This is a genomic window from Micromonospora sp. NPDC005254 (assembly GCF_042872525.1).
Classification (GTDB): domain Bacteria; phylum Actinomycetota; class Actinomycetes; order Mycobacteriales; family Micromonosporaceae; genus Micromonospora.
Genome location: NZ_JBIAKM010000012.1, coordinates 1 through 114,975 on the forward strand (window position 1 = coordinate 1; position 114,975 = coordinate 114,975).

At 70.5% G+C, this 114,975-nt stretch carries 97 protein-coding genes and 8 pseudogenes (1 of these 105 only partly in view); 49 read left to right on the forward strand and 56 right to left on the reverse strand.

Going from position 1 to position 114,975, the window contains the following annotated elements; all coding sequences use genetic code 11:
• Positions 1–108: 108 nt before the first annotated feature.
• Complete coding sequence (locus tag ACFYPR_RS29345; protein ID WP_387263679.1) at positions 109–357, forward strand: hypothetical protein; 249 nt, start codon at positions 109–111, stop codon at positions 355–357.
• Positions 358–958: 601 nt separating this feature from the next.
• Here ACFYPR_RS29345 and ACFYPR_RS29350 read toward each other — a convergent pair.
• From ACFYPR_RS29350 to ACFYPR_RS29370, 5 genes and pseudogenes are all read right to left on the reverse strand, one after another.
• The gene (locus ACFYPR_RS29350; protein WP_354859413.1) at positions 959–1,321 is read right to left on the reverse strand and encodes a tyrosine-type recombinase/integrase; all 363 of its coding nucleotides are present in this window, start codon (positions 1,319–1,321) and stop codon (positions 959–961) included.
• Positions 1,322–1,752: 431 nt separating this feature from the next.
• Positions 1,753–2,166 (reverse strand): annotated as a pseudogene (locus tag ACFYPR_RS29355) (hypothetical protein); the annotation flags it as partial.
• 294 nt (positions 2,167–2,460) lie between these two features.
• Positions 2,461–4,470 (reverse strand): hypothetical protein, encoded by a 2,010-nt coding sequence (locus ACFYPR_RS29360; RefSeq protein ID WP_354859415.1) that lies wholly within the window; start codon positions 4,468–4,470, stop codon positions 2,461–2,463.
• Positions 4,467–5,618 carry a 5'-methylthioadenosine/S-adenosylhomocysteine nucleosidase gene (locus ACFYPR_RS29365; RefSeq protein WP_354859417.1) on the reverse strand — a complete coding sequence of 384 codons (1,152 nt, stop codon included), beginning with the start codon at positions 5,616–5,618 and terminating at the stop codon, positions 4,467–4,469. Before ACFYPR_RS29365 ends, ACFYPR_RS29360 begins: the two co-directional genes overlap by 4 nt.
• A complete protein-coding gene (locus tag ACFYPR_RS29370; RefSeq protein WP_354859420.1) occupies positions 5,615–6,346 on the reverse strand; it encodes an NUDIX domain-containing protein in 732 nt (243 codons plus the stop codon). Before ACFYPR_RS29370 ends, ACFYPR_RS29365 begins: the two co-directional genes overlap by 4 nt.
• A 270-nt stretch (positions 6,347–6,616) precedes the next feature.
• On the opposite strand from ACFYPR_RS29370, the gene ACFYPR_RS29375 reads away from it, so the two are divergent.
• Positions 6,617–7,735, forward strand: coding sequence for a hypothetical protein (locus ACFYPR_RS29375; protein WP_387263684.1), 1,119 nt, complete (start codon positions 6,617–6,619; stop codon positions 7,733–7,735).
• Positions 7,736–8,828: 1,093 nt separating this feature from the next.
• Here ACFYPR_RS29375 and ACFYPR_RS29380 read toward each other — a convergent pair.
• A complete protein-coding gene (locus tag ACFYPR_RS29380; RefSeq protein WP_354859424.1) occupies positions 8,829–9,023 on the reverse strand; it encodes a hypothetical protein in 195 nt (64 codons plus the stop codon).
• 582 nt (positions 9,024–9,605) lie between these two features.
• Between ACFYPR_RS29380 and ACFYPR_RS29385 the strand changes: the two are divergent.
• Positions 9,606–10,166: pseudogene (locus ACFYPR_RS29385) on the forward strand (IS5 family transposase); the annotation flags it as partial.
• 97 nt (positions 10,167–10,263) lie between these two features.
• On the opposite strand, the gene ACFYPR_RS29390 reads toward ACFYPR_RS29385, so the two are convergent.
• Both ACFYPR_RS29390 and ACFYPR_RS29395 read right to left on the reverse strand, forming a co-directional pair.
• The gene (locus ACFYPR_RS29390) at positions 10,264–10,722 is read right to left on the reverse strand and encodes a hypothetical protein (protein WP_387263687.1); all 459 of its coding nucleotides are present in this window, start codon (positions 10,720–10,722) and stop codon (positions 10,264–10,266) included.
• Between the two features lie 719 nt (positions 10,723–11,441).
• Complete coding sequence (locus tag ACFYPR_RS29395; protein ID WP_387263690.1) at positions 11,442–15,119, reverse strand: helix-turn-helix domain-containing protein; 3,678 nt, start codon at positions 15,117–15,119, stop codon at positions 11,442–11,444.
• Between the two features lie 152 nt (positions 15,120–15,271).
• On the opposite strand from ACFYPR_RS29395, the gene ACFYPR_RS29400 reads away from it, so the two are divergent.
• Positions 15,272–16,228: a polyprenyl synthetase family protein gene (locus ACFYPR_RS29400; protein WP_387263692.1), complete on the forward strand. Its 957-nt coding sequence runs from the start codon at positions 15,272–15,274 to the stop codon at positions 16,226–16,228.
• 759 nt (positions 16,229–16,987) lie between these two features.
• On the opposite strand, the gene ACFYPR_RS29405 is transcribed toward ACFYPR_RS29400, so the two are convergent.
• From ACFYPR_RS29405 to ACFYPR_RS29450, 10 genes are all read right to left on the reverse strand, one after another.
• Complete coding sequence (locus ACFYPR_RS29405; protein WP_387263695.1) at positions 16,988–18,010, reverse strand: UbiA family prenyltransferase; 1,023 nt, start codon at positions 18,008–18,010, stop codon at positions 16,988–16,990.
• A complete protein-coding gene (locus ACFYPR_RS29410) occupies positions 18,007–18,954 on the reverse strand; it encodes a hypothetical protein (RefSeq protein WP_387263698.1) in 948 nt (315 codons plus the stop codon). The genes ACFYPR_RS29405 and ACFYPR_RS29410 overlap by 4 nt, the downstream gene beginning before the upstream one ends.
• Positions 18,951–19,865 carry a class 1 isoprenoid biosynthesis enzyme gene (locus ACFYPR_RS29415; protein ID WP_387263701.1) on the reverse strand — a complete coding sequence of 305 codons (915 nt, stop codon included), beginning with the start codon at positions 19,863–19,865 and terminating at the stop codon, positions 18,951–18,953. The genes ACFYPR_RS29410 and ACFYPR_RS29415 overlap by 4 nt, the downstream gene beginning before the upstream one ends.
• Positions 19,855–20,574: a glycosyltransferase family 2 protein gene (locus tag ACFYPR_RS29420; protein ID WP_387263704.1), complete on the reverse strand. Its 720-nt coding sequence runs from the start codon at positions 20,572–20,574 to the stop codon at positions 19,855–19,857. Before ACFYPR_RS29420 ends, ACFYPR_RS29415 begins: the two co-directional genes overlap by 11 nt.
• Positions 20,574–21,977, reverse strand: a complete 1,404-nt coding sequence (locus ACFYPR_RS29425) for a methyltransferase domain-containing protein (RefSeq protein ID WP_387263708.1) — start codon at positions 21,975–21,977, stop codon at positions 20,574–20,576. Before ACFYPR_RS29425 ends, ACFYPR_RS29420 begins: the two co-directional genes overlap by 1 nt.
• Positions 21,974–22,912, reverse strand: coding sequence for a DUF3419 family protein (locus ACFYPR_RS29430; RefSeq protein WP_387263710.1), 939 nt, complete (start codon positions 22,910–22,912; stop codon positions 21,974–21,976). Before ACFYPR_RS29430 ends, ACFYPR_RS29425 begins: the two co-directional genes overlap by 4 nt.
• Positions 22,909–23,748: a hypothetical protein gene (locus tag ACFYPR_RS29435; protein WP_387263713.1), complete on the reverse strand. Its 840-nt coding sequence runs from the start codon at positions 23,746–23,748 to the stop codon at positions 22,909–22,911. The genes ACFYPR_RS29430 and ACFYPR_RS29435 overlap by 4 nt, the downstream gene beginning before the upstream one ends.
• Positions 23,745–24,734, reverse strand: a complete 990-nt coding sequence (locus ACFYPR_RS29440; protein ID WP_387263716.1) for a hypothetical protein — start codon at positions 24,732–24,734, stop codon at positions 23,745–23,747. The genes ACFYPR_RS29435 and ACFYPR_RS29440 overlap by 4 nt, the downstream gene beginning before the upstream one ends.
• Positions 24,735–24,875: 141 nt before the next feature.
• On the reverse strand, positions 24,876–25,565 hold the full coding sequence (locus ACFYPR_RS29445; protein WP_354859429.1) for an IS6 family transposase: 690 nt from the start codon (positions 25,563–25,565) through the stop codon (positions 24,876–24,878).
• 418 nt (positions 25,566–25,983) lie between these two features.
• Positions 25,984–26,463 carry a hypothetical protein gene (locus ACFYPR_RS29450; RefSeq protein WP_354859712.1) on the reverse strand — a complete coding sequence of 160 codons (480 nt, stop codon included), beginning with the start codon at positions 26,461–26,463 and terminating at the stop codon, positions 25,984–25,986.
• 195 nt (positions 26,464–26,658) lie between these two features.
• On the opposite strand from ACFYPR_RS29450, the gene ACFYPR_RS29455 reads away from it, so the two are divergent.
• Positions 26,659–27,687, forward strand: coding sequence for a hypothetical protein (locus ACFYPR_RS29455; protein WP_354859710.1), 1,029 nt, complete (start codon positions 26,659–26,661; stop codon positions 27,685–27,687).
• Between the two features lie 114 nt (positions 27,688–27,801).
• On the opposite strand, the gene ACFYPR_RS29460 is transcribed toward ACFYPR_RS29455, so the two are convergent.
• The 3 genes from ACFYPR_RS29460 to ACFYPR_RS29470 all read right to left on the reverse strand — a co-directional run bounded on the left by ACFYPR_RS29460 (position 27,802) and on the right by ACFYPR_RS29470 (position 30,317).
• Complete coding sequence (locus ACFYPR_RS29460) at positions 27,802–28,263, reverse strand: hypothetical protein (RefSeq protein ID WP_354859708.1); 462 nt, start codon at positions 28,261–28,263, stop codon at positions 27,802–27,804.
• Positions 28,238–28,903, reverse strand: a complete 666-nt coding sequence (locus tag ACFYPR_RS29465) for a sigma-70 family RNA polymerase sigma factor (RefSeq protein WP_354859705.1) — start codon at positions 28,901–28,903, stop codon at positions 28,238–28,240. Before ACFYPR_RS29465 ends, ACFYPR_RS29460 begins: the two co-directional genes overlap by 26 nt.
• A gap of 103 nt (positions 28,904–29,006) precedes the next feature.
• Complete coding sequence (locus ACFYPR_RS29470; protein ID WP_354859703.1) at positions 29,007–30,317, reverse strand: S8/S53 family peptidase; 1,311 nt, start codon at positions 30,315–30,317, stop codon at positions 29,007–29,009.
• A gap of 179 nt (positions 30,318–30,496) precedes the next feature.
• Here ACFYPR_RS29470 and ACFYPR_RS29475 point away from each other — a divergent pair, with 179 nt between their 5' ends.
• The gene (locus ACFYPR_RS29475; RefSeq protein WP_354859700.1) at positions 30,497–33,112 is read left to right on the forward strand and encodes a CHAT domain-containing protein; all 2,616 of its coding nucleotides are present in this window, start codon (positions 30,497–30,499) and stop codon (positions 33,110–33,112) included.
• Between the two features lie 695 nt (positions 33,113–33,807).
• Here ACFYPR_RS29475 and ACFYPR_RS29480 read toward each other — a convergent pair.
• From ACFYPR_RS29480 to ACFYPR_RS29515, 8 genes and pseudogenes are all read right to left on the reverse strand, one after another.
• Positions 33,808–34,965: a glucose-6-phosphate dehydrogenase gene (locus ACFYPR_RS29480; protein WP_354859698.1), complete on the reverse strand. Its 1,158-nt coding sequence runs from the start codon at positions 34,963–34,965 to the stop codon at positions 33,808–33,810.
• A 4-nt stretch (positions 34,966–34,969) separates the two neighbouring features.
• Positions 34,970–35,074: pseudogene (locus ACFYPR_RS29485) on the reverse strand (DNA-binding protein); the annotation flags it as partial.
• 82 nt (positions 35,075–35,156) lie between these two features.
• Positions 35,157–35,717 (reverse strand): transposase family protein, encoded by a 561-nt coding sequence (locus tag ACFYPR_RS29490; RefSeq protein WP_354859717.1) that lies wholly within the window; start codon positions 35,715–35,717, stop codon positions 35,157–35,159.
• Positions 35,680–36,090, reverse strand: a complete 411-nt coding sequence (locus ACFYPR_RS29495; RefSeq protein WP_354859696.1) for a transposase family protein — start codon at positions 36,088–36,090, stop codon at positions 35,680–35,682. The genes ACFYPR_RS29490 and ACFYPR_RS29495 overlap by 38 nt, the downstream gene beginning before the upstream one ends.
• A 96-nt stretch (positions 36,091–36,186) precedes the next feature.
• Complete coding sequence (locus ACFYPR_RS29500; protein WP_387263722.1) at positions 36,187–38,664, reverse strand: tetratricopeptide repeat protein; 2,478 nt, start codon at positions 38,662–38,664, stop codon at positions 36,187–36,189.
• 96 nt (positions 38,665–38,760) lie between these two features.
• Positions 38,761–39,141, reverse strand: a complete 381-nt coding sequence (locus tag ACFYPR_RS29505) for a hypothetical protein (protein WP_354859691.1) — start codon at positions 39,139–39,141, stop codon at positions 38,761–38,763.
• A gap of 53 nt (positions 39,142–39,194) precedes the next feature.
• The gene (locus ACFYPR_RS29510) at positions 39,195–40,112 is read right to left on the reverse strand and encodes a hypothetical protein (RefSeq protein ID WP_387183121.1); all 918 of its coding nucleotides are present in this window, start codon (positions 40,110–40,112) and stop codon (positions 39,195–39,197) included.
• Between the two features lie 80 nt (positions 40,113–40,192).
• Positions 40,193–40,657, reverse strand: coding sequence for a hypothetical protein (locus ACFYPR_RS29515; protein WP_354859687.1), 465 nt, complete (start codon positions 40,655–40,657; stop codon positions 40,193–40,195).
• A 182-nt stretch (positions 40,658–40,839) separates the two neighbouring features.
• Between ACFYPR_RS29515 and ACFYPR_RS29520 the strand changes: the two genes are divergently transcribed.
• Positions 40,840–41,082: a hypothetical protein gene (locus ACFYPR_RS29520; protein ID WP_354859684.1), complete on the forward strand. Its 243-nt coding sequence runs from the start codon at positions 40,840–40,842 to the stop codon at positions 41,080–41,082.
• 729 nt (positions 41,083–41,811) lie between these two features.
• On the forward strand, positions 41,812–41,997 hold the full coding sequence (locus tag ACFYPR_RS29525; RefSeq protein ID WP_354859720.1) for a hypothetical protein: 186 nt from the start codon (positions 41,812–41,814) through the stop codon (positions 41,995–41,997).
• 98 nt (positions 41,998–42,095) lie between these two features.
• Here ACFYPR_RS29525 and ACFYPR_RS29530 read toward each other — a convergent pair whose 3' ends face one another.
• The gene (locus tag ACFYPR_RS29530; RefSeq protein ID WP_387263724.1) at positions 42,096–43,169 is read right to left on the reverse strand and encodes an alkene reductase; all 1,074 of its coding nucleotides are present in this window, start codon (positions 43,167–43,169) and stop codon (positions 42,096–42,098) included.
• A 217-nt stretch (positions 43,170–43,386) separates the two neighbouring features.
• On the opposite strand from ACFYPR_RS29530, the gene ACFYPR_RS29535 reads away from it, so the two are divergent.
• On the forward strand, positions 43,387–44,295 hold the full coding sequence (locus ACFYPR_RS29535; protein ID WP_363940548.1) for an oxidoreductase: 909 nt from the start codon (positions 43,387–43,389) through the stop codon (positions 44,293–44,295).
• A gap of 132 nt (positions 44,296–44,427) precedes the next feature.
• Here the strand turns inward: ACFYPR_RS29535 and ACFYPR_RS29540 are convergent, their stop codons facing one another.
• Positions 44,428–44,601, reverse strand: coding sequence for a hypothetical protein (locus ACFYPR_RS29540; protein WP_354859676.1), 174 nt, complete (start codon positions 44,599–44,601; stop codon positions 44,428–44,430).
• 1 nt (position 44,602) lies between these two features.
• Positions 44,603–44,821: an IS3 family transposase gene (locus ACFYPR_RS29545; protein ID WP_355066032.1), complete on the reverse strand. Its 219-nt coding sequence runs from the start codon at positions 44,819–44,821 to the stop codon at positions 44,603–44,605.
• A gap of 555 nt (positions 44,822–45,376) precedes the next feature.
• Between ACFYPR_RS29545 and ACFYPR_RS29550 the strand changes: the two genes are divergently transcribed.
• Positions 45,377–46,117: an MIP family channel protein gene (locus tag ACFYPR_RS29550; RefSeq protein WP_354859675.1), complete on the forward strand. Its 741-nt coding sequence runs from the start codon at positions 45,377–45,379 to the stop codon at positions 46,115–46,117.
• Positions 46,118–46,441: 324 nt separating this feature from the next.
• On the forward strand, positions 46,442–46,657 hold the full coding sequence (locus tag ACFYPR_RS29555) for a hypothetical protein (protein WP_354859672.1): 216 nt from the start codon (positions 46,442–46,444) through the stop codon (positions 46,655–46,657).
• A 9-nt stretch (positions 46,658–46,666) separates the two neighbouring features.
• Here the strand turns inward: ACFYPR_RS29555 and ACFYPR_RS29560 are convergent, their stop codons facing one another.
• The 7 genes and pseudogenes from ACFYPR_RS29560 to ACFYPR_RS29590 all read right to left on the reverse strand — a co-directional run.
• Positions 46,667–49,558, reverse strand: coding sequence for a glycoside hydrolase N-terminal domain-containing protein (locus ACFYPR_RS29560; RefSeq protein ID WP_387263727.1), 2,892 nt, complete (start codon positions 49,556–49,558; stop codon positions 46,667–46,669).
• Positions 49,559–49,612: 54 nt separating this feature from the next.
• The gene (locus ACFYPR_RS29565; RefSeq protein ID WP_387263730.1) at positions 49,613–52,312 is read right to left on the reverse strand and encodes an RICIN domain-containing protein; all 2,700 of its coding nucleotides are present in this window, start codon (positions 52,310–52,312) and stop codon (positions 49,613–49,615) included.
• A gap of 333 nt (positions 52,313–52,645) precedes the next feature.
• Positions 52,646–53,671 (reverse strand): hypothetical protein, encoded by a 1,026-nt coding sequence (locus ACFYPR_RS29570; RefSeq protein WP_354859665.1) that lies wholly within the window; start codon positions 53,669–53,671, stop codon positions 52,646–52,648.
• Positions 53,672–53,697: 26 nt separating this feature from the next.
• Positions 53,698–53,925: a hypothetical protein gene (locus tag ACFYPR_RS29575; protein ID WP_355065851.1), complete on the reverse strand. Its 228-nt coding sequence runs from the start codon at positions 53,923–53,925 to the stop codon at positions 53,698–53,700.
• A gap of 49 nt (positions 53,926–53,974) precedes the next feature.
• Positions 53,975–54,391, reverse strand: a complete 417-nt coding sequence (locus ACFYPR_RS29580) for a tripartite tricarboxylate transporter permease (RefSeq protein WP_387263731.1) — start codon at positions 54,389–54,391, stop codon at positions 53,975–53,977.
• On the reverse strand, positions 54,364–54,627 hold the full coding sequence (locus ACFYPR_RS29585) for a hypothetical protein (RefSeq protein WP_387263733.1): 264 nt from the start codon (positions 54,625–54,627) through the stop codon (positions 54,364–54,366). The genes ACFYPR_RS29580 and ACFYPR_RS29585 overlap by 28 nt, the downstream gene beginning before the upstream one ends.
• A 119-nt stretch (positions 54,628–54,746) precedes the next feature.
• A pseudogene (locus ACFYPR_RS29590) lies at positions 54,747–55,016 on the reverse strand (RNA ligase RtcB family protein); the annotation flags it as partial.
• Positions 55,017–55,215: 199 nt separating this feature from the next.
• On the opposite strand from ACFYPR_RS29590, the gene ACFYPR_RS29595 reads away from it, so the two are divergent.
• On the forward strand, positions 55,216–55,809 hold the full coding sequence (locus ACFYPR_RS29595) for a hypothetical protein (protein ID WP_387263736.1): 594 nt from the start codon (positions 55,216–55,218) through the stop codon (positions 55,807–55,809).
• Between the two features lie 129 nt (positions 55,810–55,938).
• Here ACFYPR_RS29595 and ACFYPR_RS29600 read toward each other — a convergent pair whose 3' ends face one another.
• Complete coding sequence (locus tag ACFYPR_RS29600; protein ID WP_387263737.1) at positions 55,939–56,703, reverse strand: hypothetical protein; 765 nt, start codon at positions 56,701–56,703, stop codon at positions 55,939–55,941.
• 832 nt (positions 56,704–57,535) lie between these two features.
• On the opposite strand from ACFYPR_RS29600, the gene ACFYPR_RS29605 reads away from it, so the two are divergent.
• The gene (locus tag ACFYPR_RS29605; RefSeq protein ID WP_387263740.1) at positions 57,536–59,185 is read left to right on the forward strand and encodes a hypothetical protein; all 1,650 of its coding nucleotides are present in this window, start codon (positions 57,536–57,538) and stop codon (positions 59,183–59,185) included.
• Here the strand turns inward: ACFYPR_RS29605 and ACFYPR_RS29610 are convergent.
• Entirely contained in the window at positions 59,116–61,170 is a 2,055-nt protein-coding gene (locus ACFYPR_RS29610; RefSeq protein WP_387263742.1) for a hypothetical protein, read from the reverse strand. The two genes, ACFYPR_RS29605 and ACFYPR_RS29610, sit on opposite strands and share 70 nt — an antisense overlap.
• A 194-nt stretch (positions 61,171–61,364) precedes the next feature.
• On the opposite strand from ACFYPR_RS29610, the gene ACFYPR_RS29615 reads away from it, so the two are divergent.
• Positions 61,365–62,855, forward strand: a complete 1,491-nt coding sequence (locus ACFYPR_RS29615; RefSeq protein WP_354863121.1) for a S8 family serine peptidase — start codon at positions 61,365–61,367, stop codon at positions 62,853–62,855.
• Between the two features lie 56 nt (positions 62,856–62,911).
• Here ACFYPR_RS29615 and ACFYPR_RS29620 read toward each other — a convergent pair whose 3' ends face one another.
• Positions 62,912–64,501 carry a ricin-type beta-trefoil lectin domain protein gene (locus ACFYPR_RS29620; RefSeq protein WP_387263745.1) on the reverse strand — a complete coding sequence of 530 codons (1,590 nt, stop codon included), beginning with the start codon at positions 64,499–64,501 and terminating at the stop codon, positions 62,912–62,914.
• A 419-nt stretch (positions 64,502–64,920) separates the two neighbouring features.
• Here ACFYPR_RS29620 and ACFYPR_RS29625 point away from each other — a divergent pair, with 419 nt between their 5' ends.
• The 3 genes from ACFYPR_RS29625 (at position 64,921) to ACFYPR_RS29635 (ending at position 68,190) form a co-directional block, all read left to right on the forward strand.
• Positions 64,921–65,487, forward strand: coding sequence for a sigma-70 family RNA polymerase sigma factor (locus tag ACFYPR_RS29625; protein WP_354863117.1), 567 nt, complete (start codon positions 64,921–64,923; stop codon positions 65,485–65,487).
• Positions 65,488–65,586: 99 nt separating this feature from the next.
• Positions 65,587–66,669 carry a zf-HC2 domain-containing protein gene (locus ACFYPR_RS29630; RefSeq protein ID WP_387263748.1) on the forward strand — a complete coding sequence of 361 codons (1,083 nt, stop codon included), beginning with the start codon at positions 65,587–65,589 and terminating at the stop codon, positions 66,667–66,669.
• Positions 66,670–66,903: 234 nt separating this feature from the next.
• Positions 66,904–68,190 carry a ricin-type beta-trefoil lectin domain protein gene (locus ACFYPR_RS29635; RefSeq protein WP_387263751.1) on the forward strand — a complete coding sequence of 429 codons (1,287 nt, stop codon included), beginning with the start codon at positions 66,904–66,906 and terminating at the stop codon, positions 68,188–68,190.
• Between the two features lie 64 nt (positions 68,191–68,254).
• Here the strand turns inward: ACFYPR_RS29635 and ACFYPR_RS29640 are convergent, their stop codons facing one another.
• A complete protein-coding gene (locus tag ACFYPR_RS29640; protein ID WP_354863166.1) occupies positions 68,255–69,217 on the reverse strand; it encodes a hypothetical protein in 963 nt (320 codons plus the stop codon).
• 299 nt (positions 69,218–69,516) lie between these two features.
• On the opposite strand from ACFYPR_RS29640, the gene ACFYPR_RS29645 reads away from it, so the two are divergent.
• The 11 genes from ACFYPR_RS29645 to ACFYPR_RS29695 all read left to right on the forward strand — a co-directional run bounded on the left by ACFYPR_RS29645 (position 69,517) and on the right by ACFYPR_RS29695 (position 80,899).
• Positions 69,517–70,020: a hypothetical protein gene (locus tag ACFYPR_RS29645; protein ID WP_354863165.1), complete on the forward strand. Its 504-nt coding sequence runs from the start codon at positions 69,517–69,519 to the stop codon at positions 70,018–70,020.
• Positions 70,017–70,703 (forward strand): hypothetical protein, encoded by a 687-nt coding sequence (locus ACFYPR_RS29650; RefSeq protein ID WP_355065872.1) that lies wholly within the window; start codon positions 70,017–70,019, stop codon positions 70,701–70,703. Before ACFYPR_RS29645 ends, ACFYPR_RS29650 begins: the two co-directional genes overlap by 4 nt.
• A 67-nt stretch (positions 70,704–70,770) precedes the next feature.
• Entirely contained in the window at positions 70,771–71,139 is a 369-nt protein-coding gene (locus ACFYPR_RS29655) for a hypothetical protein (protein WP_354863163.1), read from the forward strand.
• A gap of 3 nt (positions 71,140–71,142) precedes the next feature.
• Entirely contained in the window at positions 71,143–71,880 is a 738-nt protein-coding gene (locus tag ACFYPR_RS29660; protein WP_355065874.1) for a hypothetical protein, read from the forward strand.
• Position 71,881: 1 nt separating this feature from the next.
• The gene (locus ACFYPR_RS29665; RefSeq protein ID WP_387263755.1) at positions 71,882–73,423 is read left to right on the forward strand and encodes a hypothetical protein; all 1,542 of its coding nucleotides are present in this window, start codon (positions 71,882–71,884) and stop codon (positions 73,421–73,423) included.
• Between the two features lie 20 nt (positions 73,424–73,443).
• Entirely contained in the window at positions 73,444–74,943 is a 1,500-nt protein-coding gene (locus ACFYPR_RS29670; protein ID WP_354855686.1) for an SCO6880 family protein, read from the forward strand.
• Complete coding sequence (locus tag ACFYPR_RS29675; protein ID WP_354855685.1) at positions 74,940–76,694, forward strand: ATP/GTP-binding protein; 1,755 nt, start codon at positions 74,940–74,942, stop codon at positions 76,692–76,694. The genes ACFYPR_RS29670 and ACFYPR_RS29675 overlap by 4 nt, the downstream gene beginning before the upstream one ends.
• The gene (locus tag ACFYPR_RS29680) at positions 76,691–78,439 is read left to right on the forward strand and encodes a type IV secretory system conjugative DNA transfer family protein (RefSeq protein ID WP_387263758.1); all 1,749 of its coding nucleotides are present in this window, start codon (positions 76,691–76,693) and stop codon (positions 78,437–78,439) included. Before ACFYPR_RS29675 ends, ACFYPR_RS29680 begins: the two co-directional genes overlap by 4 nt.
• Before the next feature lie 4 nt (positions 78,440–78,443).
• A complete protein-coding gene (locus ACFYPR_RS29685) occupies positions 78,444–79,877 on the forward strand; it encodes a glycoside hydrolase family 19 protein (protein ID WP_387263761.1) in 1,434 nt (477 codons plus the stop codon).
• Positions 79,871–80,251, forward strand: coding sequence for a DUF4913 domain-containing protein (locus ACFYPR_RS29690; RefSeq protein ID WP_354855682.1), 381 nt, complete (start codon positions 79,871–79,873; stop codon positions 80,249–80,251). The genes ACFYPR_RS29685 and ACFYPR_RS29690 overlap by 7 nt, the downstream gene beginning before the upstream one ends.
• 486 nt (positions 80,252–80,737) lie before the next feature.
• Positions 80,738–80,899, forward strand: a complete 162-nt coding sequence (locus ACFYPR_RS29695) for a hypothetical protein (RefSeq protein ID WP_354855681.1) — start codon at positions 80,738–80,740, stop codon at positions 80,897–80,899.
• A 15-nt stretch (positions 80,900–80,914) separates the two neighbouring features.
• Here the strand turns inward: ACFYPR_RS29695 and ACFYPR_RS29700 are convergent, their stop codons facing one another.
• Positions 80,915–81,445: a tyrosine-type recombinase/integrase gene (locus ACFYPR_RS29700; protein ID WP_387263764.1), complete on the reverse strand. Its 531-nt coding sequence runs from the start codon at positions 81,443–81,445 to the stop codon at positions 80,915–80,917.
• A gap of 372 nt (positions 81,446–81,817) precedes the next feature.
• Between ACFYPR_RS29700 and ACFYPR_RS29705 the strand changes: the two are divergent.
• Positions 81,818–83,065 (forward strand): annotated as a pseudogene (locus ACFYPR_RS29705) (IS701 family transposase).
• An 11-nt stretch (positions 83,066–83,076) separates the two neighbouring features.
• Here the strand turns inward: ACFYPR_RS29705 and ACFYPR_RS29710 are convergent.
• Positions 83,077–83,997 (reverse strand): RNA polymerase subunit sigma-70, encoded by a 921-nt coding sequence (locus ACFYPR_RS29710; RefSeq protein ID WP_355065882.1) that lies wholly within the window; start codon positions 83,995–83,997, stop codon positions 83,077–83,079.
• Positions 83,998–84,134: 137 nt separating this feature from the next.
• Here ACFYPR_RS29710 and ACFYPR_RS29715 point away from each other — a divergent pair, with 137 nt between their 5' ends.
• Entirely contained in the window at positions 84,135–84,851 is a 717-nt protein-coding gene (locus ACFYPR_RS29715; RefSeq protein WP_387263767.1) for a DUF899 family protein, read from the forward strand.
• 11 nt (positions 84,852–84,862) lie between these two features.
• Entirely contained in the window at positions 84,863–85,123 is a 261-nt protein-coding gene (locus ACFYPR_RS29720) for a hypothetical protein (protein ID WP_387263769.1), read from the forward strand.
• A gap of 300 nt (positions 85,124–85,423) precedes the next feature.
• Here the strand turns inward: ACFYPR_RS29720 and ACFYPR_RS29725 are convergent, their stop codons facing one another.
• On the reverse strand, positions 85,424–85,873 hold the full coding sequence (locus ACFYPR_RS29725) for a hypothetical protein (RefSeq protein WP_355065888.1): 450 nt from the start codon (positions 85,871–85,873) through the stop codon (positions 85,424–85,426).
• 149 nt (positions 85,874–86,022) lie between these two features.
• Between ACFYPR_RS29725 and ACFYPR_RS29730 the strand changes: the two genes are divergently transcribed.
• Entirely contained in the window at positions 86,023–86,220 is a 198-nt protein-coding gene (locus ACFYPR_RS29730) for a transposase (RefSeq protein ID WP_387263771.1), read from the forward strand.
• A gap of 514 nt (positions 86,221–86,734) precedes the next feature.
• Here ACFYPR_RS29730 and ACFYPR_RS29735 read toward each other — a convergent pair.
• The 4 genes from ACFYPR_RS29735 to ACFYPR_RS29750 form a co-directional block, all read right to left on the reverse strand.
• A complete protein-coding gene (locus tag ACFYPR_RS29735) occupies positions 86,735–87,124 on the reverse strand; it encodes an OsmC family protein (RefSeq protein ID WP_354855674.1) in 390 nt (129 codons plus the stop codon).
• A 301-nt stretch (positions 87,125–87,425) separates the two neighbouring features.
• On the reverse strand, positions 87,426–89,405 hold the full coding sequence (locus tag ACFYPR_RS29740) for a pre-toxin TG domain-containing protein (RefSeq protein WP_387263773.1): 1,980 nt from the start codon (positions 89,403–89,405) through the stop codon (positions 87,426–87,428).
• A 4-nt stretch (positions 89,406–89,409) separates the two neighbouring features.
• Positions 89,410–92,292 (reverse strand): hypothetical protein, encoded by a 2,883-nt coding sequence (locus tag ACFYPR_RS29745; RefSeq protein WP_387263776.1) that lies wholly within the window; start codon positions 92,290–92,292, stop codon positions 89,410–89,412.
• Positions 92,293–93,120: 828 nt separating this feature from the next.
• Entirely contained in the window at positions 93,121–94,395 is a 1,275-nt protein-coding gene (locus ACFYPR_RS29750) for a DUF1479 domain-containing protein (protein WP_387263778.1), read from the reverse strand.
• 88 nt (positions 94,396–94,483) lie between these two features.
• Here ACFYPR_RS29750 and ACFYPR_RS29755 point away from each other — a divergent pair, with 88 nt between their 5' ends.
• Positions 94,484–95,608 (forward strand): ROK family transcriptional regulator, encoded by a 1,125-nt coding sequence (locus ACFYPR_RS29755; RefSeq protein WP_387263781.1) that lies wholly within the window; start codon positions 94,484–94,486, stop codon positions 95,606–95,608.
• Positions 95,609–95,631: 23 nt separating this feature from the next.
• On the forward strand, positions 95,632–96,009 hold the full coding sequence (locus ACFYPR_RS29760) for a hypothetical protein (RefSeq protein WP_387263783.1): 378 nt from the start codon (positions 95,632–95,634) through the stop codon (positions 96,007–96,009).
• A 498-nt stretch (positions 96,010–96,507) separates the two neighbouring features.
• Here the strand turns inward: ACFYPR_RS29760 and ACFYPR_RS29765 are convergent, their stop codons facing one another.
• From ACFYPR_RS29765 to ACFYPR_RS29780, 4 genes are all read right to left on the reverse strand, one after another.
• Positions 96,508–96,921 (reverse strand): carboxymuconolactone decarboxylase family protein, encoded by a 414-nt coding sequence (locus tag ACFYPR_RS29765; protein WP_354855690.1) that lies wholly within the window; start codon positions 96,919–96,921, stop codon positions 96,508–96,510.
• A gap of 648 nt (positions 96,922–97,569) precedes the next feature.
• The gene (locus ACFYPR_RS29770) at positions 97,570–98,454 is read right to left on the reverse strand and encodes a class I SAM-dependent methyltransferase (protein ID WP_355065897.1); all 885 of its coding nucleotides are present in this window, start codon (positions 98,452–98,454) and stop codon (positions 97,570–97,572) included.
• A 170-nt stretch (positions 98,455–98,624) separates the two neighbouring features.
• Positions 98,625–99,728 (reverse strand): FUSC family protein, encoded by a 1,104-nt coding sequence (locus ACFYPR_RS29775; protein ID WP_363935873.1) that lies wholly within the window; start codon positions 99,726–99,728, stop codon positions 98,625–98,627.
• Between the two features lie 134 nt (positions 99,729–99,862).
• On the reverse strand, positions 99,863–100,357 hold the full coding sequence (locus ACFYPR_RS29780; RefSeq protein ID WP_387263787.1) for an SMI1/KNR4 family protein: 495 nt from the start codon (positions 100,355–100,357) through the stop codon (positions 99,863–99,865).
• A 478-nt stretch (positions 100,358–100,835) separates the two neighbouring features.
• Here ACFYPR_RS29780 and ACFYPR_RS29785 point away from each other — a divergent pair, with 478 nt between their 5' ends.
• The 4 genes and pseudogenes from ACFYPR_RS29785 to ACFYPR_RS29800 all read left to right on the forward strand — a co-directional run bounded on the left by ACFYPR_RS29785 (position 100,836) and on the right by ACFYPR_RS29800 (position 103,485).
• Positions 100,836–102,083 carry a hypothetical protein gene (locus ACFYPR_RS29785; protein ID WP_363935869.1) on the forward strand — a complete coding sequence of 416 codons (1,248 nt, stop codon included), beginning with the start codon at positions 100,836–100,838 and terminating at the stop codon, positions 102,081–102,083.
• Between the two features lie 107 nt (positions 102,084–102,190).
• Positions 102,191–102,775 carry a phosphatase PAP2 family protein gene (locus tag ACFYPR_RS29790; protein WP_387183060.1) on the forward strand — a complete coding sequence of 195 codons (585 nt, stop codon included), beginning with the start codon at positions 102,191–102,193 and terminating at the stop codon, positions 102,773–102,775.
• Positions 102,776–102,859: 84 nt separating this feature from the next.
• A pseudogene (locus ACFYPR_RS29795) lies at positions 102,860–103,117 on the forward strand (ABC transporter permease); the annotation flags it as partial.
• A gap of 101 nt (positions 103,118–103,218) precedes the next feature.
• Positions 103,219–103,485: an ABC transporter permease gene (locus ACFYPR_RS29800; RefSeq protein ID WP_387263791.1), complete on the forward strand. Its 267-nt coding sequence runs from the start codon at positions 103,219–103,221 to the stop codon at positions 103,483–103,485.
• Positions 103,486–103,612: 127 nt separating this feature from the next.
• Here ACFYPR_RS29800 and ACFYPR_RS29805 read toward each other — a convergent pair whose 3' ends face one another.
• A complete protein-coding gene (locus tag ACFYPR_RS29805; protein ID WP_355136548.1) occupies positions 103,613–103,816 on the reverse strand; it encodes a hypothetical protein in 204 nt (67 codons plus the stop codon).
• A 409-nt stretch (positions 103,817–104,225) separates the two neighbouring features.
• Between ACFYPR_RS29805 and ACFYPR_RS29810 the strand changes: the two genes are divergently transcribed.
• The 11 genes and pseudogenes from ACFYPR_RS29810 to ACFYPR_RS29860 all read left to right on the forward strand — a co-directional run bounded on the left by ACFYPR_RS29810 (position 104,226) and on the right by ACFYPR_RS29860 (position 114,562).
• A complete protein-coding gene (locus ACFYPR_RS29810; RefSeq protein ID WP_354855661.1) occupies positions 104,226–104,987 on the forward strand; it encodes a DeoR/GlpR family DNA-binding transcription regulator in 762 nt (253 codons plus the stop codon).
• Entirely contained in the window at positions 104,984–105,892 is a 909-nt protein-coding gene (pfkB, locus tag ACFYPR_RS29815; RefSeq protein WP_387263794.1) for a 1-phosphofructokinase, read from the forward strand. Before ACFYPR_RS29810 ends, pfkB begins: the two co-directional genes overlap by 4 nt.
• Positions 105,893–105,952: 60 nt before the next feature.
• Complete coding sequence (locus ACFYPR_RS29820) at positions 105,953–107,113, forward strand: PTS mannitol transporter subunit IICB (protein ID WP_354855659.1); 1,161 nt, start codon at positions 105,953–105,955, stop codon at positions 107,111–107,113.
• A 4-nt stretch (positions 107,114–107,117) separates the two neighbouring features.
• Positions 107,118–107,426 carry a PTS lactose transporter subunit IIB gene (locus ACFYPR_RS29825; RefSeq protein ID WP_354855658.1) on the forward strand — a complete coding sequence of 103 codons (309 nt, stop codon included), beginning with the start codon at positions 107,118–107,120 and terminating at the stop codon, positions 107,424–107,426.
• Positions 107,419–107,853 (forward strand): PTS sugar transporter subunit IIA, encoded by a 435-nt coding sequence (locus ACFYPR_RS29830; protein WP_355065911.1) that lies wholly within the window; start codon positions 107,419–107,421, stop codon positions 107,851–107,853. The genes ACFYPR_RS29825 and ACFYPR_RS29830 overlap by 8 nt, the downstream gene beginning before the upstream one ends.
• Positions 107,850–108,890, forward strand: coding sequence for a zinc-dependent dehydrogenase (locus ACFYPR_RS29835; protein ID WP_355065913.1), 1,041 nt, complete (start codon positions 107,850–107,852; stop codon positions 108,888–108,890). Before ACFYPR_RS29830 ends, ACFYPR_RS29835 begins: the two co-directional genes overlap by 4 nt.
• 9 nt (positions 108,891–108,899) lie before the next feature.
• Positions 108,900–109,175, forward strand: coding sequence for an HPr family phosphocarrier protein (locus ACFYPR_RS29840; RefSeq protein WP_354855655.1), 276 nt, complete (start codon positions 108,900–108,902; stop codon positions 109,173–109,175).
• A pseudogene (gene ptsP, locus ACFYPR_RS29845) lies at positions 109,168–110,787 on the forward strand (phosphoenolpyruvate--protein phosphotransferase); the annotation flags it as partial. The gene ACFYPR_RS29840 and the pseudogene ptsP, both read left to right, overlap by 8 nt.
• 323 nt (positions 110,788–111,110) lie before the next feature.
• Positions 111,111–111,617 (forward strand): hypothetical protein, encoded by a 507-nt coding sequence (locus tag ACFYPR_RS29850; RefSeq protein ID WP_354855654.1) that lies wholly within the window; start codon positions 111,111–111,113, stop codon positions 111,615–111,617.
• 429 nt (positions 111,618–112,046) lie between these two features.
• Positions 112,047–112,230: pseudogene (locus tag ACFYPR_RS29855) on the forward strand (ATP-binding cassette domain-containing protein); the annotation flags it as partial.
• A 385-nt stretch (positions 112,231–112,615) separates the two neighbouring features.
• Positions 112,616–114,562 carry a GTP-binding protein gene (locus ACFYPR_RS29860; protein WP_387263797.1) on the forward strand — a complete coding sequence of 649 codons (1,947 nt, stop codon included), beginning with the start codon at positions 112,616–112,618 and terminating at the stop codon, positions 114,560–114,562.
• 120 nt (positions 114,563–114,682) lie between these two features.
• Here the strand turns inward: ACFYPR_RS29860 and ACFYPR_RS29865 are convergent, their stop codons facing one another.
• Positions 114,683–114,975: the 3' portion of a dihydrofolate reductase family protein gene (locus ACFYPR_RS29865; protein ID WP_354855652.1), read on the reverse strand. Its footprint extends 271 nt past the window's final position; 293 of the gene's 564 nt are visible here — the last part of the coding sequence; the start codon falls outside the window, past its right edge — the gene reads right to left on this strand; the stop codon is at positions 114,683–114,685.

Sequence of the window (114,975 nt, forward strand, 5' to 3'; positions counted from 1 at the left end):
GCCGCTTCTTCCCCATGCTCTCCATGATGATGGACATCCTCCCGGAGACCCCAGGTCCCCTGTTCTCGGATGTCCGTCAAAACGGGGCAGGCCCAATACCGGGCCGGGATGAGCAAGGCCGAAGCGCGGCGGCGCATCGTCGCAACCTTGGCGGCGAGGCTGTTTGCAGATAAGCAGCTGCAGATGGTTCGTGATGTGCGAAGCGAGGTTGGTAGCAACACGATGGAGTTGGACAGCGCGATGGTGACGCTCACCGAGCAGCAGCTCGGGCAGGGCGTCCAGTTGATGCTTGAAGCGACGCCGTCGTTGCTTTGCGAGCAGTCGTTGAGCGACCTGCGGAATATTCTTGAGACGTAGCTGGCGCCGGAACGGCAACTGAAGGCGACTCGTAGGAGTCGGATCTCGAGTTGGCTTCGCTGATTCCGACTGACGCGCAGGCGCTGATTTGCTTTGTGTCGGCGGTCGTGTGGTGGGGTCAGCGCTGAAATGACTTGCTGAGGCCGGACACCATGGTGAACCGCCCCTGCTGGTAAAGACCGCGAGGCCGCGTGGGCGGTCAAAGCCCGCCTGCTGAACGTCGCCAAGCTAGTAACGCAGCAAGACGCACTCGCTATCTTAAGCCAGAGGAGAGGCGCTGGCTCATCACCTCCAGCGCCTCTCCTGGGCCGGACCGCCGTGATATCTCACAACCGTCTCACGGACGGTTTGGCAAGGGCCGATAGGGCCTGACGTGACACGCACTTCCAACCGGTCATTTACCTGCGGGTCCGACACGAACCGGAACCGTCCGGCAGCCGCTGGTAGACCTGCCTGGGGGTCAAGGGGTCGTCGGTTCGAATCCGGCCGTCCCGACGCATCTGACCAGGGGATATGCCGACGGAGGCATATCCCCTGTGGTTGTTTCAGGGCTGTGTTGTCGCGCTGCTGTCGCATCCACGCACGGATCTTGCAGTGGCGCTCAGGCGGCTCGGGCGTCGGCCGCGTCGAGGGCCGCGCAGGTGGCGCTCACGCCGTCGGCGGCGGCGTCGCGGGTGAGGTGGCCGTAGATGTCGATGGTGGTGGCCACGTTCTTGTGGCGCAGCGTCTTGGACACCACGGCGATGGGCACCCCTTGGTTGATCATGATCGTGGCGGCGATGTGTCGCAGGTCGTGTACCCGAATTGCCGGAAGCCCGGCGTCGGCGGTGAGGTGGCGCAGGTGGTCGAGCACGTACTGCGGCCGTAGGGGTTGGCCATCGGGTCTGGCGAACACGAGGTCGAGATTGTCGTGATGGCGGGCGGTCGCCTGTTGCCGGCATTGGCTGCGGCGTTGCCGCTGCACGCGTCGACGGCGCGGGTGGACAGGGCGACCCAGGCCCGGCTGCCGTGGGTCTTGGGCGCGTTCAACATGCTGCGGCTGTTGTCGACGCTGACCAACGTCCAGCGCACGAATAGTGCCCGCGCATCAAGGTCCACATCGGCCCAGTGCAGGCCCAGAGTCTCGCCTTTGCGCATCCCGGTGCAGACCATCAACTCGAAGAGGTCCGCGAGCGGATCCTCAACGGCGTGGCAGTGCCGCAGGAACGCGCTTGTCTGGCTGGTGCTCCAGCAGGTGAGCTCGGTTTCCGGCGGTCGGGGGATCATGGCGAAACGGGCGGCGTTGTGGGGCAGCCGGTGGTTGCGGCGGGCGTCGTTGAGCGCGCTCGACAGGGTCGTCACGCAGCGGCGCAGGGTGACCGGGCCGCGGCCGGCGGCGAGCTCACGCTGGATGAACTGGGTGACGTGGTCGTGGGTGAGCCGCTCCAAGGGCACGGCGCCGAGCGCGGGGATGAGGTCGTTGTGGATGTAGGCGGTGTAGCGGTTCACGGTGTTCGTCTTGAGGGCCGGGGACTTGGTCTCAAGCCAGCAGGTGAGGTAGCTGGCCACCGTCTCGCTGTCGTCGAGGCTGACACCGGCGCGCTCGCACTCAAGCACATGGGAGTGGGCCGCCGAGGCCGCCGCCTTGGTGGCGAAACCGGTACGGCGCATGGTGCTGCGCTTGTTCAGGCTCGGCAGGTCGACGGCGAACGCCCAGCCGCCGTGCCGCGCCTTGGACAGCTTGGGGCACCGGGGGCCGAGTAGTCGGCCGGTGCTGTCACGACAGGCGCAGCAGCGGTAGACGCGGCCCCGGTTCGGGTTCTGTCTCATGACGTCCTCCTCGGTAGAGGTGAGCTTCTGCCACCTCTACCGTTGCCCCGTTCGGCTGCGACAGCATCGCGACAACCCCGTATGTCCTGCCTGCATGTGACGGTCCTACTTGTCGATCCGTCAAGGATGCGCACTCCCCCTGGCGTGCACGAGTGCCGGGGGAGGAAGTGGTGGGCGATCTGACTCCCGAGCGAGGTTGGATCGATGACGTCCGTGTCACCGAGCACCACCCCGCAGCATCCCCAACCGGGTTGTTGCCCGACCCTGGCCCCGCGCCGAGCAGCACGGCATCTGTCAGCCGTCCATCGCTGCGACGAGCCGCCGGAGGCCGGCGTGTTCTCGGCGGGTCTCGTGGGTGATCCATTCCTTGCCTTCGGCAGCGATGCCCTCTAGCACGTGCAGGGTGCGATCGAGGCCCGAGGCGTCGAGGGAGACCTGGGAGGCGATGCGGTCGTCGTCGCCGAGTTCCGGCATTCCTGGCCATTCACCAGTGATCGTCAGCTCGTCCCGTGGGTTGTTCGTCAGGGTAAGGGAGAGTTTCTTCTCGCCGTTGCGGGCATCGACGACGTGCGCCGCTACGACCGAGTTGTACTGGTAGGTGAGACGCTGCTGATCGCCGAGTTCCATGGTTTCGAAGTCGAGGGTGACCGTGACCTGGCGGACGCCGTCCTTGGTGAGCAGGAAGAGGAGGAGTTTGTATCGGGAGTAGCGCCAGGGTCCCTTGCTGACCCGGGCACGCTTGCACCCGGGCACGGGCGCCTCGATGAAGGCGTGCGCTATGACATCCTGCGGGGCCACGCGGTAGTGCCGCAGCGTGTCCTCGACCAGGATCTTGCGGTCGCAGTCGAGCCATTGCGCCATCTGCGCGTCGGTCGGCTTCGATTCCAACTTGCGTACCCACCTGTCGTACGCCGCGCACCGGTCCTCGTAGTCGCGCCGGACCCGTTCTATGTCGTCTCGGTAGCGGTGGCCCTCGAGAAGGATCGCGAGCCAGCCCTGGATGGCGAGCCGGGCCCCGGCCACGATTCCGGCTGTCGCGATCACCGTCGTGAACGGCGCCTCGACGAGGGCCTGCCACAGCAGCAGCGGCCCGGAAATCACCAGGGCGAACACCGCGGTGCCGAAGGCGGTCCGCGTTGAGGATGGCACTCGGGAGTCCTCGGGATCTGCGGTCAGTTCACCGCTGTGCCATTGCCGTTTGACGTCGCTGGCGAGGAATCTCACGAGCCAGGCGACGCGCTTGGCGTCGACCGATTCTTCCCGGTATAGCTCGACCAGCTCGTTACGGAGGGTCTGCCGGATGCCCGCCGTCTCCGCCAGCCACGTCTCCCGGGCTATGTCCGCCGGCAGGTAACGCCCGAAGTAGCGGTCGAACAAGGAGTCCATCGCTGAGGCGAACCGGTCGGACTGCGTGGGAGCGCGCCGGGATGTGAAGGTGAGACGCTGGCGGGCTACCTGGCGTCGATGTCGAGCGAGCCTGATCGTGAATCCGGCCCGGACCGCGACGACGACGGCTCCAAGAGCCGCCATCAGGTAGCCGGCGGAGCGAAGCCACGAGTGGGCCCAGGCGTGCTGGACCACCGCAAGGCCCGTGACGAGGAGCAGTGCCGAACCGCCGAGGGCGCGTAGATAGTCCGCCGCGTTGGTGCGGATCGGGTGCGGTGGAACCGGCCGGGGAGGAATCGGCTTGGGCTGGAAGAACTTCCAGACCCGCTCCACCCGGTCGTTGGCCGTCCTGTTCCGCCGGGCGGTCGCGAATGTCTTCCGCCAGGTCCAGTCCTGGTGGGGGCCAGCCAGGAAGACCTCGAGGTGGTTGAGGATGCTTTCCTGCAGGGGCGGGTTGAGCGATTCGAACTCCTTGACCACCAGACCGATGGCGGCCGGGTCGGGAGTCTCCGCCGTGGTCTGCGGCAGCGAGTCCAGCAGCGAGCCGACGGCGTTGACGCCCCGAGCCCAGGGATCCTCGGAGTGCTGCGCCGCCCATCGGCGGACGTGTGCCAGTTGCGCGAGTTCCTGGTCCGTCAGGCTCTGCAGGGTACGGCCGCTCAACAGTGCGAGCGCCAGATAGAAGTAGGCGCGTGAGTTCCGGTAGCCCCGGGTGATCGCTTTCCTGATTAGCTCTCTCGCCTCGGGTGGGGCGCTGATCTCCAGGTAGCGGAGGCCGACCTCGAACTGCCGCTCCGGCGGGTCGGCGTCGCTGACGTGGTAGCCGCCCTCGATGTGAACCTCCTGGGCCTGGAAGCCCACCCGGGCGTTGCCGTCCGCGACGTTGGTGAACGTCTTCTCCTGCGGTCCGGCGCTCATGCGAGATCCCGCAGAGCCGCCATGAGCCCCGCGACCCGTGTGGCCAGGTCCGTCCAGTCCAGCAGCAGGCCACGCAGCTTCCGCAGAGCTGTAGTCGCGCGGCTGCGTGCCTCGTCGTCGGCCGGGGGCACGTCGGCGGCGGCGGCGTCCATTTCCTGCTCCGCCGCGCGGTAGGTGACCGCGTCCACGTCGCCTGCCTCATGACACTTACGGAGCGAGGCGCGCAGGTCTGCGAGCTGGTCGTGGAATGTCTCCCCGCCCGCACCGCCCGGCGCGCCGTAGACGGTCGCGTGGTGAACGGTGTGTGCTTGAAATCCGACGTGAGCGTTGCCCTTGGCGACGTTCCTGACGGAGCCGGACATCGACGCATCACCTGCTTCCTTCCGAGGATGGCGAGGGGAGGGGCCATGCTGCGCCCCGAGTTCCTGGGCGAGCGCGAGGGCGAAGGCCGCGGCGTTGGCAGCGGCACGCGGCTGCCAGTTTTCGCCGTCGGTGTGGACCTTGGTCCCGTCGGCACGGTCGCTGATGCCACGGACGACGACGGCCGGCAGAGAGCGGTTTAGGTGGGCGGCCTGGGCGACCCCGGCCGACTCCATCTCCACCGCCAACGCATCGTTGTAGTGGTCACGGAGGCGCGTCGCCTCGGGCGAGGACGCCGAGTCGAGGACTACCTCCCCGGCGGCGATCGGGCCGAACCGCACCTGGGGGACTCCGCCGGCGAGGCCCCGCGCCCAGCCTCGCTCTCGCTCAAGATGCCGGGCGAGCTGATCACAGGCATGGGGGATCTCCCACACGCGAGGCCGGGTGCGGAAAGCGTCGCTCTCGCTGGTGCCGCCGTGATAGGCGTACACGTGGGTGGCCACCACGACGTCGCCGAGGCCGACGGAGGGCCAGAGCGCCCCGGCCACGCCGGCGAAGATGACCGCTTCCGGGTCGAACTCGGTCATGGCGCGCTCGGCGATGACGGCGGAGGGGTGGTTGCCCTTGCCGACAAGGCCGAGAATGATCTCACAGGAGCCTCCGGTCACGGTGCCACGCTCGAAGCGCGTGCCCATCGGATGTACGTGCGGTTCGACTTCCGTGAGACGTTCGCGGACTGCGTTGTACTCGAGGTCCAGTGCGGTGAGCACGACTACGGGTTTAGTCATCTCTCGTCTCCTCCGGCTGCGACGGTCGGGACCGTGCGGATCATGGGCGGGTAGAGGTTCCGGCGCGGACCAGCGCGGTAGACGCGGGCCGGGCGGCCGGTGCCCGTGGCGCGGGGCGGACCGGCGGGGACTACAAAGCCCTTCGTGCCTTGGACCTTGCGGTAGAAGTTGCGGGGATCGAGCGGGGTGCCCCAGACGGCCTCATAGACCTGCTGCAGCTCTGTGAGGGTGAAGACCTCCGGGCAGAAGGCAGTCGCCAAGCCTGTGTGCTCCAGCTTGGAGCGGGCACGCTCCACCCCGTCGACGACGATGCGCAAGTGGTCGAAGGCGAGCGGTACCCGCGCGGCCAGTACATCGTCGACCGGCGTCCACTCAGCGGCTGCGGCGTCGGTTCCAAAGACGGGCTCGGGAAGGCGCGGCACGACAGCGAGGTGGGCGACGGAGACCACGCGTCCACGAGGGTCACGGTCGGGATCGCCGTATGTACCGAGCTGCTCCAGGTGCGGGATGTCGGTGAGCCCCGCCTCTTCCCGCAGCTCCCGACGGGCGGCGCTGAGGATGTCCTCGCGCTCATCGGCGAGGAACCCACCAGGCAGCGCTGCCCGCCCGATGAACGGCTCGATACCGCGCCGCACGAGAAGCAGGCTCAGACGACCACCGCGCAGGGTGAGGATCACAAGGTCGACGGCGAGCAGGATCAGGGGTGGTTCCCAGGTGTCTTCGGGCACTGCTCGACCATAGCTTTTTGTCGATACGACAAAAAGGGGTCGGTCCTGTCGTGAGGCCGACACTTCAAGTAGTGTCTCGATCACCAAGAGGTGCCATAAGTGAGGTGGTACCGCCATACGTGGTGGCGGTGGGATAAGGCTGGCTGAATGCGCCGCATGGCTGGGTAGCCATCTTCACGGATTCGGCGTAGCGCCTTACCACTTGCCGTGGATGGTCAGGGCTGGCACCATGCCGGTCATGATCGAAAGAATCGAGTCCTCCGTCCGCCGGTGAGCGTGACGACCGAGCCTGGATCGCTCGGACCCCAGATCGCCCTGTTCGAATACGCACTGCGACTGCATCAGCAAGATCCGGACTCGCCCCTGCCGCGTGATGGCGAGCCCTACCCGGACGACGAACGCCACCGCTACCGGCGGCAGCGCCCGCAGACCCGGAAAGATCAGCGCCTCCGCGGGGTCGACGTTGCCGCCATCCTCGACGTGCACTTCGGCAAGGCAGATGCGCCACCGAGCGAACTCGCCGACGCGTTCTGCGAGGTTGACGTGCCGATCCATCACAACGAGCACATCGCGGCGGCGGCGCTGCGCGCGCATCGGCAGCGGGTGCGGCAGACCGGCCGGTGGCTGGTGCGGCACAGCCCCGATCGATGCTCAACCACTGTTGGGCTGGCACTGCTCGCTACCGATTGGGCGGAGGAGGACATCCCGCTCATCCAAACCATCGGCCTGCTGTCGCATAGGTTCGGGCCGTTGGCCGCCGAGGCGCTGCGACGTCGGCGAGGAGGCGAAGAGGCGTTGTTGTGGCTGGCCCAGCGTGTTGCCGGTTGGGGACGGGTCTACGTCATCGAGGCGCTCTGCCAGCAGGGGGCATACGCCTCGCGTCGGTGGCTGCTGCGCCACGCCTGCGACGGCGACTACCTCAACGGCTACTTCGCCGGCCGCGTCGCCACTGCAGCTCACCTGCACGAAGCGATCACCGGGACTGAGACCGACGATGACCTGGTCGACCACACCGGTCGACTATTGAAGATAATGGCGGGCTGCGGTGGCATGGGCATGACCCTCGAGCACTATCCGCCGGCGCCCCATGTCCTCGCCGCGCACGTAGCTTGCCTCGACCGGCAGACACCGACCCTGAACAGGTACGTCGACGCCGCGATCATCACCGACCATCTGGCGAACAAGACTCCGCAGCAATCCGGATGCACGCAAGAACAGCGGGATCACCTCGTCCGGCAGTACCTGGCCGTGCTTGATCGACAGAACTGGTGTGACGCCGTTCGCGCCGGACATGATGCGGACAACGACTTCTTCGCCTGGTTCGCCAGCAACCCTGCGGCACGGCTGCATCTGCGAGCGTTCACTGAGATGACGGATAACGATCGATGAACGAGCGTTCGGTGGGGGAGGGTCGCTGGTGCCGTTCTCTAGCGCTTCTCCGCCGCCGGGCCGCCCGTGAAATCTCACGACCGTCTCACGGACGGCCCGCGACGGGCCGGTAGAGCCCGGCCTGCCTCGGACCGTCTCCTGCCGATGAGCTGAGTATTCGGCAGGAGACGGTATGGTCCGGCACCCGCCGGTAGACCTGCTAGTTCACTGGGGGTCAAGGGGTCGTCGGTTCGAATCCGGCCGTCCCGACCGGTTGACCTGGGGAGATGAAGATCATCCCAGGTGACGGCGGTAACATTCGGTAACGGATGATCTTTGTTGACGGTGACGGCGTGGATGGTTGGCCGTTGACGTGCCTGCTGCACAACGCTCTGACCTGCTGCTTCGTCTGCGTCCTGGATGGGGCGGCAGTTTTGCTCTTGATTGCGCGTCAAGCGCTGCAGATGTTGCCAGCTGTCGCTACGTCGGGCGTCTCGACGAGCCAGGAGGCGAGGCAGGATCGTCGGGGCTCCCCGCTCCTGGTCTCCCTGTAAGTCGATCGCGGAAAGGCGAAGCAACCTGCCAGCGCGTCGGCGGAGAGGTCGACGCCGGCTTGGCTCGGGCGGCTACCTCCTGGGCAGTTCGATGATGCCGTGTCGGCTTGGTCGAGGATGGGCGGCTGTACAGCGGTGTGGCCAGGCCCCGTCGGTAGTGGCGGAGTTCGACGTAGACCGTGTAGCCCGTGATCCAGGTGTCCTGGAGGACAGCGGACCGTCCAGTACTGCACAGCCGGCGCAGCACCGTCAGCGTCCGTTCGATGGCCGCCGCCGTTGCTGTACAGGAGTAGCCCTTACTCGAAGGTCCCGGCTGGCCGGGGTGTTCCCTGCGGCTGCGCCGGCACTTGGTACAGGTGCAGGCGCACCTGAGACGGGAGCGACACCCGGCCAGGCCGTGGTAAGAGGTTAGGATCCCTGGCCTCGATGGCCATTGACGTATGACCAATCCTGGTTGCATCCGGAGGCGGCCGCTCCGGCCGACACGATCTCCCCGTAAGGCCAAGCCGTGGGCGCAGGTGGTGGTGACCAGTCACGATGCGTCTTGGGCCGGCCGAAGATCAGGCTTCTCCGTTAGGTGCCCTCGGCGGGATGATGATGCGTAGGTGCAGGCCTTGCGGGGCCGGACAGCCGAAGACTCGAGCGCGTTGGTCGAGCAGGTCGCGGAGCCGCTGGCTGCGCAGGGTCGACTGAACCAACTGCCGCAACCGGTCGCCGATCCGGTCCAGCCGGCTGTCTCGTTCCAGTTTCGTCATCAGTGCTCGCACCCTCTCCAACTTCGCGGTAGGAGCGGTCGCAAACCGGGCGACGGGCACGTAGCGGGGCACCGGCAAGACCAATACCTTCAGTTCTTTATAGGTGGGCCGCAGGACCATTCGGGGCCGAGATGGCATGACGCGTCGGCGTTCGCAGTACCGACCGTGCGGAAGGGTCGCCCGTCGTCGTCGATGACGTAGATCCCGCTGCGGCCTTCCGACGTCCACCGCAGCCTGATCCGCCAGGAACAGTCGCAACGCGAGGTGCCCGCGTCGACCTCGAACGACTCGGGATCGGTGCGGGACACCTGGTAGGGGAATCGGATGGGCCGGCGTTCCGCCTGTGGAGCGGCGCGCCCGCCTCCGACTCGTTGAATTGCGCAGTTAGCCGGGGTGGGACGGCGTCGAGGTCGACGTGCACCCAGCGGTACGCCACACCAGAGCCGCAGACCCAACTGACGTGAGTGCCGTGCGGCGCGGCCTCCCGGCGGACGACGTCAATATCCATGCCGAGCAGCGTCACCACCGCGTCCGATCGGCCCTGCACGGTGAAGGTGACCCGGACCGTACCGACGGGACCCCGTGTACGAGGTGTTGCTCGGCAGACTCCGGGCCGCAGGCCAGTTGGACATGTCGCGGGCGGTGATCGACGGCTCCCACATCCGGGCGCTCAAGGGCGGCCCAAAACCGGTCCGAGCCCGGTCGACCGCCGCAAGCCAGGCTCGAAACACCACGTCATCACCGACGCGGGCGGCATCCCCCTCGCCACGGCGCTGACCGGCGGCAACCGCCACGACGTCACCCAACTCATGCCCCTGGTCGACAAGGTCCCCCGCATCAAGGATCCGCGGCCGGCCCCGGCAGCGACCCGACCGCATCTACGCCGATCGCGGCTACGACTACGACTGCTACCGCCGCGACCTCCGGGCCAAGGGCATTACCCCGGTCATCGCCCGACGCGGCACCGGCCACGGCTCCGGACTCGGCACCCGACGTTGGGTCGTCGAACAGACCATCGCCCTGCTGCACTAGTTCCGCCGCCTGCGCATCCGCTGGGAGATCCGCGACGACATCCACGAAGCGTTCCTCACCCTCGCCTGCGCCATCATCTGCTGGCGTCGACTCCAACGCTCAAAGAGTTAGGAGCTCTAAGGGGTCACTCGGCTGCTCGAGAACCGCCGCCAGATCATCGCTCCGGCTCGTACGGTGTTCACGAGCCCGACATGGCCAGCGCTGGCTCCTACGGGCGACTGTTGGTCCCGTAGGCCAGGCAGGGAATGCTCTTGATGCAGTCCACCACGAATCCCTGGGTCGGCGTCTGGTTGACTGCAAGGTAAGCGGTGTAGCTGTTCGCCCAGTTGGCTCCGCACCCCAGCGTGACCTTCACGTCCGACCATCCTCCGTTGATGCCGAACCCGTACCACTGACCGTAGGTCCAGGGCTTGACCCATCGCGCCCATCCCGACTGTCCGGTCGCGGGGCTACTGAACCATAATCCTTGGGATGCCTGGCCGACTGGGCAACGGGCATCCACGTAGACGCCGGTAGCCCATGAGCCCGCTTCGGCGGGTGTCGCACCTGCCCCCAGCGTCGTCATCATTGCGAGCCCCAATGATGTGCCGATGAGGGCGAGCCGACGGGTCAGCCTGCCCCGTGCCGGTCGTGCGAGTACGGCCCCGATGCCGTTTCGGTAGTTCATCTGTCCTCCTCAGGCCTCCGTGACGTCGGGGCAACTGTCGGCCCCAGATGACAGTGGCACGGGCAAGGCAGCCGTGGCGCGAGCGGGGAAATGCCAGTACAACGTCGGACAGAGCCTCGTCGAGGAGAACGTCGGCGGGCAGACCTAGGCACCGGTGGAAAGTGCCCGCGAGCTTGCCGCGCAGACCGGTAGACCAGTCAGTCGGCGAACCGACAGATCGGCCGATGATGGAGCCCCAACGGTGACGGCATGGATGGCGAACCTTCCGGCCACCGTGGTGACAGTGACCTCGCCAGCATTCAAAGCCGGTCCGACTTCCGACGCGAACTCAGACTTGTCCTGAACGTGCGGGCATGACGGTTCGAGATGTGGCCAGCCGTTTGGGTGCCTCACACCGCGCTCGGTGGTTACTTCACGGGGACCCACCTCTCTCCGGTCAAGTCTGGCGCCCTGCTACCCGGGATCCTTGGGGCGTATGGCGTCACCGACCGTGTCGTAATCGAGCACTGGATCCAGGCGATGACGCGGGTAGGTCGCGCTGCGGCCCGCGGCCGGAGCGCGCCCGGACGCCGTATCGCGGCCTGGCGAGCCGTCCTTTGTGTGGCCGGTGGATGTTGAAGTGATCGACTTACTCGCCGATCACGGTCAGCGCGTGGCGCTCGTTGTAGATCGATAATCTCGCTGGTCCCCAATGCGTCGGGAGGACGCCGCACGCCCTTTCAGCACGGGGGTTGGTACGGCAGCGAGGGCACATACCGAGACCATTCGCTAGGAGTGAGACGATCACCGGTCACCTTGCACACCTCGTCCGAGCCGGCCGCCATGTCGGTGTTCCACAGCCAGACCGTCGCTGTCCGGCCCGCGGCGGCCAGAGTGTGGCCGTCCCGGGCGAAGGCGATTGCGTAGAGCGCCTTCTCCGGAACGACCAGGGTTGCGGTCACCGAAGGATGGAAGGGGTCGCTGGTGTTCCACAGCCACACCGTGCCGTCGGTGGCGGCGCCGGCTAGCGTACGGCCGTCGGGGGCGAACGACAGCGCGTACACGTAGTTGGCCGGTCCTTCGAGAACTGGGCCGACGCGACGGGGACGGGCCGGGTTCGTCACGTCGTAAAGGCGGGCGCTGTGGTCGCCGCTGCCCATGGCCAGCAGGTGGCCGTCCGGGCTGAACGCCAGCGCCAGCACGTAGTGGTCGGAACCGCGCAGCGGCGAGCCGAGCGGCACCGGGCGGTCGGGGTCGCGGACGTCGATCAACTGGGCGGTCTTGTCGACACTGCCGGCGGCCAGGACCGACCCGTCGGGACTGAACCGCACGGTGTAGACGTATGACTTGAAGGTCGCCGCCGTGTTCCGCAGGACGGGCCGGGCCGGGTCCGCCACGTTCCACAGCTTGACCAGGTTGTCGTCGCTGCCGGTGGCTAGGGTGCGGCCGTCCGGGCTGAATGCCAGCGACTCGATGAGCAGGCCGTGGGCCGATATGGGCTTGCCGTACGGTCTCGGCCGTCGCGGATCGCCGACGTCATACAACTGGACGGTCCCGTCTCGGTGGCCGACCGCCAGCACGCGGCCATCGGGGCTGTACCCCAGGGCCCCGGCGGCACCACGCGCCGGCAGCGGAGCACCCAGCCGCTCGTAAGTGCGCGGGTCGAAGAAGGTCACGTCGCCGCCGGCAACCGCGAGGACCGCGCCGTCCGGCCTGAAAGCCACGCCGTTGATGACGTCGGGCAGGCCCCGAAGAACCGGGCCGGGCAGCCGCCACAGCCGCACCACGCCGTCGGCCGCGCTCGTAAGGACCCGCTCTCCGGTGAACGTGACCGCGGTCACCGGCCCAGGGTGGGTTAGCCGGGCGACCACCGCCCGCCGGCTCAGGTCCCAGACCTGGGCGGTGCCGTCCGAGCTGGCCACCGCGAGCTGGCGGGAGTCGGTGGAGAAGGCCACCCCGTTGATCCAACTGTCCACGCTGGCCAAAGGAGCGCCAGCGGGCGGCAGCGGGCCGGCTCCGGTGCGCCGCCACAGGTAGACCCGCTTGTCGGCGCTTCCGGCGGCGAGGGTGTTGCCGTCCGGGCTGTACGCTACGGAGAACACCTTGCCGGTCGGCCCGGTTAGCGTGGCACTTCGGGGGGTGGGCCGGGCCGGATTGCCGATGTCCCAGAGTCGTACCGACCCGTCCGCCAGCCCTGCCGCGATCTCGCCGCCGCCCGGGCGAAACGCGACCGCCTGGACGAAGCCGCCGAGGCCGGTGACCGTGGCGATCGCGCGGAAGCTGCCTACGTCGTAGAGGTGCAGGCTGTTGCCGCCGTCGCCAGCCGCGAGCAGCCGGCCATCGGGGCTGAATGCCACCGAATAGACCAGGGCGGACGGGCCATCCAGGGTGGCCACAGGGTGCGGAGCGGCCGGATCGGTGGTGTCCCAAACCCGGATCAGCTTGTCGCCGCTTCCGGCCGCGAGCAGCTTGCCGTCGGGGCTGAACGCCGTACTGTAGACGACGTCGGTGGGTCCGGTCAGGGGAGCGCCGATCGGCCGGGGTTTGCCCTGGTCGGACAGGTCCCACAACCGGACGGTTGTGTCGGCGTTTCCAGCTGCCACCAGCTTGCGGCCCGGGTTGTAGCTTACCGACTGCATCACGCCGCGACCGCCGAGCATTCGGGTGGCGGCGACAGTGGCGGAGGCGTCGATCAGGCTCGCTCGCGCCTCCGGGGTGTCGCCGATCCGTTTCGCGACCAGGCTTAGCTGCGCGGCTAGCGCCACGTCGGTTTCGCGTACCCGATCGGCCCGGGTCGCCACCAGGCGGGAGATTGCAAGATTGCGCTGGGTCTCTGCCGTGTGCCGCTGCTGCACCGCCACGATGCCGGCCGCCATTGCAACGACCAGCAGGACGACCAGCGTGACGAGCACCTGGTAGAGATGGACCGTTCGCTGCCGTTCCCGGCGGATCCCGGCCCGCACGAACTCGGTGACCAACGGGCCGGCCGTATTTCCGGAGGCCAACCAGTCCCGCGCGGCAGCCAGACGGGCGCCCTGGTAGAGCGCAGCCGGATCGCGTTGTTCGCGTTTCCAGATGTCGGCGGCTTCCGCAAGCCGGCGGGCCATCACGAGGCTGGCCCGGTCTGCCTCGATCCATTCGCGCAGGCGAGGCCAGGCGTGCAGCAGCGCCTCGTGGCTGAGCCCGATCGTGTCGTGCTCAACGGTGATCAGCCGGCGCTCGATGAATTTGTCCAGCACCGCGGCCTGCGGTGTGCCGACCCTTTCCAGCTCGTCGGTGGGCGCCCGACGGCGGGTGTCCGGCCCATTGTCGGATACCTGTACCAGGCTGAGGAAGAGGCGCCGGGCGATCTCCTGCTCGTCCGGGTCGAGTTCGTCGTAGAGGTTGTCAGCGGTACGCGAGACTGCGCCATGGAGGCCGCCGGCGGCCCGATAATCCGCTACGGTCAACCGGCGGCCGTGGCCCAGCTCGTAGGTGGCCAGCAGGACGTGGGATAGCAGTGGCAGCGAGCCGACCTCGTGCACGCCCTCGCCGCTGGCTGGCGCGAGGTCGCGAAGCAGCAGCTCGACGAGGCCGTCCTCGACGTCGATCCGGCTGGCGCGCGCCGGCTCGACGATTGCCCGGCGCAGGCCGTTCGCCGTCATCGGCGGGACGATCACCTGCGCCTTGTCTAGCGCGTCCGCGAGTATGGGTACGCGCAGCGCCGCAGTGTAGAAGTCGGCGCGCAACCCGAGCACCACCCGTACGCCGCGGATTTCGCAGAGCGCGCCGATGAACGCCGCCCGCTCCTGCGGGTCGGTGCAGAGCGTGAAGGCCTCCTCGAACTGGTCAACGATCAGGACTCCGGCCTCTGGTAGGACGAGTCCTTGCATCGGGTGCGGGCCGGGCGTGAGCAACCGGACAGCCTCGCCGTCTCTCTGCATGCCGGCCACCACGCCGGCCCGCAGCACCGAGCTCTTTCCCGCTCCAGACGCGCCGACCACGATCAGCGGCGACGGACCGTCGGTCTGCCGCAGGCACTGAAGCACGGACGCGGTGAGCTCCTCCCGGCCGAAGAACCGGTCGGCGTCCTCCGGCTGAAAGCTCGCCAGCCCTTGGTAGGGCACGGGGGTGGTGGCGGGCCGTGGTCCCGGCGCCCGGCGGATCCGGTTCAGTGTTGCCACCCACGCCGTCATTTCGTCGGGGCCGGTCACTCCGCACGCGGTGAGCAGCCGGGGCATCACGTCCGCCGGCTTGAGGGGCGGCAGATGCCGACCGCCGAAATAGCCGCCGACCGTGCTGACGGGCAGCTTGCTGATCTTGGCGACGTCCCGGACGGTGCGCCCGCTGCGCTCGCGCAGCGCGGTCAGCGCCGCGGCGAACTCTTCCTTGGTGTTGATCGCCTCCAGTGCCCGCGGAATCAGGGGATCGACCAGCATGCCGCCTCCGTCCGTGTGATTACCCGGCGTGTCGGCGAGTGTACGAACTTGTACGGGTAACCGAATCCCTCTGGCGACTGCAACCCCTGACCCGATTCTCTATGGACATGGTGCTTCGCCCCACTCTCACGCCGTCCTGAGAGGAAACTGGCATGGACCTTGTTGACGCCCGGCTCTCTGAAGCATTGGAGAGCCGGCTTGGTGAGATCGCCCGGACGTCCGGGCCGGCACTGACAGCCGTGTTGACCCCGGTGTTGCAGCGGCGCGGCAAGCGGATGCGGCCCCGGCTGCTGCTAGCGCTCGCCGGCGACCGGGCGGGCCCGGCGGCGCTCACCTGCGCCGCCGGGGTGGAATTGCTGCACCAGAGCTCGCTCATCCACGATGACCTGATGGATCGGGCGTCGCTGCGCGGCGGGACACCCGCAGTGCACGCCGTGCATGGTTCCGCGATGGCCGTGGTAGCGGGCGACTTCCTGGTCGCGGCCGGGTTGGAAGCGCTGGCGTCGGTGGACGGACGGCACGCGACTGCCGGTCTGCAGGCGTACACCGACATGTGCCGCGGTCAGGCGCTGGAGACCGCGAGCCGGTACCGGCTCCTCGAGGTGGACGAACACCTCGGCGTCGTTGCCGGCAAGACCGGAGCGCTGATCCGCGGCGCGTGCACGATCGGCGCGCGGCTAGCAGGGCTGGACCCTGCCCGGGTCGCCAAGGCCGGCCGGTTCGGGCTCGCCCTCGGGGTGCTCTACCAGCTCGTGGACGACCTGCTCGACCTGTGCGGCACCCCCGCGCAGGCCGGCAAGCCGGTCGGCCAGGATCTCGCCAACGGCGTCTATACATTGCCGGCGCTGCTCGCCGCCCGCCTGCACGGCCGTGCCTTCACCGAGCAGCTCGGCCGGGGCGCGGCCGGCCTCGCCGCAGCTCGCGACATGGCCGCCCACGGGGACATCCTTGCCGAAGCCACCCGGTACGCCCGGCGCTACGCCACGACGGCCGAGCGCAGCGCCGGTGCGCTGCCGCCCGGTCCGGTCCGGGACTGGTTGGCGAAACTGCCGGATCGGCTCCTCGACCGGGCAATGGCCGGACCGGTCGCCGCGCAGGCGGCACGATGATCGCGCGACTGGCCTTGGCGGTCCTCGGCGCACCGGCAGCCGTGAGGCGGGCGCGGGCCAACGCGGTCCGCACGATGGCCGCGTTCGATCTGACGGCACGACCCATGATCGGCGACGCGGCACTGGCCTCGGTGCTGGCGTCGTGGAGCGTCAAGGGCGCGCACCTGATCGCGGCGTGGTGCCGCCTGGCCGGACTGCCGTTCCCGGCCGGATCCGCGGTGCTCGGCTGCTGCTTCGCCCGGATCTACGACGACGTGCTCGACGACCGCGCGACCGATCGGGCCACCGGCGATCGGCTCGGAGCGCTGCTCGCCGGCGACACCTTCGTACCGCAGTCATCCCTGGAGCGCCTGCTGACCAGGTTGTACTCCGAGCTGAGCGGGCGCCTTGGCGGTGACGGCGCCCACCCGGTCCGCCGTGCGCTCGTCGAGTTGCACCGCTACCAGTTGTTGAGCCGTCCGGGCGCGCCGGCAACCACGCTGCACGAGATGACCCTGGGCAAGGGAGGGCTGTCGCTGCTCGTACTCTTCGGCCTGGCCGGCCCGGACATGCCAGCCGCGGATCGAGCGCTGGTCTTCGAGCTGGGCGGCTGCCTGCAAATGATCGACGACTACCAGGACCGCGACGCCGACCGCCGGCTCGGCATCCCCACCCTGGCCACCGAGGGCAGGCTGCGCTGGTCGGCGATCGTCCGGCGGCTTCGCTCGATCGAGAAGGCGGCGGCCGACCGCTACGGCCCGGCGGTGACCGGCGACTTCTTTACCGACATTTATCTCTTCTTGATCGTGGCTTGGATGGGCCGGGTCTGGCGGCGTGGGCTGCCCCAGCCGCGGTCACCGCTCGGCGTGCTCGTGCTGCGGGGCGGGAGCGTGCTGCCCGGATGAGCGGCGCCGCGGTCAAGGCGAACGCCGCCACGACCACCGCCACGGCGGGTATGCCCCAGCGCGGCGGCATGAAGGCCAGCACCCCGGCGAGGAAGACGCCGGTATTGCCGACCACGAACCCAGCGTCCCGCAGCACCCGTCGGACTGGCGTCGGCCCGCTGTGCGGCTGACGGTGCAGCGCCACGACGAGACCGGCGGTCGAGGCCACCGCGAGGGCGAACGGTGCCGGGCCGGCCGGGAACAGCGCGGCCGCCGACGCGGTCTGCACGAGAATCACGTACGCGCGGTAGCGCAGCGGCAGGACCAGACGGCCGTCCATGCGCCTGACCCCCAAGGCCCGCACGCTGGTGCGCGCTTGCGCCCGGATGTCGCCCTCGAGGTCCTTGATCCCGCCCACCGTGACGTTGACGACAACCATGTGCAGCCAGAGCGCGAGTGCCAGCCACACCGGACCGCCGGTCAACACCAGCGGCGCGGCCACAGCGATGCCGAACAGGTGGTCGACGATCAGCGGCGGTACCTGGCGGGACGTCTTCTGGAAGAAGTTGCCCCAGGTGGTCAGCGCAAGTACGGCGAGCAGGCCGGCCGCCGTCCATGGCTCGCGCGGTAGCGCGGCACATCCCGCTGCGAGCACGAGTAGTTCGATCAGTACCCACCAGGTCATGCGGATCGGCGTTACCGCCCCGGTCACCAGCGGGCTGGTCTGGCGTGCCGGTGCCGACCGGTCGGCCTCCAGGTCGGCTAGGTCGTTCACTTTGCAGGCATACGCGTGCAGGAGGAGGCCGCCTGCTGCGAGCAGAGCGAACTCTGCCGCGCCGCGGGCGCCCACTACCCAGGGCAAGGCCGTGAACGGCGCGAGCCCGGCCCGGCTCAGCCGCAGGTAGTGCCGGACGGTCACGAGTTTCTCGGGCGTCCCGCGAAGCTCAGCGGCGCCACGTAGAAAAACGGTATCCGGGCGCTGAGCCACTCCTGCCGCCGATCGAGTTCCTCCTGCAGGCGAACCGGAAGGCGGGAGGTGATCTCGCGAGCCAGTGCCCCGACCACGATGCCGGCGTGGAACAACAGCAGCCAGGAGACGAAGACACCGGTCTTGTGCCGAGGCCGCGGATAGAACGCCCGAATGTCGCGCAGCGCCCGGGCGAACAGCAGGGTGCCTCTGCCGATGCCGTGCAGCACGCCGCGTACCGGCGACTGCCGCCCTTCGGCCTGGTCCTCGTGCAGGTCCTCCAGGTCGTCCATGTACTGGAGGTAGCTGCCGAAGCCGCGCAGTGCCCGTTCTTCCGAGGCGCCGAACCGAGGATTGACCGCGGCGAAGTATAGGCACAGGGAATGATGCCCCTTGTCGCTGGTCAGCTGCCACAGGGCGGGATCGGCCACGGCCGGACCGACCTGGGTCTGCGAACGCCGCTGGGTGTCCAGCATGACGGCCAGCCGGTTGGACAGCTCGGCGGGGTTGGTGACCGCCCCCCACGCCTGCTCGGCGAGCCGGGCCAGCGCTACCTGCAGGGGACGATCCGGATCAGCGGCCAACTGCTGGAACACCACGTCCTCGAAGACCCGTACTTCCGCACCAGCCGCGTAGGGGTGGTCGTACACGTGATCCAACAAGTGGGTGATCGCACCGAGCAACACGCCCAGTTCAGTCCGATGCGGCCGGCGCAGCAGCTTCGCGTACAGGTAAAGCAAGGAGTTGATCCGGAACACCGTGTGCCTCAGATGCCGCACCTCGGCCGGCGGCAGCACGGCCGCCACCGCGGCGAGCTCGCCGGCGACCAGGTCGTCGAAGACGCGGGCCACACGCCGGCATTCGCGGCCTGCCTCCCGCCAGATCAGCACAGTCATCGCGTCACCTCACGTCGGACGATCAGGACCCGTAGCGGCATCCGGCGCGGTGCCGGGCCGATGCCCCGTGGCGGGCGCGGATTCAACGCCCGGCCCGCGGCTGCGGCGTAGAGCCAGAAGTGAAGGCCGTCCAGGAATCGGCGACCGAGTGTGGGGTCACTGCCCGTCGGCAGCGCGGCCACCACCCGCCGCAGGGCGGCGCGTACCTCCCGCAGCGGCAGCGCCCCCTCGGTGGCGCAGGTCCGTACCTCCGCTTGCCGGTCGGTCGCCAGGTCCTGGTAGTCGTCAACAAGCTGGAGGAAGCCGCCGAGCGCGATTAGGAACGGCTCGTCCGGCCGGGGCTCGACCAGGCCGCCGAGGACCAGCATTGCCAGTCCGCCCTTGGCAAGCGCGAGCTCGCGCAGCTCGGCGACGTCCGGCTCGCGGGTGGTCTGGCGCAGTGACTGAACCTGGCGCGTGTGCAGTGCGACGAGCGCACGATGGGCGACCGGCCGGGCGTGCCGCGGTGCCCGGTCGCACAGCGCGTCGAACAGCGCAGCGAGGGTTCGTTCGTGCCCGTCGCGCGGTTCCATCGACCCGCCTGCGAACATCGCCGCCATCCGGGCGGGCAGGTCCGGCACCGCGGCGGCGCGGTTGTCCAGCAGGTCGTCGTAGAGCCGGGTGAAAGCTCCAGCCAGGACCTCCATCGTGGCGTCCGGGGCCCGGCCGACCAGTCGGGCGTAGGCACGCACCAGCACGCCGCCGCTGATGCCCCAGGCGAGGAGCGGAACGGCCAGCGCCTTGTCCTCGATGAGCGGGGCCACCACGGCGTCGAATGCGCGGCGCAGGTCCCGGCAGTCCCGGTTGGTCCGGCGGGCCACCGGGACAGTGGTCGCCAGACAGCGCAGCACGTGTACGGCCTCAGCGGTCATACCAGTACCCGCATCGGTCGAACCGGGTGCGCGCCTGAGGCGAGAGAGCCATCCGCCAGTACGTGCGCAGCATCCGGCCGCGGTAGAAGCCGCGCGCCGACGCGTACACCTTCAGGTCGGGCAGCACCCGGTAACGGGCAGCATGGTCCCGGCAGAGGCGTCGCAGGAGTTCCACGTCCTCGTAGGCGAAGAGATTTTCGTCGAATCCACCGCAGCGGTCGAACCAGGCCCGGCGCAGCACGAACACACCGAAAGCCATCGACTTGACCTTGCGTAGCGTGTCGAGCGCGTGCGCCGCGCACAGCCGGCGCACCGGGTCAATCTCGTCGGGCTCTAGCACCACTCGAGTGCCCGCCGCCGTCAGCTCCGGATCCGTGGCGAACCGCTGGACCAACGTGGTGAGGAAGTCCAGCGGCACCCGGTAGTCAGCGTCCACGAAGGCCAGCAGCGCACCGGCGGCCCGCCGACCGCCGGCGTTGCGGGCGATCGCGACGCCCCGCCGCCGCTCACCCACGACGATCGCGCCGAACTCCGCGGCCGTCGCGCCCGTGGCGTCCGTGCTCGCGTTGTCCACCACGAGGATTTCGCAGGTGGTCGCCGGCATGGTGTCGGCCAGGTACAGCCGGGCGTGTCGCAGCGAACCCAACGAACGAGGCAGCCGAGCCTGCTCGTTGTAGGCGGGCACGACCACCGAGATGTCGACCCCCATCACACCTCCTCCTTGCGCCAGAGCACGCGCCAGTGACCCGCTGTCGGCAGCACCCGGTGCGCCACACCGGAGAAGACCTCGAGCGGCACCATCGCTCCCGCTGCAAGCAGCGCCAGAACGCCTCCGGTGGCCTGCGCGGGCAGCGCCGGTCGGCGTCGCTGGTGCGGGTGGGGGAGCAACCGAGCGACCGGAAGGGTCGCCGAGACCAGGTACTCGCCGGGCAGATACACCGGTCCGGCGGCCACCTCCAGGGCCTCCGGCGGAGCCATGGCACGCAGCGAGCGGCGGGTGCAGATGTGCCGGTGGTAGGGCGGAAGCAGCGGGAACCAGTACGGCCCGAAGATCGGCCGGGCCAGGCAGTCCGCGATGGGCACCTCGACGCAGAGCACGCCACCGGGCCGGAGCAGGCTGAAGGCTCGGGACAGGGCTGCCCGTGGATCCGGCAGGTGTTCCAGGACCTGGAACATGGTCACCAAGTCGAACTCGCCCTGCGGCCCGTGGCCGAAGTCGCCCGTCGTCACGTCCAGCCCGCGCCGGCCAGCCCGGGCGGCCAGGGCGGGATCCAGTTCCACCCCGCTGCAGCGGGCGCCATGGCGACGTCGGGCGAGATCGAGGAACCCGCCGGTGCCGCACCCGACATCCAGCAGGCGGGTGCGCGGCGTGATCGGCGCGTGCCGGGCCAGCCAGCGCAGCCGGGGCGCGTACACGAGGTCCCGGACCGCGCGATGGTCCATCACCCGCTCGACGAACGGCAGGTTGGGCTCGGGCAGGTCGATCTCGCCGGTCCGCGCCAGGTGGCCGCAGGCCGCACAGCGCCGATAGACGGCCGGGACGCCGCTGCCGAAGGCGATGTCCCGGGCGTTCAGCTCAGAGGCCGGGCCGGTTGTTCCGCACCCTTGACACGCCACCCACCGCCGGTCGCGGTAGAGCAGCCTGGGGAACGCGGCGCGGAGGTAGCCCTGGGCATACCTCAAACGGCCAGGCCGCATCCGGTCGCCGAGGACCCTGCCGCCGGTGAGCCGCACGATCCGGCCCGGCGGGCACGGCCGGAAGCCCCACACCGTGGACAGATGCCGGGCCAGCCGCGAACTGCTGGTGACGCAGAACGTGATCGGCGCGTACCCGAGCACCTCACGGAGGAGCACCTCGACCACCCCGCCGCGCAGGTCGGGACGCACGTAGGCGCCCGCGATCTCTTGGACGTCCGGGCCGTGCGGGATCCGCAGCGCCCAGCCGGCCGGCACGCCGTCCCGCTCGATCACGAGGAGCCGGCCCTCGTCGTAGGCTTGGGCTAGTTCGACGGCGGTCCGGGGTGAGAGTGCGTGGTCCTCGCGCAGAGTGCGGTGCACCCAGTCGAGCAATGGGCCAGCCGGCTGCGGGCCAGCGATGCGTGGCGCCGTCATGAGGACTCCAGGCGGTTGAGCACCAGGACGGTGCGCAGGTAGCCGATCCGGTCGGTGTGGCGCAGATGCTGCTGCAGCGCCGGCTGGGCAGTGAGGACCGAAGACAGCGGCCGCGAGGACCGCATCCGGCGGCGACGGGACCAGATCAGCACCCGCGCGTTCGGCCGCGTCGCTGCGGCGACACGGGCCAGCAGGTCGTCGACCTGCTCTCGGGTCAGCCAGTCAGCCACGTTGGACAGCGCCACGCAGTCGAAGCCAGAACCGTCCCGCAGCACCTCGCGAATCCCGGAGTGCACCAGCCGAATCCGTCCCGCACGCGCCTGGACGGCTGGGTGGCTATGGGGCGCGAGGTAGGGCGGCAACCGGTCCGGCGCCGGCATCCGGCGGCTGAGCAGCGGCAGAAGGTAGGGGTTATCGTCCACTGACCACGACTGACCGTGAAGGACTCGCCGCAGCCGCACCAGCGGGCCGCCGAGTGGGGCGATACGCTGCACGGCGCCCTGCCACACCACGCCGCGCCGGATCATGCCGAGGTGGGCGTCCCAGAACTCGCGGGCGTCCGCGCTCAGGTCTTGGCGCAGAACCTCGTAGATCCGGAGACGGGCTCCGGCCGGATCACCGCCGAATTCGCGTACGCCGAGGAAGAGCTCCAGGTCGGTACGCGTGAGGGTGGCGACCGCGGCCACCTTGAGCGCGGCCAGGTGGAGCTGTGGCCAGGCCAAGTCCACCGCGACGACCTCGGCGGGGTCGTGAACGAGCAGATTGAGTGGGGTGTCCCCGGCCGAGGCGAGGCAGAGAATGCGGTCTCCGGGCAGCGGGCGCAACGCGCGCGACACCGTCCGGTGGTCATCCAGGGTAATACTGAAGGTGATGGGACTGAGCAGCGCGTTCATCCGGGCGAACATGCGCCGTGACCAGTGCGGCGCGGTACTCATGATGGTGACACCCCGTTCGCGACCATCCGCAGCAGCCATCGCCCCGGCCCGCGTTCGCCGTAGCCAAGGCGGTATGCGGCCCGTTCCGCCAGGTTGCCGAGCGGCGTGGCCCAACCGAAGAAGTCCACGTAGGCCAGGTCCAGCCCACGGTACGGCGCCAGGACGTTCGGGAACACCAGGCACCGGTCCCGGCGGTCGAACCGGCAGCTCAGGTCCAGGCCGACCGAGTACTTGTCCGCGAGCCACCGTGCCGTGGCAAGCAGCAGCAGCAGCGGAAGCCCTCGCTCGCTTATCAGGCCGCGTTCGACCGGCAGCCTGTACGGTGCTCCGACGATCCGGCTCTGCCACAGTGCCGGCACGGAGATCGGACCGAGCTGCGGGAAGTCCACGTCGACCAGCCGGGACACCTCCGGCATGAGGTGCAGCATTGTCCGCTCGGCGTAGAACGCGCCGAGCAGTTCGTCGCGCCGGGTCGACCCGATCTGCGGTACGCCGGTGGCCAGCAGGGTGCGGGCCCGCACCAAGTCGATGTCACGCAGCCACGGCCGGCACGTCTCGTGGAACCGCGATATCCGTGGCCGCAGGGACCGGGTAGGCGCGAACGGGCTGTCCGTGAGCGGCAGCCTGCGAAGCATTGTGACGTAACGCGGCTCCCGGATTCGACCGCGCAGCGCCTCGCGCAGATCGGTCACCTTGAGCACCTTCAGCACATACGGTCCCGTCGGCCCCGCGCCGTGGCCGACCATCCCGGAAGCGCCCGGCTGGATCGTCGAAAAGTCGACCATCTGCGGCTCGGCCCGGCCCTCGATCCGGACCGCGAGGCGGATGCCGCTCATCGCATGCCCAGCACGGCCGGAGCCCGCCGCCAGCGAGGGATGGCCCGGGCGGCCTCGGCGTGCGCCGATCGCCACAGGTCGTGCAGGGTCGCGGTGACCTCGCCGCTCGTGCTGTGCGGTCCGATGCCGAGGCGGTCCACCCGGACCGGTGCTGGGGCGTAGAGCGACATGGGCCCGGACAACTCCACGACCGCCCGGGCCAACGCGCGGATCCACGGGCGCCGGCGGAACAGGGCGGAGGCCGCCAGGTGGGCGTCGCTCATCCCGTAAACGAGCGGGACCACGGACGGTACGTCGCCGGCCGGCTCCGACCGCAGGCGCCGGACCAACCAACCCAGTCCCGGTTGCCAAGGGCTGCCCGGATGCATGACCCCGGCGGGAAACATGTGTACCCCCGCACCCCCGCTGATCAGGTCAGCGGCCCTACGGAGCGTGGCCAGGTTGCGGCGCGGGCCGCCACCGTCCGCGGGCCGGGGCCAGATCGCCTCTTCGACGGCCCGAAGCATCCGTTCCCGCAAGGGCCGTCCGGCGGCTGGTGCGTCATCCGCCGCGTTGTCGAGCGTGAGCAGCACCGAGGCGAGCCCCGGGCTGGCGGTGGCCACGAACGTCCCGGCCAGGTGATACAAATCGGGACGGGCGGCCAGCGAGCTGAAGACCGCCGCCTCTAGGCCGGTGACGTGGTTGCCGAACGCCAGGAACGGGCTCTCCTCCATCAGGTCCCACACGCGGGGGTGGACCACCACGACGGGATCGATCTCCCACCGTCGCATAGCCACCCGGCAGGCGGGCCCGATGCCCAGCCGTGCCACTTCGTCGCCCAGCCGGGTCAGCTCGGTGCAGACGTCCTCAATCGGAATGCTCGCCTCGATGGGAGCGGCGGCAATCGCATATCGCAGGCTGCGTCGGCGCAGCAGCCGGTGGACGGCGAGCGCTGGCCGCAGTCCTCCCTCGCGGAACGCGGACGCCAGTACGTCGAGCTGACCCATGCGCCCATGGCATCGCCTCACCAGCACGCCGGCAAGGCGTTCGGAAGACACCCGTACAGGTCCGTACAGGCTTGATGCCGCCAGCCGGCGCCGTTGCGTTGTGGGATCGGCAGACGTGTCGAACCCTTCTCGGGTTCGAGGTCAGATCGCCTGGGCGAGTTCGGTAAACGCTGCGGCGACCCGTGTAGCCGGCGGGGCGTCGACGGCGAGTTCGTAGTGTCCGCGGCGGAGGTTCTGCATGAACGCGTGCCCAGCGATGATCACCTGTGCCGTCTTGTCCGTCCGTAGACCGCGCATCGGTCTCAACCGGTGTTTCAGCTGGCTGTGATCAGCCTCGATCGGATTGTTGGCGTACCGCTCGACGTGGTGCCACGCCTGCGGGATCAGCTCATCCAGGACGCCGGGGTAGACCGCTGCGGCGTCGGTGACCACCTCCGCGGGTGTCACCTTCAACGTCGACAGCGCCCGGCGGAAGAACCGCCGGGCCGCGTCGGCGTCGCGACGTGCCGAGACCAGCACGTCGATGACCTGCCCGTACTGGTCGACTGCCCGGTACACGTAGCGCCATACCCCGTTGACCTTGACGTAGGTCTCGTCGACGAGCCACCTGTCGCTTGGCGAGTGGCGGCAGAACCGGGCGGCGTCGGCCAGCAGCGGCGTGAACCGCTGCACCCACCGGTAGACGGTGACGTGATCGACCTCGACGCCACGTTCGACCAGCAGTTCCTCAACGTCGCGATACGAGAGGTTGAAGCGCAGATACCAGCGGACCGCGACGACGATCACCTCCGCAGGGAAACGGAACCCGACGAACGCCGACTTCGGAGGCAGCCACGGGCCGGGACGGGTCGATGACTTCACTGCTCAAGCCTGCCTCGATCTTGCCAACGCTCAATGCAACAGTGCCCGTTCCCGCGCCTCGTAGCAGGGCATGGAACCCGCCATGCCCGGAAGGCCTCGACAAAACCGCATGGAAGATCGTCATCCGGGAGGCCCCCGGATTGATCGGCGTAGGGAGACGACTTTTTCCCTTTGCCGACGCCCCCAGCATCAAGACGTGGATCCCGAAGGGAATCGGCCACAACGCTTGACTGTGCCGGGTAGTTCAAGAGCATCGTCGTGCGCAGTTTCGCCGGCTGACCGGTCGCCGGCCTACGACGTGCGGCGCCGTAGGACGACGGCCCGGCCGGAACGGCCGGGCCGTCGTCGGCCGGGTGCCCGGGGGAGTTGACGGCCAGCGGGATGCTGGTCAGGTGATGGCGAAGATGATGGCCCGGCCCTCCCGGGCCGCGGCGGCGAAGAAGTCGTCGATGCCGCCGTCGCCCTCGGCGTCGGGCCCGTCGTGCTCGGGGTCGGCGTGCCCGGCGTCGTCGGTCTGGCCGGCGGCGAGCCGGGCGACCTCCGCCGGGTCGAGGACGAACGCCGGACCGTACCCGAGTTCGACGTCGAGGGTGTCGTCGGTGCCGTGGACCGCGTAGGACAACCAGGACCGCTCCTCGGCGAACGGTGGGTGCTCCGCCTGGATGGCCTCGGCGATCGCGGACAGGATCCGGTAGTCGCTGCCGAAGGCGTCGCGGTCCGGGTCGAACCCGGTGAGCGGGGCGGCGTCGTCGGGCCCGTCGAACAGCCTCTCGGTGAGTGCGGGGCGGGCCCGGAGGATGGCCAGCAGGTCTGGGCTGATCTTGGCCATCGTCATCCACATCGACGTGCCGGCGGAGCATACTGCCACCCTGCGACAGCGTCGGGCGGGCCGGCGAGAGTATTGACATTCGTCTAACTAGTCGTTCCTCGCTCCATCTGACGGTGACGGGTCCCGCCGGACGTATCAACCGCGCCGCGCCGCGCTCCTGAACAACGTCATCGCGTCGGCCCGGTAGGCGACAACGCCGGGTCGGCGGTCCCTCGACGATGGGAGAAGCCTGTCATGGGCAACGTAGGAAGACGTGTCCGCCGCTCGGCGCTGGCCGTGCTCACTGGCACGGCGCTGGCCGCCCTGCTGGCGGTCACCACGGCCGCCGCCGCGCCGGTCGAGGCGCGGCAGGACAAGGCCGCAGCGGCCCGCACCGACGTCTACATCCGGGACGTCGCCGCCGATGTCGGCGTCCAGCCCCACTCGTTCAACCCGCTGTGGGCCAGCCCCGACATCAAGGTCTGCCCGACCGCCGTCGAGTGTGCCGTCAGCCAGAACCCGATCGTCGGCGTCACCAACTACATCTTCGTTAAGCTGCGTAACCCCGGCCCGTACGGTTCCGGCACCGGCAGCGGCGTGCTGCGGGTTTACCGGACAACGCCGGGTGGCGGTGCCGTCTGGCCGACGCACTGGACCCAGATCGGCGCGATGAACGTGACCGTCTTCGCCGGCACCACGACCGTGACGATCCCGTGGACCGGTGTGCCCGGGCCGGGCCACTTCTGCCTCCTGGCCAGGTGGGTGTCGGCCACGGATCCGATGACCTTCGAGGGTCCGGACATCAGCACCAACACCCGCAACAACAACAACATCGCCTGGCGCAACGTCGACTCGGTGCGGCTCGTCGCGGGCGGGACGCCGGTCGTGCGGCCGTTCGCCATCGGCAACTCGCTCAAGGTGGCGACCAAGAACGACCTGGTCTTCACGCAGCCGGGGGAGCCGATCCAGGGCGTGGGCGGGCGGGTCGTCGTCGACCTCGGGCCGACCCTGTTCGAGCGGTGGCAGGCCGGCGGCAAGGTCGGCACCGGCGTACGCGAGGTCGGCAAGAACCAGTTGGAGGTCGTCGAACCGGCGAAGGCCAGCCTCGGCAACCTGCTGCTGGAACCGGGTGAGCGGGTCGAGTTCTCCCTCACCTTCGCGGCCGAGGTCGCCTCGGACAAGGAGTTCGCGCTCGACGTGACCCAGTTCGGCCCGGACACGAGCGGGGCGGAGCGGACCGACCTCGGTGGTGTGGAGTACCTGATCAGCGTCGGGCGGCAGTAGCCCCGGCCACCAGCGGGGGTCGTGGGCCTGGGCAGCCCGCGACCCCCGTCGCCGCGCGCTCGCCGGGACGGTCCGGGCGTCCCGGGTGCGCCGCCGTCCCGGGTGGACGGTGGGTCAGCGCAGCGAGACCCAGGTGGTGGCCACCGCGTAGCCGTCGGTGTGGGCGCGCAGCCGGACCGGGCCGGGCGGGGGAGCGCCCAGCGAGAAGAAGCCCACCGCGTCGACCGGCGCCTCCGCGTACGTGCCTGAGGCGGTCTGCGCGGACACCCGCCCACCCCGGGGCGGGGAGAGTTGACCGACGATGCCGGCGTCGGTCACCTCGATCTCCAGCGCCACCCCGGCACTGCGGAACGACAGCGTCCGCGTCGACCCGGCCGACCGGGTCAGCGCCGGCGCCGCGTCGCACGCCGAGTCGAACGTCAGCTCGGCGAGCGCCACCTCCGCGTCGACGTTTCGCCAGGCGAACGCCGCCCGCGCGGCGGTCAGGAACTCCTCCGGGACCGACCCGACCTCCCGCAGCGCCGCACCCAGCTCGGCGGTCAGGGCCGCGTCATCGGCCGGCGGCAACGGCTCCATCGCGTTCACCTCCGTTCGTCCGGGTCGCGGCCGTTCCGAGGAACGGGGCGAGCGCCGGGCAGTCCCGTAGCCGGCGCAGGCATCTGGCCTGGGTCGGCCCGATGCTGCCGACCGGCACGCTCAGCCGTTCGGCGATCTCCCGGTAGCTGGCCGGCGGGTCGGCGGTCAACAGGGCCAGCAGCTTCTGGCAGCGCGGCGGCAGCTGCGCGAAGCCCTCCCGCAGTGCCTGCCGCCGCTCCGCGCGCAGCAGTTCCTCGTCGGGGGCCGCCACGTCCGCCGTGCGGGAGAAGCCATGGTACGCGTCCAGCGCGTCGTCGTACGGGTCGAAGGGCTGGGTGCGGCGGCCGAGGCGGGACAGCCGGTAGCACTCGCGCCGGGCCGTGGTCGCCAGCCAGGAGGCGAGGGCCTGCGGGTCGCGTACCCGGCTCAGCTGCTCGACGAGACGCAGCCAGACGGTCTGGTTGACGTCGGCGGCGTCGGCGCGGCTCAGGTCGTACGACCGGATCACCGAGTAGACGAGCGGGGTGTACCGGTGGACCAGCTCCACCCACGCCGACTCGTCCCCGCCCGCCGCGGCGGTCACCAGGTCGGTCGCGCTCGGGTCGGTCACGGCGACGCCGTCCGCCGGCTGGTGCGGCACTGCTCCGTCGCTCGCGGCCGCTCGTTCCCGCCGCCGCAACGCTGCGCCCGGCGCCGGCCGGGACCACCGCACGGTGCTGCTGATTCGCTCGCGGCCCGCTCGCTCATCCGACGAGCACGCCGTAGTCGGGGTGCCAGCGCGGCGCCGCGAGCAGCGCCAGCCGGGCCGCGTCGGCGCTCAGGCCGCCGGCGGTCATCAGGGCGGCGAGCCGACCGGAGACGTGCGCCGTGGCGAACGAGGTACCGGCCCAGGCGGCGAAGCCGTAGAACACCCGGGTCGGCAGGCCCGGCAGCGGCAACTGCCCCTCGACGTACGTGCTGTGGCGCTCGCCGACCGCACAGACGTCGATCCATGGCCCGTACCCGCTGTAGGTGGCTGGCACCACGCCACCGGAGCCCTGGCTGACCGCCGCCACCGCGACGACCTGGCCCAGCGCGGCGGGCCAGATCGGCCGGCTGGTGCCGGCGTTGCCCGCCGCCGCGACCACGGCGCTCGTCGCGGGTAGCGCGGCCACGGCGTTGGCCAGGGGCAGCGACGGCTTGTCGTCCTGGGTGAACCCGCCCAGGGACAGGTTGACCACGGATACCGCCGGCGCGAGTCGGGCCGTCGCGGCCACCACCGACGCCTCGTCGCCGAGGCCGGTGGCGGTCAGCGCCTGCTCCGGGTCGACCCGGACCCCCGGCGCGGCCTGCCGCACCACCCCGGCGACGAAGGTGCCGTGCCCGCCCTGCGGGGCGAGCACGTCGGTGTACAGGTAGAGCGGGTCCTCGTCGTCGACCTCCGGCAGGTACGCCCCGCCGAGCCACTGCGGGTGGTAGCCGCCGGCCTGCCGCCACATGCCGGTGTCGCAGATCCCGACGGTCACCCCGGCGCCCTCACCCAGCCGGGCCGGGTCCGGCGGAGGCAGCGCGGCGACCGTCGTGGGCGGGCTGCCCGGGTTGCCCATGATGTTGCCGAGGCCCAGCAGCACGTGGTGCGGCTGCACCTTCGGCACCGGCTGCCCCGGCCACTGCTGGTGGTCGCGCAGCTTGGTCACGAGCGCGGGAACGTCGGTCTCCCGGTCGAAGAGCAGCCGGGTGACCCCGGCGAAGCCGTCGCCCGCGGCCACCACGTGGCCGCGGGCACGCAGCCAGGCGGTGACCCGCTGGGCGTCGGCGTCGGCGGCGAGCAGCTGCCGTGGCCGGTAGAGGAACTCCCGGCCCGGTGTGGTGTGCCGGCGGACGTTTTTGTCGGCAGCCAGCGCCTCGTCGAAGGCGCGCTGGTAGGCGGCGTCGTCCGCGCCGTCGGCGCGGGCCGGGGCCGCACGGGACCCGGCGGCGAACGACGCTACGGCGGCCAGCGCGGACGCGGCCAGCAGTCGCCGTCGGGACAGTTGGCCGGCCGGGCGCGGCGCGGCGGAATGGTCAGGCGACACGGGTCCTCCATGCGGTCGGCAGAAGCGCCCGCCACTGGCCGGCGTGGCCACGTTTCCCGGGTGTCGTCGATTCTTCCAAAGCATAGTCGCATGTCAATGGCTTTAATGGTTGGCGCAGATTCCCGACAAGCTCGCACAGACATTGACGGCTGGGCATCAGTTCGGGGACTCTGTGGGGCATGCCCGACAGCACCGGTTCCGGTGCCGGCACGGCCCAGGCGGCGCTTGACGCCGTCCAGCGCTACCCGCGCGAGGCGATCGCGATCGCCCAGCGGGTGCTGGCCGCCGGGCCCGCGGCCGGGGCCGACGAGCGCTCCACCGCCGAGCGGGCCGTCGGTCTGGCCCTGCGGGAGCTCAACGACCTGCCCGGCGCGCTGCGCCACCTGCGCCGCGCGGTCCGGGCCGCCGGCACGCCCCGGACCCGAGCGTTGGCCCGGATGAGCCTGGGCTACGTGTTGGCCAACGCCGGCCACACCGCTGCGGCGCTGCGCGCGGTGACCGCCGCGCTGCCGCAGCTCGTCGGCGCCGACGCGGGGCGGGCCCGGATGCAGCGGGGCGTGGTGCTGCACTACCGAGGTCGCTACGACGAGGCGGTACGCGACTACGGCTTGGCCGTCGACATCGCCCTGCGCGAGGGTGATCTGTTGCTGGAGGCGCGGGCGCGCAACAACCGGGGGCTGCTCAACGCCCACCGGGGCGCCGCCGGCGGCACCGACGACGACCTTTCCCGCGCGGCAGCCGCCTTCCAACGGCTGGGCCTGGACCTCGCGGCGGCCGACGCTCGGTGGAACTGCGGCATCGCGGCCGGCCAGCGCGGCGACATCGCCGGCGCGCTGCGCTGCTTCGCCACCGTCGACGAGGAGTACCGGCGGCTCGCCGTACCCCGGCCGGCGCTGCTGCTGGACCGCGTCGAGCTGCTGCTGTCGGTGCCGCTGGTCGACGAGGCGGTGGCGGTCGCGACGGCGGCCGTCCGGGAACTGCGGCGCCGGGGCATGGCCTCCGACCTCGCCGAGGCGCTGCTGGCCCGGGCCCGCGCGGCGCTGCTCGCCGCAGACCTGGACACCGCGACCGAGGCCGCCGCCGCGGCCCGGGCCCGGTTCCGTCGCCAGGGCCGGCGCACCTGGGCTGTCTTCGCCCGGCACGTCGAGCTGCGCGCCGAGTACCGCCGGGGCACCCGCTCGGCACCCCTGTTCACCGCCATGGCGCGTACCGCCGACCAGCTCGACGCCACCGGGTGGCCGGGTCCGGCGCTGACCACCCGGATCGAGGCCGGTCTGGTGGCCGCCGTGCTGGGGCGGCCAGGCCGGGCCCGGAATCTGCTGGCGGTAGCCGCCCGGGCCCGCCGTCGCGGCACCGCCGACCGGCGAGCACAGGGCTGGTACGCCCTGGCCCTGTCGCGCCGGCTCGGCGGGGATGAACCCGGGGCCGCCCGGGCGCTACGCCGCGGGCTGGCCGTGCTCGACCGGCACCGCATGTCGCTCGGCGCCACGGAGCTGCGTGCCCACAGCGGAGCGTACGGTCAGGAACTGGCGGCCGAGGGCCTCGACATCGCGGTCCGGGCGGGCGCGCCGGCGCGGGTCCTGGCGTGGGCGGAGCGGTGGCGGGCCAATGCGCTGCGGGCCCGGCCGGCCCGGCCCCCGGCCGACCCCGAGCTGGTGGCGGCGCTCGCTGAGCTCCGACTGGTCAGCGGCCTGCTCGAAGACGAGGTGCTGGCCGGCCGCCCGGCAACCGCCCTGCGCGGCCGGCAGGCCCGGCTGGAGCAGCGCATCCGGGACCTGGCCCGGCGGGTGCCCGGTGGGGGCGCCGTGCTGGCCCCGCCCGGGGTGGGCGCGCTGGCCGCGCGGCTCGGCTCCCGGGTGCTGGTCGAGCTGGTGGCCCACGGCGACCGGATCCGGGCGGTGCTGGTCCGCGACGGTCGGGCCAGCCTGCACGACCTGGGTCCGCTCGCCGCCGCGGCGGACCTGGCCCGCCGGCACCGGTTCGCCCTGCGCCGGCTGGTCACCACCGGCGACGCGGCCGCCGCGCGGGCGGGGGCCGTTCACGCCGCGGACGCCCTGGACCGGCTGCTGTTCGCCTCGCTGCGGCGGCGGCTGGCCGACCGGGCCCTGGTGATCGTCCCGGTCGGGGCGCTGCACGCGGTGCCCTGGTCGGCGCTGCCCACCTGCGCGGGGCGTCCGGTGACCGTCGCCCCCTCGGCCACCGCCTGGCTCGGGGCGGACCGGCGGGAGCTGCCAGCCGGGCCGCCGGTCCTGGCCGCCGGCCCGCGCCTGCCGGCCGGGCACACCGAGGTATGCCGGCTCGCTCAGGTCCTGCCCGGGGCGCGGCGGCTCACCGGGCCCGACGCCACCGCCGCGGCGTTGACCGCCGCGCTGGACGGGGCGGGGCTGGTGCACATCGCCGCCCACGGCACGTTCCGCGCGGACAACCCGCAGTTCTCCACCCTGGAACTGGCCGACGGGCCGCTGTTCGCCCACGAGTGGGAGGCGGTCGCCCGACCGCCCGGCTGCATGGTGCTCTCCGCCTGTGACTCCGGCCTGACCGGGCTACGCCCCGGCGACGAGGTCATGGGCTTCACCGCGGTGCTCCTGGCGCTCGGCACCCGGTGCCTGATCGCGACCGTGTTGCCCGTGCCGGCCGAGCCCACCACGGCACTGATGCTGGACCTGCACGCGCGGATGCGGGCGGGTGCCGGCCCGGCGCGAGCCCTCGCCGACGCGCAGCGGGCGTTCGGTGCGGCGGGCGACGGTCCCGCCCGGGCCACCGCGGCGGCGTTCGTCTGCTTCGGGGCTGGCTGACCGGAGCGGGAGCGGTCGCCTCAGCCGGCCATGGTCAGCCGCAGCGCGGTGGGCGCGGCGGTGCGCGGTGCGGGCAGGCGCAACGGGCCGGCGCCGGGCACGATGGCGCCGAGCACCCGGGCCCCGACCTGTACCGTGCCAGAACTCGTTCAACGCAACACTCAGCGGCAGACCGCCCGAGCCGTCCTACGGCCTCACCCGCGAATGCATCACCGGCAAGATCCGCGACCAAAGCGCCCCCCGGAGCACGTCAACTGAGAAAACCAGCCCAGAACGTCAGCACCGAGCAGGTTAACTGAGAAAACCAGACCTTCCACTTTCTCACTCGAAGTGATCCGCCCACCTCAGCGCAGTCCGACCGGGTCAGGTGCACTGAGAACGGACAGTTGGACGCAATTCGCAGCCGTTCACGGCCCCTCGTCCGCTGCCGACCTGCTTTCCGACCGCGCCGCGGGGCTGCCGGCTGCGGCCATGCGTGGTCTGCCGGCTCAGCGACTTGGCGGCCCCCGCGCTGACCTCGCCGCAGAGCGCACAGAGGTCGACAGGTGACCGGCTCGGGCTCCAGAGTCACTGCCCCGCCCAGGACGGCCGGCCATCGATTTCGATGACCGGCTCACTGAGAGGACCGCGCTGCGCGTCGATGGTGAGACCAAGCGATCGGGCTCAGCTGCGCGGTCACACTCGTTTTGACAGGGTCACGCGGAGTTGCGCCACTTGCGGCCGTGCCGGCCGATGAGCCGGTCGGCGTCGGTCGGGCCCCAGGAGGCGGCCTCGTAGGTGGGGATCGGCGAGTGGTCCTTCTCCCAGTTGTCGATGATCGGGTCGACGATCCGCCAGCACTGCTGGACCTCGTCGCTGCGGATGAACAGCGACGCGTCACCGATCAGCGCGTCCAGGAGCAGACGTTCGTATGCCTCCGGGGACTCCTCGGCGAACGTCTGGTCGTAGGAGAACTCCATCGTGGCGGTGCGGACCCGGAAGGAGTGGCCCGGCACTTTGGCACCGAAGCGCAGCGAAATGCCCTCGTTCGGCTGGATCCGCAGGATCAGCGCGTCAGCATCGAGTCCGGCGAGCTGGTTGGTCGGGATCGGCAGGTGCGGCGGCCGCTGGAACTGCAGTGCCACCTCGGTGAGCCGGGCCGGCAGGCGCTTGCCGGTGCGTACGTAGAACGGCACCCCGGCCCAGCGCCAGTTGTCCACGTTGAGCCGCATCGCGGTGTAGGTCTCGGTCCGCGACAGGGGGTCGACGCCGGCCTCCTCGCGGTAGCCGGCCATCAGCTCCTCGCGGGTGCCGCCCCGGGTGTATTGTCCCCGGACCGCGGCCTCGGCGATGTCCCGGTCGGTGGGGAGCCGGATCGCCTGCAGCAGCTTCACCTTCTCGTTGCGCAGGCCCTCAGCCTCGAATGAGGCCGGTGGCTCCATCAGTGCCAGCGCGAGAACCTGAAGCACGTGATTCTGCACGATGTCCCGCATCGCGCCGGCGTCCTCGTAGAAGCCGCCGCGGCCGCCGACGCCGAGGGTCTCGGCGACGGTGATCTGCACGTGGTCGACCCAGGAGCGATCCCAGATGGGCTGGAAGATCGGTTCCTCGGTGGTGATCTCTTCGATCCACAGGTCGGCGAGTGTGCTGACGCGGGTCTCCCGGGTGATCTCGTCGTCGTTGGAGGTGGTGCGGTCGCGTAGCTTGACCTTCAGTGCCCGTTCGGCGGCCGGGCCGGTGGTGTCGGTGGTCTCGATGTCGCGGGTCTTGCCGTCGTAGTCGCGGAACCGGGCTCGTGCGCGGAATCGGTTGGGTCCCAGCTTTTGGGTGCGGATCTTGCCCCAGGTGCCGATGGGTAGTTCAGGTCGGGCCATGGGGTCAGCGCTCCGTGTCGGTGTGTTCGTCGAGCCAGCGTTCGACTTCGCTGCGCCGGTATCGCACGGTGTTGCCGACGCGGATGGCGCGGGGTCCCTTGCCTCGGCTGGAAGGCGAGGGTGCGGATTGGGTGACGCTCATCGGACCTTGCTTACGACCTCGTGCACGGTTGTCGGGAGGGCCGGTCACCTCATCGGCGGTGAGGTGCGGCTGGTAGCGCCTTGAGTGGCTTGGTGGCGTTCTCGGTCCGGTCGGTGTGTTGGTGGTCCGACAGCAGGCCGGCGATCGCGCGGATGGTGGCGTCGAAGTGTTCGCGTCGGCCGTGGTAGCGGGCCAGGATCCGCCAGTTCTTTAGGTGTCCAATGACATGCTCGACGCGGATTCGCTGCGACGAGTGCCGTTTGCGGGCCGCGTCGTGCGCGGCGATGACGCTTGGCGGCAGTGACTTCTGGTGTTTGCGCGGCTTGGGCTTCGGTGTGATCACCACGTCGGCGGTGTCGGCGCCCAAGCCCTGGTAGCCGGCGTCGGCGAGGACCTGAACCCCGAGCGGCGCGTGGAGCAGGAGGTCGACAAGGCCGGCGGTCCGCGCTTGGGTGAGGTCGTGCATCGAGCCTGGCCGAGTCTCGCCGCAGAACAGCAGCCGACCAGCCGGATCGCAGATCACCAGGGCCTTCATCGTGTTCAGCCGCGCTTTGCCGGATACGAAGCGGTCCCTACCCGCCCGGCCCTCGACCGGTCGGCGGACCCGCACCTCGGTGGCGTCCAATCAACGCTTGCGGGTGCTGACCCAGATACCCGACCACATCGGCGAGTGTGCGCAGCCGGACTCCGTCGTGCACCCGGCAACCCCGCTCGGCCAGCAGCGGCCGCACCTCGGCCACGCTGCGGGTGACCGTCGAGCGGTGCACCCCAAACCAGGCGGCTACCACGTCATGGGTCAACCCGTGCCGCAGGTGCACCAGCGTGGCCAGCAACCGGTCGGCGAACCCGAACCGATGCTTCGCACCCGCGCCAACACGGCGACGACGCGTTCGCGTCGCCAGCCGATCACGGTGGCGGGCCTGCCACCGCGGTCCCAACTCCGCGACCAGGCCCGCTATCACCTGCCGGGACAGACCTGTCATCCGAGGATTCATCATGATCGCAGCACCAACCATGATGCCAACAACGATCATCGATGCTCAAGGACTCGCAACCGTGCACGAGGTCGTTAGGCGTCCTCATCTCGACCGTCTCACCAGTTCAGACTGGTTCAGGAGGTTCCGCGTTCTGCTGAGCGTGGCCTTGGCCGTGGCCAGCCAGTAGGGCGAATGAACCTCGGTCCAGATGGCCACCGCCACCTCGGCACGGCGTTGGGCGAGGTCCGGTCTTCCGGCGGACAACTGAGCTTCGGCCAGGCAGTGCAACGCGGCCGCCTCCCCCCAGCGGTTCGCCGCGGCACGGTAGACCCAGAGGCATTCGGCCAGCACGCGCCGGCCCTCGACCTCCTTGCCCTGTCTGACGAGGACGTCACCGAGCCAGCACCTGGCGTGCGTCGCGCTCAACTGGTCGCCCAGCGACAGGCTGATCCGCTCGGCGGTGCGGTAGTGCCGTTCGGCGGCGGTGTAGTCGCCGCGCAGCCGGCTGACCTGCCCGAGGCAGCGCCACGCCTGCGCCTGCCCCGGCAGGTAGCCGATGGCCTCGCTGCGCCGCAGGCTCTCGTCGAACACCGCCACCGCTTCGTCGCGGCGTCCCTGCTCCATCAGCGTGACACCAAGGCCGGTCGTCGCGTAGATCAGGCAGTTGTCATTGCCGGCGGCTTCCGCGAGGTGGATGGCCCTGACGAAATGTTCCTTCGCTTCGGCGTACCTGCTCTGCAAACGGTAGAGGTAGGCCAACCCAGCCGAGGTGCTGGCGATGCGCGCCTTGTCGGAGGGATCAAGCATCCCGATCGCTGCGCGGTAGTGGCGTTCCGCTGCCGGGTAGTCGTCCACGATCGTCGACAGTTCACCCAGGTTGCGCCGCAGGCTGGCCCCGACCGGGCCACCAGCCACCGACCCCATCGCGCGGCTGTGCAGGTGCAGCCAGTCGTCGAAGTAGCCCGACAGCTGCATGAATGGCGCAAGGGCCACGATCAGGCCAGCTGCAGGAAGCGGCACGGACGGAAGCATGTCTTCGGCGAGCGTCTTGAGGAAACCGTACTCGTCCCGGAACCAGGCAAGCGGGTCGTCCAGCACCGCGTCACGTGTCTGGACGCTGAACGACCAGGGCGGGGCAGCGAACGGCACCTCGTCGAAGTCCGTGTTGATCCGGATGCCGGCGGCGCACGCCAGGCCCAACGCCCCGCCGAGCATCCGCAGCCTCGCCCGCTCCGTCTGGACCGGCGTGAGGATCTGCGCCGCCTTGTCCCGTGCGAACGTGGCGACCAGGTCGTGCATCCGGTAGCGCGGTGCCGCGTTGCCGGTGTAGCGCACGAACAGCAGATGCAACTCCGCCAGGTCGTCGAGGAGCTTCGTCGCGTCGGCCGGCGAGATGTCCATCAGGGCCGCGAGTGCCCACGGGGCGACGTCGACTGTGTTGATCTGTGCCAGATAGGACAGCGTCTCCTGCTGGTTTTTGGACAGCGCCGCATACGTCAGCTCGATGCTGGCACGTACCGCCACATCGCCCACCGTCAGCTCATCAAGCTTTCGATGCTCGTCGGCGAGGGCTCTGGCCAGAGCGCCCAGAGGCATGTCCGGGCGAGCGGCCAGGCGGGCCCCGGCGATCCACACGGCCAGCGGAAGCCGGTCGCAGCGGTTGACGATCTGGAACGCGGAGGATTGTTCCCGGGCGACCCGCTCCTCACCGATCATGCGTTTGACCATCTCCAACGCTTCCGGCTCGCTGAGCAGCCTCAGCGGCACCCGAGAGCCGTCCAGCCCGGGTAGGACGCTCCGGCTGGTGACGATGGTGGCGGTCTTCGACCCCGAGGCGATCAGAGCCTGGACATCCCGGCCCGCGGCGGCGTTGTCGAGAACGATGAGCACGCTTCGCTGGGCGAGCAGGCTGCGGTAGAGGTTGATGCGCTCCTCGAGCGCGGCGGGCACGGAGTGGCTGCTGACGCCGAGGGCGCGGAGGAAGACACCGAGAACGTGCCAGGAGACGCCCGACTGGGGGTGCGGGCCACGCAGATCGGCGAACAGTTGTCCGTCCGGAAAATGCTCGACGGCCAGTTGCGCCAGCCGGACCGCGAGGGTCGTCTTTCCCACCCCGGCCGGGCCGGTGATCACTACCGTACGCGCGCTCTGCCCGTCGGCGCGCAGGATGTGCCCAGCTCGGGTTAGTTCCGCCTTCCGCCCCACAAACGAGGTCGGCCCACTCGGCAGCAGATACGGTGTGACCAGGTCCGCCCTGGTGGTGGCGGCACCGGCAGCGGCGGCGGCCTCCCCCGCGACCTCCAACTGAGCCAGCTGACGACGCAGGCGTACCCATTCAACCACCTCGTTCGGCGGCAGTTCACACGCCTCCGCGATGGCGATCACGATGTCCAGGGACGGCAGTGTCGGTCGAGCGAGCGCCGAAGCCAGGGTGCTCGCGGGCAGGACTCGCCCTCTCTCCCGGGCCAGACGGGTCAGATCCCGGAAGGAGCGCCCCGACCAGGCTTTCAGCTGGCGGAGCGCTGCCACATATTCCTCTGCGGTGGTCGCCGTGCTGGGTACCGGTGCTCGATCTGGCACGGTGGGGAGTGTAACTGGCTCGATTTACCTTGCGATCGTGTTGAGCTCGTTGGTCGGGTGATTCAGGAAGCCCTCGGGCGCGTGTCGTCGCCGGGATCAGACGCCGCAGGCCAACGTGGTCGTCGATGTCTTGGACGCTCCGGTGGCGGCGTTGTAGATCGCACCCTTGAACGTGTGGCTGGCCGTACCCGAGCACGTGTGACTTGTAGAGCGGCTCCTGTTGCCACTGAAGCTGGAGTAGTTCAGCAACTGCCAGCTCGCGCCGTTCCAGACGTAGAGCTGCGTCTCCCAGCTGGAGGAGCTGCCGCAACCCGACGTGGTACCCGTGGTGACAGCACTTCCGGAGCTATTGACCGGCGTCGAGATGGTCCAACTGCAGGCCGCCTGGGCGGGCAGGACGGCGGCCAGCGACGCCCCGACCCCCAGCACGGACGCCCCCGCCACCACGACCCCCCGTTGCCACAAAGTGCGCGTCATGGTCGATCCCTTTCAGATAGCTGCTCGGTATTCACGGTCGGACAAAACTCGAATCAGTTGATCGGCGACGTGTCCAACACCCGCGCCGCGTTGCGTGCTCGCGTGCGCAGAAGCACGGACGCCGTTTCGACGTCGGATCCGTGCTCCGCGAGAATGTCATTCTCGAACTCGGCGATCAGATACCTGAGGACGCCGGTCAGATTGGTCTCGGTGCGGCAGGCGCGGTCAGTGACCACGACGGCGACCTCCTCGCTGGACGGCGGCGTGCTCGGCTGCGCACCCCGGGCGTTCCACCGTGGGTCGGAGGCCGCGGCGTCCGGATCGCGGTAGTGGTGGCCGTCCCGGGCCATGCACTCGCTCCACGCCCGCAGCACCGACCGGTAGCGCGCGTCGGCCATGGCTCGGTCCGCAGCCTGGCTCTCAAACCATTCGAAGGTGAGGTGTGGCTCCACGGTGGGGTCGACCGCGGCGAGGACAGGTCGCTCCGCGGTGCCGTTTATCTCACGCTCGGCGGCACCGTCGCAGCCTCCGGTAGGCACGGCCAACGCACCATGCGAGGCGGTCTGGCCGAAGTAGACCGCGGTCTGCTCGGCGGGGATCAGCAGGTGCCTCCTACCCCTTCGGGCGGCGGCGGACATGTCGTCGGCGAAACCTGGTGGGCCTACGTAGCCGTACTCGCGTACGTCGTACATTCCCTGCCAGTAGAGCTGCGTCGCGTGCACCGGATATTTCAGCGGCGACGCCTGGGGCACGTCCAGTCGCAGGCCGAACCCCGCCATACACTTCTCAATCAGCTTGTAGAGCGCGCGCGACACCTGGACGCCACCCTCCGGTGAGAGCTCGTACCTGTCGAACGGCAGGCTGAGATCCACCGCCACGCCGGGCTCGTGGGATATCAGCGGCACGGATGGCACCTCCGCCTCGGGCGCGGAACAGCCCACCAGCAGGATGGCCAGCAGGGCCAGCGCCACAATGCGTCTCAGCCACGACATCGTCGCTCCCTCGAATCGAGGTGGCCTGCCCCGTACGGGACAGGGCAGGCCACCAACCACTACTTCCAGGTGGACGCGCCGCCGTAGTAGACGGTGCCGGAGCCCGGGTTGCGGCTGTACTTGGCCTGCACGATCGAGGTCTCCGTGTCCCGAACCCCGGCGGTGTAGTCCGGGGACCAGCCGGTGCTGCCGTCGCGCCGCCCACACTGGTAGAGGCTGTTGTTCGGGGTGTACTTCCAGATCAGCGCCACCAGGCCGCTGAACTCGGGGTTGTAGACCTTCGCCCAGGCGAACCAACGTCCGGAGTACTGGCCCTGGTTCACGCGGATGTAGGCGCCGCCCGCGCCCGGGATGGTGTACTGGGTGCCCGAGACGGCGGTGATGTTGCTGGCCAGGTTGGGATTGGACAGCCAGTTCCCGCAGAACGTCGGTTCGTCCGCCATCGCCGGCGGCGCTGCCGCGAAGGTGGCACCGGCTACCGCGAGAAGTCCCGCCATCACTATTGTCGCGAACCTTCTGCGCATCACTGCTCCCCTTCGTCGCAAACTTGCGGTGGTCGGGCTTAGCCCGCCGCCGTGACTGGGGAACAGTTTTGCCGCTGCCTGAGCCCTGGAGAGCTGTCCCGGACGACTCCGGACGGTCTCGGACGATCTCGAACGGAGTCCGGTGCCCGGACCCGGTCACCGCCGAGCTGGCCGCGGCCGGCGTGAAGACCGTGAAGAAGCCAAAGGAGTGGCCGCACAAGGGCCAGATGGTGCGCGTCGACCAGCTGGAGACGGCCGATGGCGAAAAGGCCGACCCGGAGGCGGTGAAGGCGCTCGACGGGTGCGCCGCCGTCATCGAGGAGCGGTGGGACTCGAAACGCATTCGTCGTTGCCGCATGGCCGACTGCCGTCAACGAAGATCGATCCGAGTGGCATCCCTGGGGGTGCCGGCCTGCCGTTGTTAGAACGGCTATCCCACGGGAAGCGCCCTGACCAGGCACTTCTGGCTGGTGACCTCTTCGGCTCCGCCGAAGAGGTCACCACCGTAGCTAGACTTGCGCGAGCTTCAGAGTTGCGCTGAGCGTCATCGGCGGTGGGGCAATGGGTGTGTCGCCCCCCGACACGACCCCCCTCGTTCACGGCCAGATTGTCGCAGCGGGGAGGGGCGCGCCGTTCCCTTGGTGACGGGTGTTTCGCTGATGGGGGAGCGGGACGCCGTGGACCTGGCGACGCCCGGTCGGCCCCCGTTTACCCCCCGAAAAACCCCGCCCGTGGTTGACAACCAGTGACAAGCAACGACCATCGCCTGAACGCGTCTGCGCAGCTCAGCGCCCATCCCTGACAACCGATGACAAGGTTGGGGTGGTTACGGATGGTAACAAGGGGTTCTGACAAGCAATGACAAGCCCTGAACGAGGCTCGACAAGAGGTTGTCTTGGGTTCAAGTCACTCGTTTCCCTGAGCGCTTGATGCCGGGTCGGCGCCGCGGAAGGCGCGTCGCGACGAGCTTGGCCGCAGCGCACTGCAGCGAGCGAACGCCGCGGCCCAGCTTAGATGGGCCGCCGGGAGGCGGTTCAGGTGCTGTACTGCCGACGTAGCGAGCAATCTCGGTGGGTCGTCTTCGAAGGTGGTTGAGGCTGGCCACCGCCGTATCTTTGGTCCACACAACCACGAGACTCAGCGGTGGCTGCTCCATGCCCACGGACAAAACCACACCGCCACAGCAGGTCAGAACGGATGTCCTGCTGGGAGTACTAGCTTTCCTGCCCGCCGTCAAACGGGCGGAGACCCGCCAGCGGAAGATCGGCGAGTTCGTCGCGATGCTCGCCCGGCAGGAGACGATCCACCCGCAGAAGGCCAGGCCCGCCATGTCGCCGTGATCGACCGCCGGCCGGGCCGGGCAGGGTGCCTCGGCCACCGCGCGGCGAACCGTCCGGGCCGGCGGTCACCGGCCGGCCCGGACGGTTCGCCGCCGGGCCTACTGCTCCAGCGTCGGGTAGTCGGTGTAGCCACGCGGGCCCGGCGTGTAGAAGGTGCTCTGGTCCGGCTCGTTCAGCGGCGCGCCGATCTCCCACCGGCGGGGCAGGTCCGGGTTGGCCAGGAAATTCCGGCCGACCGCGACCAGGTCGCCAAGGCCACCGTCGACGATGCGCTCCGCGTCCGCCCGGGTGGTCACCGAGGCGAAGCCGTCGTTGGCGATGAACGGACCCCCGAACCGGCGCCGCAGGTCGACGATCAGGTCGCTCGTCGGGTCGGCCAGGGCGTGCAGGTAGGCCAGGCCGAGCGGCGCGATCGCGTCGACCAGCGCGCCATAGGTGGCGGCCACGTCGGCCGCGTCCTCCTCCACCACGCCCTGGATGTTGTGCGAGGGCGAGATCCGGATGCCGACCCGGTCGGCGCCGACCGCCTCGACGACGGCCCGGGTCACCTCGATCACCAGCCGGGCGCGGGCCTCCGGGGAGCCGCCGTACCCGTCGGTCCGCAGGTTGCTCGACGGCGCCAGGAACTGGTGCAGCAGGTAGCCGTTGGCGGCGTGCAGCTCCACCCCGTCCAGGCCGGCATCGACGGCGTTGCGCGCCGCCCGGACGAACTCCTCGACGATCCCCGGCAGCTCGTCGCCGCGCAACTCCCGCGGCACCGGGTACGCCTTCATCCCGTCGCGGGTGAAGATCTCGCCCGGGGCGGCGATGGCACTGGGCGCCACCGACTCCAGGCCGCCCTTGTTGTCGGGGTGGCCGATCCGACCCACGTGCATCAGCTGCATGACGATCTTTCCGCCGCCCGCGTGCACGGCGTCGGCGACGGCCCGCCAGCCCTCGACCTGCTCGGCAGAGTGGATGCCCGGCGTGTCCGCGTAGCCCTGGCCGACGGCACTGGGCTGGGTGCCCTCGGTGATGATCAGGCCGGCCGGGGCGCGTTGGCCGTAGTAGGTCGCGGAGATCTCCTGCGGCACCTGACCCTCGCCCGCGCGGTTGCGCGTCAACGGTGCCATCACGATCCGGTTGGTCAGTTCCAGCTTGCCCAGGGTGAACGGGCTGAACAGGGCTGTCATCGTGTCTCCGCTTCGTCGTCGAACGGACGTCTTGGGTACGCTGGCGTCCCGGCACTGATCAACTGGATAGCTCGGCCGACGATTCCCGGACGCGCCGTGACGCACGTCTCGGACCCTGGCCCCGTCGGTCCCAGGATGGGTGGGACCTGGTTGCGCCCGCCCGAGGCGGGCACCGTACGAGGTGCCGGCGGGCGCTCCGACCGGCGGAGGAAGAACCATGATCGGCGACAAGCTGCCCGGTGGCACCTACCGGATGGGTGACCTCACCGTCACCCGGTTCGGCTACGGCGCCATGCAACTGGCCGGCCCTGGCGTCTTCGGGCCACCCAAGGACCGGGCCGCCGCCGTCGACGTGCTGCGCGCGGCCGTCGAGTTGGGCATCCGGCACATCGACACGTCGGACTACTACGGCCCGTACGTCACCAACGAGAGCATCCGGGAGGCGCTCGCGCCGTACCCCGACGACCTGCACATCGTCACCAAGGTCGGTGCCCGCCGCGACGAGCAGGGCGGCTGGCCGCCAGCGCGGACGCCGGCCGAGCTCACCCAGCAGGTGCACGACAACCTGCGCCGCCTCGGCCTGGACGCGCTCGACGTGGTCAACCTGCGGGTCGGCGGCATGAACTCGCCCGAGCCGGGCTCGATCGCCGAGCAGTTCGGCACGCCCGCCGAGCTGCGCGAGCGGGGCCTGATTCGGCACCTGGGGCTGAGCACGGTCACCGCCGAGCAGCTCGCCGAGGCGCAGTCGATCGCCCCGGTGGTGTGCGTGCAGAACTTCTACAACCTGGCCAACCGGCACGACGACGAGCTGGTCGACGGCACCGCCCGGCAGGGCGTCGCCTTCGTGCCGTACTTCCCGCTGGGCGGCTTCTCCCGCTTGCAGTCGGACGTCCTGGAACGGGTCGCGGAGGGCCTCGGGAGCACGCCGATGTCCGTCGCGCTGGCGTGGCTGCTGCACCGCTCGCCGAACATCCTGCTCATCCCCGGCACGTCCTCGGTCGCGCACCTGCGCGAGAACATCGCCGGCGCGGCCCTGGACCTGCCCGCCGACGCGCTCGCCGCACTGGACGCGGTGCGGGTGATCCGGGCCGTACCGAGCACTTACCCGATGGATCGATGCTGTTGATCGGTTCGATCTTCCGGTTAGCGGTAGACGTGGCAAGGGTTGCCGATAAAGCCAAGGCGCACCGGGACCGCACGTCGCGGCATCCGGTCCCGGTACGGAATCGGTCTGTGGCCTCTCGTCGCACGGAGTTGACTAGCGCTTATTGGATCGAGCGGCGATGATGGCAGCGATGAGCATTGCTAGTCCTATCGCCCCGATGGCCAGTAGCACTTCCTCAACCGAGGACTGGTGCTCGGTGATGTCGGTGACCCACAACTGGTTCGGCCCGTTGCGGGTGAACTGCCGGTTGACCAGGTCGAGTGCCACGTCATCGCGTTTGGCTCGCCGCCATTTCGGCCGGCCCATGGCGCCCACCAGTCCGGCACGGCGAATGGAGCATCTCCACGGCACCGTGACCGACTACGATCCCTCGCCCCAGACGCAGCTCAGCGTGCACTCGTCGGGCACCGTAGTTGGCTCGCGACTGCTGATGGATCTCGGTAATCAGCCCGGTAAGCCAGGCGTGCCGCACCGCACGCGCCGACATCGGCCGGGTCAGCCACTCGTAGTAGCCCGACGTCGACACGTCGTCCACCCGACACGCCACCTCCACCGGAACGCCTTCGGCGGCCCTTCTTAAAACACAAGGTAACCAACCCTCCGGCAAACCGGGGGAACCTCACGGTGGTTTCGCCGCCTAAGCAGCCCGGCGTACGGGTCGCAGCAGGGTGAGAGCGCGGAGGGCGTCGGCTCGGGAGATGGGCTGGTCGTCGTCGGAACCACAAGGTCGGTGACCGGGTGGTGGGGTTGGCAGGTCCGTGAGTTTTGGCGGCTTAGCGTTCGATTGCCTGGGACAATGTCTGTATGCAGGGTTTCGAGCGTGCGGACCGCAATCAGCGAGGCAAGCCCACCGTGACGGATGAGCTGCGCGGCCTCAGGGCCACGATCTCGGCCGCCGATGACCAGGGACCACCAGCTATCTGCTGGCGAAGATCAGCGACGTGACCATCGGCTTGTGGATCAGTGAATGTGAGCAGCAAACCAGCATCGCCACTTTGGTCCGATCCAGCTTCGGCCAAGGGACGGCCTGAGGAGGAAGAGCATGCCACCACGAGGAGAGGTCACCCCCACACGCCCCCAGGCAGTGGCGGGAGCCGCCGTCGCCGAGGTGGTGGGGACATTCATGCTCACCTTCTCCGGTACCGCCACCCTGCTTGCCACCCACAAGCTTCACCCCCTCGCGGGGATGAACGAGGTGGCCATCAGCCTGGCCTTCGCCCTGGGCACTGTGGCGGCCATCTACGTGTTCGCCACGGTCTCGGGCGCTCACATCAACCCGGCCGTCACCGTGGCCCTCGCCACGGTGAGGGAGTTTCCCTGGCGGATGGTACCGGTCTATATCGTCGCTCAGTTGATCGGCGGGACCTTGGCCGGGCTGATGAACTGGTTCATGTTCGGGAGTCGGCTCCGGACGGCCCTGGTCCTTGGAGCCACCAAGCCCGGCCCGGGCGTCGGGTGGGGCACGGCACTGTTCACCGAGATCGTGATCACTGCCGTGCTGTTGGTGGTCGTCATGGCCACCGCGGTTTATCATCGCTCTCCCGGAGGGGCGCTGCCCGCCGGGCTGGCCATCGCGTTCTGGATCGGGGCAGCGATCTTCCTGGCCCTTCCGGTCTCGGGAGGTTCGTTGAACCCGGCCCGGACCCTGGGCCCCGACATCGCCGCGGCCTCCTTCCCCTACTGGTGGGTGTACCTGGTCGGCCCGGTAGTGGGCGCGGTGGCCGGAGCAGTCTTGTGGAAGTTCGTCCTATCCAAGGGGCAGCTCGAACAGGTCACTCACTAACGACCTCGTGCACAGTTGGTGGCGCGATGATGAGCGCGTCTCGGCGAACGTAAGGTGCGGCGGGTAGTGCCCTACGCCGCCGGGTGGTGTTCTCGCTGCGGCCGGCGCGGGGATCCGGAACCCGGTGAACGCCGACTTCGGCGGCGACCAACGGCGACGACGGCTCGACAGCTGCACCCGTCAAGCGTGCCTGGGTCCCCGGACACGGGCAACACAACAGGCCCGCTCACCGACACCGGACAGGGGCGAGGGCTTCCGGTCGTGCCGCCGGGGCCGGCGCCACTGCCGACGTTGCCTCCACCTGCGGGTCAGGCGCCCGATGGCGTGTTGTTCGACCTGGCGCGTCCCGATGCCGTCGGGCGGGTTACCGCCCGACCGCTGCTGCGCGCCCTGGGCTGGACTTCCGGCCTCGCCCTGCACGTCGACGTCGTGCACGCCGCCGTGCTCATCACCCCGACGCCAGACGGCGCGCACGTCGTGGGCGCCGGCCGGAAGTCTGGCGACCCATCGCCCCGGAGCCGCTGCGACCAGTGCCTCTGACCTCCCGCCTCAGGCATCAACGATCTGCCATTCCTGGCTGATCTCGCCGCTGACCGTTTGCTGGACCGCCATGGCGCCGTCCGCGGTGGAGCCGCCCTCGACCCCGACACACCAGCCATTGCTCACGTTGACGAACCGGTAGTACCCGCTGGTTGTCGCCGGGACGAGATTCCACCACTGGTTACGTCCGCCGTTGTCGGCCCATTGAACGAGTGCCGCGCCCTGGCCCGAGCCACCTGGACTGTCCAGGACTTTCCCGCTTTTGACACCGGAGAGCCGGAATGAGCCATCGCTGTTGGGTAGCAGCCGCCACTGCTGGTTGGCCGCGCCAGTCCACGGCCACTGGATGACAGCTGCCCCGTCCGTGGTGGAGCCGCCGTTGACGTCCAACACCTTTGCGCTGCGCCGGTTGACCAGTCGAACGACGCCGCCGCCGGCGGCGGCTGGCAGACCTACGACAACCTGTATCTGTTGTCCGGCCGTCAACGAGATCACCCGGGCATGCGGGCCGAGCGGCGAGGGGGTGACCGTTGCGGAAGTGGTGATGGATGCCATCCCGCGCCGGCTGATGAGGGTAATCGCCTGGGTGATCGTTGAGGTGAGTGCCACGGTTACTGAGCGACCAGGCAGATCCCAGGAGAGGCTGTGAATGCGGACCTGGTTGCGTCCGCGGACCCCGGTGATGGTGCCCCTGGCGAGCTGGCCGGGCACGGCGGGCAGCAGCTCGAGGACGCCGGGCCTGGTGTACACGAGCGCTTCGCTGAGCACGGCCGGCAGCGTGTTGGCCGCATCGGCGTTGTAGGTCTCCAGGTTCGGGTTGTGTGCTGTCATCAGCGACCGGAAGATCATGTTGTTGCCGATGATCTTCCGGAGGTTGTTGTAGACGCCGGCGGCGTCCTTCAGCCGAGCGGAGGCAAGGGCTCGATGCAGGCTGCCGTGCGCTGAGGTGTTCTCGTCACCGCGCAGCGCTAGGGCCCTGAGCGCGGCGGTGACCAGCCCGGGCGCGTCCTCGGGATTGATCTCGTGCAGGGGCCACGCGCCGTACAGGTGATGGACGTGCCGATGGTTGTAGCGATCCGTGAGTCCCGGCCAGGACCATTCGGCGAGGGCGCCGCTGCCGTTGACCGTGTAGGGCGGGATCCTCGCCAGCAGGGCCGTCCAGCGTGCGACACCTTGACCGGCACCCTGCTCGACACCGAGCGCGTTGGCAGCCTCGACAGCCGCCCGCAGGGCGTGTCTGCCGGCCTGGATGTCGCCGGTGGCGTTAATCGCCAGCAGGACGTTCGTGCTGGCCGGCGAGTTCTCCATCGAGAACGACGGCACGAACACCACCCGGCCGGCCGAATCGGTGCGGGTGAGGAAGTCCTCGTAGAACAGTGCTAGCTCCATCAGCGCCGGTCCCAGCTTTTCAGCCAGAAACGTCCGGTCCCCGGTGACCTGGTAATACTCTAGTAGCGGATAGAGCAGCCAGTCCGCGCCACCGGTCCAGCACTGGCCCGGGAAGCCGGGGTCGAAGTGCAGCATGTACCCGTACTCGCCGTCGGTTCGCGATGGGGCCAGGAAGCCGCGGGCGCCGTACAGGTTGCGAGCGTTCGTGCGCCAGTGAGCGAGCTGACCGAGGATCAGGCTGAAGTAGCCCTGCATGGCATCGGTGAGGTCGAGAATGTTGCCGCCGGCGACCTGCAGGTTGATGTTGGCATCGGTGGTGAAATCGTCGGCCCAGGCGCCGTTCCAGGTGCCGGCCCAGATTCCGGTCAACCGCGGCGGCAGCACGCCGCTGGAGCTGATGAACAGGTAACGGCCGCTGTCGTAGAGGCGCTCCAGCAGGGCCACATCGATGGTGTTGCGATTGGCGTTCTGCCGGGCGATCAGCTCGGTGGTCGACAGCTGCCGGTCGGCGGCGGAGACGTTCAAGTCCAGGCGGGAGCGGTCGTACATCGCCGCGTGCAGGGTGACGTGCCGGGTCCGCAGCTCGGCATAGTCGGCGCGCACCGCGGCCAGCGCCGCGTGCAACGGCTTGCTGTCCCAGGCCGTGGGTGACTCGTAACGGTCGAGTTTGGTCAGCAGGAGGAGCCTGGTTGCCGCGGTGACGACGATTGTCGACCCGTTCGCGGCTACCGTGCCACCGCTGGCGACGATCCGGGTGACGCCCTCGAAACCGAACGCGCCCTGCCCGGACGGGTAGGTGCCGCGCAGGTTCAGGTAGCCGGAGCCGTCAATGACGCTGGCCAGGGTGGTGAAACGGACCGAGCCGGGGACGCCCGCGAGGGAAGTGTTGGCGCCCAGCGTCGCGTCGATCGATCGGCCGGATGCCGGGGCCAGTTCGTGTACGACGACGTTGTCGGCTCGGGAGGCGAAGGCGCAGCGGGTCCAGGTGCCGTTGCTGTCGGCCCAGGTGGAGGTGACCTCCCCGGTCCGGAAGTCGGTGATGCGGGCGTATCCGTTGGCCGTGGTCATGCCTGGCGTGCTGATCTGCAACTCGAAGCCGGGGTGGTAGGTCTGGGTCCAGCGCAGGCTCCAGCCAGCCGCGAAGTCCGTGTTGGCTCCGCCGTAGTTCCCGGCCAGCGCCTTGTCCCGCACGCCGGCCAGCCGCCCTGAGATTACTGGCGGGGTCACACCCCGGCTGCCGTTGGGCAGCACGAAGCGGTGGTAATTGAAGATTACCTTCTCGAGGGTCGGCGTTCCGTACAGGACGGCGCCGTACTCGCCGTTCCCGACGAGGAACCCGTCCGTCCAGTTTGTCGCTGCGGTCGCGTCGTAGATCCCGCGCTCGGGCAGCGTGACCTGAGGCGCAGCGGCGGCGGCCCGTCCGGTGCCCACGGCCGGGATCAGGGCCGCGGAGCCGGCGGTCAGCGCGGCGGTGGCGAGGAGGCGCCTACGGCTCACGGGTAGGTCTGTCATCAGAAGTTCCTCTCGACACCGAGGCTGGAGGGTTGTGCGTCATGTCGGCGCTGGTCAGGCGGGCACGAACTGCCACTGTTGGTTGGTCCCGCTGTTGGCGGTCCACTGCACGACCTGCGCGCCGTCACTTGTCGCTGCGGCGTAGACGTCGGCCACCAGTCCGCTGGCCTGGCTGACGATGGTGTAGTAGCCGTCACCGGTGGGTCGCAGGTACCACGACTGGTTGGTACCGCCATTCGCCGACCACTGCTGCAGTTGCAGGCCCGCCGTGGTGCTGCCGCCGTTGACGTCCAGCACCTTTCCGGAGGCGGTGTAGCGCAGGGTGTAGGCGTCCGAAGTGGCGCTGATCGTCCAGGTGGGGGTACCGCTCTGCTGGACCGCCTTGGCGCCGTCGGCGGTGGAGTTGCCGGCGATGGCGAGGGGCTTTCCGCTGTTGCGGTTGACGATGCGGTAGGTGCCGGGAGTGGGCCCGGTTCCGCCGCCTCCGCCGAGGTTCAGGTATTCGGCCGAGTCGGTGAAGAGGGTGCTGCCGGACTTGGCGGTCGACAGCTGCAGGTACACGCGGCTACCGGTGGCGGGGGTGGTGAAGGACACCGGCTGGGTCACCCGCGAGCCGAGTGGGATGGTCAGGCTGCTGTTGCCGGACGCGACGAGGGTGCCGGTCGGGCTGTCGAGTCGGGCGGTCCAGGCGAAGTCCACCGAGGTGTTGGTGAGGTCGTCGTTGAAGACGGTGATGTTGCGGGTCACCGTGGCGTTTCGGGTGTAGCTGGGTACCGCCTGCGGCAGCGGGAAGGTGCCGTTCGAGTCCGAATTGCCGGAGGCGGACCAGTAGGGGAGGTCGACCGCGGCCACCGGGTTGAACGCCGCCTGCACGCGCTGGATCTGTGCGTTGCTCCACGGGTCGGTCAGATTGTCCGCGCCGTAGACCGGGCGAGTGCCCTCCTCCGTGGTGAAGTCGGTGGTTCGCACGCCCGGCACCACGCTGGCCCAGGCAGACAGCAGCGTGTAGGGGCGCAGGTCGCTGGCGTCCTTGCCGCGCTTGGCAGCAGTTGCGGTGGCGAACCACGTGAAGCCCTGCCTGGTGCTGCAGGCGGGCCAGATGTACTCGCCTTCGCCGTCCGGACGCCCGGAATTGCGATTCAGGGCCTCGCCGTACCGGCCGACACCGTCCAGGTAGTGCGCGAAGATGGCGAAGTTGGAGTAGTTCATGGCCGGGTACCGGCTGGCCGAGTCCGCGCCCGGAGCGGCGTCGATGCTGATCGGCCGGGTGCCGTCGTTGCCGTTCATCGCCGCGTACAGGTCCTGTTGGAACTGCTGCGAGTCGTTGTTGTTGAAGCTGGGCTCGTTGATCTGGCTCCAGCGGATGATCGCCGGATGGTTGCGGTCGCGCAGGGTCAGCGCACGAGCGTGGGCCACCATGTTGTTGCGTCCGGACACGAAGTCCTGGGCACCGCTGCGGATGGCGGTCTCGTCGATGACCATCAGGCCCATCTCGTCGGCCACGTCGAGCATGTACGGGCTGGCCGGTTCCATGTGCATGCGTACCACGTTGTAGTTGAGACGCTGGTAGTTGTCCACCGCCTCGGGCCAGCCGCCGTTGCCAGACGACGGCGGCAGGAAGCCGGGCAGGGTGTCGTACGCGTCGCCCTTCCCGCCGTAGTTGACCCGGTCGTAGTCGGCGCCCTGCAGGCTGTCGCCTCGGAAGTTCACCCGCACGCCGTTGAGGTAGTAGTACTCGCCGTTCTGCGTGCTCTCCCGGAACCCGAAGCGGTACGTGGCGTCACTGGTGCGGCCGTCGTCAACGGTGGCGTGGATCGCCAGGCGGTGCAGTTGGGGCCGGTATCCGGACCGGTACGGCACATTGGGCCACCAGTACGAGGTGGTGCCGAGGTCCCACGCCACGGGGCCCACCGTGACCTTCGCCGTCGAACGGGCCGCCACCGTCACGGTCCGCTGCGGCAGCTGCGGGTAGCTGAAAGAGCCCGCGCCGTCGGACGCGAGCGACCCGCTGAGGGTGACCGTTCTGGTCGCGGCCGAGGAGTTGGTTACCGACACGTCGTAGCTGAGGGTGCGGTTCGCCACCGAGGTACGGACGAACGCGTCGCTGACATACACCGCCGGGTACACCCGCAGGGACGCGGACCGGTAGATGCCCTGCGGTATCGCCTCGGACCAGTCGGCCGCCACCGGGACCAGGTACTTGCCGTCGGACGACTTTAACGCACCGCGGCCCTTCACCTGCACGCTGATCGTATGGGTGGTGCCCGGTGCGGCGTAGCTACTGATGTCGAAGTTCGACGGGGTGAACGCCGTCGTCTGGGTGGCGACCACGCGGCCGTCGACGGAGAGTGTCGCCTGGTGGTTGACGGCGCCGAACTCGATCCAGGTCGACTGCGGCTGCCCCGAGTCCGGCACGGTGATGCTGCGCGAGTACACCGCCTCGTTCACGTCGGTGAAGCCCTGTTTGTACCAGCCGCCACCGGGCACCGTGATCGAGGTCGTTCCCCGACCCGAGGGCGTGAAGCTCCACGTTCCGCTCAGATCGACCGAGGCGATCGCGGCGTTACCGGCCGCCACGCCGTCAGGTCCGGCGGCCGCGACGCTCTGCGTCGTGACGGGCGCGGCCAGGGCCAACCCGGAGGTCGCCAGGGTCAGGCCGCCCAGCGTCAGGGTCAGGCCGAGCGCCACGGTCGCGGCCAACCCTCTGGCCCACGCCGACAATCGGCCACCCCAGCGGACGTTCGTACGATGCACGGTAACCTCCTGCGACTCGCCCGACAGCCGTATGACTCCGAGCCATGGCGTATGTGCCGGCCGTGGTCGAATCGATTCGACGATGCGCCGACGTCGTCGACCGCCCGGGAGGGTAAACACAGTCGACACGTAGATGTGATTAACCGGCAACACGGGTACTTGAGTCAAGGATTTGGACTCATCTATCTTATGCCGAAGTCTGAAACTCCATCAATCCCGACTAAAGCCGCAGCAAAGGTAGGACGAAAGACCCGTCGGTGCCACCGTCGACGCACCGGCCTCCGACTGAGGCGCCTGCGGGATGATTACGTCCGGCGCCATGGTCAGCGGACGTCATCGGCCGGGCGACGGAGCCTGCCGGCAGAGCCGGCGGTACTCGGCGGTCACCACGGCGAGCAGGAAGAGGTCCACCGCGAGCGCGGAGAGCGCCCCGAACTGGTTGACGGTGAAACTGAAGATCTGCCCGAACAGCAGGTCCACCAGGAGCGCGAGCTTGAACAGCCGGAAGGCCCGCACCCGGTCGCGGGGCAGCAGCGACGCCCCACGGATGCTGAGCACCACGGTGATCAGCGCCGAGGCCGAGATCCCCAGCACCGCGCGCCATTCCCGCTGGTGGTCGAGCTGGCCGGTGACCGCGTCCAGAAAGACGTTCCCCACGACCACGAACGGCTCGCCGACCAGATAGAGCACCACCAGCGCCACCACCCACCGCTGGGTGGTCAGCCAGACCACGGCCCGGCGGCCCCACCTGAGCCACGGCTGCCAGAACCGGGAGCCGGCTGGCTCGCGTCGAGGCACCGCGTCGAGCAGCCGGGCCACTCCCTCCTCGACGTCCGGACCGCACCCACGGACCAGCCGGGCGACCGCCGCGCGACGATCATCGGTGAGGCCGGTGCGGAGCCCACCAACCACCCCGTACAGGGCGTTCGCCGTACGCTCGGGGCCGGAGAGCCGGGCCCGCCCCCGGAGGGCCTGAGTGATCACCACCAGCAGGGCGAAGGCGCCGTAGATGATGCCGGCGGCCGGGGCGTAGAAGTAGTCGGTTCCGGCGGTGACGAACTTGCCCACCTCGTCGATGAACAGCCCGAACCCGATCCCGCCCAGAACCGCGCCGAGGATCCGCGCCGCGCTACCGAGGAAGACCAGCGCGACCCCCAGGCCGGCGGTCATCAGGACACCACCCCAGAGCACGTGCGCGATGTGCAGCCCACCTTCGCCGAGTTGCGGATAGCCGGCCGCCTGGAGGAACGCGCGGGTGACCAGCACCGTGACCGCGCCGGAGAGGACGAACGCCTGCAGGTACGACGGCGCCTCCAGCACCCGGAGCGGCCTCGACCAGCGGGACGGACGGGCGGGCATGGTCCCGACGCTAGCGGTGCTGTCCGTCACCCCGGGCCGGTTCCGCCGGGAAGGCCGCCGGCCTCGGCACCCCTGCCTCTGCCTGCCCCCTGGCGAACTTGCCGGAAGGTGACCGAGTACCGCAGCTCCGGCACCGGCGGGATGCTGTGCTGCCAGTTGGAGCGGGCGGCCCCGCACAGCACGTACGCCGACCGTGGCGCCAGCTCCACCTCGTACACCCGGCGTTTCTCGGCCGTGCCGCGTTGAAAGCGCATCAGACAGGCGGAGCCCAGCGACAGGCCGACCACGGTCGGCCCCGGCCGCTCATCTCGGCATCAGCCTTCCCCGAACTCCGCTCACGACGAAGCGGCGGAGTACCGGCCAGAGCACTACCACCAGAATTGTGGCGTAGATGGTCCAGGAGACCCAGCCGCCGATCAGGCCGTGCAGCTCGCCACCGGAGAGCTGCAACGCCCGCCGGCCCTGCAACTCGGCACGTGGACTGAGGATCACCCCGACGATCAGCGGCAGGATCGGCAGCCCGAAACGGCGCATCCCGAACCCGAGTAGGCCGAGGGTGAGCAGCAGGAACAGGTCGAACGGCTGGGCGTTGACCGCGTACGCGCCCATCGAGGCGAAGAAGAGAATGCCGGCGTAGAGGTACGGTCGCGGGATCCGCAGCAGCCGCGCCCACGCGGGCGCGAGCGGCAGGTTCAACACCAGCAGCAGCAGGTTGCCCACGAAGAGGCTGCGCTGGAGGCGAGCCGGTGATCGACGTACTGGTGGTCGACGACGACTTCATGGTGGCCCGAATCCACCGTGGCTTCGTCGAGCGGATCGACGGCGGCGCGCGCCTGCTCCAGTTCGCCGGCCTCCAGCAGGGCCAGGTCGAGCAGGTCGTGGCTGCAGTCGAACCAGGACAGCACGGCCAGCGACTCGCGGTCCTCCCGGTCTTTGATCAATTCTCGCTGCATCATGGTCAGTCCACACAACCATCCATGATCGACGGCGGCTGCCCTCAGTCCCGCATCGCATCCAACCGCAGCGCAGCCAAGGTCAACAACCCCGGCTGGGGTACTAACCGCAGCACGTCTCGGTGTGTCTTTACAGCTTCGACCAGGTCGTGACACTGGTTGACGGTCGGCTCGGTGGGCTCGGCAGACAGTGCGTGGGCGACCCGGGCGGTCATCAGCCGCCGGTTGAGCGATCCCCAGCGTACGGCGGCGCCGTGCATCGCCAGATAGGCGACGGGATCGGGAGTGGGGCCCACGCTCTGGACCTCGGTGTGCGCCCGCAGGATCCGCTCGCCCAGTCCGCGACCACCGTGGACGACGAGGAGGAGGTCGTCGGCGGCGAACCGGAGCCTACGGTGCGCGGCAAGCGAGTTTCGGCCGCACGGTCGCCGCGAGCCGCACCGGTTCGCCGGACAACGAGGGGCGCCTGGTCGATACACTGACGCCCGTCGATCGGGCCAGACCGGAGGATCCATGGGGAAGTTACCACGAGGGGAAACGTCCGTCCCACCAGTGCCGGCACCTGGAGGGCGACAGGGGCACCGGGCAGGGGTGTTGCCGGCCGTCATCACTGGTGTTTTCACCATCGTGGCCGCCGTCATCGCCGGTGTGTTCGCCCTCGTCACCCCTCCGGATAATGCCTCGGCACCCAAGGTGGACACCGCTAGCCCGTCGGTAGGTTTGCCGGCCGGTCCCAGAGCGGGAACCGTCAGCGGAAGCTCCGCTCCCTCCGATCCGGGTGGGGCACCTTCCTCCTCGACGGACAAGGTTCGCTGGGCGCATCCGGTGCGGATGACCTTTGTCGACCTCGACTCGGTCCCGGCCCAGGTGCTGAGCGGCAACGACAAGGCGAGCGTCTGGGTCAACTACGGCACCTCGGAAAACGTGCTCTACGGCCTCAACGGCGGCTTCTTCACCACGAAGCCCAGCATCGCCGCCTGGCAGGAAGCGCCGCGGCCCACCCGCCAGCAGTGCGCCGACCTCATCTCCACGCAGGGGACCGAAACGCTCCCGATCGCCGACGACAGCCGCTTCTGCGTCAGGACGGCGGCGGATCGACTCGCCTACCTCGCCGTCAAGAAGTTCGACCGGGCGAGCGGCACGTATCTGGCCGACGTGACGGTCTGGGAGACCCCCGAGAGGTAGCCATAGCGCCGGGATACGACCCAGAGGGTAATGCGTCTCGTCGGCCACGAGCGTGCGCTGAGGGGCCTACCAGGTCTGCTCGCCCACGGCGGCCGGAACGTCGGGCCGCCGGGTACCCGGTAGGTGCGCTCAGGGGAGCAGAATTGGGTCGCCGAGGCCGATGCCGGACAGACCGCCGCCGTTATTGCCGCCAGCGACGTCGACGCCCGCCTGTAACGGGCTTTTTAGTTTTCCCGGGGCGTACAACTGGATCCGCAATCGCGAGATGCCGGCCACGCTGATGTTGATCGATGCGGGGTTCCCGGGCGTGATGGTATACGTCTTGGGCGGGTGCCGGTCCAGCGTGATGTCGATTCGGTACTTGCCGGTGCTGGTGTCCAGGACGGCCGCCGTGGTTCTGAATCGGCTGAATTTCTTACCCAGAGTCACCTCGCGTACTTGCGGAGAAGATCCGTCGCAGTAGAGCGAGCATTGATAGATGAGTGCGTGGCCGTACGTCGTGCCGTTGATTTCCACCGTGCCGGGCTCGTCGAGGTCGATGCTGCTGTTGGTGTCTTCGTCGACGGCGGGCAAGTCGAGCAGGGAGGTAGCCATCACCGGAGGTGGTTCCGTGGTCGCCGGCGTAGATGGCGTCGCCTGCGTCGATGTCGCGCTGGCAGGTGGGGTGGTCGATCCCCGTGGGATCGCCCGACCCGCGTCCTGGGGGGGAGTGCCGGCATCCGGTTGGGACCGGAGTTGCGCTACCGCCTGGATACCGCCGAAGACAACGAGAGCCACGATCAATGCGGCCACGTAGCGTCTCATGCGATGGGCTTTGTCCACCACGGCGTCGGCGATGACGCCGGCTATCGCGCCGCCAGCGAACGCCGCAATGGCCGCCACGAATGTCAACATAACTCCAGTGTGCATTGCCACCAGCCGGGTGCAGTGGTCGACCCGGACGACGGCCTGGGGTCTGTGGTCGACCCTGTTCGACGCCTACAGTCGTGTCATGCGAAGGAGGGTGACACTCGCACGGCCGGCCGCGTCCACATCCACGTCGACGCTGCCGCAGTGGGCACCGCCGTGTTCGCCGGATCACCGCGGTGGGCCCGGACGCCGCAAGCGGTCGAAGTAGGACCCAGGGCCCCGGCAAAGTCGCGGCGTGTCCGGCTTGATGGGGTTGGCATGACAGCTCGGATGATCCTCGATCTTCCTCTACGCCTTGTTGATCGTCCGAAGCGAACCTGCCCGCCCTGTCATCATCGCTGATCTCGTCTGTGTCCAGCGCGCCGGATGTCACCGTGCCCGAAACCGCTGCTGGACTGCCCCGGCGGGAGTGAAAGTCAGCCTCATGGAGCCCAGACACAAGATGAGTCGATCGCAGAGGCTGGGGCGCGGGGCGTACGCGTCCAACCACCGACTCAGGCCGCGCAACCACTCCCGGCCTGGCCAGAGCGCCACATCCGGCCGCTTGGGCAGCAGCGCCTTGTCGAGGTCCGCCTCGTCGCGCCGGAAAGACCTGTCCTTACCTGGTCCTGGGACGTGCCGGGCTCCGGGGAGAAGACGGTCGAGGATCGTGGGCCAGACGGTGAACAGTCGCTGGCTCGGGTTGATACCTGCTTCTCTACCTCCCCGTGACGGCGGCCCGCCGGCCCGGGCGCGATCACCGTTGAACCGCCGGCGGCCAGGTCCGTAGTGAGCCGGGACGGCAGGATGAGGTGTCGGTGGAGAGGGAGGGCGACGGGTGCGGATGCGGTGGGCCGTTCAGGCGGTGCTGGTGCTGGTCGGGATCTGGCTGGTGCCGACCGGTCCGGCGCATGCCGCGCCGACGGAGACCGGTCGGTACTACGTGGTCGGCCCGCCGGTCGACGGGCAACGGGAATACCTTTATGCCATAGCGTTGCGTACGCTCGGCAACGGCAACCGGTACCGGGAGATCGTTGACCTCAACACCGGTCGGGCCCAGCCGGATGGTGAGACGTTCACCGACGGCCTGGTGCTCAACCCGGGCTGGGTGCTCGTCCTGCCCCCGGACGCCAAGGGCCAGGGGGTACGCATCGGCCCGCTGCCCCGGCCCCGGGCCCGCCCCACCCCGCCGGTGACCAGGACGCCGCCCGCCCAGCGGTCCGCCCCGGCGCCCACCACGGCCGCGCCGCCCCGTATCACGGCCGCGCCGAGCAGTGTGCCGCCGTCCGCGCCCGCCCGGCCTCCGGCCACCACGGAGGTCGCCGCGCCCCGGCGGCAGGAACCCACGACCCCGGCCGGCCTCGACCCGCTGGTGATCCGGGTCGGCGCGGGCGTCCTGTCGGTGCTGCTCGCGGTGGCGGCGATCGTGCTGCTGCGACCGGGCCGCTCCGGTCGTGGCCTGCCGGTGGCCGGCGACGACGGTCCGTGGCCGCCTGAGCGGCACCACACGCCCGCTCCCGCCGACGCCGCGAGGGCGCCGCTTGCCGCGCCGGCCACGGACATGCCCGCGACACCGGACGGGCTTCCCGCGAACGCGCCGTCCTCGACGGACGGAGCAGCCACCTCATTCCTTCAGGACGACACGACGGCGTCCGGCCCGGCGAACGAGGCGCCGCAGCCGTCCCCGGTGGAGGCGTCGTCCGTGGCCACGCGAACCCGGCCGGCCTCCGTAGCCGAGTCGCCTGGGCCCTCCGCCGCGACCGGACGATCGGTGGGCGGACGGGTCTTCCAGGCCTCCGACAACGAGCGGCGCGCCACGCCGGCGGAGGCGGACGTGGCGCGTCCGGCCGGCACGCCGGCCCGGATGGAGGCCTCGACGGATGTGCCGCGCCCGCCGCTGCCGGCCGGGGACGAGGCGCCGTACCTCACCGCCGACCTGGACACCGACGTCGGCCCGGCCCGGGTCCGGCTGGTCGGCGTGGCGGCCGGGCGCGGCGCGCCGCCGTACGCCTGGTTGGGTCCGGGGGAGGTGGCGCCGCCGGCGGTGCTGCCGCTGGTGCTGGGACGCAGTGGGCCGTGGCGGCTGCACGTGGATCTCGCCCGGGTGCCGGACGTGTTCACGCTCGTCGGTCCGGTGGCGGTCTGCGGCCGCGCGGCCGCAGCCCTGGCCGGAGGGCTCTCCGCCGCCGGAATCGGCGTGGCGGTCGTGGGGGAGACGCTCGGCGGCGGGATGGCAGCCGGCTGCCGCCGGCTGCCCGGCCTGCCCGAGCCGCCGGGGCCGGGCGAGGAGCTGCCGGAGCCGTCCGTGGTGTTCGTCGAGGGCCCGTCGCCGGCCGGGGCGCGTGGTCTCGCCGCCGCCACCGGGGGGCGGTGCGTGCCGGTGGTGGTCGGTCCGGTCCCGGCCGGCCGCTGGTCGCTTCAGCTCGACGTGGACGACAACGGGGACGGGGACGGGGACGGGGACGGGGAGGCGGGCGGTGGGGACTGAACGCCCCGCAGCACCACCGGCAGCGGTCCACCCGCCAGCCCGGACACCGCCTCCCAGACCCCGTCCCGGGCCCGGTGGACCCGGTCCACCTGGACCCGGTCGTAGGAGCGGCTGGTGAGGATCAGGTCGACCCCCGCCTGCCGCAGCCGCTCCGCGCGACCGCGGGCCAGCGGCAGGGCGGCGAGGGCGTCGGCGGTGGCCTCGACGTCGACCGTCCGGCCGCGCGGCACCCGCACCTCCACGAGCAGCCGCCCGGCCCGCGCCGCCGGCCGCCGCCGGGACAGCGGCAACCAGCCCGGCGCCAGGCCGCGGGACCGCGCCGGCAACAGCGCGTACGCCCGCCGGGTGCCGTGCGCCGGCCACCGGCTGACGTCGTGCGGCAGCCCACCGCTCGACGCGCTCGCCGGCGCAGACCGAATCCGCAGCGACCCGCAGTCCAGCCCGTCGACGGGTTGGAGCCCGCCGTCGTCGGTGGCCCGGAATCCGTCCCGCACGCGCGCCCGCTCCAGCCGGCCGGCCGGCAGCAGATAAGTGTCCGGGGCACCGAGCAGATACTGCAGGCGCGCCGGGACGTGGGAGCGCAGCACCTGCACCGGGATCGCGCCGCCCGGGGAGATCCGGACGCGCAGGAGGTCCGACCGGTGCGGCGCGGACCGCGGGTCGAGGTGGGCGACCAGGAACAGCTCCGCGCTGGGTACGCCGTCGGTCGCCGCTCGTTCCAGGTCGCCGGTGACCGGCACGAACGCCTCGAACGCGGTGACGTTGACCTGCTGGCCGGGGCGCAGCCACGGTGGCCCGTACCGGCCCGCGCGGCGGGTCTCGGCGGCCAGCGTCGGGCGGGCCGAGGGCGCCGGCCGGGCGGCCTCGTGTCGTTCCGGCGGGGTGCCGGCCCGCGTGGCCCTGGACGGAGCGGCGTCGTCCGACGCGGTGTCCACCGGCCGGTCGCCGTCCGGAGCGTCGGCCACCACGATGCGCTGTCGCAACGAGCGGGGCACCAGCAGGCCGTCGGGGGTCGCGTCGACGGCCGGCGGGCTGTCTGCGTAGCGCGGTCGGTGGGCCTGCCACTGCGTCACGCCACCCGCCGCGTCGAGCGCGCGCAGGTCGTGGTGGTCGCCGACGAGTTCCGCCCGGCCGCCCGGCGGTGGGGTCCAGACCGTGGCGCCGGTGGTTTCGGCCAGCTCGGCGGCCTGGGTGACGAGCTTCGCCTGCTCGTCCGGCTCGGACGGCCAGGTGAGCCACAGCCGCAGATCGGCGCCGTAGAGCGGCAGGTCGCCGAGGAGCGCGGCTAGGTGCCCGGCGTCGCGTACCTGCTGGGTGCCGCTGTAGTCGCCGATCAGGAAGCCGCCGGAGCGGGCCGTGACCGAGACCGTGACCAGCTCGGACATGGTGGCGCCGAGCCGGTGGGCGGTGGCTCGGCGGGCCACGAAGTCCGCCCGGGTGGCCAACGCCACACCGGTAGCCAACGGCAGGTTGACCACCCCGGTCCGGGGCCGGACCAGACCGTCCTTCATGGCGAACCAGCCGGGCAGCGGGGTTGCCAGGTCGGGTGGTTGCAGCACCAGCCAGTCCATCGGTTGGCGGGTGACCCGGTCCAGGGGCAGCGCGTGCAGCGGGCCGTCGTCGGCGTCGGGGGCGCGCCCGGCCAGCACCTGCCGGATGTCCGCGCCGTCGGGGCTGACCAGCACGTCGTGCCCCAGCAGGCCGGCCACCTCGGTGAACAGTTCGGCGTGGCGGGCGCCGTCGTCAGCGAGGATCCGCACGTCGTCCGCGACGTCCCCGGTGCGCCGCACCAGGTCCGCCACGGCGGGCGCGTCCAGCGGGCGGTCCGGTTCGCCCGGCAACGCCGGCCGCCCCCGGGGACCGCAGACCAGCCAGAGATCCAGCAGGCCGGGCACCCGCCGGTGCCGGCGCGGGTCGAAGCGGCGGGTGCTCGGCACCCGGTCGATCCCCCGGCCGTCCATGGCCTGCGCCAGCTTTGTCACCACCGTCCCCGCCTTCGTTCCACCGACGCCCCACCGGCGGCCGGAGCTGCCCGACATCGAGGGCCGGTACCCTCGGCGTTCTCCATGACGGGCGCCATGGAAATCTGGTTCAGATTGATTTGAACGAAGTCGCCGCTGATCCGCAATAGACGGTGACGGCTGATCGGTCTGGGCCGCGGTGACGGAAGGGGAACCCGGTGCTGGCGAAGCACTCCATCCTTGCTCGACTGCTCGTGGTGGTGATGGTCGGCTGCGCGATCCTGGCCGCGCCACGGCCCTCGGCCGCCGGGTCCGCGCCGGACACCGAGCCGTACGTGAAGTACTACCTGGTCACGGCGCGCTACCAGGGCCAGCCGGAGAATCTCACCGAGATCGCCCGGCGCTTCCTCGGCAGCGGCGAGCGGTCCGCCGAGATCTACCAGCTCAACACCGGTCGGGTCCAGCCGGACGGGGGCCGGCTGACCGACCCGGCCGCCCTGAAGGCCGGGTGGTACCTGGTGCTGCCGTGGGACGCCGCCGGCCAGGGCGTCGAGTACGGACAGCTGCCGGCCCCCCGCAAGCCGTCCGCCGGCCCCACCCCGGCGCGTTCACCGAGCGTACGGCCGGACGGCAGCCCGTCGCCGAGCCCCAGTCACACGGCCTCGCGCTCTCCCGGTGGCGGCGGCCCGGCCGCGCGGTGCACCGCCACGACCGCGTCGAGCGGCCGGTCGGAGTGGGCGCAACTGCGGATGGCGGCCGACAGCGCGTGGACCCTGACCCGTGGCAACGGGGTCAAGGTCGCCGTCGTCGACAGCGGGGTCGACGCCGGGCTCCAGCAGCTCAGCGGCCGGGTCGCGGTGGGCGCGGACGTCACCGTCGGCAACGGGCGCGGTGACGAGGACTGCCTGGGTTCCGGTACGGCGATGGCCGGCATCATCGCCGCCGACGACAGCGTCGAGGGCAGCCCGGTGGGCCTCGCGCCGGACGCGACCATCGTGCCGGTGCGGATGGTCCGCTCCTCGGGCGACGCCCGGCCGGCCGACGCGGCGACGGCCATCGAGGTGGCGGTCAGCACGGGTGCCTCGGTGGTCGCGCTCGGCTCCCGGGTCGACCTGGCCGATCCGGCGGTCGCGGCGTCGCTGGCCACCGCGCTGGAGCACGACGTAGTGGTGGTGGCGGGTGCGCCGGTCAAACCCACCACGCTTCCGTCGCCGCGCGGCGGATCCGGCGGCGGGGCGTTGGTGCTCACCGGCGGCGTCGGCGCGGGCGGCCAGCTCGCCGAGAAGTATCTCGACGGCTCGGTCGAGGTGGTCGCCCCCGGCATCGAGGTGGCGACGCTCGGCGTGGGCGGCGGCAAGGTCGTCGGCAACACCGGCACCGAGTTCGCGGTGGCGTTCGTGGCCGGCGAGGCCGCGCTGATCCGGGCCGCCCAGCCCGATCTCACCGCCGCGCAGGTGAAGGAGCGCATCCGCGGCACCGCCGACCCGGTCGGCGGGCAGGTGGCCGAGGGTGATTCCCGGTACGGCTCCGGCATGATCAACCCCGCTGCCTCGGTGGCGCCCTCCGTGGGCGGTCGGGACCCGGCCGCCGCCCAGGCGAACCGCGGTGGCGGGGGCACGCTGTTCGCCGTACTCCTGGGTCTCGCCCTGGCGTTCGGCGCGGGCGGCTTCCTGGTGTTCCGGATGCGCCGCCGCCGGTACGCCGGCTGACCCGCACGACGGCCGGCGCCCCCGGTCATCCCGAGCGGGTGACCGGGGGCGGGCGGCTACCGCAGCGACCAGGTCTGCTTCGGATTGAACACGCAGGTCCACGCGTTCAGCGGAGCGCCGTCGCCGTGCCCGTCCACGTCCAGGCAGCGGTCGGTCTCCCGGTTGAACAGCGACCGGATGCCCTGATACTCGATCCACTCCCACTTCTGGGCCGGGTTGCCGCTGCAGTTGGCGGTCTGCACCGGCGCGCCGTCGCGCTTCTCGCCCCAGGCCACATCGAGGCAGAGGCCGTTGACCCGGACGGTCTTGTCGGACCCGAACGTCCACCACTGCAGCCGGTCCTCCTTGCACGGCCGCAGGACCACGGGTACGCCATCGCCGGTGCCGCCGGTGGCACAGAGACCGGTCTCCTTGCCGACGAGCTGCTTCGCGCCGCTCGGGCGCTTCGGCGGGGCCGGCTTCTCCGGCTCGGCGGACGGGCGGGCCGACGGCGTCGCGCTGGGCCGGGGCGCGGGGGACGCGGCCGTCGGCGTCGGCGTCGGCGACGGCGGCGAGGGCTTGGGCGACGGGCTCGGGCTGGCCGAGGGAACCCGGAGCCGGCCGTCGAGGGCGTAGAAGTCGGTGAACTCCCGCACCTGCCGCAGGAACGCCTGCGTCGCGTCGTCCAGCTCGCCGCCGGTCTGCCGGACCGCGGTAGGTCCGTTCCGGTAGGCGGCCAGCGCCAGCAGGCCCGGGTCGCCGTCGAGGCCGGCGAGGTCACGCCGCAACGCGCAGACCGCGGCGCCGACCGCCGGCACGGCCACCTGCGGGTCCCACGGCGAGGCGCCCGCCGGCCCGTGCGCCCGCCACACCTCGGGCAGGAACTGGGCGATTCCCCGCCGGCCGTCGTCGCCGAGCAGGTTCGGGTCGAAGCCGGACATCGCCATGAGCTGCGCCGCCACCGCCGCGGGCGGCACCTCCGGGCACACCGAGCCGGCGCGCACCACCAGGCGTACGTAGCTCGACGGCACCGCCCGGGGCTGCTGGCGCTCCGGGTCCGGGCGGGCGGTGCCGGCGCCGCCGAACGCGGTCAGCTCGCCGTAGTACGCCGCGTAGCGGCTGACGTCGTCGACGTACGCGACCGCGGCCGACGGCACGCCCTTGGCCTCGCGTACCTGGTCGAGTCCGGTGTGGAACGCGGCCAGGGACAGCCGCCACGGGTCACCGGGGATCCCGGCCAGCCGCAGTTGCCCGCTGAGGTCGCACATCTGGTGGGCCAGCGCGAGGATGTTCGCGGCGGTGTCGGTGCGGTCCGCTCCCGGCCACGGCGCCCACGACTTCCACCGGTCGTCGTCGAGCCCGGCGAAGCCGCGACCGCCCGAGGTGGTCTTCTTCACGCGTCCGTCCAGGCCGGACTCGGTCATCAGCTGCCCGGCCAGGCGGGCCGGGGTCAGCGTGGGGCAGGACCGAGCCGCGGCCCGGATCGCGGTCAGGTGCTCGGCGGAGACGGTACGGCCGGTCAGCTTGTCATCCCGGGCGGTGGCGATGCCCCAGCTCACGGAGGCGACCACCATGCACAGCACCGCGAGGCCGGCCGCGATGGCGGCGACGACACGACGCGGGATCCGAGCGAGCCGGGATCGGAGGCCAGGAAGATCGGGTGTCACGGGACTTCCCTTCCGGTGATGACGTCGCCAGGCGTGACGGATGCGCGACGTCCTCGGTTCACCCGACCGGAATCGGATCCGATTCCAGTCCGGCCGCCATTGAACCGACCGGCACACCGAGCCGTCAACGTGACCGCCGCCGGGCGCACCGATCCGCGGCTGCCGGATCGCCGATCGGAGTGTTCGATGTCGACTCGCCACCACCCGCCCGGCGCGGGCCCGACCAGCGCCGTCGTGGGCACGGTGACCTCGGGCCGCCGGTCGGGCCGCGTCCGATGAGCGCCGGCACGCTGGTCGCCGTCCGCCGGCCCACGGCACCGTCCGATCAGTACGGCTATTGTTTTCCCTCAGAGGGGCTCGGCGCCGACGTGCCGGGCCGGGCGGGCGGGCACGCCCCACACGTCAGGGGGAGGCGTTCCGTGTCGGCGGTGCCCAACGAGGCGGTGGAACCCGGAGTGCCGGGCGAGACCGTCGGGCAGGGCTCGCCGGAGAGCCTCATGCGCTGGATCCACGAGCAGTACCGTGAACCGCTGCTGCGCTTCATCACCCGGCTCGTCCTCGGCCGCCAGGAGTTGGCCGAGGACCTGGTCCAGGAGACCTTCCTGCGGGCCTGGCGGAACCTGGGGACGTTGGCTGAGGAGCCGCGCCGGATCGCACCCTGGCTCTACACCGTCGCCCGGCACGTGGCGGTCGACGCCGGCCGGGCCCGGCAGGCCCGGCCGCCCGAGGTCGCCGTGCCCGACCTCAACCGGCTCACCACGGCCGAGGACGAGATGGACCGGGTGGTCACCGCCCACACCGTCCGCCTGGCGCTACGACAGATCAAGCCGGAGCACCGCGACGTCCTCATCGAGATGTACTACAAGGGCGCCTCGGTCGCGGAGGCGTCGCAGCGGCTCGGCATACCCGAGGGTACGGTAAAGTCGCGGACGTACTACGCGGTGCGGGCGCTGCACGCGGCGATCGGCCCGATCGAGTCGGCCTGATGTCACGTCCCGGCGACTACTCGTCCGATCCCCGGCACCGGCGCGGTGTCCCGGATCATCGCTCCGGCGCACCCTCTGTCGGGTCGGGAAGGGGGCGTGATGCGCACCGGCGGTGAGAACCCGACGTCCGAGCACGAGGCCTTGGCGCTCTATCTGCTCGGCGCGCTCGACGAGACCGACCGCGTCGCCTTCGAGGCGCACCTGGCCGGCTGCTGGGAGTGCCTCGCCGCCGCAGGCGACCTGGGCGGGGTGACCAGCGGGCTCGGCGGACTCAGCGCGGCGGACTGGGACGAGTTCGCCCTCCCACCGGCCTCCGTCCTGCCCCCCGCCTCCGTCCTTCCGCCGCGTTCCGTCCTTCCGCCGCGTCCCGCGCCCGGACCGGAGGACGCACTCCCGCCGGGCCGCGATCCGGCGCCCCGGTCGTCGGCCCACCCGACGCCCGGCACGTCGACCACCCCGCCGGCCTCGGACCCGACGCCGAAACCGGGTGACCTGTCGGACACCGCGTCCGGCCCGGCTGAGTTCCGGGCCGGCCTGCCGGATGTCGCGTCGGCGTCGGACTCGGGCGAGTCCCGGGCCGGCGTGCCGGATGTGGCGTCGGCGTCGGGTCCGACCGGCGTACCCCGGACCGAGGTCCTGGGGACGGCGGGCCCGAGCGGCGCCGCGGCCGGTCGCGGGCCGGCGCGGCGGTGGGGCGTCCGGCCGGGGCGTGCGCCGGGCGGCGCCGGCCCGACCGGGCCGGGGAGGGCGTCCGGCGGCCGCCCCCGGGCTTTGTCCGCCCGCCGTCGGCTGCTGCTCTGGGGCGGGGCGGTCGTGCTGGCGCTCGCGGTGCTGACCGGCGGGATCGTGGCCACAGTCGGTGGCGGGGGCCGTGACGACCTGGTGTTGACCGCGACCGGTGAGGCGCCCGGCCAGGGCATCAGCCTCTCCGTGTCGATCACCACGCACGAGGGCAGGGGCTCCACGATCCGGATCACCGCGACCGGGCTGCGGCCGGGGCTGCGCTACCGGCTCTTCGCGGTGACCCGCGACGGGGTCACCCACCAGGTGCGGGACTGGACCGCCTCGGCCGGCCCGCAGGAGGTGACCGGCGAGCTGTCACCGCCGGTCGACGACCTCTCCTTCGTCGGCGTGGGCCTCGCCGACGGCACCTCGGTGGTCACCGCGCCGATCTCGCGCTGAGGACGGAAGGCTGTTCGCGGCCAGCGGCTCACAGATCTTGGTACCGAACGGCCCCTATCGGGGCGCTTTCCTTCCAAGATCTACACCGATCCTGTGGTGCGGGACAGATGGTCTCCGACCGATCCGCCGCACTTCCCGTTGAACCGAAGGCTCTCCCGCGCCGTCATGTCGCCGTGCGGTTGCCGCACCCGTCGGGGGACGCGGCGCGTCCCTGCCAGGCCGAGGGAGGGCTACATGGCTGTGAGGACCGGATCGTCGTCGACCCGTGGGACGCGGGCCGGGGTGTCGGGCGGGGGCCCGGGCCCATCCGAGGGCGTCAACCGGGGCCCCCGCCCAGCACGCAGGGCCGCGCTGCTCGCCGTGGTGCTGGTGGCGCTCGGGCTGATCGTGGGCGTGCCGGGCGGGCGGGCGACCGCCGCCACCGGGGAGCGGGTGACGTTCGTCAACGGCACCGCGGAGACGTTGTGGATCGGCGCGGGCGAGAGCGGGGACGGCTCGCGGCCGATCACCGGCCTGCCCACGCTGCGCCCCGGCGAGTCGAGCACGATCGTCATCCCGGATGCCGGCGAGCCCGGCCACTGGCGCGGCCGGTTCTTCGCCCGTCAGCGCTGCGGCGGCGACCCGAACGGCTCGTTCCGCTGCCTGGTCGGTGACTGCGGCGCCTTCGCCGACCGGTGCGAGCGGGGCGCGGAGCCGGTGAGCCTGGCCGAATTCAACTTCGACCGGAACAACGCGGGCGCGCCCTGGTACAACGTCAGCTACGTCGACGCGTTGTCGACGACGATCACGATCGACGCGCCCGGCGCTCCCCGCCCGGAGAAGGCGGGCAGTTGCGCGCGGTGGGACTGCTCCGCCGGGCAGATGCTCGCCGCCTGCCCGGAGGCGCACGCCGTACGCGACCCGGCCCGGGGCGACCGGGTGAACTGCGTCAACCCCAACCGGGACGCGGAGAGCGCGTACACCGCCGCGCTGCTGCCGTTCGGGCCGCGCGCCTACCTGTGGTCCACCCACGACCGGGTCGCCGGCAACGAGACGGTCTACAACTGCCCGGGCTGCGCGGAGGTGGTGGTGACGTTCCGCAACGGCGGCACTCCGTCGACCCCGCTCGCGAAGCGTCCCGCCGACCGTTCCGGATCCGGCTTCGCGCTGCGCGGCTACGCGGACAAGTGCGTGGACGTGCCGGGCGGCGAGTCGGCCGACGGCGTGCGGTTGCAGCTCTGGCAGTGCAACGGCACCCCGGGCCAGCGGTTCACCCGTGGGTCCGGCGACACGCTGAAGGCGCTGGACAAGTGCATGGACGTGGCGTGGGCGTCCCGGGACAACGCGGCCAAGGTGCAGCTCGCCTGGTGCAACGGCGGGCCGGCGCAGGTCTGGGTCGCCGAGGGCGGCCTGCTGCGCAACCCGAACTCCGGCAAGTGCCTCGACGTGCGCGACTGGAACTCCGACGACGGCGCGCCGTTGCAGATCTGGGAGTGCGCCGCCAGCCAGAGCAACCAGAACTGGCGCGAGACGGGTCGCTGAGCCGGCCGAAAGCGACGTGGGCCCGGGTGATCGTTCACCCGGGCCCACCGGTCGTGTCGAGCGGTCACCTCCGGCCGCGTGCCGGCGCCTGACCCTGTGCCGCGCTCGACGAACTGGCCGCCGGGCCCGTACTCGACCCTGGGCTGGTCCGCCCGCGTTCCAGGTCGACGTTCTGCGACTGCTGCTGGATCGCCGAGCGCCGCTGGTCGACCGCCGCGTTGGTCAGCGCGGCGCCGGCGGTGACGAACCCGCCGGCCGCGGTGAGCTGGGTGGCATTGGCGGCGGTGCCGGCGATGCTCATGCCCAGGCCGCTGAGGTTCCCGGCGTGCACCGCGGCCTTCGTCCAGTCACCCCTCTGCGCGGCGTCGATGAACTCCACACCGGACTTCAAGGCGGTCACGGCGGACGCGCTGATCTGCGTGCCGCGCGCCGCCCAGCCCTCCAGGACGCCGGAGATGGCGCTCAACGAGCCGGCGGTGAACTCCGCACCCGGCGGCAGGTACGTGTTCATGTACTCCTTGAACTGGGTGAGGCCGGTGAAGCCGGCGTTCTTGGCGCCCTGCCGCGCCTCGCTCTCGGTCGGACGGTCCGGGTTGGCCGGCCGCACCTGGCTGCCGCGTCGCGGCTCCACCGGCGCCGGCGTGGTGACGGCACCCACCTGCATGGCCGTCCGCACGAGCGCGTCCGGGTCGGTGGCGACGTAGGTGGACCGGCGGCGGAGCCGCCCCACCTGCTGGTCGGCGGCGGCGGAGTTCCGGCTCGCGCCGGAGCCACGCGCGGCGGAGTTCCGCTCCGAACGGGCCGGGGCGGCGGGCGGCGACACCCGCCGCCCTCCGTTGAACGAGTCGGTGAACTGCGGGGGCGCCGTGGACGCGGACGTGGACGCGTACGCCGCCTGGCTGTACGGGTTGACCGGCAGGCTGTAGTGCCGGTCCGCAGCCTCCATCTCGTAGTCGTTCTCCGCACCGGCGAACGTCTGGGCGCGTTGCAGCGGATCCGGCTCGTAGCCGTACCTGGGGTCGGACATGGTCACTCCTTCGAGCGCTGGTTCGTGATGGGCCAACCGGCGGTTCGCCGCCGGCTCGGTGTGCCGCCTCCCTCCCACGGATCGCGGTGCACCGTCTACGCGGCGGCCCCGGCCCCGGTTCAGCCGTGCCCCCGGATTTCTCCGCCGGGCGGCGGCTGGAAAAAACCTCGAACCCGCGCTGAACCGAGTGGGCGGTCGCGTCGTAGAGCGGCCGTCGACCGCTCCGCCCGCGCCGCCGAGGCGCCGCAGACGCGGCCGGCGACCGACGACGGCGAGCAGACAGGGAGGCGAGACGGACGATGAGCCAGCCGGTGATGCTGCGGCGACCACGGGAGCGCGACGAGCGTCCGATCCGACACCGCGATGTCCTCTCGGACGAGGGCATCGGCTGGATCGGCGCGCACGGCGGCGCCGGCGCCTCCACCCTCACCCGCCTGCTCGGCGGCACCGACATCGGATGCCGGTGGCCGGATGCGGCGATCGGCGAGCCGGCCCGGGTCGCGGTGGTCGGGCGGACCAGCCTCGACGGCCTGCGGGCGGTCTCCCGCGCGTTGAACGCGATGCGGGAGGGCCGGCACCCGGCCGGGATGCGGCTGGTGGGCGTGGTGCTGATCGCCGACGCCCCGGGCCGGTTGCCGGCGCCGCTTCTCGGCCGGATCCGGCTGCTGCGCGCGATCGCCCCGGTGCACCGGGTGCCGTGGGTTCCGTCGTACCGGGTGGGTGCGGAACCGAAGCGTCCGCCGCGCCAGCTGGCCCGGCTGGCCGCCCTGGTGGAGGCCCGGCCGGGGCGGGGGTCGCGGTGAGCCGGACCCGCCGGGCGGGCTGGGTCGTCGCCGCCCTGGTCCTGGCGCTGCTCGGGCCGGCGCCGGCCGCATGGGCGGCGGCGGGCACCTACACGGTGACGGTGGACGGCGGTGACGCGGCGTTCCTTTACAAGATCTGCCTGAAGACCACCACCACGGTGAACACCTACCCGGCCGGTGGCGGCGACCGGGTCTGCTCCGGCAAGAAGGGCTCGACCGACGGGTCGTTCGACCTGACCGCCGAGTTCACCGACGGCGACACGGTCTGGATGGACGTCGAGATGCTGGTGGACCTGAGCGGCCACTCGCGGACCAAGGACAACGTGGACATCACCGGGTCGCACTCGTGCACGCTCAAGGGCGCCCTGTACGCGGGAAAGTTCAAGTGCGAGAACGCGATCAACAAGAAGAGCTTCGAGGCGCCGTCGATCGAGCCGTACCAGGTGGCCGTCGACGACCCGAACGCCCCGGTGGTGCAGCTTCTGACGCTGATGGCCTGGTGCGTGAGCGCCGCCGCGGTGCTCGGTCTGCTGCTGACCGGCATGACGTTGGCCTCGCAGTTGCGGCGCGGCGCGCTGGAGGAGCGGACCGAGTACACCAAGCAGATCGCGTTCGTGATGGCGGCGTGCCTGCTCGCGACCACCGCCGGGCCGATCGTCGAGGCGCTCGGGTTCAGCCAGTGACCACCCCGACGGGCCCCGGCCCCGGCCGACTGACCAACCCCTTTTCCCAGCACTGAAGGAGCACCCAATGGCCCTCTCCGACATCTACTACAGCGGTCTGGTTCGGATCCCGTTCGGGATCCGTCCCGCGCCCGAACTGGGCGGCGATTTCGTTGGCGGGGTGCCGCAGCCGGCGACCGGCGAAAACTCGGTGCCCAGTGAGCTCGCCACGAAGGTCGAGCAGGCGCTCGGCCTGGTCGCCTGGGCGGGTACGGCGGCCGGCGTCCTCGGTGTGCTGATCACCGGCGCGGTGATGGCGATCTCACACAAGCGGGGTGAGAGCTCGGAGCACATGAGCCGGCTGGGCATGGTGCTGGGCGGCTGCATCCTGGTCGCCACCGCGGGCCCGATCGTGACCTGGGTCTTCGGCACCGGCGGCCAGGCGGACGGGAACTGACGCATGCGCGCGCGACACGAATCCGGGCCGGCGGAGGAGGGGCCGTTCTGGCGGCACCGTCGATGGCAGGTGTCGGCGGCCTTCGTGGTGCTGGCGCTCTGCACCGGCGTCGGCGCGGCGTTCTACGGGGGCGGGGACGCCGGTTCCCGGGCCGCGCCCGCGTCCGGGCCGGTGATCGGCGGCCTCGCGCCGGACGGGTCGCGACCGCAGGGCTGCCGCACCGTGGACGCCGTACAGCGGATCCCGGACGCGGCGCCGACCGACGTCACGTGGCACCCGCTCAACGGCGCGCAGACCCCGTTCTCCGCCTCCGCCGGGCCGCTGAAGGCCACCGGGCCGCTGCGCTGGTGCTTCGCGCACACCCCGATGGGCGCGGTGCTGGCGGTGCACACCATCTCCCGGCAGATGAGCGGCCCGGACTGGCGTACGGTCAGCCGGCAGCAGCTCGTGCCCGGGCTCGGGCGGGACTACTTCGACGCGATGCGTGAGTCGCTGGAGGACGGCGGCCCGCCGCAGACCTCCAACCGCCTCGCCGGGTTCCTCGTGGTGCGCTACACGCCCCGGACGGCCGTGGTCCGGGTGCTGGTCCGGCAGGCGACGGCGCGCTACTTCTCGGTCGACTACACGGCGGACTGGAACGGCGTGGACTGGCGGCTGCGGCCGCTGAGCTCCGGCGGTCTCTACGGCCCGGTCACCCCGGTGCTCTCGCTGGCCGGCTTCGTGCTGTGGAAGGAGAGCTGAGATGGCTGAGTGCGCGACCGGCGACGCCGTCTACATCGGGGAGATCGGCCAGGTCGTCGGCTTCTTCGAGCGGGGCATCGACGGCATCCTCAGCGACATCGCGGGCGCCATCATGGGCGCGGCGGTGGAGTTGTTCGCCAACCTCGGCGACGTGCCGACGCTCGGCGACGAGAAGATCAACGATCAGATCCACCTGCAGACCGACTGGCTCGTGGTGACCATCGCGGTGGCGTCGTTGCTGGCTGCGGCGTTCCGGATGGCACTGCTACGGCGGGGACAGGCGTTGTGGACGGCGCTGTCGGGCCTGGTCCGCATGATCCTGACCGTGGGCGCCGCGTGGACCGTGCTCAACCTGCTCGCCACCGAGGCCGACCACTACAGCGACCACCTGTACGACCAGGGCATCAAGGCGCAGCTCAAACTGATCGCCAACTGTGGCACCGACGGGCTCACCGCGTTCCTGCTGATCATCATCGGGTTGCTGCTGCTGGTCGCCGGCTGCATCCACGTGATCCTGATGTACCTGCGGCTCGGCGCGATGGTGCTGCTCACCGGCACGTTGCCGCTGGCCGCCGCGGCGTCGATGACCGAGTCGGGCGGCGGGTGGTGGCGTAAGCACATCGCCTGGATGGTGGCCTGGCTGGCGTTCAAACCGGTGGTCGGGCTGATCATGTATTCCGGGGCGGCGATGATCGGCTCGGTCGACGGCGACGCCAAGCACTACAAGCTGGCCGGCGCGGCCATCCTGCTGATGGCCGCGGTCGCGCTGCCGGCGTTGATGCGACTGATCGTGCCGGCCATGGCGGCGCTCGGTTCGTCCGACGGCGTGGGCGCGGGTGTCGCCGCCGGCGCCGCCGGCGCGGGCGCGGTGGCGAGCGGGGCCAAGCGGATCGCCGGTGGCGGCGGTTCGAGCGGCGGCGGCGCGGCCAGGGCGCCGAGCGGCGGCGCGCCCACCGGCGCGGCGTCCAAGGGGGGCGGCGCGTCCAAGGCTGATGGTGCGTCGAAGTCCGACGGCGCGTCCAAGGCCGACGGGGCGTCGACGTCCGACGGGGCGTCCACGGCCGAGGGCGCCTCCACGCCCGACGGGGCGCCCACAGCCGAGGGCACGGCCGGCGGTGGCGGGTCGACGTCCGCAGGACAGCAGGCGTCCGGGAGTAAGCCGGCGTCCGGCGGGGAACCGGCGTCCGGCGGGGAACCGGCGTCCGGCGGGGAACCGGCGTCCGGTAGCGAGCCGGTGTCCGGTAGCGAGCCGGCGTCGGGCAGCAGACCGGCGCCCGAGAGCGAATCGGCATCCGGCAGCACCCCCGCGAGCAGCACCCCGGCGCCCGCGAGTAGCCCGCCGTCCGGCAGCGATGCGGCAGGCGGTGGCGGGTCGGCAGGTGGCGGCGGGCGCAGCGTCGCGTCGACGGCCGGCCGGGTCGTCGGCGGCGCGGTCGGCGCCGCCGCCTGGACCGTGCAGAAGAGCGCCGGCGTCGTCGCCGGCACCCACCGGCACGCCGCCGGCATCGCCGACGGCGCGCTGCCGAACCCCGACCGAGACTAGGCCGGCTCAGGAGGACGACCATGACCACGGCAACCGAACAGATCAAGACACTTACGTACGGAAACTGGCGCCGCCCCCGCAAGGCCGGCCTGGGCTCGCTGGGCCTGATCGGGACCGTCGGCCTCTTCGGCGGTCTCGTGCTGGTGCTGCTCGCGTCCATGATCTCGCTGGACGCGGCCCTGGTGGTGGGGCTGCCGCTCGCGTTGACGCTGGCGCCGCTGGCGATCCGCACTCCGGACGGCCGCAACGTCTTCCAGATGGTCGGCGTCCGGGTGGGCTGGTTGCGCCGCAAGTCCAAGCGGCAGCACCTGTACGTCTCCGGGCCGCTGTCGACACGCCCCGGCGGACGGTTCCGCCCGCCCGGCCTGCTGAGCCGGGCGGTCATGCTGGAGGGGCGCGACCCGTACGACCGCCCGTTCGGCGTGCTGCACCACCCCAACCGTCACCAGTACACGATCGTGCTCAGCTGCGAGCCGGACGGCGGGTCGCTGGTCGACCCGGACCAGGTCGACACGTGGGTGGCGCTGTGGGGCGACTGGCTGTCCCGGCTGGCGCACGAGCCGGGACTGCGCGGCGCCTCGGTGGTGGTGGAGACCGCGCCGGACCCAGGCACCCGGCTCGCCACCGAGGTGCTGGGCCGGATCTCCCCGGACGCGCCGCCCGCCGCCCGCGCGGTGATGGAGGAGGTGGTGCGCAACTACCCGGACGCGTCCTCGGAGATGAACACCTACCTGACGCTGACCTACTCGGCGCCCGGCGGCGCCCGGCGCGACGACGACACCATGCTCGCCGACCTGGGGCTGCGGCTTCACGGCGTGCTCAACGGGCTGGTGGCGGCCGGCGGCGGGTCGGCGGAGCCGCTGTCCGCGGAGCGGATCGCCGAGGTCGTCCGGGTCGCCTACGACCCGGCCGTCTCGGCCGAGGTGCTCGACGTACGCGCCCAGCACGGCGGCACCGGGCTGGAGTGGGACGACGCCGGGCCGGCCGCCGCGATCGAGTCGGTGACCGCCTACCAGCACGACTCCGGCGTGTCCCGGAGCTGGCTGCTGACCATGGCGCCGCGCGGCGTGGTGCGCTCCGGGATCCTGCGCAGCCTGCTCGACCCGGCCGCCGGCATCCGCCGCAAGCGGGTGGCCCTGATCTACCGTCCGATCGATCCGGCGACCTCCGCCCGGATCGTCGAGTCGGACCGCCGGTCCGCCCAGTTCATGGCGAACTCAACGAAGGGCCTGGTCAGGGCCCGCGCGGTCGCGGAGATCCAGGCGGCCGAGCAGACGGCGGCAGAGGAGGCCTCCGGCGCCGGTCTGGTCGAGTTCTCGATGCTTGTGACGTTGACCGTCGACTCGGCCGCCGAGGTGCGCGACGCCAACGTGACAATGCGGAACCTGCTCGGCGCCACCCGGATCGCGATGCGCCCGGCGGACCGGATGCAGGCCGCGGCGTTCACCTGCGCCCTGCCCGTCGGCATCCTGCCCTGGGAGCAGGCGTTCGTTCCGCACGACCTGCAGGAGGCGATGTGACGGGCGGCGACGGCGTGCGGCTGCTGGATCTCGGGGCGGGCTGGCCCCGGATGACGTCCGGACCGGTCACCGCGATGTCCGGTCTGGTGGTGCCGGACGTGGACGCGCAGGACCGGGAGCCCGACGAGACGGGCGAGCAGACCCCGCGGGCGCTGCGCCGGGCGCGTCGGCGGCGGGCTGCGGAGGAGGCCGCCGAGCAGCGGTACCGGCAGCGGCTGGCCCGGGCTGACCGCGCCGATCAGGTGCCGCACCGGGGGTCGCCCGTCGTGGGCGGCGGACGGGTGGCCACGCTGGACCCGCCGACCATGTGGCGGGCCACCACCGTGCAGGCGTGCGGGCTCTGGCCGTTCGCGTCCGGCTCCGGCGCCCCGATGACCGGGGTCCCGCTCGGCCAGCACATCAGCACCGGGGCCACGGTGTGCGGGGATCCGCTCAACTGGTTCACCCGGGCGCGCTACATCTCCAACCCGTCGCTGTTCATGCTCGGCATGCCGGGTCTCGGCAAGTCCACGCTGATCAATCGGATGCTGATCGGCCTGGCCGCGCAGGGCGTCGTCCCTCTGGTGCTGGGCGACCTGAAGCCCGACTACGCGGACACCGTCCGCGCGCTCGGCGGGCAGGTCATCTCCATCGCCCGGGGCGTCGGCGGGCTCAACGTGCTGGACCCCGGCGCGATGGGCGCCGCCGCCGCGCGGATCGGCGGGCAGGCCGGGCAGGCGCTGGCCGCCGAAACCCACGGCCGGGTGTTGAACATGGTCGCGGCGCTGCTCACCATCGTGCGGGGCGTGCCGATCAGCGACCACGAGCAGTCGGTGCTCTCGGCCTGCCTGCGGCACCTGCGCGAAGCCACGCCGCCGGGCCGGACGTACCGGCTGCCGGACCTGCTCGCGGTGCTGGAGGCGGGGCCGCCGCGGGTCCGGCAGGTCACGCTCGACCGGGGTCAGGAGTCGCGTTACCGTGACGCCGTCGACCCGCTGCACCGGTCGCTGCTCGGCATCCTCGACGGCCCGCTCGGCGACACCTTCGCCTCCGAGACCGCCACCCGGATCGACCCGGACGCCACCGCCGTCTGCATCGACATCTCCCGCATCGGTGAGGCGGACGGGCAGTTGACCGCCGCCGCGATGCTCGCGGCCTGGTCGGACGGCCTGGGTACGGTGTCCGCGTCGCACGCCTTGGCGGATGCGGGCCTGGCGCCCCGGCGCTGGTTCTTCACCGTGCTGGACGAGCTGTGGCGCCCGCTGCGGGCGGCTTCCGGCATCGTCGACCGGATCGACGCGCTCACCCGGTTGAACCGTTCGCTCGGGCTCGCCGACGCGAAGATCACCCACACTTTGAAGGACGCCGAGGCCCTGGGCAGCGAGGCGGACAAGGCGAAGGCCCGGGGTTTCGTGGAGCGCGCCGGCATGGTCGCCTGCGCCGGGCTGCCGAAGGCAGAGATGGAGGACCTGGGCCGCGTGGTGGGGCTTTCCCGGCGCGAGATCGACTTGGTCTCGTCCTGGTCCTCGCCGGCCGGCTGGGCGCAGGACGGCGCCAACGAGGAGCCGCCCGGCCGAGGCCGGTTTCTGATCAAGGTCGGTGGGCGGCCCGGCATCCCGATCCGGGTAGCGATCACGGACGCCGAGCGGCACCTGCACGACACGAACACGCGGTGGATCGCCAACGGCGACGCGGAGCGGATGCTGGCCGAACGCGCCGCGGTAGTGCGCGCCGTGACGGCCGGCGACCTTCCCGGGGCGGGTGCCCGGTGAAGCGCGGCACCGGCGGAGACCTGCTGGCCTGGCTGATCCCGACGCTCGCGCTGATCAACCTCACCGCCTTCGTCCTGCTGTGGCTCGGTGGCACGCTGGCCACCGCCGTCGGCGGGTACGGCTGGCATCCGCCGCCGTTCCGCCTCGACGTCTACCTGAGCCTGCTCGGCGGCGGTGTCGGGACGGTCTGGCCGGGCGTGCCGCCGGCCCTGGTGTACGGCGGCGCGGTCGTGCTCGTCCCGGCCGTCGCGGCACCGGTGGTCGCGGCGGCCCGCGCCGTCGCCCGTCGCCTCGGCCAGTCGTCGAACCTGGCCCGCGCAGCCGACCTGCGCGCCATGACCGGTAAGGCGGCCGAGGCCCGGGCCCGTGAGCTGCGCCCGTCCCTGCGCGACGCCGCCCGCCTGCGCCCCGACGACACCGGCAACCTGCTCGGCGATCTTTTGCCGTCCGGGCCGGAGCTGCGCTCGTCGTACGAGGACGTGGAGCTGGACCTGATGGCCCCGCGGGCCGGCAAGTCCACCGGGATCGCCATCCCCCGGGTGCTGCGGGCGCCCGGCGCGGTGCTGCTCACCTCGAACAAGTCGGACGTCTACCTGGTCACCCGGCAGGAGCGGGCCCGGGTGGGTCGGGTGTGGACGTTCGACCCGCAGGGCGTCGCGTATACCGAGCGCGACATGTGGTGGGACCTGCTCGGCGGCTGCCGCACCCTGGAGGGCGCGCGGCGGCTCGCCGGCCACTTCGTCAGCTCGGTCAACGACGACGCGTCGAAGCGGGACTTCTGGATCGCCGCCGCGCAGAACACGCTGACCGCTCTCTTCCTCGCCGCCTCGCACGGCGGCGCGACGGTCGGGGAGATGCTGGCCTGGCTCGCCGACCCGGGCGACCGTACCCCGGTCGACCTGCTCCGCGACGCCGGCCTGGACGCGATGGCCGATCAGCTCCAGGGCACTGTACGCGGCGCGGTCGAGACCCGCGACGGCATCTACGAGACGTCCCGGCAGTGCGTCGCCTGCCTGCTCGACCCGGAGATCCTGGCCTGGGTCAGTCCGGACCCGGACCGCCCGGAGTTCGTCCCGGAGGAGCACGTGCTCAGCCGCGACACGCTCTACCTGCTGTCCAAGGACGGCGGCGGCTCGGCCGCCGGAGTGATCGCCGGCCTAGCGGACGCCGTGGTCCGGGCCGGCGTGGTGGCCGCCGAGCGGATGGGCGGCCGGCTGGACCCGCCGATGACCGCCGTGCTGGACGAGGCGGCGAACGTGTGCCGCATCGCCGACCTGCCCGACCTCTACAGCCACCTCGGCTCGCGGGGCATCAGCGTGGTGACGCTGCTGCAGAGCTACCGGCAGGGGGTACGGGTCTGGGGCGAGGCGGGGATGGACGCGTTGTGGGGCGCCGCCACGGTCAAGCTGCTGGGCGCCGGGCTGGACGACGCCGATTTCGTGGACAAGGTGGCCCGTCTGATCGGCCAGCACGACGTCCGTACGCCAACCTACTCCCGGTCCCGCGACGGCTCGTCCCGGTCGGTGTCGTACCGGCAGGAGCAGGTGCTGCCGGCGGACCGGATCCGGGCGCTGCCGAAGGGCACCGCGCTGCTGCTGGCGACCGGCGTGCGGCCGGCGGTGATCCGGTTGCGTCCCTGGTACAAGGAGCCGAACGCCGGGCCGATCGCGGCGGCGGCCCGCACCGAGGCGGAGGCGGTCACCGCGCGGGCGCGGGCTGCGGCCGGGCGCCAGCGGGCCGGGTGACGGCGTGTCGAAGCTGGCGGCCGCGCGGGCCGCGCACCAGACGGCGACGAACCGGTTCGGCGCCACCCAGATCACCTGGTTGATCATCTCGATGGTCGGGATGCTCCCGCTGGCCGCGATGGCGGCGCTGGCCCTGATCGTCCTGGTGGTCGTCATCCTGCTCAGCGGTTCGCAGATGACCTCGTACTCACCGGACCCGGACAGCACGCTCGGCCCGGGCGCGGGCGGCAGCGTCCTCACCGAACTCGCCGGCGGCGACGGCCGCGGCGGGTTCAAGGAGTCGGGCGTGCCCGACGCGGACCTGGTCGCGCCGATCCGGGAGGCGGCCCGTGAGTGCGACCTGCTCACCCCCGTGATTCTCGCGGCCCAGATCGAGTACGCGTCGGACTTCGACGCGGACAAGGAGGGTCAGGACGGCCGCAAGGGGCTGTCCCAGCTCACCCCCGACGTGTTCGAGCGCTACGGCAAGGACGACGACGACAGCGGCGAGGCCTCGGCGCTGGACCCGGAGGACTCGATCCACGCCCACGCCCGGTGGTTCTGTCACCTGGCCGAGGAGACCCAGCGGATGCTGGACGAGAAGACGGTCGTCGGCGACCATCTCACGCTGACGTTGATGGCCTGGGACCAGGGCACGGAGGCGGTGAAGGCGCTGGGCGGCATGCCGGTCATCGTGCTGGACAGCTACCCGTTGCGGGTGCGCGGGCTGTTCGCCCGCTACACCATCGGCGGGACGGACACGTCCACCGCCTTGCCGACACCGACGTCGTCGCCGGGGGCCGGGGCGAAGAAGCGCGTGGTGACGGGGGACGAGGGCACGCTGCTGACCGGGTCGACGTTCGACACCATGTTCCCCGACCGCAACACTTTCTACACGTACGCCGGGCTCACCGACGCGATGGCCACGTTCCCCGACTTCGCCGGCACCGGCGACGAGGCGACCCGCAAGCGGGAACTGGCGGCGTTCCTGGCCAACGTGGACCACGAGTCCGGCGGCCTGGTCCACGTCGAGGAGATCGACCGGGCCGCGTGGGGCACCTACTGCGACGGCGGCCAGCCCTACGGCTGCCCGGCCGGCCGTAGCGCCTACCACGGGCGGGGGCCGATCCAACTCAGTTGGAACACCAACTACAAGGCGGCCGGCGACGCGCTCGGGCTGGACCTGCTCGGCAACCCGGACCTGGTGGCCACTGACCCGGCGGTGGCATGGCGTACCGCGCTCTGGTTCTGGATGACCCAGAGCGGCGCGGGCACGACCACCCCGCATGCCGCGATCACCGGCGGCGGGGGGTTCGGCGAGACGATCCGCAGCATCAACGGGGCGTTGGAGTGCGGCGGCGGCAACGCCGCGCTGGTGCGGGCGCGGGTCGACGCGTACCGGCGGTTCACCGCCGCGCTCGGCGTCGACCCCGGTGACGAGGGGACGCTGACGTGCTGACCGACGAGCCGCCGCCGAGGCCGTTTTTCATCCTCTACCTAGACGGACCCGAGTACGCCGAGGAGTTGCGCCGGCTCACCTCCTGGGTGGAGGGTCTGCTGCTCCCGGTCTACGGCGGCGAGGTCACCTCCGGCGCGCCCTGGTGCCCCCGCTGGCGGGAACACCCGGAGGCGATCGCCTACCTGCACGGGCTCTGGCTCGCCTGGCAGGAACGTACCGGCCCCCGGGCGGCGCCGACCGACCCGGCCCTCTGGCACCAGAACCACCTCTGGCCGACCATGGACGCGCTGCGCAACCCCAACGGACCGTTCGCCGGCTGCAAGCCCGGGGGACACCGGCCCAAGGACCGGCCCTACGTCGAGCGCGACGACTGAGCGACCCGCCGGGAGAACCGTCCGAAGGACGGCCGCCGGGGGGCCGGCCGTCCTTCGGGCCGATGCCGCCTAGGTAGCGGTGGCGGCGAGCGTTGGTTGGATGCTCGGCATGACTGAGATCTGACCCGTCGCCTGGCCGCCCCAACCGATCCGGGCCGAGCGACTGGTGCTTCGCGCGTCCGAGGCCCGGGACCGGTCGACGTTCATCGAGCTGTTGGCGTCGCCGGAGGCACACCTACCTCGGTGGCCCCGGTCGTCGGACGAGCTTGAGTGCGAGCTGCCCGAGGTGCCCGCACGGTGGCGAGGGAGTTTCGTCGTCGACCTCGACAGGGCGATAATCGGCCGGGTCCCGCTTTGGCGCGCGACGGAGCATCGTCGTCCGGCGGCCCGTGGGAAAGGCCGATCTCGGTTACCTGTTCCTGCCGCCTGCCTGGGGTTTCGGGTACGCCACCGCGACGTGCGTGGCGGCGCTCGACTGGTTCGGCGGTGTCCTTCCCGGCGAGCCGGTGGTTGCTCACCACCCAGTCCGCCAACGTCAACTCGATGCGCCTCGCGGCAAAGCTGGGGTTCACCGAGGTGGAACGGTTCCACGCCTGGGACGCCGAGCAGTGGCTCGGCGTGCGGCCCCCGGTTAAGCCGTCGGCCTGAGCCCGTCGTGGGGGGTCAGCCGGTGGGGCCGATCCGCTTGGCCAGGTCCACGAAGGACCGCCAGGACGCGGCGTCGACGTCGAACGCGAGCAACGGCAGGTCATCCTCGGTGGCGGCTTCGGCTTTGGCGCGTTTGACGTCGAGTTCGGCGATGACCGAGGTGTAGACGTCGGTCATGGCGGCGGCGAAGGAGTGGTCGAGGAGTTCCTGGATGTCTTTGAGGTCGGCGCCGGCGGCTTTGAGGTAGGTGGCGGCGCAGTGCCGCAGGTCGTGGGCGCGCAGGATGACGCGGGTGATGCTGGCTCTGCCCATGATCCGGTTGCCGGACTCGGACTTGACCTTTTTGATCACGGGTGTGTAGCCCTGGGTGGCCATCTGTTGGGTGACGCTGATCAGGGAGTTGTCGAGGTCGACGGCGGTGTCGGTGAGTCCGACGGCCTCGCCGCGGCGCAGGCTGCGGTGAAGGATGAGCGCGAACAGTGGGTAGAGGGCGATGTCGTGCTCCTCGGCGTGGTCGAGGAACGCGCCGCCTGTTGCGGGGTCCACACCATGACCGGTCGCTCGGAAGCCAAACACCGCAGCCTTCGACGTCCGCACCTGCCGCGAACCGAGCGCTACGCATTGTCGCCGCCGGGCTCGTTAATGCCTGCTCACAGTGTCACGCCCCGGTTGAGACTGTCAGGATCGTGTTTAAGAGGCCGGTTCGCGGAGGCAAGGAGAAGTCCCCGGGCGGGCGAGGGTCGCAACAGGAAGAACTAGTACTCCAACGTCACTTGGCTTCGGCGTTGGGCGTGGCGCGGGCATGAGGACAGCCACCGCGTTGATCATCGATGGTTTGTGAGGACAACCGAAGATCGTGCGGTGGCCGTGTGCCACAGCGTAGACCCGACCGGGTGGCGGGTCATCCTGGACGAGGCGGTGACACGTGTCGCGGACCGGTTCGTGCGGGCGGAGCCCCGTCGGACCGCCGGGCAGTTCGTGGAAGGGCTGCTGTCGGGCGTGGAACGTAAGACCTGCTGGTCGTTGGCCGAACGGGCGGGTCACGACGATCCGCAGGCGATGCAGCGGCTGCTGCGTACGGCGGTGTGGGACGCCGACGCCGTCCGCGATGACGTGCGTGATTGGCTGATCGAGCAGCTTGGCCACCCCGAGGCTGTGCTGGTCACCGACGAGACCGGCTTCCTGAAGAAGGGCGTGTGCTCGGCCGGGGTGCAGCGGCAGTACACGGGCACCGCCGGCCGGGTCGAGAACAGCCAGGTCGGGGTGTTCCTGGCCTACGTGTCACCGGCGGGGCGGGCGATGATCGATCGCCGGCTCTACCTACCCGAGACATCCTGGTGCGATCGCCCCGACCGTCTCACCGCCGCCGGCGTCCCGGACGACGTCGGGTTCGCTACGAAGCCTGCCCTGGCCCGGCAGATGATCGCCGCTGCGCTGGACGCCGGTGTCCCGTTCGGGTGGGTGACTGGCGACGAGGTTTACGGCGCCGACCCCGGCCTGCGCGCTGACCTGGAACACCGCGGGATCGGCTACGTCCTGGCCGTCGGCTGCGACCGACGCGTGCACGTCAACGACGGCCGCACTTTGATCCGCGTCGACGACCTCGCCGACCGGATACCCACCGCCGAGTGGCAGCAGCACAGCTGCGGACCGGGAGCGAAAGGTCCCCGCGACTATCTGTGGGCCTGGGTCACCACCGCCACCAGCCCCGGTGAGCACCGGTGGCTGCTCATCCGCCGCAACCGAACCACCGGCGAGCTGGCCTTCTACCTGTGCGGGTCACCTCGCCTGGTGCCGCTGCACACCCTCGTGACCGTCGCCGGATCCCGCTGAAGCGTCGAGGAGTTGTTCCAAACCGGCAAAGGCCAGGTCGGCCTTGACCACTACCAGGTCCGCGGCTGGACCGGCTGGCACCGGTTCATCACCCTGGCCATGCTCGCCCTGGCCGTCCTGACCATCCTCGCCGCCACCACCGCGCAGCAGCCCGACCCCGACCCGGAGATCATCGCGTTGACCGTCGCCGAGATCCGCCGACTCCTCAACGCCTTCGTCCTCGCCCTGCCACTACCCCCAGCGCACACCCTGTACTGGTCCACTTGGCGACGAACATCCCAAGCCCGAGCCCGGCGATCCCACTACCAGCGCAGACTCGGCCACTTAGCTTGAGACTTACTCGTCTAGGGCTCGAGCGTGGCGGGCATGCTGAAGGCGGCGACGTGACGGGCACCGATGAAGGCGTTGCTCTCTACGATCTTCCCGTTCTCGATCCGGAGTACGTCGACGACCAGCGCCTCATAGTGCGGGCTGCCGGGCCGGCGGAGATAGTTGATCAGTGCCGGGCGCCCGTTGGCCGAGGTGGGGAAGGTACGCCAGTCGAGCGGTCGGCCGAGGAACTCCGCGGCCGCGTCGATCCCGACGACCGGCGGCTCGGGCGGCATCGTGATCCGTACGTCCTCGGCGAGCAGTGCCCGGACCGTCTTCGGGTCCCTCGCGTTGGCGTAGCGGCGCAGGATCTCTTCGTCCTCGCTGGTGAGCTGCGGGCGGCGCCAGTCCTGTGGGTCCGACGGAGCGCGCCGCCGGAGGGTGCGGCGGGCCCGCTGGAGGAGGCTGTTGACGGCCGCTACGGCGGTGTCGAGCGCGCCGGCGATCTCCTGCGGCGTCCAGCCGTAGACGTCGCGCAGCACGAAGGCCGCCCGCTGCCGCGGCGGCAGGTACATGAGCGCTGCGATCAGGGCCAGCTCGACGGTCTCCCGGGCGGCGAGACCGGTCTGCGGATCGTCGGCCAACAGGGCGTCTGGATAGGGACCGAGCTCGGTGGACCACTCCAGCGGGTCACCATACGGAACCGTCCGGTGACCGGCCGCCTTGCGGCTGTCGAGGAAGACGTTCGTGGCGATCCGGTAGAACCAGGTGCGCGCCGACGCCCGACCCTCGAAGCGGTCGCGAGCCCGCCAGGCACGCAGGAAGGCCTCCTGCACCAGGTCGTCCGCGTCGGTGACGTTCCCTGCAAGGCGGTAGCAGTGCACGTGTAGCTCGCGCCGGTGCTCGTCGAAGGCGCGCTGCAGCCAGACCGCCTGCTCGTCAGGCGAGTCGGACATGTGATCTCCCCGGGGCTGAATGGTCCTCACAACCGTACTGACGACCGCGGACCCCATCCGTCATCGGTCACCGATGACGATCGCCGACTCGGTCGTCTGTACCTGTGACCAATCCCCACCCCACGAAGGAGACAGCCATGACGGCAACCCCCGCGTCCAGCGCAGCCACGCCCCCGGTCGCCGACCGGGAGACCTGGCTGCGCGAGCGCAACGAACTGCTGGTCCGGGAGAAGGCCCATACCCGCGAAGGAGACGCGATCGCAGCCGCTCGTCGTCAGCTGCCGATGACCTTGATGCCGACGGTGACGGTCCAGGGCCCCGGCGGGGACACCCCGCTGGTGGAGGTTTTCGAGGGCCGCCGGATGCTCATCGCCTACTTCCACATGTGGCACGACGGCAAACCGTACGGGGATCAGTGTGAGGGGTGCACCTTCTCGACCTGTCACATGCAGATGCTGGACTACCTGCATGCCCGGGACGTCACCTACGCCGTGTTCTGCCAGGGCCCCTACGACGAAAGTGCCCCGTTCGCGGAGTTCATGGGCTACCCGTTCCCCTGGTATTCGGCGAAAGACTCCGACCCGGCTCTGGCCGACGGTCGCGACTTTGGGTTCATCGCCTGCTACCTGCGCGACGGCGACCAGGTCTACGAAACCTACTGGACCACCGGGCGGGGCGTGGAGGCGTTGACGACCAGCTACCACGCCTTGGACCTCACCGTGTACGGCCGGCAAGAGAACTGGGAAAACTCACCCCAAGGTTGGCCGCGGGTCAGTGGTCACCCGTGGCGGCTCAACGGCCGCCCCACCGCCCAATGGTCACGCCCCGCCGTTACGCCGGCGGTGACGTCCTGACGCTCGTGCTCATGGCGCTCGCCGTGCTGATGCATCAACACGGCGGGTCGATGGCTACCCACCACATGGCCGCCGGGCCCCGGATGGACCACGGCATCGTCACCGGCCATGACGCGGCGCTCGTGTTGCTACGCGCCGCCACGGCGGCTTACCTCTGCTGGATGGCGGCCGCACGCGTCCGGCTGCGCAATCGACCGATCACGGACCTGCTCCGTTGGGAGCACCTGGCCATGGGGGCAAGCCTCGCGGCCATGATCTTCTTCATGAGCTAGCCGAGTAAGCCAGCCGGCAGATCAAGTGACGTTGGAGTACTAGGCCGTAAGAGCGGGGGCTGGCACAATATGAGCACGGCCCGGAGGGATGTAACCCCGGTACTCAGACGATGCCCCGTCTGATCAGCGGAAACTATGTTCCGCCTCGCCCCGCAGGCGTCCATGACTCGCACTCCGGGCCGCGCCGAACCAGGATATGTCGGCAAGACAGCGCGCGCGGCGGGCGGAGCTTGCCGAGGCGAAATGATGACAGCCTGATCCGCAAGATCCGGAACATGTGCGGAATGACCGAGCGGCCCGTCAGCGACTCACTGCACATACACCGTGGTAGAAGAAGGGCGTGCGTGCTGAGGCTACTGCCTTTGAAAACCGTGTGTCGCGGCGGCAAGTCAGCCGAGACCGAGCGAGTGCCACGAACCCGCGCACCGACCGGTCCCAGCCGGGTACTTCGGCATCGAAGTCCGAGCTGCGGGCGTCGGTGAGGACGTCGAGGGCGAGGTCGGGTAGCTGGTCGCCGAGCCTGTACGCCAGCCCCACCGCCGCCGTGACCCGGACGACCGCAGCGTTCGCGGACAGCAGCTCGCGGAGGCGGGCGTCGACCCGCTCCGAGCCGACCGGGCAGTGGGCGAGGGTCAGGTTGGCGCTGGCCCGGGTGGCGGCGCGGGCCGCGTCATCCGGGACCGCCATGAGCCCGGCCAGCGCTGCCTCGTCGGGCGCGAACCAGGCGAGTAGTTCGGCGGCGTACCCCACCAGCTGCGGGTCCGGATCGGTGAGCCAGCGGACGTACCGGTCGGTGTGCCGGGCTCCAGCATCGAAGGCGTTGGCCTCCCACGGGTGTGACCCCTTCGGGTCGATGGGCGTGAGCAGGGCGGCCAGTTCGGCACGCTGTGCGGGTCGTAGTGATCTACAACGAACAGCACGCCCGCACGGTGCTCCGTGACTATGAGGACCACTTCGACTGGCACCGGCCACACCAGGGCCTGGAGCAGCATCCACCCGACTACGACCCCGGCGGCGCGGTCGTCGCGATCGACAAGCCGATCCGCCGGCGCCGCATCCTTGGTGGCCTCATCAACGAGTATCACGGGGCCGCTTGATCCGCTCACAAATCCGCAGCTCATAGCCTGCAACACAATTTTTGGCACGGTACCGGGTGACACTTGCAGGGTCGGCCGCGTCCACGTCCACGCCGCCGCAGTGGGCACCACCGTGTTCGCCGGATCACCGCGGTGGGCCCGGACCGGACCCTTTCGTACGTGGGTCAGATGAGCCTGGTCTGCTTCGCTGTTAGCGCCTGGTGGAGCGGGTCGCCGCGCATGACGTGGATGGTGCCAGGGTCGACGATCGGTGACGGTGCACCGTATGCAGCGCCGAGGGGGTGCCCTCGGCGGCGAGCTGGGCTACCAGCTCGTCCGCGGCCGCGCCTGGTCCGCTCGACCTGGTCCGGGTGGCAGAAGATGTGCGTCAGGAAGTAGTCGATGTGGGGGTGCGGGTGGAACGCGGTCAGCGCCGGGACCCGGATGCCGAGGAGGCGCCCACCCATGCCCCTTTTAGCCTCTCCTCGCGCGATGCCCGGCGTGACCGCTGGTGATGTGAGAGTCGAGAGGCGTGTCAGCTTCTTTGTACCGTGGTCCCGGCTCGAATCGCCCGCGGTATCTCGGCGACATCGTCGACACGATCCAGCAGCGTGGCAAGTTCGTCGCCGGACGCGGGCGAGCTCAACTCGACCTGGTAGGTGATGCCGCTCGATATCCACGTCTGCGTGTCGAAACCTCCCTCGGCCGATACACGTACCCCGTCGATCCGGATGCCGAGTTCGCCTGCCTCCCGATATATGTCATTCAGGACGCAGCCAGCCGCGGCGAGGTGCAACAGGTGTGCCCCGGTGAAGTCCGCCTCGACCGTGACGCCCTCCGGTGTCCAGCGGTGAGGGAACCCGATCGCACCACCGTCATCTGATCTGAACGAGCCGGCGCCGACCACGACCGCGAATCGCTCCACCGGTTGCCCCTGTCCGTTTTGCCTCACCCGACCGGCTCATTGTCGCCCGTCACCAGCATCACCACCAGATACCGAGACATCCGCTTCTGCCGCGATCCGGCGTGAGCGCGACCACCCCAGCGGTGACGGATTGTAGTCGGCAGGGCGGTCCGTCATGCGACATGGGAAGGTGCTCGACAGACGTCGTCGCCCCTTCTGGAGCGTCGACCCCTGTACGCTCCAGCCGTACCTGCTTGTGCATTTGGACCCGTACGCCGACAGGACTGGTTGGCTGCCGGATGGGGCCTGTTCGGTGGGGCTGCTACTTCGGCTGGCCGGTGGCGGGCACCGGGACGGCCTGGCCGGGCACGCCGCGGGGGAGCAGGGGAGCCGGGCCCAGCAGGTGCTCCGGCGGCACGTGGATGCGCAGGCTGTTGGACAGGTCGACCAGCTCCTTCTGCGTCACATTCATTCCGAGCACCTCGAAGTTGTAGCCCAGTCCCGTGAGCTGCTCCTGCATGTTCCCCACCGGCACATCCCTGGGAAGTACACCGAAGAGCTTTGTGTCCTTCGGGGAGACCCGCACCGGCAGGAACTCCTCACCGACCTGGACCACTGCCGCGGTACCGTCCTCATTGGCCGCCAGCCGCTCGATGTCGCGGCGGACCTGCCCGCCCTCCTCGCTCAGCACGACCTCACGCTCGATCCTGTCCAGGGCCGCGTCGACCTCGTCGGCCCTGGTGGGGAACTTTTCGCCGCGCAGCCGGGCCCGGTTGTTGCGGGCGCGCAGCACGTCACGGGCGTACGCGCGCAGCTCGGCGCGCTCAGCCTGGGACAGGGAACTGATGCCGCCGGAGGCGATTTTCAACTCCCGGGCGGCGTGCCTGCCTGCCTTGGCCTCGAAGATGGCGACGATGATCAGCTCACCGTTCTGCCGGTGGGCCAGGATGCCGTCGGTGAGCTGGCGTCCCGACGCGTCGCGGATCATGTGGCCCGGGATGAACTCCAGCGTCTGGGGCGCGGGGATGTGGATGCCCAGGGCACGCGCCCCGGCGGGATCACGCAGCCACGCCGCGATCCGCGCCTCCAGGAACTCCTCCAGCAGCTGCCCCTTCATCAGGTTAATGTTCGGGCCCTTCTCAACGACCCGCATCAGCGCCAGATGGTCCAGCTCGCTGAGCACTGCCGTGCCGCTGACGAGCTTCTTCAGCGAGTCGGCGACGTACGTGGCGATGGACATGCCCCGCGGGCTGCCCCGCTTGACGCCCATCCTCTCCAGCGCGGTGACGGCCCTCGCCGCCAGCGCCGAATCGACCTTCTTTCCCGCCGCGATCAGGGTCCGGGCCTCGGAGATGGCGAGGCGCCCAGTGACGTCCTCGCTGACCTTCTCACCCGCAGCCAGGGCGAGGCTCCACCGTGCGGCGCCGAGCCCGTACAGCCGCTCCATCCGCGCTGCGGTGTAGAGCGCCCGACCGCCCTTGACGAACCGGGAGGCGAACGGCAGCAGCACGCCCGCGGCGATGATGCACCGGTCGACCTCGGTCAGCTCGTAGCCGAAGATGTCGTACCCGAAGGCCGCCTCGAAGATCGCAACCGCGGTGCCGACGACCGGGATGAGGGCGATGCCGAACTCGACGACCTCCAGCACCGCCGGACGGTGTTCGACGGGCAGCGGGAAGGAATTGGTGTCGGTGGGCTGCTGCTGGGCTATCCGCAGCGTGACCAGCAGGTCCTGGCGCTGTGCCAGCATCCGGCTCATACCCTCGGCCGCGGGCAGGGTGAGAAAGTCGTCGTCGCCCTGGTGCGCCATCACCCACGCGGCCAGGGTCGCCGCAATGGCGTCGAGGGCGTCGGGAACAGAAGGCGTGGGAGGCACCGGAGATCCTGGCACCGCCGATGCCCGGTCGTGTTCCTGTACCAGCAGTACGCGCTTGCGGGTGCGATCGACGACCAGGTGCGTGGGCATGGTGGCGCGTTCGCGCAGCATCCGCATCAGCGCCAGGTATTCGTTGTTCTTGGCGGTGAAGGCCTCCGGGGTCAGCTCACGGCGGCGCAGCGGGGCTGCCGCCTGCCGCCGCGCGGTGACCTTCCACAGCTCCGGGCCGGAGAGACCGCCCTCCTTGCGATGCTCGTATGCGGCAAGGGAGTCAGGCCGCCGAGCGAGATCCTCGGCCATGATGGCGACCCCGCCGCGCAGCACGGCCAGCTCGAAGGCGCTCGCCCTGCCGCCGGTCATGCCGGCCTCGAACTCGACACGAGCCGAGGTCAGCATTCGCCGGTAGGGGCCCAGGTCGATGGCCATGGAGTCAGGCTGGGTAGACGGGGAGTTCGGGGCCTTCCTGCAACCACACCAGCGTGGTCGGCACGGTGAACTCCCACGGGCTGCCCTCGGGCAACGCGCCGGCCAGGTCGTCGGTCTGCGCCCGCACCTCGTCGGCGACCGACTTGTACAGCGGGTCGTCGATGGTTGGCGGCTCGCCGCCGAGCCAGACCCGGTCGGCCAGACGAGGGCTCCTGCGGGCCAGGAAGTACGCGACCGCCAGGTTGTATGCGGGCGACACCGGGACCACCACCCTGGCCGCGCCTGCCTGCTTGAACTGGGCGAACAACGGGTCGATGTCGGAGCGGTTGCTGGCCTCGGTCCACTTAGTCTTACGGCCCCAGAAGTACGGATAGAACAGGTAGGTCATCTGCGGCCAGTCGAAGGCCTGTTCGAAGAACTGGATGACCGGGCCCTCTGCCATCGCCTCGTACACGTCGACCTCGGGCAGCTTCGCCGGGGCGTCCGCCGGGTCCGTCATCGCGTTGTAGTCGCTGAGGTGACTGCCGGTCATCATGGTGACACACAGCTTCTTTAGCTCGGTGCGCTCGATCTCCCGATTGGTGGCCGGGTTGCGGCCCTGGATCACCACGGCCCCCTCCGGCGCGCCGGCCTGGGCCACCTTCTGGTCGTACGCCGTCTTCATGGCCAGGTAGGCTGTGCTGATCTTCTCGAAGGTTTTGTTCTGCCAGTCCTGCAGGTGCGCGTCGTTCCGGTAGCAGTTGATGCCGACGTTGACCGAGTACGCGTTGATGTCGTACCCGATGCAGCTGACCGCCATGGGCCCTGTCGGGTTGTCGAAGGTCTCCGAGGACTGCGCCCACCCCAGGGTGTGCACTCCGCCCTGCTTGACCGCGGTGCTGGCGATGAGTTCGGCGGCGTCGTCACCGATTTGGATCGAGAACCGTGGCCCGCCGACCACGTAGATCAGCGACACGTTGGCGATGTAGTAGATCATGGTGTAGCCGTCCGGCACGACCAGGTCCTTGAGCATCTTCGATACGGTCTTGCCGTTGTCGACGCCACTCTGCTCGAACGACGTCGCCGCGTACGTCCATTCCAGCGGCGGCGTGGTGATTCCCTGGGCGTTGTAGCGGCTGGCGAACGTCTGGTAGTTCGACTCGTCGAGGTCGGCGGCGGTCAGCGGCTGGTTCTTAGCGTTGACGAGCGGTATCGGCGGCTCAGCGCCCACCACGGTCTTCGGCCGCAGCTGCGAGGCGAGCCAATAGGCCGCCGGCTGCGGCACGATGAACTCCAGCATCAGCCGCCGGCCGTAGTTGTAGACCTGTGCCCGGTAGCGCTTGTCTACCCAGCGGTAGACGCCGGTGATGTGCGCGGCGCCCTGGGCGTTGTCGACGCCGTGGGTATTGGTCTCCTCGACCTCGTGGAAGGTCTTGGTGGTGCGCTCGGTCTTCACCTTCTTCTGAATCTTTGTGACGGAGCGGTCGACCACATCGCGGGCGAAGTTCGAGCTGCTTCTGGTCGACTCCTGCTTGGATGTCGCGTAGGCGAAGTCGCCGTGCGCGGTGGTGACGACCGGCCCGAAGGCGGCGGTCACCGTCACTCCGGCCTGCACGCTCATGTCCTCCTTGACGGTCCGGTCCGCCTCCTTCTTCAGCTCGAACCGGTCGGTGGACTGCTGGTCACGCTCGGTCTCGTTCACCTCCTCCGACGACTCGAAGTAAGTGGTCTCGACCCGGTCCAGCATGCGGTGCACCCGCTCGCGGTGCTCGCCCTTGAGCACGTTCTCTATGTGTGCAACTTCTCCCGGGGCGTACCCGAGCAGGGTCTGCTTGACCACCTTCAGGTCGCCGACGCCCAGGGGCCGGATCCGGCCGCTGACATCCACGTCGGGGCTGGTGCCCGGGTCGGGGTCGGCATCGAAGATCGGCGGGAGGTCCAGGCCCGGCGCGATGGTGCCCACGTCGTGCAGATCGAGCGTGCCCGACAGCGCCCGGAACTCGTGCCGCAGCGCCGGGTCGTCACGCAGAGCGTCCACCCTCCGCAGCAGCGTGGTCAGGTGCGTTTGAGCGGTCGCGGTCGCCGTCGGAACCGCGGTGGCCTCCCCGATCCGTAGACGGGCCGCGACGCTCCGCGCTTCCTCGGGCAGGTTGCCATCGAATATCCGGGCCATACTCGCCACGCGTCCCAGCGTGATCCGGTTGCGGAACACGTCGCCGTGCTGGGTTGGCTCCTCCGACAGCACCCGCTCGCGGATCGGCGCGGCGTTCGCCCGTACGGCGTCCAGCAGTGTGCGGGTCGCCGCGACCTCCCGCAGAAGCGCGCGGACCGGCTCGTCGGACACCTCGGCGTGCCCTGCCACCGAGGCGGAGCCGCGCCAGCGTGTGGTCTCGGGCGCCTCGACGACCGCGAGCTCCGCGGGCACAACCGGGGTGGCGCCCAGCGCGGTCACCGCGTCGGCGGCGGTGGTTGCCGCGTCGGCGCGCCACAGTGCGGCGAAGTGCAGTGCCCGCAGCGCGGCCGTCGGCGTCTCCAGGTCGGGTCCGGCCGCCGGGCCCTGACGATACGCCCGGTACAGCGCGTCCCAAGCCGTCCCGGCCAGCTCGGCGGCATCGCGGTCGGCCAAGGCGCGCACGTCACGCAGTTCCGCGTCCGCGTCGCCCAGCGGGTCGCCGCCGGGCTGCGCGCCGAAGTGGTCGGCCAGCGCGCGGGCCGCTTCGGCCAGCGCGGCCAGCCGCGGGTCCGGGTGCCGCGTGGACTCGCCATCATCGTTGCCGGCGAGCGACCCGCCGCCGGGGGCTCTGCGCTGGTCGGTGATCAGGCCGAGGGCCGCCTCACGTTGCCCGACCAGTTGCGGCGGACGTACAGCGACGAACTTGAAGGCATCGACGGTCTGACTGTCTGGCATAAGTCTGTTGTAGGACGTCGCGACGCGTGCGCACAGTGTCTGTCGGATAGCGGCCTCGCCGAGCCGACAACGGGCGAGGTCACCAGCGACGTGGACGGCACTGCCTGTCGTGCTCGACGGCCTTTCGCGATGATGCTGACCGACCTGCTCGGAACGGCTCAGGTGCCAGGAATGACGCGCCGCCGCTGGTTGGCGAGGCTCAGGTCGGACCACTGCGTGACGGGTACTCCATCGGCGGTGGACCGATCGGACACCTCGAGGACCTTGTAGGCCGCAGTGGCCGCCAATTCGTCTGGAGCGATTGATGTGCCGCGGCTCGCGGCGGTGCCTTCGCTGGCCCCGGGGGACACCGGACGCCCCAGCACCGCGGACGCGTCGGTCTACAGACCGGTGGTTGGAGCCGCTGGCGGTCGTGCAAGACAAGAGTTCGTCCGGACTTCTTGGCACGGGCAGCGCTTGACGATCCGCGGTAACGAGCCCGGTAGCGGAGGGGATCGCCATAGGTGGATGAGGCGGTGATCCACGGCATGGAACGGCATTTGTGTCCGCCGTTCTTGTCCCCTTCTAGGAATGTTTCAACCTATCCCGGCACGGCGTGACAGAATCGTTGTAAAACTGGGGGTCAAGGGGTCGTCGGTTCGAATCCGGCCGTCCCGACAGAGAAAAAGCCCTGACCAGCGGAAACGCTGGTCAGGGCTTTAAGTTTGTCCATGGGATTTTGAACCGCCGGCGGGCCCGCTGACGCCTCCATCCTCGTTGTGGGTCCGGATGCCGATCAACGGCGCAGATCCCAGGGGCCGGAAAGAGTCGTGCAGCGTTCGTGGATGTCTAGGCGATTCCGAGGCCGCGGCGGCCGGTTTCGTTGAGGTCTTCGGGCTGGAAGCGGTTGGGCCATTCGCGCTCGTAGTCCTCGGCGGGGAAGTCCGAAGGGCTCGATCCGCTGAGGAACGCCTCGCGGACGTTGGCGGCGTACTTCTCGTTGCGGGGGCACCACGGTGCGGCGGGGATGTACATGACGTTGCCCCAGCCCTTCTGCGACTCGACCGGCGCGACACTATGGATCATGTCGGCGTGCCACCAGACCGAGTCACCGGCCTGCACGTCGGGGATGCCGGCCAGTGCCTCCATGAGCGGAGCGTGCCACTTGTGGCCAGCCGGGAAGACCTGGTTGACGGTGACGCCACACATGTCGTCGTCGGGGACGTCAGACAGCAGTGGGCGCAGCATCAGGTACGCCATAGCCTCGGGAATCGGCACGGTGTGCAGCACGCCCTGGTCGTGGGCCATGTCAGACAGGGCGGTCCAGCCCTGGAAGGTGCGGAATGCCGAGCACATGGTGGTGCCGGGGTACTGCGGGCCGTCGGTGCGGTGCGCGGCGTCCCACGGGTCGTACTGTTCGACGCTGCCGTCGAACACGTGCCGGAACGCCTGCTGGTAGGCCCTGGTCATCCACAGGTCCAGGGTGCCGGGGTCGAGGTGGGTGCCTAGGCCGGCGGAGTCGGCGCCCTCGGGGCGGCGGCGGATGCGGTCGGGGTAAAGCGAATCCCTGTTCGGGTCGAACCACTGCGCGCCGTCAGACTCCGACTTCCACTGGCTGTTGAGGAAGGCCTGGACGGCCGCCATCCGGTCGCTCTGGCGGGCCTGCATCTGTGCGGGCGACCAGTAGATCGGGTAGATCTCGGGCTTGGAGCCGACGCTGCCGAAGAAGTCGTCGCCGGGGCCGCGGTAGTTCTCGAAGAAGTTGTTGCTCTCGACGTAGTCGACGATGTCCTGGTCCCACGCGAGGGCCTGGTCGCGGTCGAAGTGGCCACGCACGACCAGGCAGCCGCGGCGGCGCAGCAGGTCGAGTTGCCCGGCGGTGACGGTGCAGTTCGCGATGTCGGCGTAGTCGATGACCGGCCAGACGCTCTCGCCGCGACGGCGGGCGGCGTTGATGTCATCGACGGCGGCCTGGACCCGCTGTTCGACGACGGCGAAAACCTCATCGACCGTACGCCCGGAGGCCTCGATCCGGGCGCGCAGCGCGGCCTTGATCTCCCGGGTGGCCGCTTTGAGGTCGGCGGGGGTCTGCTCCCAGTGCGGCAGTGTGGTGCTGGTCGACACGGCGTCTCCTTCTAGTTAGCCCCCGTTACTTGAAAGACTTTACTGGGTCGAGCCTCTTCTAGGCAATAGCCCTGACTAGAATGTTGGCGTGGAGCCCACCTTGCCGTCGCAGGAGATCGTCCGGTCGCTCACCGACGAGCACGTGCTTCGCGCGTTGATGCAGCACCGTCGACTTACTCGCGCCGAGCTGGCCGTCGAGATCGGCATCTCCAAGCCGACCGCGGGGGAGAGCGTGCGCCGGCTGACCGAACGCGGCCTGGTGGCCGACACAGGTGAGCGCACCCCGGGTGGTCGCGGTCGCGGTCGGGTGGGCTCGTACTATGCGCTCGCGCCGGCGGTGGGCGTGGCGCTGGCCGTCGTCATCGCTCCGGAGGGTGTCGTGGCGGAGTGCCTGGACATCTACGGTGACACGGTGTCGCGCGCGGTCCGGCCGATCGACCGGCCGGCCCGCCCGAGCCAGGCTGCCGATGCGCTGGCCACCGCGACCGTCGAGGTTCTCGCCGCAGCCGGCCGGCCGGCCCGGCTGGCCGTCGTCAGCGCGGCTGACCCGGTAGATCGCGCCACCGGCCGCCTGGTGCAGCTGCCCGACTCACCTTTCCTGGTCGGTGACCTCGACCCGGTCGCCGTCCTCGCGCCGCACGCGGGCGGCCCGGTCGTCGTCGACAACGACGTGAACTGGGCGGCGCTGGCCGAGCGGAACACCGCCCGCGACTTCGCTTACCTCTACTTGGGTGAAGGGCTGGGCTGTGCGATCGTCAGCGACGGCGAGGTCCGCCGCGGGCATACCGGCCTGACCGGTGAGATCGCCCACCTGCTGACCGTCGGGCCGGGTGGTCGCGCGGTCCGGTTGATCGAGGTCTTCGGCGAGCTGGGTCTGCGCCGCGACGGCTCGACCGCGATCGACGTCGAGCGGCTCCTCGACAGCGACCCCGCGACGCGGGAGCTCATCGGCCAGGCCGTTGCCGGTGTCGTCGCCGCCGTGGTCGCGCTTGCCGACCCGCAGGAGATCGTTGTTGGCGGTTCGTGGGGCCCTGCCCTGATCGGTAGCATCCGCTCGGCGACAACACCGATGCCGCGCGAGGTCCCCGTGCGGCCCGCCGTGCTGACCGGCGAGCCGGTTCTGGCCGGTGTGCGCGCGGAGGCGCTCAACCGCCTCCGGTCAGCCATCACGACATCCAACACCGTGAACGTTCGTGGTCAAGGCACTAGATAGGCGCGGCAGCCTACGGTTGCGGGGTGAAGCTTGCCTACTATTCTGCCGCCGAAGGCGTCGACGTCGCGAGTGGCCGGGCAGACCTTTGTCACCTCGCTGACCTGGTAGCAAGCGGAGGCGAGCTGAGCCTTGCGCCGTCCGCTCACCCTCGGCATCTACGGGGTGTGCTCATCGAAGTGACGCAGGGCCCCGTCGTTATTGGTGTCGACGATCGCAGCTATCTCAGCATCCACGGTGGCGCGGAAAGCCGGTCGCTCCTCGCCGACCTGCTACGCGATGTAGCCAGCATGGACGACGGCGGCCACGTTCACCTGGAGTACTTCGAGGGTCACCATTTCCTGGCACCAGACAGCGTGCCGCTCATCGTCAACAGTCCGCACGGTGGGATGCCTCGGAGCTGATCAAGCGATGCCACGCACGAAACCGCCCCACAACATCATTTTCATTAGGAGTTGTAAGGCTACGTTTGTAGGCGTGCTGTAGATCGATGTGGAGCGTTGCGGGTCAGCTTGATGGGGTTCGCCGTAGTTCCGTCATTCGAGACCGGGCGCTGACCACATGGCCAGTTGAGCATGTTGAGGTTCTCGATGTTCAGGTACTGCTACCACGTCTCATCGTCGACGGCGCAGCCCGCTGTTTGCTCGCTGACCGCCTACCGATCGGCGTGAGCGGCCGACGCTCCGCTCCTACCGCTCGGAGCGGCGACGCCGCTGCCTTCGTCGTGCCCCGGTCAGGCCCTCGAAAAGCCGAAGCAGTTCACGATGGTGCTAAGCGAGATTAAGGCAGCCCCTGGTGCCGCCGTTCGGGCGCGGCACCGTCGCCTCGGGCCGGCAGCAGACCGGGCGACGTGAGCGGGCGCTATCAGCTGTGTCGGCGACGCGTGAGCGACGACGGCGAGGTCAGCCGGCCGGGGTGGGGCTTGCCGGGACAGGTAGCAGGTTGCGCTCTGCGAAGACCTTCTTGGCGACGAGCGTGGCGTTGACGGCCCGCGGCACGCCGCAGTAGACCACCGCCTGCAGCAGCGCCTCGACTATCTCCGACGGCGTCAGGCCCGCGTTGAGTGCCCCGTTGACGTGCACTTCTAGCTGGGCCCCGGCATCACCGAGGCCGGTCAGAATGCCGAGGGTGAGCAGCTCCCGGTCCCGGCGCGCGAGCTGGGGCCGGACGTAGAGATCCCCGTAGGACCAGGCGACGGAGCGACGGCTGAGCTCGGGCGAGACGTCGGCGAGGGCTTCCAGGAGTCTTTGCGCGGCGCCGCCGTCGGCCTGTCGCAGCGCCTCAAGACCCCGCTCGTACTGCTCGTCCTCCGCCATGCTCACGCCCCACCTCTGCCAATCGTCCTGTCGGCTGGACCGGCGGGTACCCATTGCCGTGCCGGACAAACGGGTCGCGTCCCGCGCGTCGGTCGATAGGGGGCGCGGCCAGTGAGATCAAGGAGGAGGTCCTCCAAGCTGCTTTGCCGAACCAGGACGCCGCCCGAGACGAGGCCGACGCGCTCACCTCAGCCTGCGCGGCGTCGCGATGGCACCTCGAAGCAGGAGGCCGGCCCGACCCAAGGGCGTCAGGCGCTGATCAAGTTGACCGTGCTCGCTGACGGCTGCCGGCGGTGTCGTGCCAATATTAGGGGAGCAGGCTGGGGAGCAGACGGATGCACTGAGGAGTCGGCTGCTGGCCGAGTGTGCGGACCTCCCCGATGCCCGCCAGGGGGCGGCTCGGCAGGGGCCGCCGCGCACCACGGCACAGCGGAGCATGTCGCCGCCTTTGGTCCGGGACTACGTCACCTCCACCTGACCGACGGCCGTCGCGACTGACAGGCCTCCGTGCCTGTCGCAATCAGCGCGATTGCAGCTCGGGCTCGCGATGGTTGAAGGGGGCGAGGCGGTGGTCCTGCTGAGGACGACCGGGCCAGCGCAAGACGTGTGTCCGTCGGGTCAGTGAATGCGGGGCGACGCGGTACGTCCTCAGCGGTACCCGTGTGGACGCCGTGCGCGAAGGAACACCGTGGCCATCGTGCGCCGCGTCGGCGTACCGGCCGCGGCCAGGGCGGTCATGTATGTGTCGAGACGCTCGCGATCGTCGTCGGTCAGGGCGGCGGCGATCGCTTCGCCGTACGTGGGGACCAGGGGGTTGGGTGCCACTCGCTTGAGTGCCTCCCAGTCCCCGATCGGGTCGGCGGGCACGTCGACCTGGGCGCGGTAGCTCAGCTCCACCGCCTCGAAGCCGGCGGATACTGCCCAGTCGACCAGGTCACGCTCGTCGAAGTCCATCATCGGTCGGGTGGTTTCCGCGGTGGTGCTCCGGTAGACGTCGCTGACCTTGGCGATCAGGTCGTTGACGGGCGAGTTGCCCAAGCCGAACAGATCATCGGGCCGGAGCCGCTCCGCGAAGCCGTTGATGGGCTCGAACAGGGACATCCGTCCGCCCGGCCGCAGGACCCGGAAGAACTCCGCGAAGGCGGCGGTCTTGCGGTCGGAGTAGATGAGCACCGAGCGAGTGGTCACGACGTCGACAGAGGCGTCAGCGATTCCGGCGAGGTCATCGGCCGGCGCGACCACAAAGTTGCACCGCTCGTCGCCACCGGCGGTGCGCCGGCACTCGTCGAGCACATCCGGTGAGACATCGCTGAAGATGACTCGGCCGTCCGGGCCGAGCCGATCCAGCGCGCCGAACGCGATCAGTCCCGTCCCGCAGCCCACGTCGAGGACCACGTCGTCGGCCACCAGCCCGGCTCCCTCAAGGACGCCATCACGGAACGCCGCCAGATCCAGGGCGTTACGGGCGCGCAGGCCCGCGCTGTTGCCGTCCCGGCGGGCAAGGAGCCACTGGGCCCACTTGTCCCTCGCCACCGGGTCAGCGTAACCCCCGACGCATACCCGGACGATCGTTCGCGAACAGCGAGAACGTGGAGTCGGGCAACGCCACGCCGTCGTCGGTCGCCGCCAGGCGGTGGCGCCGGACGCTGTGACGCGGCATCACGTTGTGGCGCGGATCGTTGTCTCCGGCCGGACGACAGGCGTCAAGCCCGGCTCAGGCCGAGCGCCTCGTCCACCCGGTCCAGCACCGTCATGTCGTCGTGGCCGACGCCGCGCAGCAGGTCGATGGCGGTCGCCCGGATCTGTCCGACGATCATGGTGACCGGCAGCGGCGGATCGGACCGCAGCAGGCCCGCGGCGATCCGGACCGCTTCCAGGGCCACCGCGTCGGCCCGCTGCGCATGCCGGTCGGCGTCGGCGCCGCTCAGGTCGCTGGCCAGCGCCTCCCCGGCCGACCGTACGGCGGCGGTCAGCGCGCCAATCGCGGCGGCCAGCTCCGGCGGTGTGGCGGTGTGCCGGCGGGTCAGGGTCACAGCGGCCCGGGCCAGCACCCGGATGTTGCGGGCGGCGTAGTCGAGCTGCCGCAGCGTCCCTTCCACGTCGGCGAGCTTGCCCAGGTGCCGGCGGCGCAGCCCCAGCCGCAGCGTCTCACCGGTGGCGAGCACGGCGGTCTGCAGCTGGGCGACGCAGTCGTCCACCTGCCGGGCTTGGTCCAGCGCGGCGCGGGCGGCATCCTCGTCGCAGCCCTGCAGCGCCGCGTTCACCTCATCGAGCAGGTCGGCCAGGTCGGTGTAGCTGCACCGAGCCTGGGCCACCAGCGGCGCCAGCGGGTCGCGGGCGGCCATCAGCTGGCTGGCGGCCAACGCGACCGCGCCGCCGATGAGCGCGTCGACGAAGCGGAACGGCATCAGCGTCCCGTGCGGTGCGGCGACCACGACCAGGTACATGGCCGAGACGGTGGCCTGCACGACCAGGGCACGGCGGGCACCGATCACCACGAGCGTCGTGGTGGTCAGTACCAGCACCAGCAGGACCGTGCCGGTGCCCGGGCCCAGCGCGTACACCAGCAGCTCCGCGACGAGCACGGCGGCGGCCACGGCGAGCAGGATCTCGACGGTCTGCCGCAGCCGTCGACCGCGGGACTCACCGAGCACGACGAGCGCGGCGGTCGGGGCGTAGAACGGGTCCGGGTGACGGATCACCACCGCTGCCACGATCCAGGCGACCACCGCGGCGGCGGTCAGCTCGACCACGGTCATCCCGTCGCCCCGCAACCGCGCGACGGCGTCGCGCCCCCACGTCCGCACCGGTGATACCCCTTCCGCCCAGCGGACCGGGGACGGCCGCCGCTTGATCTTCCGCGAGAACGGGCACTACCCCGCCCGTGACCTGCTCAATCGTCAGGTGGTGGGCGGCACTCGGGATGGAAGGCCGGTCGCGGTCAGTCGTCTCCGTCGAACTCGGCCGCGTCGACGAGGCCGCCCAGGAACGTCTCGAAGTCGGGGGCGATGACGGTGATCTGGTAGTTCCACTCCTGGTCGACGTGTACGACCGTCGGCTCGCCGGGGGATCGGTAGTCGAGAGCGATCATGTCGTGGCCCGCTGAGGGGCAGTCGGCGATGTAGACGCCGATGTCGGGGTAGCCCCACTCCGTCGTCCAGAACGCGTTCCCGAGTTCGCCGCACAGGCTGAAGGAGGCGGTGTCACCGATCGCCGCCAGTGTGTACACCGCCACGTGGCCTGCCGACCAGGAGGTCCGGCTGGGCGAGGGGTGGGCGTCCCGGGCCAGCACCCCGCCGTTGTGGCGCCGGGCCAGGTCGACGTACGCAGCGGGTAGCTTGTGTCCGAGCTGCGCCTGCACCTCACGCAGAAGCTCGTCGGTGAGCGGGTTTTCCAACGGACCGGAGGTGTCGAAGATGATCGTGGGATCGAGCACTCGTCGACGGTAGTCGCTCTGCCAGGCTGAATTGACGGGCCCAGCTGGACGTCCGGCATGAGCGTGCCTGAACCTCGACGACTCGGCGTGCCAACGCCAGCGCGTCCACGCCGGGGCGGTACAGCGACGCCCACAACTGGGCGTCAAGCTCTACTGCGGTCCTCTCCCACGGCTGCGCTGGCTCCGCCGGCTTTCCCTTCTCTTCCTTGACCCGTCGGTACACCGCTCGCTCCCGGGCTCTCCTCGCGAGGCCCATGAGGTCCGTGATCAGAATGAACGGCCGACGGTCGATCGGAAACGCCCAGGGCATGGTCCGGTGTCGTCCTCCACCACCAGCAACCTGCTCACCCCGAAAATTAGCCTTTCCCCCGGATATCCGCCCGTCGTGGTCCTCAGCAAGTTTTCAGGCCGCATGCCGCACCTTGGTCGACGTCACCGGCCGCCGACCGCGGTCGTCCGAGCGTCGACTGGAGTTTTCATGGAGTACCTGGCAACGCGTTCGCGGGGCTGGCTGACCAAGGTGCCGGCGATCACCGCCACGTTCTGGGTCATCAAAGTCCTGTCGACCACGATCGGGGAGACGTTCGCCGACTACCTCTCCGTCAACGTGGGGCTCGGCCCGCTCGTCACCACCGCGGTGATGATCGCCGTGCTCGCCGCCGCGCTCACCGTGCAGTTCCGAACGCGCAAGTACACCCCGTGGATCTACTGGCTGTGCGTGGTGCTCGTCAGCATCGTCGGCACCCAGATCACCGACTTCTTCACCGACACCCTCGGCGTCAGCCTGTACGTCAGCACCGCGGTCTTCTCGGTCATCCTGGCCGTGGTCTTCATGATCTGGTATCGCCAGGAGCGCACTCTGGCGATCACCTCGATCGACACACCGCGGCGCGAGGGCTTCTACTGGGCCGCGATCCTCACCACGTTCGCACTCGGCACCGCGGCCGGCGACCTGGCCACCGAGGCGCTCAGCCTGGGCTTCCGCAACGGCACACTGATCTTCGGCGGCCTCATCCTGCTCACCTGGATCGGCAACCGCGCCGGCGCTTCCACCGTGCTGACGTTCTGGATCGCGTACGTCCTCACCCGCCCGCTCGGCGCGTCCCTGGGCGACCTGCTGACCCAGTCCAAGGACTTCGGTGGCCTCGACCTGGGCGCCAGCGCGACCAGCCTGCTGTTCTTCGCGGTCATCCTGGTGCTGGTTGGCCGGGAGCAGGTGCTGGCCAATCGGCACGGGGTGGCGGCCAAGGGTGACGGTCCGCTCGGCGGACGCCGCCCGGACTACGCCTGGGCGGCCGCCGGTGTCGCGGCTGTCGTCATCGCCGGCTTCGGCCTCAGCGCCCTCCGCCCGGGGGCAGGCAGCACGGACGCGCAGACCGTCACCGTCGCTCAGCCCGACGGGGCGACGCAGGCTGCGGCCCAGCCGGTGCACCCCACTACCCGCCTGGGAGACCTGACCGGCTTCGCCAGGATCGCCGGCGACATGCAGGCCATGGTTGCCCGTAACGACCTCGCGGGTGGCCGGACCCGCGCCAAGGACCTGGAGGTGCGCTGGGACGACGCCGAGGCCGGCCTCAAACCCCGCGATCCGGCGAGTTGGCACAGGCTCGACAGCGAAATCGATGCCGTCCTGACCTCGCTGCGAGCCGGACAGCCGAGCCCAGCCGACTGCTCCGCCAACCTGCGGGCCCTCACCACCACCCTGAACCAATTCGACGGCGTGTGACTCCACGCCGACCCAGGCCGCCGGCCCATCTCAGTGCCCCCGCTGGGATGGGCCGGCCCACGGCTTTCAGCACCTCTTAAATGCGCCACCCAGGGAGATTGGCCAGCGTGAACTATCAGCTCGTCGAACTGATCAACGGCGCCGCGGGTCGGGCCGACAGCGTAGACGACGTGATGGAGTTCGCCGCGACCTGGTTGATCTATCCGGGTCTCGCGGTCGCCGCCGTGCTCGGGGGCCGGGCCCTGCTCGACCGTCGGATCCGCCCGGTGGTCCAGCTCGGCGCCGCGCTCGTTCTGGCGTTCGGGTTCGCCGTCGTGCTCTCACACATCAGCGCCCAGGGGCGGCCGTTCCAGAGCCATCAGGTGCACCAGCTCATCGCGCACGACCCCGGTGTCTCGCTGCCCAGCGATCACGCAACGGCGGCGTTTACGCTGGCGTTCGGCGTGTACGCGTTCCTGGGCCGCCGCTGGGGTGTCGTGCTGGCCGTCGCGGCGCTGGCGATCGGTTTCGCCCGGATCTGGGTCGGCGTGCACTACCCGAGGGACATCGTCGCTGGGGCAATCATCGGCGGTGTGGCGGTCCTCGAAGTGGTGGCCGCCGCGCGGTTCGGGCTCGCGTTCGCGGCCACGAACAGGCAAGCGCACCAGAACGTAGAGCCCGCCTCTTCTCTCAATGCGTGGGTGCTCTGGTGAATCAGGGAACGATCTCCGCCGGACCCACGCTGGCCCGTCGTGCTGGTGGCGCTGGTCGCCCGGCTCGGGGAAAGCCGTGGGGGCGTGACGGCGTCGCTCCGGGCGATCCTGCAGCTGGTGGTCGTCTCGTTGCTGATCGCCGCCGTGCTGCGTTCCTGGTGGGCCACTGCCGGGTTCGTCGCGGTGAAGCTGCTGGTCGCCGGCGTCACCGCGGCCCGCAGGGTGAGCACGTTCCGGCTCGGGTGGCTCGCGATCATCCCGATCACGGCCGGGGCGCTGCCGGTCGGCGCGCTGATCGTCGGGGCCGGAACGATGCCGCTGACCGAGGTGGCGGTCCTGCCGATCGCCGGCATCCTGATCGGCGGCGCGATGACCGCGACGTCGCTGTCTGGCCGTCGGACTCCAATGAGTTACGGGATCGGAAGGGCGAGTACGAGGCGACGTTGGCGCTCGGCTTCGTGCCTCGCGAGGCCGCGCTCGAGGTGTGCCGGCCTGTCGCCGGTCAGGCCCTGGACAAGACCCGGACCGTGGGTCTGGTCACGCTGCCCGGTGCTTTCGTCGGAGTGCTGCTCGGCGGTGGCTCCGCCGTGCAGGCCGGCGCCACTCAGCTGCTGGTGCTGATCGCGTTGCTGGCGGCGGAGGCGATCGTCGTCGGGCTCACTCTGGAACTGGTTGCCGGCGGGATGCTTCGTCGGCCGGTGGCTCCATAGCCGTCCGCGGCCGGGCCGGGCGGAGTTACAGGAACAGCACACCGGCCGCGTACGCCACCCAGACCGCGACCTCGAGCCAGGTGGCCGTGGGTGTGATGTTGGCTGAATACGGGCGACTCTCCACCAACTAGAGGTGCTCGCAGTATGGAGAACAGCGACGGCCAAGTGCGTGGCCCAGGTCCCGCAGGAGGGTGCCCAGCCGCTCGGTCTCCTCGGCAGTGGGCGGAGTGATGGCTGCGCCAGCCGCAATGTGCTCTCCGGCCTCGTGCAGCGTGACGTACAGATCTTCGGCGGTTGCGCGGTCCAGCCGCAGAACGATGTCATCCCGCATCCGCAGACCCTAATCGCGCTTCACGCTCCACCGCTTTGGCAGGGCCGGAATGCGCGGCTTTGCTGCTGACAACGCGCACGGCTGACAACGCGCACGGCGACGTCCACATATGCGGAGCCCCGCGGAGAGGCTTGAGTTGCTCGTGGGCTGGGGCGGCCGCAGCCGCCCCGATGACCCTACTGGCGTATCGGTGCGGATCGGGTTGGAGCTACGGGCGCGCTCGCAGGCGGCAGCGCCTGCCACGCAGCCGAGGGTCGACGCCGCGTGAGCACGGTTAAAGATCAAGCTAGGTCCCGCTCGTCCTGCCAGGTGCCGACCGGTGTGGCTTTCTGTGGTCCGTCTCTTGACTTCCCCTAAAGTCGGGCGTAAACAAAGCACAAGCAAAACGAAACGGCGGTGAAACAACAACATGTACGCCGAAGAACGACAGCAGGAGATCCTCCGCATCGCCCGAGAGATGGGCCGGGTCGAGGTGGCGGGCTTGGCCGACGGGCTCAACGTGACGTCGGAGACCATCCGCCGCGATCTCACCATCCTGGAGCGGGCCGGGGTGCTGCGTCGAGTCCACGGTGGAGCTATTCCGGTCGAACGGCTCGGGTTCGAGCCCGCGCTGGCGGCGCGTGACGCGGTGCTCATCGAGGAGAAGGAGCGCATCGCCAAGCTCGCCTTGAGCGAGGTGCCGGAGGAGGGCGCGATCATCCTCGACGCCGGCACCACGACCGCCCGGCTGGCCCAGCTGCTGCCGGTGGACCGAGAGCTGACCGTCGTGGTCAACTCGCCGGTCATCGCCACGACCCTCGGTACCTATGCCAACCTCAACGTCCTGCTGCTGGGTGGACGGGTCCGCGGGAAGACCCTGGCGACCGTCGACGACTGGGCGCTGTCGCCGTTGGCGGACCTCTACGTCGACGTCGCGTTCGTCGGGACCAACGGCATCTCGGTCGAGCGCGGGCTGACCACCCCGGACCCGTCCGAGGCTGCGGTGAAGCGGGCGATGGTTCGTGCGGCCCGCCGCACGGTGGTGGTCGCCGATCACACCAAGCTCGGCAACGATTACTTCGCCCGGTTCGCTGAGCTGGCCGACGTCGACCTGCTCATCACCGACAGCCGTGCCGACGTCGACCTGGTCGGTGACCTGGAGTCCGCGAATGTCCGGGTGGTACGCGCATGATCGTCACCGTCACCCTCAACCCCAGCCTCGACCGGGCCGTGGAGGTCGACTCACTCACCCGGGGCGAGGTCATCCGGGCTGCCACAGCTCACCTTGACCCCGGCGGCAAGGGCGTCAACGTATCCCGTGCACTGCTGGCCAACGGGGTGCCGTCGGTAGCGGTGTTGCCGTCCGGCGGTGACGAGGGCAATCAGCTCATCCGCCTACTGCAGGCGGAGGGTGTGGAGGTCCTCGCCGTGTCGATCTCCGGACGGACCCGTTCCAACATCACCCTGGCCGAGCCCGACGGCACGGTCACCAAAATCAACGAGCCTGGCCCGGCCATGTGCCGCGCCGAGTTCGACGAGGTGATCGACCGTGTGCTCGCCCGCGCCAGCGGTGCCGACTGGGCCGTGCTGTGCGGCAGCGTCCCGCCCGGCCTGCCCGCCGACGCTTACGCTCAGTTGTGCCGGAAGCTGCGCGCTGCCGGCGTCAGGGTCGCCGTCGATACCAGCGGTCCTGCCCTGCGCGAGGCCGCTCTGGCTGGGGCGACCCTGCTCAAGCCCAACCGCGACGAACTGGCCGAAGTGGTCGGCACCCCGCTGAAGGACCTCGGCGATGTGGTCGATGCCGCTCAGTGCCTGCGGGCATGGGGAGCCGGCACCGTCGTGGCCAGCCTCGGCGCTGACGGCGCTGTCCTGGTCAACGCCGAAGGGGTCCGCACCGGCACCTGTCCGGTCGCCCGGCCCCGTAGCACCGTCGGTGCCGGCGATGCGCTGCTCGCCGGGTTCCTCGCTGCGGGGGCGCATGGTGCCGCCGCCCTCGCTGAGGGCCTGGCCTGGGGCGCCGCCGCGGTGAGCCTGCCCGGCAGCCGGATGCCCGGGCCGGCGGATCTGTTCCGCCACGACGTCACCATCCACACCTAGCCGGACGACCTTCTTCCCCCTGCGGTTGTCTGGACCGCCCCTCATGAAGGAGATACCCCCGTGACCTCCTCTTCCTACACACCAGAAGTAAAGGGCCAGGGCCCCAAAGCCACCGTGCAACGCCTCGGCGGCTACCTGGCCGCGATGGTCATGCCCAACATCGGCGCGTTCATCGCCTGGGGCCTGATCACCGCACTGTTCATTCCAACCGGCTGGCTGCCCAACAAGACCCTGGCGGAACTGGTCGGCCCGATCATCAGCATCCTGCTACCGGTGCTCATCGGCTACACCGGCGGCCGGCTGGTCCACGGCCAGCGCGGTGCCGTCGTGGGCGCGGTGGCGACCATGGGCCTCGTCGTCGGCGCGGACGTGCCGATGATCCTCGGCGCGATGATCATTGGGCCGCTCACGGCCTATCTCCTCAAGCTGTTCGACAGCCTGGTCGAGAACAGGATCCGCCCCGGCTTCGAGATGCTTGTCGACAACTTCAGCGCCGGCATCATCGGCGCCGCGATGGCCATCGGCGGCGTCTACGGCATCGGCCCGGTGGTCGAATGGCTCACCAAGCAGGCCGGCGCAGGCGTCGACTGGCTCGTCGGCAAGGACCTGCTGCCGCTGACCTCGGTGCTCGTCGAACCCGCCAAGGTGCTCTTCCTCAACAACGCCATCAACCACGGCGTATTCGGCCCGCTGGGCATCGCCGAGGCCGCCGACAAGGGCAAGTCGATCCTGTTCATGATCGAGTCGAACCCCGGCCCCGGCCTCGGTCTGCTGCTCGCCTTCATGCTCTTCGGCCCCCGCGCGCTGCGCCCCAGCGCTCCGGCCGCGATCATCGTGCAGTTCCTCGGCGGCATCCACGAGATCTATTTCCCGTACGTGCTGATGAAGCCGAAGCTGATCCTCGCCATGATCGCCGGGGGTGCGGCCGGCGTCGGCACCTTCGTGATCACCGGTGCGGGCCTGGTCGCCACCCCCTCGCCGGGCAGCATCTTCGCCTACCTCGCGGTCACTCCCAAGGGCGGCCACTTCGGGGTCATTCTCGGCGTCGTGATCGCCGCCGCCGTCACCTTCGCGGTCGCCTCGGCCCTGCTCGGCTTCGGGCGCGGCGAGCCCGCAGCGGACGCTGTCGGCCCGGACGAAGAGGTGGCTGTCCGCCCAGAGCAGGAAAGGGCTGTCGACCCCGACGAGACCCTCGACAAGCCGGCGAAGCAGGAGGTCTGAACAGATGCCCACCATCAACGGCACCGAAATCAAGAAGGTCGTCGTCGCCTGCGACGCCGGCATGGGCAGCAGCGTGATGCTGGCCAGCCAACTTCGGCGGCAACTGGCGAAGAACGCGGTGACCGTCGAGCACACCCCGGTCAACTCGATCCCGGCGGACGCAGACGTGGTCATCTGCCACCAGGGGCTCGCCGCGCGGGCCCGGGTCAGCGCACCCGACAAGGTGATCGTGCCGATCCAGGTGTTCATCGGCGACCCGGCCGTCACCAGGGTCGTGAACGCGGTACAGCGCGGTGGTGAGCTGAGTGGCTGAGCTGCTGGCCCGTGACGCGATCCGGCTCGACGAGCGGGCCCGATCGCGGGACGAAGCGATCAGCCGCTGCGGCGCGGTACTCGTCGAGGTCGGCGCGGTCGCCCCGGCGTACGTGGACGCGATGCTCGCCCGCGAGCGGAGCGTCTCCACGTACATCGGGGAGGGCGTCGCCATCCCGCACGGCACGCTGAACAGCAAGGAGTCGGTCCAGCGCGACGCCCTCGCGGTGCTGCGCTTCCCGGACGGCGTCGACTGGGACGGCTTCGACGTGCGGGTCTGTGTCGCCATCGCCGCGGCCGGCGACGGGCACGTGGACATCCTGGCCCAACTCGCCTCGGTGTTGATGGACCCGGCGCAGGCGCAGCGGCTACGAGAGTCGACGAGCGCCGATGACGTGATCGCTATCCTCGAAGGGAACCCCTCGTGAAGGTTGTCCGATTCCACGCACCCGGTGACGTCCGCATCGAGGACGCGCCCGAGCCCACGCCGGGCCCCGCCGACGTGAAGATCCGCGTCCGCGCATGCTCCACCTGCGGCACCGACGTGAAGATCTCCCGCTTCGGCCACCACCACATCGCCCCGCCGCGCGTCATGGGCCACGAGATCGCCGGCGAGATCACCGAAGTCGGTGACGACGTCACGGGCTGGCGGCCGGGGGACCGGGTCCAGGTCATCGCCGCCATCCCCTGCGGTACGTGCGCCGAGTGCCAGCGCGGCCGGATGACCGTGTGCCCCAACCAGGTGTCGATGGGATACCACTTCGACGGCGGGTTCGCCGAATACGTGGTCGTGCCCCACAACGTCCTCGCCGTCGACGGGCTCAACCGGATCCCCGAGGGACTCAGCTTCGCCGAGGCGTCCGTCGCCGAGCCCCTCGCCTGCGTCCTCAACGGCCAGAACCTCGCCGGTGTGGGGGAGGGCGACGACGTGGTCGTCGTGGGCGCCGGGCCGATCGGCTGCCTGCATGTCCGCCTGGCCCGGGCGCGCGGCGCGGCCCGGGTGCTCCTCGTCGACCTCAACCGCGAACGCCTCGACCTGGCCGCCAACCTGGTGCAGCCGGACGCGGCGATCTGCGGCGCCGAGACCGACGTCGTCGACGCGGTGCTCAAGCTCACCGAGGGCCGGGGTGCCGACGTCGTCATTACCGCCACGGCCGCTGGCGCCGCCCAGGAGCAGGCGGTGCAGATGACCGCGCGGCAGGGCCGGATCAGCTTCTTCGGCGGCCTGCCGAAGGACAAGCCGGTCATCTCCCTGGACTCCAACCTCGTGCACTACCGCGAACTGACCATCGTCGGTGCCAACGGCTCCAGCCCGGAACACAACAAGGAGGCGCTGCGACTCATCGCCAACGGCTCCGTGCCGGTCGCCGATCTCATCACCCACTGCCTGCCGCTCGACCGCGCCCTCGACGCCTTCGGCATCGTGGCGCGCGGCGAAGCGATCAAGGTGACGATCGAACCGTAGGAGGATCCGTTGCCCACCAGAACAGTCCTCGTCGGCTCCGCCAGCGGGCTGCACGCCCGCCCGGCGGCGCTGTTCGTCGCCGAAGCGGCGAAGCAGCCGGTGCTGGTCACCATCCGCACCGGCGACAAAAAACCCGTGCCGGCCCGCAGCATGCTCGCCGTGCTGTCGCTCGGCGCCAGGAAGGGCACCGAGGTCACCCTGGAGGCCGACGGCGACGGCGCGCAGGCCGCCGTCGACACCCTGGCCGACCTCCTCGAACGTGATCTGGATGCCGTCGATGCGTGAACTTCGGGGAATCGGGGCCAGCCCTGGCGGTGCGGCGGGGCCGGTCTACCGGCTGGCTCCGCCGCCGGCCCTGCCGCCGTTGGCGGAGACCGTTGATCCCGCAGCCGAGAAGGCGGCCGTGCGGGAAGCGGTCCTCGCCGTCGCCGCCGACCTGACCCGTCGCGCCGACACCGCCCTGGACGCGACCGCCGCCGAGGTCCTGCGCGCCCAGGTCATGATGGCGCAGGACGAGACACTGATCGACGCGGCCGACATTGCCATCGACGGCGGCGCGGACGCACCGCACGCGATCACCGACGTGCTCGCCGTGCATCGGGCCGCCTTCGAAGCCGCGGGCGGGTACCTCGCCGAGCGGGTCAGCGACCTGGACGACCTGCGGGACCGCCTCGTCGCCGCGTGCCTGGGGCTGCCGATGCCGGGCGTGCCGAACCCTGGCCACCCGTACCTGCTCATCGCCCGCGACCTGGCGCCCGCCGACACCGCCGGCCTCGAACCGGCCCTGGTGCTGGGCCTGGTCACTGCCGAGGGCGGCCCGACCAGCCACACCGCGATCCTGGCCCGGACACTCGGTATCCCGGCCGTGGTCCGCTGCGCGGGCATCCTGGACGTGACCGACGGCACGCTGGCCACTCTCGACGGGGCGAGCGGCGTCGTGGTGGGCGGCGTCTCCGCCGACACGGTGACCACTGTCAACGCGGACCGACTCGCGGAGATCGAACGCCGCGCCCGCTCCCAGGGCCCGGGGCGGACCGCAGACGGCCATCCCATCGCGCTACTGGCCAACATCGGCTCCGCCCGCGACCTCACCGGCGAGGTGGAAGGCGTCGGCCTGTTCCGCACCGAGCTGCTCTACCTCGACCGCAGCGACCCGCCGTCGCACGAAGAACAGGTCGCCGCGTACCGCGACGTCTTCGCCGCGCTGCCCGGCCGCAAGATCGTCGTACGCACCCTCGACGCCGGCGCTGACAAGCCGCTGCCGTTCCTGCGTCTGGCCGATGAACCCAACCCTGCGCTGGGCATCCGCGGCCTGCGGGTCGCGCGGCAGACACCCGCCGTACTCACCACGCAGCTGGCCGCGATCGCGACGGCGGTTGCGGCGGCGGACGCCGACGTGTGGGTGATGGCGCCGATGGTCGCCACGGCGGCGGAGGCGGCCGCGTTCACCGAGTCCTGCCGCGAGCACGGCCTGCCAACCGCCGGCGTGATGATCGAGGTGCCGGCCGCTGCCCTGCGTGCCAGCCAGGTGCTTCGCCACGCGGACTTCCTCAGCATCGGCACCAACGACCTCAGCCAGTACACGTTCGCCGCTGACCGCATGTGCGGCGACCTCGCTGACCTGCTCGACCCGTGGCAGCCCGCGCTGATCGCGCTCCTCGCCTCCTGCGCGGCAGCCGGCGTCGAGGCGGGCAAGCCAGTTGGCGTGTGTGGAGAGTCCGCAGCGGATCCCAATTTCGCTCTGGTGCTGGCAGGCCTGGGCATCACCAGCCTGTCCATGGCGCCCCGCAGCATTCCGGCGGTGCGCGAGTCCCTGGCCGCGCACACCCTGGACGAGTGCCGCCAGATCGCCGGGGCGGCCCTTGCTGCCCCCAGCCCGGAGGCAGCCCGGGCGGCGGTGGCCGTGCTTCGCGCCAGCTCCGGTTGGGCGACGGCGTTTCCGTGTGACGAGCCGGTCGTGGTCACCGGAGATTCGTCGTTCAGATCGTCCAGCTCCAGGGATCGCTAAGGGATGTCTCGTGACCCGACCTCCATCTCGCAAGTGTGACCGCTGAACCATCTGGTCGGGGTAGAGGGCATGGCCGGTCGTCAAGGACTGGTGCCGGCGAGGCCGGATTGGTGGGGCCGGATCGTCGGCAGGTACTCATCCGACGCCTGCGCCGCAGCCGAGGTGATCGGCTGCTCTACAGTCGGCTGCATCGGTCGACGGGAGGGCCCTTCATGGACGCAAGCGACGGGACGATGTTCCGTACGTCCGCCCGCCTCATGTTCCTGTTCAGGCTGGTGATCGGCTTGCTGGCCTGGGCTCTTGTCCAAGTCGTTCTATCACTCGTTGCTGGGCGGCCGCCTGCCGACCTGACGAACATCGTCGCGTCAGGCGTCCTCTACGCCGTCCTCCTCAGCGCTTTCTCGCTCGCCCTGCACCGAAGGAACTGGTCATCTGTCGACGTAACCGGTCCGGCGTTGAGGCTCGCCGAGCGGGGGCGGATGGCCGTTCTCCCGTGGCAGGCCATCCAGTCGGCGATGGTCCGCCGTCCTGGTCCGTTCGCCGTCCTTGAGGTCACTCTGCTCCCCGCAGCGGTCGTGCCGTCTGCCACGACACTTCGTCCACGGCTCCGTGCGGGACAGCCTGTCTACACGGTCAGCGTCGGCTTGCTTAGGCCCGCGACCGGCGTCCTGCGCGCCGAACTTGCCCGGCACCTGCCCCAGGTAGCCTCCCAATCCTGAATCCTGCCAAGCGAACGCCCCGTAACCCCGATGATCATCCGGTAAGGACGATCATCGAGGATGCCTGTGTGCAGGTGATCTCCGCAGCCCACCCGGAGTGGATCTTCCCGTTCACGGGTCTGCAGCCGGCCCCTTAGGTCGCCCGCAGCTGGGCTCTGCCGTACGGTCGACGCAGCAGGTCGCCGGGTCCGCGCCGGCGGATCGGGTGCGGGCCTGGGCGCGCTGGTGCTCTGGGGGACTCCAGCGGTACGCCTCGGCGAGCGTCTCCCGGCGGCGCCGGCGGAGGCGCCGATCAGCGGGACGCGGCGACGTCGCTCAGGATCCTCGCCAGCTCGTCCGGGGCGTCGCGCATGAGGTTGTGGCCGCCGGCCAGCGCGTGCGTGGTCCAGCGGGGGTCCTCGCTCAGCCTGCGGTAGGTCGGGGTGAACGGCGACTGTCGGCATCAGCGAGTACGGCGGGCGGCGCCCCAGCGAACTCTCCGGCGGCCAGCAGCAGCGAGTCGCGGTCGCCCGCGCGCTGATCACCCGTCCGGACATGGTGGGCAGCGGACGAGCCGACCGGCGCGCTGGACACCCGATCCAGCAAACGGGTTCTGGAGTTGCTGCGAAACGTCGGTACGCCGGGAAGCTCGCGTCGCCGGCACGGCGTCGTGCCCTGCCCTGATTGTCGCCGCCCACGCCACGACAGCCGCTCTACCTGATGCCCGATGGTACGGGGTAGCGGTCCACCCGAGTGCCGACGCCCAGGCGGCGGCACGGCGACGCCAGGGGTTGTGGCGGGTCGACACGGCCTGATGCGCGGGGCCGACCGTGGCGGTGCCGTCCGCGATCGAATTCGGTGGCGGCGGTCGCAGCGGACGTGCGAACCTCAAGACGCCGCACCGCTGCACCCCGGTGGAGCACGTCGGCCACAACGACCATGACGAGGAGTGACAATGCGAGCAGCTTCCACGTTCCGGACCCTTGACCGTCCTACCGTGGAGTTCTGCCTTGGCATTGTTGAACCTTGGAATCGTCGCCCATGTTGACGCCGGCAAGACCAGCCTGACCGAGCGCCTGCTCTACGAGGCAGGCGCCGTGTCCCAGTTGGGCAGCGTCGACGCCGGCACGACACGGACCGACTCGATGGAGCTGGAGCGCCGGCGCGGCATCACCATTCGGGCGGCCGTCACGTCGATCGCCATCGGTGATCTGAGCATCAACCTGCTGGACACCCCCGGCCATCCGGATTTCATCGCGGAGGTCGAGCGGTCGCTGGCAGTGCTCGACGCCGCCGTGCTCGTGGTGTCGAGCGTCGAGGGGGTCCAGCCGCAGACCGTCGCCATCTGGCGGGCGCTGCGCCGCATCGGTGTACCGACGGTCTTCTTCCTGAACAAAGTGGACCGCCGCGGCGCCGACGTCGACCGGGTGCTGACCCAGGTACGCCAGCGGCTCGGGGCGCGTCCGGTCCTGCTCACCACGGTCACCGGCCAGAGCGGGCGCGACGTCCGGGTGCGGGCCGTCGGCCTCGACGCCGAACCGGTGCTGGAGGCGGTGGCGGAGGTCGACGACGCGGTGGCGGCGCGGTGGCTGACAGACGAGCCGGTACGCATCCGCGACGTCCGCCGTGCGATCCGGAACGCGGTGCGCCGCGCCGAGCTCACCCCGGTGGCGTGCGGTTCGGCGATCACCGGAGCAGGGGTACGGCAACTGTGCCACCTCCTCGCCGACCTGCTGCCGCGTGGCGAGCAGCGGGACGGGCCGCTGGCGGGCACGGTCTTCGCCGTCGATCGGGACGGCCACGGCCGGCGGGCCTGGCTGCGATTGTGGTCCGGCCGTCTGCGGGTGCGAGATCGGGTGCAGCTGGCCGGGGCCCGCCCGCAGACGGTGACCCAGATCGCCGTCATCGAGCCCGAAGGCGTGCTGGTGCGCCCCTCGGTGTCCGCCGGTCAGATTGCCGCGGTGCGTGGCGTCTCGGCCCGGATCGGCCAGCACATCGGGGACCCGCCTCGGCGGCACGGCTATCGGTTTCCGCCGCCCACCCGGCAGGCGGTCGTCGAGCCGGTGAATCCGGAGCAGCGCCTGGCGATGTTCGCCGGCCTGGCCGAGCTGGCCGACGAGGACCCGCTGGTGGACCTGCGGCTCGACGAGCAGCAGGCGGAGGCGGTGATCCGTCTGCACGGGGAGGTCCAGAAGGAGGTGCTGGCCGCCCTCCTAGAGGACCGGTACGGCGTCCGGGTGCGCTTCTCCGGCACGCTGACGGCCTGCATCGAGCGGGTCGTTGGCACCGGAGCCTTCGAGGAGCGGGTGCACGAGCGCGGCAACCCGTACCTGGCCGGGCTCGGGCTACGGATCGAGGCCGCCCCGGTCGGGCACGGCATCGACTTTCGTCCCGGTGTCGAACCCGGCCGGCTGCCACCGGCATTCGTCGCCGCCACGGAGGAGGGCGTGCGGGCCGCGCTGCGGCAGGGTCGGCACGGCTGGCCGGTCACCGACTGTGTGGTAACCATGACGGCCTCCCGGTACCTCCCGCGACAGAGCAGGCCGCATCAGAAGTTCGACAAGTCCATCTCGACCGTGGCGGCGGACTTCCGCAACCTCGCCCCGGTCGTGGTCGCCGCGGCGCTGCGCCAAGCCGGTGCCCGGGTGTGCCAGCCGATCGAGCGGTTCGACGTCAACCTTCCCCAGCACGCGGTGGAGGCGGTGCTGGCGCTGCTCGTCAGGCGGGGAGGGGTGGTCCACGAGACCGCCGTCGCCGGCGGTTACCTCGAGGTGAGCGGCACCCTGCCGTCCTCCCGGGTGCCGCAGGTCGTCGCCGCTCTTCCCGACCTCACCGGCGGGGAGGCTGTCCTGACCACGACCTTCGACCACTACGCGCCGGTCACCGGCGAGGACCCGCCGACCTTGCCCCGGCGCGGACCGGACCCGGGCGACCGGGAGGCGTGGTTCCGTGCCGTACCGCGGTAGGCCGGCCGTTCCGACCGCGAGCGGGTTTCCACAGGTCAGGGCCTGTGGAAACCCTCCGCCGAACCGGTCGTCAGCGCTCCGCCGGTGATGCCAGCGCCGGCGATCGGGCAGGGCTGTCGTTCACTGCCCGAGAGGGCGGTAGCGGAGGTGTACGACGCCGTTTCGGAATCGGCGCTGATCGATCAGCTCAAGGTCGGTGCGTGTGCCGGTCGGCAGCCCTGGCTTGCCCCCGCCGACGACAACGGGCCAGATGAACAGCTGGCACTCGTCGACCAGCCCGGCCTTGAAAGCCTGCGCCGCGAGGTTGGCACCTCCTACGGTGAGATCGCTGCTGGCCGTCGCCTTCAGTTCGTGTACCGCGGCGGGGTCGAAACGGCGTTCGAGTCGGGTGTCGGCAGTTGACACCGCGGCGA

Excerpts from the sequence above, each read along its gene's own strand:
- ACFYPR_RS29345 (WP_387263679.1), top strand. The coding sequence starts at position 109 with ATGAGCAAGGCCGAAGCGCGGCGGCGCATCGTCGCAACCTTGGCGGCG.
- ACFYPR_RS29360 (WP_354859415.1), bottom strand. The coding sequence starts at position 4,470 with ATGAGCGCCGGACCGCAGGAGAAGACGTTCACCAACGTCGCGGACGGC.
- ACFYPR_RS29365 (WP_354859417.1), bottom strand. The coding sequence starts at position 5,618 with ATGACTAAACCCGTAGTCGTGCTCACCGCACTGGACCTCGAGTACAAC.
- ACFYPR_RS29380 (WP_354859424.1), bottom strand. The coding sequence starts at position 9,023 with ATGACGAAACTGGAACGAGACAGCCGGCTGGACCGGATCGGCGACCGG.
- ACFYPR_RS29390 (WP_387263687.1), bottom strand. The coding sequence starts at position 10,722 with ATGAACTACCGAAACGGCATCGGGGCCGTACTCGCACGACCGGCACGG.
- ACFYPR_RS29395 (WP_387263690.1), bottom strand. The coding sequence starts at position 15,119 with ATGCTGGTCGATCCCCTGATTCCGCGGGCACTGGAGGCGATCAACACC.
- ACFYPR_RS29400 (WP_387263692.1), top strand. The coding sequence starts at position 15,272 with ATGGACCTTGTTGACGCCCGGCTCTCTGAAGCATTGGAGAGCCGGCTT.
- ACFYPR_RS29410 (WP_387263698.1), bottom strand. The coding sequence starts at position 18,954 with ATGACTGTGCTGATCTGGCGGGAGGCAGGCCGCGAATGCCGGCGTGTG.
- ACFYPR_RS29415 (WP_387263701.1), bottom strand. The coding sequence starts at position 19,865 with ATGACCGCTGAGGCCGTACACGTGCTGCGCTGTCTGGCGACCACTGTC.
- ACFYPR_RS29420 (WP_387263704.1), bottom strand. The coding sequence starts at position 20,574 with ATGGGGGTCGACATCTCGGTGGTCGTGCCCGCCTACAACGAGCAGGCT.
- ACFYPR_RS29425 (WP_387263708.1), bottom strand. The coding sequence starts at position 21,977 with ATGACGGCGCCACGCATCGCTGGCCCGCAGCCGGCTGGCCCATTGCTC.
- ACFYPR_RS29430 (WP_387263710.1), bottom strand. The coding sequence starts at position 22,912 with ATGAGTACCGCGCCGCACTGGTCACGGCGCATGTTCGCCCGGATGAAC.
- ACFYPR_RS29435 (WP_387263713.1), bottom strand. The coding sequence starts at position 23,748 with ATGAGCGGCATCCGCCTCGCGGTCCGGATCGAGGGCCGGGCCGAGCCG.
- ACFYPR_RS29440 (WP_387263716.1), bottom strand. The coding sequence starts at position 24,734 with ATGGGTCAGCTCGACGTACTGGCGTCCGCGTTCCGCGAGGGAGGACTG.
- ACFYPR_RS29455 (WP_354859710.1), top strand. The coding sequence starts at position 26,659 with ATGGGCAACGTAGGAAGACGTGTCCGCCGCTCGGCGCTGGCCGTGCTC.
- ACFYPR_RS29460 (WP_354859708.1), bottom strand. The coding sequence starts at position 28,263 with ATGGAGCCGTTGCCGCCGGCCGATGACGCGGCCCTGACCGCCGAGCTG.
- ACFYPR_RS29475 (WP_354859700.1), top strand. The coding sequence starts at position 30,497 with ATGCCCGACAGCACCGGTTCCGGTGCCGGCACGGCCCAGGCGGCGCTT.
- ACFYPR_RS29480 (WP_354859698.1), bottom strand. The coding sequence starts at position 34,965 with ATGGCCCGACCTGAACTACCCATCGGCACCTGGGGCAAGATCCGCACC.
- ACFYPR_RS29495 (WP_354859696.1), bottom strand. The coding sequence starts at position 36,090 with ATGACAGGTCTGTCCCGGCAGGTGATAGCGGGCCTGGTCGCGGAGTTG.
- ACFYPR_RS29505 (WP_354859691.1), bottom strand. The coding sequence starts at position 39,141 with ATGACGCGCACTTTGTGGCAACGGGGGGTCGTGGTGGCGGGGGCGTCC.
- ACFYPR_RS29515 (WP_354859687.1), bottom strand. The coding sequence starts at position 40,657 with ATGCGCAGAAGGTTCGCGACAATAGTGATGGCGGGACTTCTCGCGGTA.
- ACFYPR_RS29525 (WP_354859720.1), top strand. The coding sequence starts at position 41,812 with ATGCCCACGGACAAAACCACACCGCCACAGCAGGTCAGAACGGATGTC.
- ACFYPR_RS29530 (WP_387263724.1), bottom strand. The coding sequence starts at position 43,169 with ATGACAGCCCTGTTCAGCCCGTTCACCCTGGGCAAGCTGGAACTGACC.
- ACFYPR_RS29535 (WP_363940548.1), top strand. The coding sequence starts at position 43,387 with ATGATCGGCGACAAGCTGCCCGGTGGCACCTACCGGATGGGTGACCTC.
- ACFYPR_RS29545 (WP_355066032.1), bottom strand. The coding sequence starts at position 44,821 with ATGTCGGCGCGTGCGGTGCGGCACGCCTGGCTTACCGGGCTGATTACC.
- ACFYPR_RS29550 (WP_354859675.1), top strand. The coding sequence starts at position 45,377 with ATGCCACCACGAGGAGAGGTCACCCCCACACGCCCCCAGGCAGTGGCG.
- ACFYPR_RS29560 (WP_387263727.1), bottom strand. The coding sequence starts at position 49,558 with ATGACAGACCTACCCGTGAGCCGTAGGCGCCTCCTCGCCACCGCCGCG.
- ACFYPR_RS29570 (WP_354859665.1), bottom strand. The coding sequence starts at position 53,671 with ATGCCCGCCCGTCCGTCCCGCTGGTCGAGGCCGCTCCGGGTGCTGGAG.
- ACFYPR_RS29575 (WP_355065851.1), bottom strand. The coding sequence starts at position 53,925 with ATGCGCTTTCAACGCGGCACGGCCGAGAAACGCCGGGTGTACGAGGTG.
- ACFYPR_RS29585 (WP_387263733.1), bottom strand. The coding sequence starts at position 54,627 with ATGATGCAGCGAGAATTGATCAAAGACCGGGAGGACCGCGAGTCGCTG.
- ACFYPR_RS29600 (WP_387263737.1), bottom strand. The coding sequence starts at position 56,703 with ATGTTGACATTCGTGGCGGCCATTGCGGCGTTCGCTGGCGGCGCGATA.
- ACFYPR_RS29630 (WP_387263748.1), top strand. The coding sequence starts at position 65,587 with ATGCGCACCGGCGGTGAGAACCCGACGTCCGAGCACGAGGCCTTGGCG.
- ACFYPR_RS29635 (WP_387263751.1), top strand. The coding sequence starts at position 66,904 with ATGGCTGTGAGGACCGGATCGTCGTCGACCCGTGGGACGCGGGCCGGG.
- ACFYPR_RS29640 (WP_354863166.1), bottom strand. The coding sequence starts at position 69,217 with ATGTCCGACCCCAGGTACGGCTACGAGCCGGATCCGCTGCAACGCGCC.
- ACFYPR_RS29645 (WP_354863165.1), top strand. The coding sequence starts at position 69,517 with ATGAGCCAGCCGGTGATGCTGCGGCGACCACGGGAGCGCGACGAGCGT.
- ACFYPR_RS29655 (WP_354863163.1), top strand. The coding sequence starts at position 70,771 with ATGGCCCTCTCCGACATCTACTACAGCGGTCTGGTTCGGATCCCGTTC.
- ACFYPR_RS29660 (WP_355065874.1), top strand. The coding sequence starts at position 71,143 with ATGCGCGCGCGACACGAATCCGGGCCGGCGGAGGAGGGGCCGTTCTGG.
- ACFYPR_RS29665 (WP_387263755.1), top strand. The coding sequence starts at position 71,882 with ATGGCTGAGTGCGCGACCGGCGACGCCGTCTACATCGGGGAGATCGGC.
- ACFYPR_RS29670 (WP_354855686.1), top strand. The coding sequence starts at position 73,444 with ATGACCACGGCAACCGAACAGATCAAGACACTTACGTACGGAAACTGG.
- ACFYPR_RS29710 (WP_355065882.1), bottom strand. The coding sequence starts at position 83,997 with ATGTCCGACTCGCCTGACGAGCAGGCGGTCTGGCTGCAGCGCGCCTTC.
- ACFYPR_RS29715 (WP_387263767.1), top strand. The coding sequence starts at position 84,135 with ATGACGGCAACCCCCGCGTCCAGCGCAGCCACGCCCCCGGTCGCCGAC.
- ACFYPR_RS29720 (WP_387263769.1), top strand. The coding sequence starts at position 84,863 with ATGGCGCTCGCCGTGCTGATGCATCAACACGGCGGGTCGATGGCTACC.
- ACFYPR_RS29740 (WP_387263773.1), bottom strand. The coding sequence starts at position 89,405 with ATGGCCATCGACCTGGGCCCCTACCGGCGAATGCTGACCTCGGCTCGT.
- ACFYPR_RS29745 (WP_387263776.1), bottom strand. The coding sequence starts at position 92,292 with ATGCCAGACAGTCAGACCGTCGATGCCTTCAAGTTCGTCGCTGTACGT.
- ACFYPR_RS29765 (WP_354855690.1), bottom strand. The coding sequence starts at position 96,921 with ATGGCGGAGGACGAGCAGTACGAGCGGGGTCTTGAGGCGCTGCGACAG.
- ACFYPR_RS29785 (WP_363935869.1), top strand. The coding sequence starts at position 100,836 with ATGGAGTACCTGGCAACGCGTTCGCGGGGCTGGCTGACCAAGGTGCCG.
- ACFYPR_RS29805 (WP_355136548.1), bottom strand. The coding sequence starts at position 103,816 with ATGCGGGATGACATCGTTCTGCGGCTGGACCGCGCAACCGCCGAAGAT.
- ACFYPR_RS29810 (WP_354855661.1), top strand. The coding sequence starts at position 104,226 with ATGTACGCCGAAGAACGACAGCAGGAGATCCTCCGCATCGCCCGAGAG.
- pfkB (WP_387263794.1), top strand. The coding sequence starts at position 104,984 with ATGATCGTCACCGTCACCCTCAACCCCAGCCTCGACCGGGCCGTGGAG.
- ACFYPR_RS29825 (WP_354855658.1), top strand. The coding sequence starts at position 107,118 with ATGCCCACCATCAACGGCACCGAAATCAAGAAGGTCGTCGTCGCCTGC.
- ACFYPR_RS29850 (WP_354855654.1), top strand. The coding sequence starts at position 111,111 with ATGGACGCAAGCGACGGGACGATGTTCCGTACGTCCGCCCGCCTCATG.